This is a genomic window from Bradyrhizobium sp. BR 10289 (genome assembly GCF_019455385.1).
GTDB lineage: Bacteria > Pseudomonadota > Alphaproteobacteria > Rhizobiales > Xanthobacteraceae > Bradyrhizobium.
The window spans coordinates 422,822-534,738 of sequence record NZ_JACOFR010000002.1 but is presented as its reverse complement, the minus strand read 5'-3'; the positions used below and the strand labels follow the sequence as shown (position 1 = coordinate 534,738).

General features: G+C 64.8%; 109 protein-coding genes, 4 tRNA genes and 2 pseudogenes (1 of these 115 cut by a window edge). 65 read left to right on the top strand and 50 right to left on the bottom strand.

The genetic code is table 11. The features are described from left to right. Both HYH08_RS06070 and HYH08_RS06065 read left to right on the top strand, forming a co-directional pair. Positions 1-1,311, top strand: partial view of an ABC transporter substrate-binding protein gene (locus HYH08_RS06070; protein ID WP_220008820.1) — the 3' portion only. 240 nt of this gene lie to the left of the window's left edge; 1,311 of the gene's 1,551 nt are visible here — the last part of the coding sequence; its start codon lies beyond the left edge, outside the window; it ends in the stop codon at positions 1,309-1,311. A gap of 4 nt (positions 1,312-1,315) precedes the next feature. Further along, positions 1,316-2,860 carry a GMC family oxidoreductase gene (locus tag HYH08_RS06065; protein ID WP_220008819.1) on the top strand — a complete coding sequence of 515 codons (1,545 nt, stop codon included), beginning with the start codon at positions 1,316-1,318 and terminating at the stop codon, positions 2,858-2,860. 21 nt (positions 2,861-2,881) lie between these two features. Here HYH08_RS06065 and HYH08_RS06060 read toward each other — a convergent pair whose 3' ends face one another. Continuing rightward, positions 2,882-3,508: a LysR family transcriptional regulator gene (locus HYH08_RS06060; RefSeq protein WP_220008818.1), complete on the bottom strand. Its 627-nt coding sequence runs from the start codon at positions 3,506-3,508 to the stop codon at positions 2,882-2,884. A gap of 129 nt (positions 3,509-3,637) precedes the next feature. On the opposite strand from HYH08_RS06060, the gene HYH08_RS06055 reads away from it, so the two are divergent. Both HYH08_RS06055 and HYH08_RS06050 read left to right on the top strand, forming a co-directional pair. Further along, positions 3,638-4,507: a VOC family protein gene (locus tag HYH08_RS06055; protein ID WP_220008817.1), complete on the top strand. Its 870-nt coding sequence runs from the start codon at positions 3,638-3,640 to the stop codon at positions 4,505-4,507. 45 nt (positions 4,508-4,552) lie between these two features. Continuing rightward, on the top strand, positions 4,553-5,236 hold the full coding sequence (locus HYH08_RS06050) for an L-2-amino-thiazoline-4-carboxylic acid hydrolase (protein ID WP_220008816.1): 684 nt from the start codon (positions 4,553-4,555) through the stop codon (positions 5,234-5,236). 41 nt (positions 5,237-5,277) lie between these two features. On the opposite strand, the gene chrA is transcribed toward HYH08_RS06050, so the two are convergent. Together chrA and HYH08_RS06040 are read right to left on the bottom strand one after the other, a co-directional pair. Continuing rightward, entirely contained in the window at positions 5,278-6,663 is a 1,386-nt protein-coding gene (gene chrA, locus HYH08_RS06045; protein WP_220008815.1) for a chromate efflux transporter, read from the bottom strand. Continuing rightward, positions 6,663-7,481, bottom strand: coding sequence for a chromate resistance protein ChrB domain-containing protein (locus tag HYH08_RS06040; protein WP_220008814.1), 819 nt, complete (start codon positions 7,479-7,481; stop codon positions 6,663-6,665). Before HYH08_RS06040 ends, chrA begins: the two co-directional genes overlap by 1 nt. Before the next feature lie 199 nt (positions 7,482-7,680). Between HYH08_RS06040 and dmeF the strand changes: the two genes are divergently transcribed. The 5 genes from dmeF (at position 7,681) to HYH08_RS06015 (ending at position 13,653) form a co-directional block, all read left to right on the top strand. Beyond that, positions 7,681-8,649: a CDF family Co(II)/Ni(II) efflux transporter DmeF gene (gene dmeF / locus HYH08_RS06035; protein WP_220008813.1), complete on the top strand. Its 969-nt coding sequence runs from the start codon at positions 7,681-7,683 to the stop codon at positions 8,647-8,649. Between the two features lie 85 nt (positions 8,650-8,734). Continuing rightward, entirely contained in the window at positions 8,735-9,562 is an 828-nt protein-coding gene (locus HYH08_RS06030) for an N-acyl homoserine lactonase family protein (RefSeq protein WP_220008812.1), read from the top strand. Between the two features lie 85 nt (positions 9,563-9,647). Further along, positions 9,648-10,526, top strand: a complete 879-nt coding sequence (locus HYH08_RS06025; protein ID WP_220008811.1) for a DMT family transporter — start codon at positions 9,648-9,650, stop codon at positions 10,524-10,526. Between the two features lie 358 nt (positions 10,527-10,884). Next, entirely contained in the window at positions 10,885-11,520 is a 636-nt protein-coding gene (locus HYH08_RS06020) for a hypothetical protein (RefSeq protein WP_349631401.1), read from the top strand. Between the two features lie 69 nt (positions 11,521-11,589). Further along, positions 11,590-13,653, top strand: a complete 2,064-nt coding sequence (locus tag HYH08_RS06015) for a methyl-accepting chemotaxis protein (RefSeq protein ID WP_220008810.1) — start codon at positions 11,590-11,592, stop codon at positions 13,651-13,653. On the opposite strand, the gene HYH08_RS06010 is transcribed toward HYH08_RS06015, so the two are convergent. Beyond that, positions 13,650-13,844 (bottom strand): hypothetical protein, encoded by a 195-nt coding sequence (locus tag HYH08_RS06010; protein WP_220008809.1) that lies wholly within the window; start codon positions 13,842-13,844, stop codon positions 13,650-13,652. The genes HYH08_RS06015 and HYH08_RS06010 overlap by 4 nt on opposite strands. Positions 13,845-13,875: 31 nt before the next feature. Then, a complete protein-coding gene (locus tag HYH08_RS06005; protein ID WP_220008808.1) occupies positions 13,876-15,033 on the bottom strand; it encodes an MFS transporter in 1,158 nt (385 codons plus the stop codon). A 166-nt stretch (positions 15,034-15,199) separates the two neighbouring features. Between HYH08_RS06005 and HYH08_RS06000 the strand changes: the two genes are divergently transcribed. After that, positions 15,200-16,459 carry an adenylate/guanylate cyclase domain-containing protein gene (locus HYH08_RS06000; protein WP_220008807.1) on the top strand — a complete coding sequence of 420 codons (1,260 nt, stop codon included), beginning with the start codon at positions 15,200-15,202 and terminating at the stop codon, positions 16,457-16,459. Here HYH08_RS06000 and HYH08_RS05995 read toward each other — a convergent pair whose 3' ends face one another. Then, positions 16,460-17,704 (bottom strand): MFS transporter, encoded by a 1,245-nt coding sequence (locus HYH08_RS05995; protein ID WP_220008806.1) that lies wholly within the window; start codon positions 17,702-17,704, stop codon positions 16,460-16,462. Between the two features lie 170 nt (positions 17,705-17,874). Here HYH08_RS05995 and HYH08_RS05990 point away from each other — a divergent pair, with 170 nt between their 5' ends. Then, complete coding sequence (locus HYH08_RS05990; RefSeq protein ID WP_220008805.1) at positions 17,875-19,227, top strand: Nramp family divalent metal transporter; 1,353 nt, start codon at positions 17,875-17,877, stop codon at positions 19,225-19,227. A gap of 5 nt (positions 19,228-19,232) precedes the next feature. On the opposite strand, the gene HYH08_RS05985 is transcribed toward HYH08_RS05990, so the two are convergent. From HYH08_RS05985 to hemB, 3 genes are all read right to left on the bottom strand, one after another. Further along, positions 19,233-20,009, bottom strand: coding sequence for an arginyltransferase (locus HYH08_RS05985; RefSeq protein WP_220008804.1), 777 nt, complete (start codon positions 20,007-20,009; stop codon positions 19,233-19,235). Between the two features lie 115 nt (positions 20,010-20,124). Further along, positions 20,125-20,664, bottom strand: coding sequence for an RDD family protein (locus HYH08_RS05980; RefSeq protein ID WP_220008803.1), 540 nt, complete (start codon positions 20,662-20,664; stop codon positions 20,125-20,127). 170 nt (positions 20,665-20,834) lie between these two features. Further along, positions 20,835-21,896, bottom strand: coding sequence for a porphobilinogen synthase (gene hemB / locus HYH08_RS05975; RefSeq protein WP_220008802.1), 1,062 nt, complete (start codon positions 21,894-21,896; stop codon positions 20,835-20,837). 137 nt (positions 21,897-22,033) lie between these two features. Here hemB and HYH08_RS05970 point away from each other — a divergent pair, with 137 nt between their 5' ends. From HYH08_RS05970 to HYH08_RS05910, 13 genes are all read left to right on the top strand, one after another. Beyond that, positions 22,034-22,549, top strand: coding sequence for a DUF6163 family protein (locus HYH08_RS05970; RefSeq protein ID WP_220008801.1), 516 nt, complete (start codon positions 22,034-22,036; stop codon positions 22,547-22,549). Between the two features lie 491 nt (positions 22,550-23,040). Continuing rightward, positions 23,041-23,559, top strand: a complete 519-nt coding sequence (gene ldtR / locus HYH08_RS05965; protein WP_128966623.1) for a transcriptional regulator LdtR — start codon at positions 23,041-23,043, stop codon at positions 23,557-23,559. Between the two features lie 190 nt (positions 23,560-23,749). After that, positions 23,750-23,986, top strand: coding sequence for a hypothetical protein (locus tag HYH08_RS05960; RefSeq protein WP_220008800.1), 237 nt, complete (start codon positions 23,750-23,752; stop codon positions 23,984-23,986). Between the two features lie 37 nt (positions 23,987-24,023). Then, positions 24,024-24,245 (top strand): hypothetical protein, encoded by a 222-nt coding sequence (locus tag HYH08_RS05955; protein ID WP_220008799.1) that lies wholly within the window; start codon positions 24,024-24,026, stop codon positions 24,243-24,245. A 247-nt stretch (positions 24,246-24,492) separates the two neighbouring features. After that, positions 24,493-25,791, top strand: a complete 1,299-nt coding sequence (gene glyA / locus HYH08_RS05950) for a serine hydroxymethyltransferase (protein WP_220008798.1) — start codon at positions 24,493-24,495, stop codon at positions 25,789-25,791. Between the two features lie 29 nt (positions 25,792-25,820). Beyond that, positions 25,821-26,303 carry a transcriptional regulator NrdR gene (gene nrdR / locus HYH08_RS05945; protein WP_027529969.1) on the top strand — a complete coding sequence of 161 codons (483 nt, stop codon included), beginning with the start codon at positions 25,821-25,823 and terminating at the stop codon, positions 26,301-26,303. After that, positions 26,300-27,448: a bifunctional diaminohydroxyphosphoribosylaminopyrimidine deaminase/5-amino-6-(5-phosphoribosylamino)uracil reductase RibD gene (ribD, locus tag HYH08_RS05940; RefSeq protein WP_220008797.1), complete on the top strand. Its 1,149-nt coding sequence runs from the start codon at positions 26,300-26,302 to the stop codon at positions 27,446-27,448. The genes nrdR and ribD overlap by 4 nt, the downstream gene beginning before the upstream one ends. A 1-nt stretch (position 27,449) precedes the next feature. Then, positions 27,450-28,058 (top strand): riboflavin synthase, encoded by a 609-nt coding sequence (locus tag HYH08_RS05935; RefSeq protein ID WP_220008796.1) that lies wholly within the window; start codon positions 27,450-27,452, stop codon positions 28,056-28,058. Between the two features lie 97 nt (positions 28,059-28,155). Continuing rightward, positions 28,156-28,647, top strand: a complete 492-nt coding sequence (gene ribH / locus HYH08_RS05930; RefSeq protein WP_220008795.1) for a 6,7-dimethyl-8-ribityllumazine synthase — start codon at positions 28,156-28,158, stop codon at positions 28,645-28,647. A gap of 4 nt (positions 28,648-28,651) precedes the next feature. Continuing rightward, entirely contained in the window at positions 28,652-29,146 is a 495-nt protein-coding gene (nusB, locus tag HYH08_RS05925; protein ID WP_220008794.1) for a transcription antitermination factor NusB, read from the top strand. A gap of 175 nt (positions 29,147-29,321) precedes the next feature. Then, on the top strand, positions 29,322-30,320 hold the full coding sequence (thiL, locus tag HYH08_RS05920) for a thiamine-phosphate kinase (protein ID WP_220008793.1): 999 nt from the start codon (positions 29,322-29,324) through the stop codon (positions 30,318-30,320). 224 nt (positions 30,321-30,544) lie between these two features. Beyond that, positions 30,545-32,665 carry a sodium-translocating pyrophosphatase gene (locus HYH08_RS05915; protein WP_220008792.1) on the top strand — a complete coding sequence of 707 codons (2,121 nt, stop codon included), beginning with the start codon at positions 30,545-30,547 and terminating at the stop codon, positions 32,663-32,665. 100 nt (positions 32,666-32,765) lie between these two features. Beyond that, complete coding sequence (locus HYH08_RS05910) at positions 32,766-32,921, top strand: hypothetical protein (protein WP_212325247.1); 156 nt, start codon at positions 32,766-32,768, stop codon at positions 32,919-32,921. A 107-nt stretch (positions 32,922-33,028) separates the two neighbouring features. Here HYH08_RS05910 and HYH08_RS05905 read toward each other — a convergent pair whose 3' ends face one another. The 4 genes from HYH08_RS05905 to HYH08_RS05890 all read right to left on the bottom strand — a co-directional run bounded on the left by HYH08_RS05905 (position 33,029) and on the right by HYH08_RS05890 (position 35,624). After that, positions 33,029-33,445 (bottom strand): carboxymuconolactone decarboxylase family protein, encoded by a 417-nt coding sequence (locus HYH08_RS05905; protein WP_220008946.1) that lies wholly within the window; start codon positions 33,443-33,445, stop codon positions 33,029-33,031. Then, positions 33,384-33,812, bottom strand: a complete 429-nt coding sequence (locus HYH08_RS05900; protein ID WP_220008791.1) for a MerR family transcriptional regulator — start codon at positions 33,810-33,812, stop codon at positions 33,384-33,386. The genes HYH08_RS05905 and HYH08_RS05900 overlap by 62 nt, the downstream gene beginning before the upstream one ends. A gap of 207 nt (positions 33,813-34,019) precedes the next feature. Continuing rightward, on the bottom strand, positions 34,020-35,021 hold the full coding sequence (locus HYH08_RS05895) for a Bug family tripartite tricarboxylate transporter substrate binding protein (protein ID WP_220008790.1): 1,002 nt from the start codon (positions 35,019-35,021) through the stop codon (positions 34,020-34,022). Positions 35,022-35,138: 117 nt separating this feature from the next. Continuing rightward, positions 35,139-35,624: an outer membrane protein assembly factor BamE gene (locus tag HYH08_RS05890; RefSeq protein WP_220008789.1), complete on the bottom strand. Its 486-nt coding sequence runs from the start codon at positions 35,622-35,624 to the stop codon at positions 35,139-35,141. A 98-nt stretch (positions 35,625-35,722) separates the two neighbouring features. On the opposite strand from HYH08_RS05890, the gene HYH08_RS05885 reads away from it, so the two are divergent. From HYH08_RS05885 to HYH08_RS05860, 6 genes are all read left to right on the top strand, one after another. Then, positions 35,723-36,274, top strand: a complete 552-nt coding sequence (locus tag HYH08_RS05885) for a ubiquinol-cytochrome C chaperone family protein (RefSeq protein ID WP_220008788.1) — start codon at positions 35,723-35,725, stop codon at positions 36,272-36,274. Then, entirely contained in the window at positions 36,271-36,852 is a 582-nt protein-coding gene (locus tag HYH08_RS05880; protein ID WP_220008787.1) for a YceD family protein, read from the top strand. Before HYH08_RS05885 ends, HYH08_RS05880 begins: the two co-directional genes overlap by 4 nt. A 297-nt stretch (positions 36,853-37,149) precedes the next feature. Then, positions 37,150-38,211 (top strand): phosphate acyltransferase PlsX, encoded by a 1,062-nt coding sequence (plsX, locus tag HYH08_RS05875; RefSeq protein WP_220008786.1) that lies wholly within the window; start codon positions 37,150-37,152, stop codon positions 38,209-38,211. Further along, entirely contained in the window at positions 38,208-39,188 is a 981-nt protein-coding gene (locus HYH08_RS05870; protein WP_220008785.1) for a beta-ketoacyl-ACP synthase III, read from the top strand. Before plsX ends, HYH08_RS05870 begins: the two co-directional genes overlap by 4 nt. 133 nt (positions 39,189-39,321) lie before the next feature. Beyond that, positions 39,322-39,663, top strand: coding sequence for an integration host factor subunit alpha (locus HYH08_RS05865; RefSeq protein WP_208866994.1), 342 nt, complete (start codon positions 39,322-39,324; stop codon positions 39,661-39,663). A gap of 26 nt (positions 39,664-39,689) precedes the next feature. Beyond that, on the top strand, positions 39,690-40,268 hold the full coding sequence (locus tag HYH08_RS05860; protein WP_220008784.1) for a MerR family transcriptional regulator: 579 nt from the start codon (positions 39,690-39,692) through the stop codon (positions 40,266-40,268). A gap of 79 nt (positions 40,269-40,347) precedes the next feature. Here the strand turns inward: HYH08_RS05860 and HYH08_RS05855 are convergent. Beyond that, positions 40,348-40,425 (bottom strand) — tRNA-Pro (locus HYH08_RS05855). A gap of 30 nt (positions 40,426-40,455) precedes the next feature. Between HYH08_RS05855 and HYH08_RS05850 the strand changes: the two genes are divergently transcribed. After that, positions 40,456-40,749, top strand: coding sequence for a hypothetical protein (locus HYH08_RS05850; RefSeq protein ID WP_220008783.1), 294 nt, complete (start codon positions 40,456-40,458; stop codon positions 40,747-40,749). A gap of 861 nt (positions 40,750-41,610) precedes the next feature. On the opposite strand, the gene HYH08_RS05845 is transcribed toward HYH08_RS05850, so the two are convergent. From HYH08_RS05845 to HYH08_RS05835, 3 genes are read right to left on the bottom strand one after another with little or no spacing between them, the layout of a single operon-like run. Then, positions 41,611-42,138 carry a hypothetical protein gene (locus HYH08_RS05845; RefSeq protein ID WP_220008782.1) on the bottom strand — a complete coding sequence of 176 codons (528 nt, stop codon included), beginning with the start codon at positions 42,136-42,138 and terminating at the stop codon, positions 41,611-41,613. Then, the gene (locus HYH08_RS05840) at positions 42,135-43,244 is read right to left on the bottom strand and encodes an FAD-dependent oxidoreductase (protein ID WP_220008781.1); all 1,110 of its coding nucleotides are present in this window, start codon (positions 43,242-43,244) and stop codon (positions 42,135-42,137) included. Before HYH08_RS05840 ends, HYH08_RS05845 begins: the two co-directional genes overlap by 4 nt. Next, complete coding sequence (locus HYH08_RS05835) at positions 43,241-44,629, bottom strand: MFS transporter (RefSeq protein ID WP_220008780.1); 1,389 nt, start codon at positions 44,627-44,629, stop codon at positions 43,241-43,243. The genes HYH08_RS05840 and HYH08_RS05835 overlap by 4 nt, the downstream gene beginning before the upstream one ends. Positions 44,630-44,753: 124 nt before the next feature. Here HYH08_RS05835 and HYH08_RS05830 point away from each other — a divergent pair, with 124 nt between their 5' ends. Further along, a complete protein-coding gene (locus HYH08_RS05830) occupies positions 44,754-45,506 on the top strand; it encodes a GntR family transcriptional regulator (protein ID WP_220008779.1) in 753 nt (250 codons plus the stop codon). A 130-nt stretch (positions 45,507-45,636) separates the two neighbouring features. Here the strand turns inward: HYH08_RS05830 and HYH08_RS05825 are convergent, their stop codons facing one another. Both HYH08_RS05825 and HYH08_RS05820 read right to left on the bottom strand, forming a co-directional pair. After that, positions 45,637-46,071, bottom strand: a complete 435-nt coding sequence (locus HYH08_RS05825; protein ID WP_220008778.1) for a hypothetical protein — start codon at positions 46,069-46,071, stop codon at positions 45,637-45,639. A 207-nt stretch (positions 46,072-46,278) separates the two neighbouring features. Continuing rightward, on the bottom strand, positions 46,279-46,935 hold the full coding sequence (locus HYH08_RS05820) for a TetR/AcrR family transcriptional regulator (protein ID WP_349631400.1): 657 nt from the start codon (positions 46,933-46,935) through the stop codon (positions 46,279-46,281). A 115-nt stretch (positions 46,936-47,050) separates the two neighbouring features. On the opposite strand from HYH08_RS05820, the gene HYH08_RS05815 reads away from it, so the two are divergent. Beyond that, the gene (locus tag HYH08_RS05815) at positions 47,051-48,025 is read left to right on the top strand and encodes an alpha/beta fold hydrolase (protein WP_220008776.1); all 975 of its coding nucleotides are present in this window, start codon (positions 47,051-47,053) and stop codon (positions 48,023-48,025) included. A 21-nt stretch (positions 48,026-48,046) separates the two neighbouring features. Here the strand turns inward: HYH08_RS05815 and HYH08_RS05810 are convergent, their stop codons facing one another. Beyond that, positions 48,047-48,817, bottom strand: coding sequence for an EAL domain-containing protein (locus HYH08_RS05810; protein ID WP_220008775.1), 771 nt, complete (start codon positions 48,815-48,817; stop codon positions 48,047-48,049). A 288-nt stretch (positions 48,818-49,105) separates the two neighbouring features. Continuing rightward, entirely contained in the window at positions 49,106-49,345 is a 240-nt protein-coding gene (locus HYH08_RS05805; RefSeq protein ID WP_220008774.1) for a hypothetical protein, read from the bottom strand. Between the two features lie 405 nt (positions 49,346-49,750). On the opposite strand from HYH08_RS05805, the gene HYH08_RS05800 reads away from it, so the two are divergent. Together HYH08_RS05800 and HYH08_RS05795 are read left to right on the top strand one after the other, a co-directional pair. After that, a complete protein-coding gene (locus HYH08_RS05800) occupies positions 49,751-50,722 on the top strand; it encodes an SDR family NAD(P)-dependent oxidoreductase (RefSeq protein WP_220008773.1) in 972 nt (323 codons plus the stop codon). A 285-nt stretch (positions 50,723-51,007) separates the two neighbouring features. Beyond that, positions 51,008-52,123: an alpha/beta hydrolase family protein gene (locus tag HYH08_RS05795; protein ID WP_220008772.1), complete on the top strand. Its 1,116-nt coding sequence runs from the start codon at positions 51,008-51,010 to the stop codon at positions 52,121-52,123. A gap of 28 nt (positions 52,124-52,151) precedes the next feature. Here the strand turns inward: HYH08_RS05795 and HYH08_RS05790 are convergent, their stop codons facing one another. Next, entirely contained in the window at positions 52,152-52,658 is a 507-nt protein-coding gene (locus HYH08_RS05790; RefSeq protein ID WP_220008771.1) for a MarR family winged helix-turn-helix transcriptional regulator, read from the bottom strand. A gap of 407 nt (positions 52,659-53,065) precedes the next feature. Here HYH08_RS05790 and HYH08_RS05785 point away from each other — a divergent pair, with 407 nt between their 5' ends. Further along, positions 53,066-54,622, top strand: a complete 1,557-nt coding sequence (locus HYH08_RS05785) for a porin (RefSeq protein ID WP_220008770.1) — start codon at positions 53,066-53,068, stop codon at positions 54,620-54,622. Positions 54,623-54,906: 284 nt separating this feature from the next. Here HYH08_RS05785 and HYH08_RS05780 read toward each other — a convergent pair whose 3' ends face one another. From HYH08_RS05780 to HYH08_RS05770, 3 genes are all read right to left on the bottom strand, one after another. Continuing rightward, positions 54,907-55,386, bottom strand: a complete 480-nt coding sequence (locus tag HYH08_RS05780) for a GcrA family cell cycle regulator (protein ID WP_220008769.1) — start codon at positions 55,384-55,386, stop codon at positions 54,907-54,909. Between the two features lie 73 nt (positions 55,387-55,459). After that, the gene (locus tag HYH08_RS05775) at positions 55,460-55,657 is read right to left on the bottom strand and encodes a hypothetical protein (protein ID WP_007603456.1); all 198 of its coding nucleotides are present in this window, start codon (positions 55,655-55,657) and stop codon (positions 55,460-55,462) included. 199 nt (positions 55,658-55,856) lie between these two features. After that, on the bottom strand, positions 55,857-56,798 hold the full coding sequence (locus HYH08_RS05770) for an acetamidase/formamidase family protein (protein ID WP_220008768.1): 942 nt from the start codon (positions 56,796-56,798) through the stop codon (positions 55,857-55,859). 166 nt (positions 56,799-56,964) lie between these two features. Here HYH08_RS05770 and HYH08_RS05765 point away from each other — a divergent pair, with 166 nt between their 5' ends. The 4 genes and pseudogenes from HYH08_RS05765 (at position 56,965) to HYH08_RS05750 (ending at position 60,943) form a co-directional block, all read left to right on the top strand. Next, entirely contained in the window at positions 56,965-57,732 is a 768-nt protein-coding gene (locus HYH08_RS05765; RefSeq protein ID WP_220008767.1) for a YdcF family protein, read from the top strand. A gap of 60 nt (positions 57,733-57,792) precedes the next feature. Then, a complete protein-coding gene (locus HYH08_RS05760) occupies positions 57,793-58,575 on the top strand; it encodes a DUF169 domain-containing protein (RefSeq protein WP_220008766.1) in 783 nt (260 codons plus the stop codon). Positions 58,576-58,584: 9 nt separating this feature from the next. Then, a complete protein-coding gene (locus HYH08_RS05755) occupies positions 58,585-59,763 on the top strand; it encodes a saccharopine dehydrogenase family protein (RefSeq protein WP_220008765.1) in 1,179 nt (392 codons plus the stop codon). Positions 59,764-59,768: 5 nt separating this feature from the next. After that, a pseudogene (locus HYH08_RS05750) lies at positions 59,769-60,943 on the top strand (saccharopine dehydrogenase family protein). 115 nt (positions 60,944-61,058) lie between these two features. On the opposite strand, the gene HYH08_RS05745 reads toward HYH08_RS05750, so the two are convergent. Further along, entirely contained in the window at positions 61,059-62,255 is a 1,197-nt protein-coding gene (locus HYH08_RS05745; protein ID WP_220008764.1) for an FAD-dependent monooxygenase, read from the bottom strand. A 147-nt stretch (positions 62,256-62,402) separates the two neighbouring features. Between HYH08_RS05745 and HYH08_RS05740 the strand changes: the two genes are divergently transcribed. Beyond that, positions 62,403-62,879: a MarR family transcriptional regulator gene (locus tag HYH08_RS05740; protein ID WP_220008945.1), complete on the top strand. Its 477-nt coding sequence runs from the start codon at positions 62,403-62,405 to the stop codon at positions 62,877-62,879. Here the strand turns inward: HYH08_RS05740 and HYH08_RS05735 are convergent. The 3 genes from HYH08_RS05735 to HYH08_RS05725 all read right to left on the bottom strand — a co-directional run bounded on the left by HYH08_RS05735 (position 62,848) and on the right by HYH08_RS05725 (position 66,974). Further along, the gene (locus HYH08_RS05735) at positions 62,848-64,104 is read right to left on the bottom strand and encodes an O-antigen ligase family protein (protein WP_220008763.1); all 1,257 of its coding nucleotides are present in this window, start codon (positions 64,102-64,104) and stop codon (positions 62,848-62,850) included. The genes HYH08_RS05740 and HYH08_RS05735 overlap by 32 nt on opposite strands. 68 nt (positions 64,105-64,172) lie before the next feature. Then, on the bottom strand, positions 64,173-65,720 hold the full coding sequence (locus tag HYH08_RS05730; RefSeq protein WP_220008762.1) for an undecaprenyl-phosphate glucose phosphotransferase: 1,548 nt from the start codon (positions 65,718-65,720) through the stop codon (positions 64,173-64,175). 120 nt (positions 65,721-65,840) lie between these two features. After that, positions 65,841-66,974: a glycosyltransferase family 4 protein gene (locus tag HYH08_RS05725; protein ID WP_220008761.1), complete on the bottom strand. Its 1,134-nt coding sequence runs from the start codon at positions 66,972-66,974 to the stop codon at positions 65,841-65,843. 202 nt (positions 66,975-67,176) lie between these two features. On the opposite strand from HYH08_RS05725, the gene HYH08_RS05720 reads away from it, so the two are divergent. After that, positions 67,177-69,447, top strand: a complete 2,271-nt coding sequence (locus tag HYH08_RS05720; RefSeq protein WP_220008760.1) for a GumC family protein — start codon at positions 67,177-67,179, stop codon at positions 69,445-69,447. A 136-nt stretch (positions 69,448-69,583) separates the two neighbouring features. Here the strand turns inward: HYH08_RS05720 and HYH08_RS05715 are convergent, their stop codons facing one another. Next, a complete protein-coding gene (locus HYH08_RS05715; protein WP_220008759.1) occupies positions 69,584-70,765 on the bottom strand; it encodes a GNAT family N-acetyltransferase in 1,182 nt (393 codons plus the stop codon). A 130-nt stretch (positions 70,766-70,895) separates the two neighbouring features. Between HYH08_RS05715 and HYH08_RS05710 the strand changes: the two genes are divergently transcribed. Continuing rightward, complete coding sequence (locus HYH08_RS05710) at positions 70,896-71,945, top strand: polysaccharide deacetylase family protein (RefSeq protein ID WP_220008758.1); 1,050 nt, start codon at positions 70,896-70,898, stop codon at positions 71,943-71,945. On the opposite strand, the gene HYH08_RS05705 is transcribed toward HYH08_RS05710, so the two are convergent. Beyond that, positions 71,929-72,150 (bottom strand): DUF2842 domain-containing protein, encoded by a 222-nt coding sequence (locus tag HYH08_RS05705; RefSeq protein WP_220008757.1) that lies wholly within the window; start codon positions 72,148-72,150, stop codon positions 71,929-71,931. The genes HYH08_RS05710 and HYH08_RS05705 overlap by 17 nt on opposite strands. A 103-nt stretch (positions 72,151-72,253) precedes the next feature. Between HYH08_RS05705 and HYH08_RS05700 the strand changes: the two genes are divergently transcribed. After that, a complete protein-coding gene (locus HYH08_RS05700) occupies positions 72,254-73,336 on the top strand; it encodes a COX15/CtaA family protein (protein WP_220008756.1) in 1,083 nt (360 codons plus the stop codon). Positions 73,337-73,355: 19 nt separating this feature from the next. On the opposite strand, the gene HYH08_RS05695 is transcribed toward HYH08_RS05700, so the two are convergent. The 4 genes from HYH08_RS05695 to HYH08_RS05680 form a co-directional block, all read right to left on the bottom strand. Beyond that, positions 73,356-73,700, bottom strand: coding sequence for a hypothetical protein (locus HYH08_RS05695; RefSeq protein WP_220008755.1), 345 nt, complete (start codon positions 73,698-73,700; stop codon positions 73,356-73,358). A 122-nt stretch (positions 73,701-73,822) separates the two neighbouring features. Then, a complete protein-coding gene (locus tag HYH08_RS05690; RefSeq protein ID WP_220008754.1) occupies positions 73,823-75,103 on the bottom strand; it encodes an O-acetylhomoserine aminocarboxypropyltransferase in 1,281 nt (426 codons plus the stop codon). 128 nt (positions 75,104-75,231) lie between these two features. Next, on the bottom strand, positions 75,232-75,816 hold the full coding sequence (locus tag HYH08_RS05685; RefSeq protein WP_220008753.1) for a CoA-binding protein: 585 nt from the start codon (positions 75,814-75,816) through the stop codon (positions 75,232-75,234). Positions 75,817-75,939: 123 nt separating this feature from the next. Beyond that, positions 75,940-76,764 (bottom strand): enoyl-CoA hydratase, encoded by an 825-nt coding sequence (locus HYH08_RS05680; RefSeq protein ID WP_220008752.1) that lies wholly within the window; start codon positions 76,762-76,764, stop codon positions 75,940-75,942. An 85-nt stretch (positions 76,765-76,849) separates the two neighbouring features. Between HYH08_RS05680 and HYH08_RS05675 the strand changes: the two genes are divergently transcribed. The 6 genes from HYH08_RS05675 to HYH08_RS05650 all read left to right on the top strand — a co-directional run bounded on the left by HYH08_RS05675 (position 76,850) and on the right by HYH08_RS05650 (position 80,528). Beyond that, on the top strand, positions 76,850-77,278 hold the full coding sequence (locus HYH08_RS05675) for a PaaI family thioesterase (protein WP_220008751.1): 429 nt from the start codon (positions 76,850-76,852) through the stop codon (positions 77,276-77,278). A gap of 158 nt (positions 77,279-77,436) precedes the next feature. Beyond that, positions 77,437-77,901, top strand: a complete 465-nt coding sequence (gene rplM, locus HYH08_RS05670) for a 50S ribosomal protein L13 (RefSeq protein ID WP_008137961.1) — start codon at positions 77,437-77,439, stop codon at positions 77,899-77,901. 2 nt (positions 77,902-77,903) lie between these two features. Continuing rightward, a complete protein-coding gene (gene rpsI, locus HYH08_RS05665; protein WP_220008750.1) occupies positions 77,904-78,383 on the top strand; it encodes a 30S ribosomal protein S9 in 480 nt (159 codons plus the stop codon). A gap of 229 nt (positions 78,384-78,612) precedes the next feature. Continuing rightward, positions 78,613-79,833 (top strand): GGDEF domain-containing protein, encoded by a 1,221-nt coding sequence (locus HYH08_RS05660; RefSeq protein ID WP_220008749.1) that lies wholly within the window; start codon positions 78,613-78,615, stop codon positions 79,831-79,833. Between the two features lie 59 nt (positions 79,834-79,892). Then, on the top strand, positions 79,893-80,129 hold the full coding sequence (locus HYH08_RS05655; protein WP_220008748.1) for a hypothetical protein: 237 nt from the start codon (positions 79,893-79,895) through the stop codon (positions 80,127-80,129). Between the two features lie 102 nt (positions 80,130-80,231). After that, positions 80,232-80,528 carry an antibiotic biosynthesis monooxygenase family protein gene (locus HYH08_RS05650; protein ID WP_063683124.1) on the top strand — a complete coding sequence of 99 codons (297 nt, stop codon included), beginning with the start codon at positions 80,232-80,234 and terminating at the stop codon, positions 80,526-80,528. Positions 80,529-80,534: 6 nt separating this feature from the next. Here the strand turns inward: HYH08_RS05650 and HYH08_RS05645 are convergent. Further along, positions 80,535-81,667 (bottom strand): annotated as a pseudogene (locus HYH08_RS05645) (AI-2E family transporter). A 266-nt stretch (positions 81,668-81,933) separates the two neighbouring features. Between HYH08_RS05645 and HYH08_RS05640 the strand changes: the two are divergent. Next, positions 81,934-82,707, top strand: coding sequence for a gamma-glutamyl-gamma-aminobutyrate hydrolase family protein (locus HYH08_RS05640; protein WP_220008747.1), 774 nt, complete (start codon positions 81,934-81,936; stop codon positions 82,705-82,707). A gap of 118 nt (positions 82,708-82,825) precedes the next feature. Continuing rightward, a complete protein-coding gene (locus HYH08_RS05635; protein WP_220008746.1) occupies positions 82,826-83,437 on the top strand; it encodes a hypothetical protein in 612 nt (203 codons plus the stop codon). Between the two features lie 203 nt (positions 83,438-83,640). On the opposite strand, the gene glnA is transcribed toward HYH08_RS05635, so the two are convergent. Together glnA and HYH08_RS05625 are read right to left on the bottom strand one after the other, a co-directional pair. Next, positions 83,641-85,050, bottom strand: coding sequence for a type I glutamate--ammonia ligase (glnA, locus tag HYH08_RS05630; RefSeq protein ID WP_220008745.1), 1,410 nt, complete (start codon positions 85,048-85,050; stop codon positions 83,641-83,643). Between the two features lie 152 nt (positions 85,051-85,202). Continuing rightward, positions 85,203-85,541 carry a P-II family nitrogen regulator gene (locus HYH08_RS05625; protein WP_007603495.1) on the bottom strand — a complete coding sequence of 113 codons (339 nt, stop codon included), beginning with the start codon at positions 85,539-85,541 and terminating at the stop codon, positions 85,203-85,205. Positions 85,542-85,920: 379 nt separating this feature from the next. Between HYH08_RS05625 and HYH08_RS05620 the strand changes: the two genes are divergently transcribed. Both HYH08_RS05620 and HYH08_RS05615 read left to right on the top strand, forming a co-directional pair. Continuing rightward, positions 85,921-87,420 carry an NAD(P)H-hydrate dehydratase gene (locus HYH08_RS05620; RefSeq protein WP_220008744.1) on the top strand — a complete coding sequence of 500 codons (1,500 nt, stop codon included), beginning with the start codon at positions 85,921-85,923 and terminating at the stop codon, positions 87,418-87,420. A 26-nt stretch (positions 87,421-87,446) separates the two neighbouring features. Then, positions 87,447-87,854: a GNAT family N-acetyltransferase gene (locus HYH08_RS05615; RefSeq protein ID WP_220008743.1), complete on the top strand. Its 408-nt coding sequence runs from the start codon at positions 87,447-87,449 to the stop codon at positions 87,852-87,854. Between the two features lie 12 nt (positions 87,855-87,866). Here the strand turns inward: HYH08_RS05615 and HYH08_RS05610 are convergent, their stop codons facing one another. Beyond that, positions 87,867-89,192 (bottom strand): multicopper oxidase domain-containing protein, encoded by a 1,326-nt coding sequence (locus tag HYH08_RS05610; RefSeq protein WP_220008742.1) that lies wholly within the window; start codon positions 89,190-89,192, stop codon positions 87,867-87,869. A gap of 154 nt (positions 89,193-89,346) precedes the next feature. Between HYH08_RS05610 and HYH08_RS05605 the strand changes: the two genes are divergently transcribed. The 3 genes from HYH08_RS05605 (at position 89,347) to HYH08_RS05595 (ending at position 91,904) form a co-directional block, all read left to right on the top strand. Beyond that, positions 89,347-89,431, top strand: a tRNA-Leu gene (locus tag HYH08_RS05605). A 174-nt stretch (positions 89,432-89,605) separates the two neighbouring features. Further along, positions 89,606-90,964, top strand: coding sequence for a trigger factor (gene tig / locus HYH08_RS05600; RefSeq protein WP_220008741.1), 1,359 nt, complete (start codon positions 89,606-89,608; stop codon positions 90,962-90,964). Between the two features lie 304 nt (positions 90,965-91,268). Next, on the top strand, positions 91,269-91,904 hold the full coding sequence (locus HYH08_RS05595) for an ATP-dependent Clp protease proteolytic subunit (protein WP_211411570.1): 636 nt from the start codon (positions 91,269-91,271) through the stop codon (positions 91,902-91,904). A gap of 73 nt (positions 91,905-91,977) precedes the next feature. Here the strand turns inward: HYH08_RS05595 and HYH08_RS05590 are convergent, their stop codons facing one another. Beyond that, positions 91,978-92,184 carry a hypothetical protein gene (locus HYH08_RS05590; protein WP_220008740.1) on the bottom strand — a complete coding sequence of 69 codons (207 nt, stop codon included), beginning with the start codon at positions 92,182-92,184 and terminating at the stop codon, positions 91,978-91,980. A 178-nt stretch (positions 92,185-92,362) separates the two neighbouring features. On the opposite strand from HYH08_RS05590, the gene clpX reads away from it, so the two are divergent. From clpX to HYH08_RS05565, 5 genes are all read left to right on the top strand, one after another. Next, positions 92,363-93,634, top strand: a complete 1,272-nt coding sequence (gene clpX, locus HYH08_RS05585) for an ATP-dependent Clp protease ATP-binding subunit ClpX (RefSeq protein ID WP_018642420.1) — start codon at positions 92,363-92,365, stop codon at positions 93,632-93,634. A 327-nt stretch (positions 93,635-93,961) separates the two neighbouring features. Beyond that, positions 93,962-96,385 carry an endopeptidase La gene (gene lon / locus HYH08_RS05580; RefSeq protein ID WP_220008739.1) on the top strand — a complete coding sequence of 808 codons (2,424 nt, stop codon included), beginning with the start codon at positions 93,962-93,964 and terminating at the stop codon, positions 96,383-96,385. A 61-nt stretch (positions 96,386-96,446) separates the two neighbouring features. After that, positions 96,447-96,851, top strand: a complete 405-nt coding sequence (locus tag HYH08_RS05575; RefSeq protein WP_220008738.1) for a GFA family protein — start codon at positions 96,447-96,449, stop codon at positions 96,849-96,851. A gap of 50 nt (positions 96,852-96,901) precedes the next feature. After that, a tRNA-Val gene (locus HYH08_RS05570) sits at positions 96,902-96,978 on the top strand. 125 nt (positions 96,979-97,103) lie between these two features. Continuing rightward, positions 97,104-97,964 carry a class I SAM-dependent methyltransferase gene (locus HYH08_RS05565; protein WP_220008737.1) on the top strand — a complete coding sequence of 287 codons (861 nt, stop codon included), beginning with the start codon at positions 97,104-97,106 and terminating at the stop codon, positions 97,962-97,964. Positions 97,965-98,091: 127 nt separating this feature from the next. Here the strand turns inward: HYH08_RS05565 and HYH08_RS05560 are convergent, their stop codons facing one another. The 6 genes from HYH08_RS05560 to HYH08_RS05535 all read right to left on the bottom strand — a co-directional run bounded on the left by HYH08_RS05560 (position 98,092) and on the right by HYH08_RS05535 (position 105,313). Continuing rightward, the gene (locus tag HYH08_RS05560) at positions 98,092-99,081 is read right to left on the bottom strand and encodes a cation diffusion facilitator family transporter (RefSeq protein ID WP_220008736.1); all 990 of its coding nucleotides are present in this window, start codon (positions 99,079-99,081) and stop codon (positions 98,092-98,094) included. A 2-nt stretch (positions 99,082-99,083) separates the two neighbouring features. Beyond that, positions 99,084-102,293 (bottom strand): efflux RND transporter permease subunit, encoded by a 3,210-nt coding sequence (locus HYH08_RS05555; RefSeq protein WP_220008735.1) that lies wholly within the window; start codon positions 102,291-102,293, stop codon positions 99,084-99,086. Further along, positions 102,286-103,263 (bottom strand): divalent metal ion exporter adaptor subunit IhpB, encoded by a 978-nt coding sequence (gene ihpB, locus HYH08_RS05550; protein ID WP_220008734.1) that lies wholly within the window; start codon positions 103,261-103,263, stop codon positions 102,286-102,288. Before ihpB ends, HYH08_RS05555 begins: the two co-directional genes overlap by 8 nt. Beyond that, positions 103,260-104,534, bottom strand: a complete 1,275-nt coding sequence (gene ihpA, locus HYH08_RS05545; RefSeq protein WP_220008733.1) for a divalent metal ion exporter subunit IhpA — start codon at positions 104,532-104,534, stop codon at positions 103,260-103,262. Before ihpA ends, ihpB begins: the two co-directional genes overlap by 4 nt. Positions 104,535-104,590: 56 nt before the next feature. Further along, positions 104,591-104,899 carry a hypothetical protein gene (locus tag HYH08_RS05540; RefSeq protein WP_220008732.1) on the bottom strand — a complete coding sequence of 103 codons (309 nt, stop codon included), beginning with the start codon at positions 104,897-104,899 and terminating at the stop codon, positions 104,591-104,593. Between the two features lie 174 nt (positions 104,900-105,073). Beyond that, positions 105,074-105,313 (bottom strand): hypothetical protein, encoded by a 240-nt coding sequence (locus tag HYH08_RS05535; protein ID WP_220008957.1) that lies wholly within the window; start codon positions 105,311-105,313, stop codon positions 105,074-105,076. A 358-nt stretch (positions 105,314-105,671) separates the two neighbouring features. Between HYH08_RS05535 and HYH08_RS05530 the strand changes: the two genes are divergently transcribed. Next, the gene (locus HYH08_RS05530; RefSeq protein WP_220008731.1) at positions 105,672-106,556 is read left to right on the top strand and encodes a hypothetical protein; all 885 of its coding nucleotides are present in this window, start codon (positions 105,672-105,674) and stop codon (positions 106,554-106,556) included. 27 nt (positions 106,557-106,583) lie between these two features. Here HYH08_RS05530 and HYH08_RS05525 read toward each other — a convergent pair whose 3' ends face one another. Beyond that, positions 106,584-107,219, bottom strand: a complete 636-nt coding sequence (locus tag HYH08_RS05525; protein ID WP_502787395.1) for a MarR family winged helix-turn-helix transcriptional regulator — start codon at positions 107,217-107,219, stop codon at positions 106,584-106,586. Positions 107,220-107,484: 265 nt separating this feature from the next. Here HYH08_RS05525 and HYH08_RS05520 point away from each other — a divergent pair, with 265 nt between their 5' ends. Further along, entirely contained in the window at positions 107,485-108,507 is a 1,023-nt protein-coding gene (locus tag HYH08_RS05520; RefSeq protein ID WP_220008729.1) for an AraC family transcriptional regulator, read from the top strand. 184 nt (positions 108,508-108,691) lie between these two features. On the opposite strand, the gene pepT is transcribed toward HYH08_RS05520, so the two are convergent. The 3 genes from pepT to HYH08_RS05505 all read right to left on the bottom strand — a co-directional run bounded on the left by pepT (position 108,692) and on the right by HYH08_RS05505 (position 110,655). Next, entirely contained in the window at positions 108,692-109,942 is a 1,251-nt protein-coding gene (gene pepT / locus HYH08_RS05515) for a peptidase T (RefSeq protein WP_220008728.1), read from the bottom strand. Positions 109,943-110,038: 96 nt separating this feature from the next. Next, the gene (locus HYH08_RS05510; protein ID WP_220008727.1) at positions 110,039-110,383 is read right to left on the bottom strand and encodes an HU family DNA-binding protein; all 345 of its coding nucleotides are present in this window, start codon (positions 110,381-110,383) and stop codon (positions 110,039-110,041) included. A gap of 195 nt (positions 110,384-110,578) precedes the next feature. Next, positions 110,579-110,655 (bottom strand) — tRNA-Asp (locus HYH08_RS05505). A gap of 358 nt (positions 110,656-111,013) precedes the next feature. Between HYH08_RS05505 and HYH08_RS05500 the strand changes: the two genes are divergently transcribed. Next, positions 111,014-111,917, top strand: a 904-nt coding sequence (locus HYH08_RS05500; protein ID WP_220008726.1) for a hypothetical protein, incomplete at its 3' end; no start/stop codon positions are given.

Below are 111,917 nucleotides of genomic sequence, written 5' to 3'. Positions count from 1 at the left end.
GACGGCTTGACCTACACATTCACGCTGCGCGACGGTTTGAAATGGCATGATGGCCAGCCGGTCACAGCAAGCGATTGCGTCGCCTCGCTGCGCCGCTGGGGCACCCGCAGCGCGCTCGGCCGCCGCATTTTTGCGATTACGACCTCGCTCGAGCCGACCGATGCGAAGACCTTCGTGCTGACTTTGAAGGAGCCGTCCGGCCTCGTCATCGACGCGCTCGGCAATCCCGTCAGCCCCGTCGCCTTCATGATGCCCGAGCGCATCGCGAAAACGCCGGGCGACCAGCGCATCACCGAGATCATCGGCTCCGGTCCGTTCGTCTACAGCAAGGCCGATCACCGCACCGGCGATCGCATGATCCTGAAGAAGTTCGCCGACTACGTGCCGCGCCCCGAGCCCGCCGACTTCCTCGCCGGCGGCAAGCGCGTCAACATCGACACGCTGGAGATCCGCGTCATTCCCGATGGTGCGACCGCCGCCTCCGCGCTGCAGGCCGGCGAGATCGACTTCATGCAATATGCGCCGTTCGATCTGCTGCCGCAGCTGGAGAAGAACTCGCGTGTCAAGCTGGTCAACTTCACCGGCGGCAACATGTTTGCAGGAGCCTATCGTCTCAACGCCGCGTCAAAACCGTTCGACGATCCTGCGATCCGGCGCGTGCTGTGGAAGCTGGTCGATCAGCGCGAGGTGCTGGATGCGCTCGGGCTCGATGCCAAATACGGCACGCCTTGCGCGACGTTCTTCACCTGCGGCACCACCTATGAGAGCAAGGTCGGCACGGAAGCGGCCGAGAAGCCCTCGATCGAGGCGGCGAAGGCCGCGCTGAAGGCAACCAAATATGCCGGCGAGCCCGTCGTCGTGATGGAGGCCAATGATCTCGAAGCCCCGCGCGTCTCGGCGCAGGTGCTGGCCGAACGGCTGAAAGCCGCCGGCTTCAACGTCGATCTCCAGGTGATGGATTGGGCCAGCGTGCTGGCGCGTCGCGCCAAGAAGGAGGGCTGGAGCGTCTATGGCGTCCACGCCGGCGGTTTTGATCTGGGCTCGCCGCTGACCAACGTCATGGTCGCCTTCAACTGCGCCGATTTCACCGGTTGGCAATGCGATCAGCGCATCACGCCGCTGATGGAAGCTTTCGCCAAGGCGCCGGCCGAGGAGGATCGCAAGAAGATCGCAGGCGAGATCCAATCCATCATGTACGATCAGGCACCTGCGATCCCGTGGGGGCAGTTTGCCCAGCCGGCGCTTTATCGCGCGACGCTACGCAATCTGATACCGTCCGCCATTCCCGTGTTCTGGAACGTCGAGAAATAACGCGATGTACGATGTCATTGTTGTCGGCGGCGGCTCCGCCGGCGCCGCGGTTGCCGCGAGGCTCTCCGAGGATCCCGCGCGGCGCGTGCTGCTGTTGGAGGCGGGTCTCGACTGGCGTGCCGACGAGGCGCCCTGGGAAGTGCGGACACCGAACCCGATCCCGATCATCCACCAGCGCGAGTATCAGGAGAAATGGCAGTGGCCTGATCTCCTGACGCGCCGTGTGGCGGGGCAGGAGCCGCGCTTCTATTGGCGCGGCAAAGGGCTCGGCGGCTCGTCCATGATGAACGGCCAGATCGCTATCCGCGGCGTCGCCGATGCGTTCGACGAGTGGGCCGCCAATGGCTGCACCGGCTGGTCGGCGAAAGAGGTGATGCCGCTGTTCTCCGTGATCGAGGACGATTTCGAGTTCGGCGACGCCGCAGGTCACGGCCGCGGCGGTCCGCTGCCGGTCTATCGCGCGCCGCCGGAGAAATGGGGCCCGATCGATCGTGGCTTGCGCGACGCCGCGCTGGCGAGCGGCTATCCCTGGTGCGACGACGTCAACGGGCCGGATGGCGAGGGCGTCGCCTGCTATCCCATCAACAGCCGCGACTTGCGCCGCATCACCACCAATGAAGGCTATCTGGAGCCCGCGCGCGGCCGCACCAATCTGGAGATTCGCGGGCATGCGCTGGTCGATCGCGTTGTCATCAAGGACGGAAGGGCAACCGGCGTCCGGGTTCAATTCGAAGGGCAGGGCACCCAGGAGATCAGCGCCCGCCAGATCGTGCTGTGTGCCGGCGCCATCCACAGCCCGGCGATCCTGCTGCGTTCGGGCGTCGGGCCTGGCGAGGAGTTGAAGGCGATGGGGATCGCGGTCGAGCGCGATTTGCCGGTGGGTAGGCACTTCTTCGACCATCCGCTGTTCCGCGCCACGATCCAGCTCCACGACGACCTGCGGCCGACCGATCCCGACACCCGCCACACCAATTGCTGCGTGACCTATTCATCGGGCCTTGCCAATGGCGGCAAGCGCGACATGATCCTGATTGCCTTCAACCACCGCGGCATCGGCGTGCCCGGGGCCATCGGCGCGGGCCTGTTCAACGCCTATTCGCGCGGGACGCTCAAGCTCGCCTCGATCGATCCGACAATCGATCCTGTCGTCGAGGAGAACATGCTGGCCGATCCTCGCGACGTGATGCGCATGAGGGATGCGGTGAAGCGGCTCGCCGTGATCACCTCGCAGCCGGCGCTTGCAGGCATTGCCGACTGGATCAGGCTCGCCGACACCGACCTGACACTGCCGCAGGCAGCCGCTCTGCCGGACCACGAGCTCGATGCGTTGCTGCGGCAAGTGACCGGCGACATCCAGCACGCCGCCGGCAGCTGCCGCATGAGCGGCGTCAATGACGCCGACGGCGTGGTCAATCCTGATGGCAGCGTGAAGGGCATCAGCGGCCTGCGTGTCGCCGACGCTTCGATCATGCCCTCCGACTGCCGCGCCAACACCCACTTCACGACGGTGGTGATCGGAGAAGCGATCGCGCGGATGATGATGCGGTAGCCGTTGGCTCCGTGGGTTACCTCAACCTCCAACCGTGCCGACCAGGCGCGGGCGGCGGTTAGCACGCAACGTCTCACCTGAGAGCATCCGCAGCCATTGGCGAAAGCTGACGATTTCAGGGCAATCCGCGGTGCCCTCAGGCGCAACCAGCCAATCGCCGAGGCCGGATCCCGCACCGATCCGGTCGCAGCGGTAGCCCGGATGGTGGCCGACGCCGCGCGCGATCAGCGCATCGACCTTGCCCTCGATCAGTTCGTGCAGGCCGGCGGGCTGCAGCACCCGCAAGCCGATCTCCGCATGCGCGCTGCGAAACTCCGCCAAGGCGAGACGGCGCAGGTCGAAGGCGCCATCGACCCCCAACTGCAGCAGCACCGCACCCGACGGCTTCAATTGCGAGGTCGCATCCGCAATGTGGCGAAAGCCTTTGGATATCCCGGGCAGATAGGCCTGGCCGGCCGCGGTCAGGATGAGCTGCTTGTGCAGCCGCTCGAACAGCTGCACGCCAAGGCGCGCCTCCAGTGCCTTCACCTGCTGGCCGACAGCGGCGGGCGTCACGTGCAGCTCGTGCGCCGCGAGCTTGAAGCTGAGATGCCGCGCGGCGGCCTCGAAGGCGCGGAGTGCGTTGAGTGGTGGGAGAGCGTAAGTCATCGCGAGGGCGAGTTTGACACCGATCGGCCGCGGCCTTGCAATAGATTTTCTTGCGCTGAACCGCAGGAATGATGCTTTGCGCCGCGGCGATGTTGCCGGATAGGGTCGGTCCGCAATTCGGAGAAACCCATGCCCCGCCGCCTCGATCATCTCGTCATTTGCGTCCATGACCTCGAACAGGCAGCGCTGGCGTGGCAGAGGCTGGGCTTCAACCTCACGCCAACCGGTGTGCATCCGTTCGGAACCAGCAACCGCGTTGCGCAGTTCGCCGATAATTTTGTGGAGCTGCTGGCCGTCACGGACGATGCGCTGGTGCCGCCGGCGACACCAGGCAATTTCAGCTTCGCCGCTCACAACCGGGATTTTCTGAAGCAGGCCGAAGGCATGTCGATGCTGGTTCTGCACACCAGCGACGCCCATGCCGATGCGGCCCGCTTCAAAGCCGAGGGCATCGGGGCCTATGCGCCGTTCGATTTTGGCCGCGATGCGGTGCTGCCGGATGGCGGCACGGCGCGCGTCGCGTTCTCGCTGGCCTTCGCCACTGATCCCGCCATGCTCGGGATCGCGTTCTTCACCTGTCAGCAGCGTCATCCGCCGGAACTGTTCTGGAAGCCCGATTATCAGCGGCACGCCAACGGCGCTGCGCGCGTGGTCGAGGTCGTGATGTCGGCCGAGGAGCCGGCGGCCCATCGCGGTTTTCTCGAGCGGCTCATGGAAGGTCCAGCCGAGCTTGCACCCGGCCGCATGACGATCGGCGACAGCGATAACCGGATCACGTTGCTGGGCCCCTCCGAGCTGGCGCGCCGGTTGCCGGGCCTCGCGAGCAGCTCGTCGCCGGGCTTCTGTGCTGCGCGCATCGCGGTCGCCGATCTCGATGCGACGCGGCGGGCACTGGAGCGCAGCGGCGTCGGCTTCGCGACGACCGGTGGCGTGCTGCGGATCCCGCCTGCCGCCACGCATGGCCTGGCGCTGGAATTCGTCGACCAGGAGGCAAGCTGAGATGGGCAATTGCTGCGGAATAAGCTCGATCGTGGCAGGTCTCCCATGGCCGGGATAATCCATCCTTTCTACGAAGCGCATCGCGCGGCGATGGAGGCCGCCATGCGCCATCGCCTCGACCTTGCCGAAGCGATGCTGCGCGAGCGCGCGCATCTGTCCGATATCGACGGGATCCGGCAGGCGGTGACGGATGAGTTCGACATCGTGCTGACCCAGATGCCTTATGTGGGCGGCGCGGCGAGCCGCATGAGCGATTTCTTCATGCGCCTGATCGGCTTCGTGGCGATCAGCCGCGTGCTCCGGCGGCACGGCGTGCCGTTGGCGGTGATCGGCGAGATCGAGCGGGAGACCTACAAGGCGCAGTTGCTTGACGAGCCGGAAGTGGAACGTCTCGCCGCGGGGCGTCAGTTCATGTCACCGGGGAACCAGGCGCTGCTGCGTGAACAGGCCGCGCTCAGTGCGACAAGCCGCCATCAGCAGGCGTTTCCGGAGGACTTCGTCTACGATTTCGTCGAGCCCGGTCCGGGGGACAGTTTCGAGTTCGGCATCGACTACAAGGCGTGCGGCTTCTGCAAATTCGCGACGCGCCATGGGGACGAGGAGATCCTGCCGAACATCTGCGGCCTCGATTTCGACGCCTATGCCACGCGCGGCATTCACCTGCAGCGGACGCAGACCTTGGCCGGCGGCGCCAGCCACTGCAATTTCCGGTTCTCGCGGCTGCGTTAGGCAAGCGATCTGCCGACGACAGGGAGGGTGGGGCGAGCGCCTCAGATCACTCCAACCAGCCGCAGGATAAGACCTGCCGCACACGAACCCGCCAGCACCGTCAGCATCCCCAGCTTGAACCGGAAGATCGCCGTTGCCGCCGCGACCGCGAGCAGCAGCGCCGGGATGTCGACGCTGGTCAGCACTGGCATGTCAAAATTCAGCGGGAAGGCGTGCACCGGCACGGTGTTGCGGAACAGCGTGTGCAGCGCGAACCAGATCGAGAGGTTGAGGATCACGCCGACGACGGCGGCGGTGATCGCGCTGAGGGCCCCGGCAAGGCCGGTGTTGCCGCGCAGGCGCTCGATGTAGGGGGCGCCGACGAAGATCCAGAGGAAGCAGGGTGTGAAGGTGACCCAGGTCGCGAGCAGGCCGCCGAACGTCGCAGCCAGCATCGGCGATAGCCCGCTCGGATCGCGATACGCCGCCATGAAGCCCACGAACTGAAGCACCATGATCAGCGGGCCCGGCGTGGTCTCGGCCATGCCGAGGCCGTCGAGCATCTCGTGCGGCTTCAGCCAGTGATAGTGCTCGACCGCCTGTTGAGCGACGTAGGCCAGCACCGCATAGGCGCCGCCGAAGGTGACCAGCGCCATCTTCGAGAAGAACAGCGCGATCTGGCTAAAGACGTTGGCCTGGCCGAACGCGACGAGCAGGGCAATGACCGGCACCAGCCACAGCGCCAGCCACAGCGCGCCGACGCGGATCGTGCGACCGGTATCGGGTTTGACATGATCGGGCGCGGCCTCGCCGAGCAGGCTGTCGATCACGGCGCCGCTGCCGCCATGGCCGTGACCGGCCGGAGCAAATTCCTGACGGCCTTGCCTTGCGCCGATATATCCGATCACGCCGGCGGCGATGATGATGATCGGGAAGGGGACCGCAAAGAAGAAGATTGCGACGAAGGCGATGGCGGCGAGCGCGATCATGATGCGGTTCTTCAGCGCGCGCTTGCCGACGCGCACGACGGCCTCGACGACGATGGCGAGCACGGCGGCCTTCAGGCCGAAGAACAGCGCCTCGACGAAGCTGACATTGCCGAAAGCCGCATAGATGTAGCTCAAAGCCATGATGGCGATGACGCCGGGCAGGATGAACAGGCCGCCCGCCATCAGTCCGCCGGCGGTGCGGTGCATCAGCCAGCCGACATAGGTGGCAAGCTGCTGCGCCTCCGGTCCCGGCAGCAGCATGCAGTAATTCAGCGCATGCAGGAAACGGCCCTCGGAGATCCACTTCTTCTCCTCGACCAGGATGCGGTGCATCACCGCGATCTGGCCCGCAGGCCCGCCGAAGCTGAGGCAGGCGACGCGCAGCCAGACGCGGAAGGCTTCGTTGAAGCTGATGCCGTGACCGGCATCAGCTTCTGTCTGGAAGTTGCGGGTATCCATTACGCCTTCACCTTGTTGGTCGGCCAGTTGTGCGTCTCGGCCGTGGCGTCGCGGCACCAGCGATAAAAGGCGTCGTAGAGCAGCATGCCGGCCTCGAGCTGCTCGAGATCGTCGTCATACATGCGCGACAGCCCGAGTGAAGCCGCGAGCAGGCCGGGCGCCTCAGGTGCGAGATCCGGCCGGGCAGTGTCGGCGCCGCGCACCAGCGTCGCGAGCCGCAGCAGCGCCGGCGTCGCGAGCCCGAACTCCTCGATCATCACGTCGAAGGTGCAGAGCTCGCCGCGGTGGCTCCAGAACACGTTCTCGATGTCGAAGGGCGCTCCGTTGAAACGCTCGCCGACGGCGACCACCTCGGATGGCGCCACATACAGGAACACCGCGTTGGGATCGACGAAGCGGCGGATCAGCCAGGGGCAGGCGATGCGGTCGACCTTCGGTCGCGCTCGCGTCACCCAGACGGTGCGTCCCTTGGCATCGCGTGGCGGCAGCTTGCGGGTGTCGACCAGCGGCAGCTTGGCCGCCTTCCAGCCCTCGAAGCCGTCTTCGAGGGTCTCCGCGTCGGCGCCGAGCTGCCTCAGCCAGGCGGCCGTGCCCTGCGCGAGCTTGCCGCCGCGCAGGCACGACACGATGGCGGAGCGGCCGGCAAATTCGCCGCCCCATTCCGCGACGGTCTCGTGGCTGAGCTTGATCGAGCCGGGGATCAGCCGCCGGTCGGCGGCGAAATCCTCCTCCGTGCGGACGTCGATCAGGACGGGCGCATTGGCCGTGCCGATCAGGCGCGCCAGTTTATCGGCTGATATGGTCGTGAACGTAGACATGTTGATGCGTCCTCGCAAAAACTGAACGGGACGCGATACTTGGGCATGTCGCCTCGTGGGGAGATCGCTTCAATCCCCATGGGGCTAATTACAGCCAAACTCGGCGGAACTGTCAATCCTCGGATGCGATTGGGCCTTAGAAGTTGAGGCGCCGCAGTCTATATTGCGGCCAACAGACTGAGATTCCGGAGACTTTGCGATGCATTCTCATTCCATTGAACAGTGGACCCATGACCACGCCTTCCTGGGTGAGAAGCACGACGAGAACGAGCGCCGCACCTGGCTCGTGGTCGTGCTGACGCTGGTCATGATGGTCGGCGAGATCGTTGCCGGCTCGCTGTTCGGTTCGATGGCGCTGCTCGCGGACGGCTGGCACATGGGCACCCATGCGGCCGCGCTCGGCATTGCCGCCTTCGCCTATCGCTTCGCGCGCCGGCACCTCGGCAACGCGCATTTCACCTTCGGCACCGGCAAGTTCGGCGATCTCGCCGCTTTCTCCAGTGCGATCATCCTGGGCCTGATCGCGGTCGAGATCGCCTATGAGAGCGTGCTGCGGCTGTTCACGCCGGTGCCGATCGTCTATGGCGAGGCGATTGCGGTCGCCGCCCTCGGCCTCTGCGTCAATCTCGCCAGCGCGTGGCTCTTGCGCGACAGCCATGATCACCACCATCACGGTCCTGATCACAGCCACAGCCATGCGCATCATGATGACGACGATCATGATCATCACCACCACCATCGTCATCACGACAACAATCTTCGTGCGGCTTACGTCCACGTCATGGCGGATGCTGCGACCTCGGTGCTGGCGATCGGCGCGCTCGTCGTCGCGATGTATTCGGGCTGGGTCTGGGCGGATCCGGCCGTCGGCCTGATCGGCAGTGCGGTGATCGCGAGCTGGGCGTTCGGCCTGGTCAAGAGCTCGGGCGCGGTGCTGCTCGACGTGCGCGCCGACGAGAAGCTGGAACGGGTGATCCGCGCGCGGATGGAGGTCGGCGACGACCGCGTCACCGACCTCCATCTTTGGCGGGTCGGTCCCGGCCATTGCGCGGTCTTGCTGTCGGTGGTGTCGGACAAGCCGAAGCAGCCGGCGGTCTACAAGAAGCGGCTCGCAGGGCTGAAGGGCCTCAGCCACGTAACGGTCGAGGTCGAGACCTGCCCGCATTGACGTGATCGGCGGGTGCGGAATTCTGCAGCGCGTCCGGGGTTGATCCTCGGTCGCAGCCGCTCAATCGGTTGCCACGGAGGGACCAATGCCAGGGATCAAGCTCGCTCTCGCCGCCGCCGTGCTCGCTCTGTCCGCGCATGCGGCGATGGCGCAGTCCGAAAAGACCGGCGTCGAAAGGCTCTACGTCCTCAATTGCGGCGAGGGCACCGCCGGCGACATCTCGCGCTGGACGCCCGGCCTGAACGAGGGCAAGACGATGGACTTCGTCGACAGCTGCTACCTCATCAAGCACAGCAAGGGCTGGTTCCTGTGGGACACCGGCATTGCCGATGCCGTCGCCGCCATGCCCAATGGTCTGGCGCCGGCCGACCCCAAGGCGGTGACCTGGAAGCGGCCGAAGACGCTTGCCGGCCAGCTCGAGCAGCTCGGCGTCAAGCCTGACGACATCAAGGCGATGGCGGTCTCGCACACCCATCCCGATCATTCCGGCAATGTCGAGCTGTTCCCGCAGGCGACGCTCTACGTGCAGAAGGCCGAATATGACTGGCCCGGCGCCAACAACGAGCCGCGCTTCAAGCCCTCGCATCCGGTCGAGCTGCTCTCCGGCGACAAGGACGTGTTCGGCGACGGCAGCATGACCATTCTGTCGACGCCCGGCCATACGCCGGGGCATCAGTCGCTGCTGGTGAGGCTGCCGAAGACCGGCGCGGTGGTCCTGTCGGGGGACGTCGTGCACTTCAGGGACAATTGGGACAATCGCCGCGTGCCCAGCATGAATGTCAGCAAGGAGATGAGCGCTGCTTCGATGCAGAAGATCTCGGACACGCTGGACAAGGAAAAGGCGCAGCTCTGGATCAACCACGACAAGGCGCAGCGCGACACCCAGAAGATGGCGCCGGAGTTTTACGACTAGCTTCTTGTAAACTCTCTGTTGCCATAGGGGTGGCAACAGGATTGTGCTAGCCGCTCGCGTAAGACTGCGGGACGGGAGGCGCGGCGTGGGGGAGTGGCTCGGGGTTGCGATCGCGTTAGCGTCGAGCAGCCTCGGCGGCACGGCCGCGGCGATCACCCGCTATCTCGTCGCCGGCGCCGATCCGGTCCTGTTGGCGATCCTGCGCTGGGGCATTGGATTTCTCTGTCTGTTGCCCTGCGCGTTGCTGCTCAGTGTGCGCTGGCCGCAGCGCGCGGATTGGCCGGCAGTCATGCTGCTCGGCATCTGCTTCTTCGGCCTGTTCTTCATCCTCTACAATATCGCGGTGTCCTACACGACCGCCGCACGGGCCAGCCTCGCGTTGGCGACGCTGCCGCTCCACACCATGGTGGTCGGCGCGATCCTCGGCGTCGAGCGGTTGACCGCGCGCAAGGTCCTCGGCGTCGGCATTGCCGTGTTCGGCGTGGCGGCCGCGCTCGCCGCGGGCCTCGCCCAGAGTCCGCCGGGCGCCTGGCGCGGCGAGCTGATCATGACCGGCGCGGTGTTCTGCATGGCGTTCTACAACGTGCTGTCGCGGCCGCTGATGCAGCGCTCGAGCGCGCTCGGCTTTCTCACGGTCGGCATGGGTGCCGGCGCCGCCGTGCTGGTGCTGGTGGGGCTCGTGAAGGGCAGCTTTGCCGCGCTCGATCATTTCACGACGGGCCAATGGATTGCCGGAATCTATCTCGGCGCCGGCGGCGGGGCGCTCGCTTTCATCCTTTGGGGCATGGCCTTGGCGCGGGCAACGCCCACCCGGGTCGCCAATACAATGACGGTCAATCCGATCGCGGCCACCTTGCTCGCGGCGCTGCTGATCGGCGAGCCGATCACGGCGAATCTTCTGCTCGGGTTGATTGGGGTGTTTGCCGGCATCTGGATCGCGACCAGTGAGGCGAAGCCGGATTGATGAATCGCGCGCAGCGCGGCGGGCTAAATGTTTCGTCGAACTTGACCAATGATCTCTCTCGTGGCCGGACGTCGTGCAGCTCAATGCAGATGGAGGCGGCCTGCCGTCATTTATGCTGCTCATCATTTCATCATGTTGCTGGTCGTCTGCTCGACAGGCATGCCGTTCGAAGAGTCGGGCATGCGTTCTCTGAGGCTCGATCAGGCCTTCATTTAAGCAGCCTTTAAAGAGTCGGCCGATATGCATGCTGACGTGCGTCATTCAACAGAGCGGCAAGCATATGCGTAATTCGATGGGACGGCGTCAGTTCTTGTGTGGTTGTTGTGCGGTGCTTGGAACTGCGGTTCTGCCTGGACGCGTGCGCGCCGCTGATAATCCCGAGATCGTGCCGATCGAGTTCGCGAGCTTTCACGATCAGACGTTCAAGAACGAGTATCTGCAGTTCATGAATGTCACGATCCCGCCCGGACAGATCGCGGCCTATCACAGTCACACAAGGGACTTCGCCCAGGTGTACATGGCCGTCTCGGATGCGGAGGGGACGCCGCTCGGCGGCAAGCCCGTCATTACGCCGCGCAAGGTCGGCGAAGTGCTGTTCACGAACTACACGAAGAAACCGGGCGTGCACCAGGTCGCTAATGTCGGCGCGAGCGACTTCCGGATCATGGGATTTGAACTGTTCGACTCGGAGCCCGGCCGTTTCTCGCCGCAGGCGCGCCCCGAGCCCTACGTCTCGGTAATGGATAATCACCGCGTCCAGGCCTGGCGGCTGATCCTCCAACCCGGCGAGGTGGCGCCTGCGATGACGCAGGCCGCGCCCGGTGTACGCATCGTGGTGCAAGGCGGCGTGCTGGTCGAGGGCGTGCAGGGCAAGCCGGACCACAAGCTGAACCTGAAATATGGCGACTTCGCCTGGCAGAATTCGGGTCCGGTGCGGACCATTCGAAATGCGGGGACGTCGACTGTCGAGCTCGTCGAGTTCGAGCTGAAGTAAGGCGGCGCGTGAGGGCTGGCGGGGGCCGGTCCTCGCGTCGCGAAGTTTGATGCGAATGAGGAGCGGGGCATGTCTATCAAGCGGTCGGGTATTGCGATTGCGGCGCTCATGTCGGGCGTCGTCGTCCTGACATCGGGCCTGCAACTGCGGGAGCGCTGGATCGCTTACCAGAACGCCATCGCAGCGCATGCCCTGGAGACGCGCCTGGCGGCCGGCTTCGACGCCGTCGGTAACCTGACCATCGAGCGAGGTCCGGTCAACCGCGCGCTGCTCGGCAAATCCGCGGCGGATGATGCGGTGCTCAAGGAGTTTGCCGACAATCGCCGCACCAGCGACGAGGCGCTGGCGAAGCTGGCAGCGCTCGGCAGCGGCGACGCCGACCTGACGCAGCGGGTCAAGGCTGCCACGGCGAAGATCGCCGCTGCGCGCGAGGAGGCCGCTTCGCACTGGAAGAAACCGCTGACGGAGCGTCCCAGCGGCGTCGCCGCCAAGGCCATGCGCGACTACGCCGAGGCCATGGCGAGCCTGAACGAACTGCTGGAGTCCGGCATCAAGGCGACGATGCGGCTGAGCACCACGGCGGGCAATCTGCTCGACGTCGCGCAGAAGGGCTGGGTGATCCGGCAGACCGCCGGCCAAGTCTCGCTGCTGATTTCGGGGTTGGTGGCGTCGGGACGTCCGGCAACCCTCGCTGAGCGGGACGAATTGAATGCTGCCAACGGCCAGATGATGCGGCTCTGGGCTGAAATCCTCGACCGTGGCGACGACGTTCTCGCGCCCCAGAATACGCGGGCCAGCGTCGGCGCGGCCCGGGATCGCTATTTCGGCTCGGACAAGCCGCTGCGCGACGGGCTGACGAAGGCGGCATTCGACGGCACGCCTTACGCTGTGTCGGTGGACGAGTGGCGCAAATCCGCCACGGCCGCAAACGCCTCGCTGCTGGGGATCCGCGATGCAGCGTTACGCGACGCCCAGGCCGTGGCCGAACGCGACGAATCCGACGGGCTCGGCGGCATCCTCTTTGCTGGTGCGGCTATCCTGGTCGTGCTGGGATTGTCGGCGGCTTCCTCGGTGCTGCTGGTGCGTCATCTGCTCACGCCGATCTCGAAGCTTTCGGATGTCATGACCCGGCTCGCCCGCAACGAGGAAGCCAAGGTGCCATTCGCCGCCCGCAAGGATGAGATTGGCGGCATGGCGCAAGCCGTGCAGGTGTTCAAGGAGGCCATGGCCACGACCAACAGACTGGCCGGTGAGCAGGCCGCCGAGCGGATCGTCAAGGAAAAGCGCACGGCGCGCCTGGAAGGTCTGGTCAGCGATTTCGAAGCCAAGGCGGGGGCCATGGTGGCTCTACTGGCGTCGGGAGCGACCGAGCTCGAGACAACGGCGCGATCGATGTCCTCGACCGCGACGCAAACCAAGGGGCAGGCGACAACCGTTGCCGCCGCCGCCGAGGAAGCGAGCGTCGGCGCGAGCACGGTTGCCTCGGCGGCCGAGGAGCTGACCGCATCGATCACGGAGATCAGCCGGCAGGTTGCGCAATCGTCGACGATCGCCGGACGCGCGGTGGCCGATGCGCAGCGGACCGACAAGATCGTTCAGACCCTGGCCGAGGGAGCCGAGAAGATCGGCGAGGTGGTGACTCTGATTCAGGCTATCGCCGCTCAGACAAACCTCCTCGCCCTGAACGCGACGATCGAGGCGGCGCGGGCCGGCGAGGCCGGCCGAGGCTTTGCCGTGGTCGCCTCCGAGGTGAAGATGCTGGCGACCCAGACGGCGTCGGCGACGGCGGATATCGGTGCTCAGATCGAGCAAATTCAGGGTGCCACCAAGGAGGCTGTCGATGCGATCCGCGCCATTGCGGGGACGATCGAAGAGGTCAGCTCGATCTCGAACGTGATCGCCACGGCGGTCCAGGCACAGGGTGTGGCGACGGCGGAAATCGCCCGCAACGTTCAACAGACGTCGCAGTCGGTGAAGGACGTGACGACGAACATCAGCGGCGTGAGCAAGGCGGCCACCGAAACGGGCGTCGCGGCGAGCGAGGTGCTGAGTGCGGCTGATGGCTTGTCGCGACAGGCCGAGCAACTGACCAGCGAGGTGGGCAGCTTTGTCGAGGAAGTCCGCGCTGCCTAGCCCTTCGGTGCCGTGACTGCCGGCGGCGTGCCCTCCGGCGTCCTCTTCGGCTTCAGCGTGCCGGCATAGAACGACAGCAGCCACACCAGCAGGACCGCAAGGAGATAGACGCCCCAGGCCTGCGGCGGAGTCATCGCCCAGCGCAAAAGGCCTTTGAAGGTGCGGGGCGGCGGGCTGTTGTCGTCGATCATGACCCGCTTGTGCGCGAATGCGGCTCCGCGGTCAATCCGGCCGCCGCCCGGCGCGGATCAGGAACAGCGCCGCCAGCGCCGACAGGCTGAGCGCGGAGGAGACCAGCAGCACCTTGGCGCCCATGACGTCGATGAGGAGGCCGAAGGCCAGCGGCGCGACGGCCTGCGCCATCCGCGCCGGTGCGCCGATGATGCCGAGGCGGTAGCCAAAGTCCTTCGGGCCGAAGATCGCCAGCGGCAGCGTGCCGCGCGCGATCGTCAAAATGCCGTTGCCCGAGCCGTAGAGCAGCGCGAATGCGCTTGCCGCGGGAGCACCGAACACCGCGACCACGGCCGCGCCAAGCGGATGGGTGACGCAGGCAAGGCGCGTCGACCACAGCGGATGGAAGCGGCTCAGAAAGCTTGCTTCGACAATGCGCGCAAACACCTGCGCCGGCCCGATCAGCGCGCCGGCCGCGATGGCCTCGACATGCGTCGCGCCCAAGGTCTCCAGCAGGCGCGGAAAGTGGACAGCCATCGCGCCGGTGACGGTCCAGGCCGCGGCGAATACGAAGGCCAGCAGGATCATGGTGCGGTCGAGCGGAACGTGCGGTTTCTCCGCCGTCGCGGCCGCCTGCTGCGCGCCCTTGATCGTCGGCAGCATGAAGAAATTGAGGGGCAGGCCGATCAGGATGTTGGCCGCAGCCCAGGCGAAACAGGTCTCGCGCCAGCCGAGATGGGACAGGCCCCAGGCGGTGAGCGGCCAGCCGACGGTCGAAGCAAAGCCCGCCATCAGCGTAATGCCCGTGATCGAGCCGCGCGCCTCGGTACCGTAGATGCGCCCCAGCGCCGCGAAGGCGGCGTCATAGAGCCCCATCGCCATGCCGATGCCGAGCACGAGCCAGGCGAACGCCATCACCGGCACCGATTGCGACAAGCCGAGCAGCACGAGGCCGGCGGCGATGATCACATTGGAGGCGGACAGTACCTGCCGTCCGCCGACCAGATCGATCTGCCGTCCGATCCGCGGGCCGAGCATCGCCGAGATCACCAGCGAGACCGAGAACGCGCCAAAGATCCAGTTGGTGGAGATGCCGAGGTCGTGCGCCATGGGATCGGCGAGCAGCGCCGGCAGATAATAGCTGGAGGCCCAGGCCAGGGTCTGTGTGGTGCCGAGCGCCAGGATGATCGGAAGCTGGCGCTGGCTCATGGTGCAGGGTTTTGGGTCGGCGGTGTCATTGGTTCCATTTGCAGCTTGCTGCGCAGCTGCGTCAACCGCGCCTGCGACATGTTCGACCTGCTGCGGGCGAGAGCCTTGGTTGCACAGTGTGCACGCACGGCCTTTCGTTCGTCACGAATGCACGCCATAATAGCCTATGCAATTGACCTCGCGCCTCGCGCTGATGAACTGGCTGACCGGCCAGGGGCTCACGGGCCTGCCTGAAAACGAATTGCTCCGGGGCTTCTGCGAGCGCTGCCGCGCCGAGGGGCTGGAACTGTCGCGCGCGCTCGTCGTCATCGACACGTTACATCCGATCTATGAGGGGCGCGGCTTCCGCTGGAGCGACCGCGCCAGCAACGAGAGCGACATGTTCGAATACGGCTCGACCGCCGACGGCGACGCCGCCGCGAGCTGGCGCCGCTCGGTGTTCTTCCACATGCTCGAGAACGGCCACGACGAGATGGTGATTGATCTCGCCGATGCACCGTCGATGGACTTCTCGCAGCTCGGCGAGCTCGCCGAGAAAGGGCATAAGCACTATCTCGCCTTCGTGCATCGCTTCGGCGAGAACGGCGCGCTCGGGTTGATGGACTGCCTCTATTCCTGCTGGACCACGCGGCGCGACGAAGGGTTTGACGCAGCACAGCTCGAGGCCATGCGCGATCTCGTGCCGGTGCTGGGGCTTGCGATCAAGTCGGCACAGCAGGTCGACATCGTTCGGACGCTGGGGCGCGTCTATCTCGGACGGGATGCCTCGGAGCAGGTTCTGCGCGGGCGCATCTCGCGCGGTGTCACCGAGCGCATCAACGCGGTGCTGTGGTATTCGGATTTGCGCGGCTCGACCGGCATCAGCGAGAGCATCGGTCCGGACGAGATCATCCCCTTCCTCAACGACTATGCGCAGGCTGTGATCGATCCGATCCACGAGGCCGGCGGCGACGTGCTCAAGCTGATCGGCGACGGCGTGCTCGCGATGTTCTGGGGCGAGGATATGGCGGATGCGCGGCGGGCCGCGCTGCGGGCCGAGCATCTGTTCCGCAAGAACGTCGCGACGCTGAATGCGCGCCGGGCGGCGGAGGGCCGACCCACCACGTCGGCCTATATCGGCCTGCATGTCGGCGAGGTCTTCTACGGCAATATCGGCAGCGAGGACCGGCTCGACTTCACGGTGGTGGGGCCGACGGTGAACGAGGTCAGCCGCATCGCCTCGATGAGCCGCTCGGTCGACCGCGAGCTGTTGGCATCGGCGGAATTCTACAAGGGCCTGGACGCCGCCGGCCGCCGCTATCTCGTCTCCACCGGCCGCTACGCCCTGCGCGGCATCGGCCACGCGCAGGATCTCTACACGCTCGATCCCGACGTCGACGCCAGCCAGCCGGTGACGGGAAGCTACGAGCGGTATCTGGCGGGCTAGCTAGCACCGCGCCGCGACTTCATCCCCCACCATGGCCGGCTGCCGATCCAGCGCCACCGCCGGCGACAGCCAGATCACCAGTGCCTGTGCGCCGAACACGGCGGCCGCCAGAACCAGACACGCCTCCGCGCTCCAGAGGCCGCCGACGATCGCGCCCAGCGCGGAGCCGAGCGGACGGGCGCCGTAGCTCATGATGTTGATGGCGGAGACGCGCCCGAGCAGGCGCGGCGGCGTCACCGATTGGCGCAAGGTCGTGGTGGAGATCACCCACAGGATCGGCCCGACGCCGAGCAGGAAGAAGCTCAAACCCGCAAGCCAGGGCGAGGGGACCAGCACCGTCAGCGCCATCACCACCGCGGCGACGAAGCCGGTGACCGGGCCGAGACCGACCACGGTGCCGAAGGCGATCCGCTTCATCACGCGGGTCGCGAACAGCGCGCCGATCACCATGCCGACGCCGTACATCGTCAGCACGGTGCCGACGCCGGCCGCGGTCAGGCCGAGATGGCGCACGGCGTAAGGCACGAACACCGCGATCTGGAGGAACCAGCCGGTATTGAAGACGAACTGGGTGATGAACACCGGCCGCAGCAGCGGGTGGTGAAACACGAAGGCGGCGCCTTCGCGGATATCCTGGAACGGATGACGACGCGGGGCTGGCGTGCGCGCGGGCTCGTAGATGCCCGAGAGCAGCACCACCGCGATGGCCGAGAGCGCCGCGGCAAAGCCGAAGGCCGGGCTCGCGCCCCACCATCCCACCAGCGCGCCGCCGAGCGCAGGCCCGCTGGCGAAGGCGATGGTACGGGCAAGCTCGATCCGCGCATTCGCCGCCGGCAACAGCTCCGCACTCACCAGCGAGGGCACCAGCGCCGGCGCGGCGACGCTGTAGACGACGGTGCCGCACACCGCCGCAAAACCGAGCAGCGCCAGCAGCGGCAGATTGAGCGCGCCGAGCGCGAGCAGCAGCACGATCGCCACGAGCGCCGCCGCCCGCAGCGCCTCGGCGCCCGCCATCAGCGAACGGCGCGAGATGCGGTCGGCAAGCAGGCCGGCCGGAATGGCGAACAGCACGAAGGGCAGGGTCAGCGCGGTTTGCAACAGGCCGGTCTGGCCTTCGGCAACACCCAGCGTCAGCACCGCGACGATGGGGGCAGCGGCCAGCGCAATCTGCTCGGCGGATTGCGCGGCGAGGTTGGACCAGGCGAGTCGGCCAAAGGTGTCGGGGAGGCGCGGCGGATTTGACATGGCTCATTTCCTGCAAAGTCGTAACCGCGCCACTATCGGTCCGCGGGAACGGCCAAACCCACCCGCTTTCTGACAGGATGGGGGCAAAACGCCGCCGCATGTGGAACCGATGCGGCTAGATGCAGTTGCAAATGAGTTGCAATAAGATCCGACTTCGATATTCTGATCGCATGGATGCCAGATCTCCCGATCTAACCCCTGATGCTGATGGCTGGCGCACCGATGCGCCGACCACCAAAAGCCTTGCCGAGGTCAATTCCACGGTTGCCATTCCGGCTGCGGGAGTGTGGTGGCGACGGCTGCTTGCCTTCGTCGGCCCGGGCTATCTGGTCTCGGTCGGCTACATGGACCCCGGCAACTGGGCCACCGACCTCGCCGGCGGCTCGAAATTCGGCTACACGCTGCTCTCGGTCATCCTGCTCTCGAATTTGATGGCGATCCTGCTCCAGTCGCTGGCGGCGCGGCTCGGCATCGTCACCGACCGCGACCTCGCGCAGGCCTGCCGCGCGACCTATTCGCCGGCGGTGAACTTTCTGCTCTGGCTCGCCTGCGAAGCCGCGATCATCGCCTGCGATCTTGCCGAGGTGATCGGCACCGCGATCGCGCTCAAATTGCTGTTCGGCATTCCCCTGATCGGCGGCGCGCTGCTGGCGGCGCTGGATGCCTTCCTGCTGCTGCTCCTGATGAACCGTGGCTTTCGTTTCCTCGAAGCCTTTGTCATGGCGCTGCTCGCCGTGATCGCGGTGTGCTTCGTGGTCCAGATCGTCGCGGCGGCGCCGCCCGTGGCGGAAGTGCTGCACGGCTTCGTGCCGAAGGCCGAGATCTTCACCAATTCCGAGATGCTCTACATCGCGATCGGCATCATCGGCGCCACGGTGATGCCGCATAATCTCTATCTGCACTCCTCGATCGTGCAGACGCGCGCCTATGCGCGCAACGACGAGGGCCGGCGCGAAGCGATCAAATGGGCGACGACGGACTCGACGATCGCCCTGATGCTGGCGCTGTTCATCAACGCCGCGATCCTCGTGGTGGCGGCTGCGACCTTCCACAAGAGTGGCCATTCGGACGTGGCCGAGATCGGCCAGGCCTTCGAGCTGCTGTCGCCGCTGCTCGGCCTAGGCATCGCCTCGACATTGTTCGCCATCGCGCTGCTCGCCTCCGGCCTCAACTCGACGGTGACGGCGACGCTTGCCGGCCAGATCGTGATGGAAGGCTTTCTCGACCTGCGCCTGCCGAGCTGGGCGCGCCGCCTGCTCACGCGCGGCATCGCCATCATCCCGGTGATCGTCGTCACCGCGATCTATGGCGAACGCGGCACGGCGGATCTCTTGGTGTTCAGCCAGGTCGTGCTGTCGATGCAGCTGCCCTTCGCCGTCATCCCGCTGGTCCGCTTCGTCTCCGACCGCCGCAAGATGGGCCAGTTCGCGATACCCGTGTCGGTGGCCGCGATCGCGTGGATCGTCGCGGGAATCATCGTGATTTTGAACGTGAAGCTGCTGGTGGACACGCTGTTCGGGTGAACGCGCTAATCCTGCGGCTCGGACACCGCATCGCCCTGCGCGTCGATACGCAGCCAGCCTGAAGGGGCGAGGCGCTGCTGCGGCAGGAAGCGGGCCTTGTAGTCCATCTTCTTGGAGCCCTCGATCCAGTAGCCGAGATAGACGTAAGGCAGGCCTTGGCGGCGGGCGCGGGCGATGTGGTCGAGGATCATGAAGGTACCCATCGAGCGGGAGACCTGGCTCGGCTCGAAGAAGGAATACACCATCGACAGGCCGTCGCTGAGCACGTCGGTCAGCGCCACCGCGATCAGCTCCTCGCCGCGGCCGGTGATGCCGCTGTCGGGACCGCGCTTGCGGTACTCGATGATGCGGGTCTCGACATGAGAGTCCTCGACCATCATGGCGTAGTCGAGCACGGTCATGTCGGCCATGCCGCCATGGCGGTGGCGGGCGTCGAGATAGGCCCGGAACACCGAATATTGCTCGGAGGTCGGTACGGCGCTGCGCTGTTCGCCGATGATGTCGGCGTTGCGGGCGATCACCTTGCGGAAGTTGCGGGAGGCGCGGAACTCGTTGGCGACGACCCGGACCGAGACGCAGGCGCGGCACTGGTCGCAGGCCGGCCGGTAGGCGATCGACTGACTGCGGCGGAACCCGCCATGGGTCAGCAGGTCGTTGAGGTCGCCGGCGCGCTCACCCACGAGGTGCGTAAACACCTTGCGCTCATGCCGGCCCGGCAGGTACGGGCAGGGGGACGGCGCCGTGAGGTAAAATTGGGGGGTGTCGCGCGAGTGCTGGGTCAAGGGACGTCGTTGGCCTCCGAACTGGATCTCAGCATCGCGCTACGAAAGCTCCCGGTCAATCGGCCAGCGCGGCAGGACAGGTTCGCCAGCTTAGCAGGCACAGGTTGCCAGCTCCTCACCAGGTCCTAGCCGCCTGCGAGACCGGCGCGCGGACCGAGTTGTTGATGACGACCGTTCCAAGCACGAAATCGTGCAGCAGGCGTCGCCGGCCGTTGAACAGGCCGACCAGCACCACGAAGGGCGACAGGAACGAGACGGTGACCCAGAACAGCACGGCGTGGGTGGCGCCGAGCACGAAATAACCCGGCACGCCGTACCAGGTGCGCAGTTCCAGATCCATCGCGCGCATGCCGATCGTCGCCGAGGACGGACCGCCGATACAGGCGCCGTAATAGACGATGGCCCAGATCACCGAGGCGGGCCCCGCCAGCCAGAACAACGCCCAACCGAGGCCAAGCGTCACCACGCCGAACAGTGCAATGAAGATGTAGCCGAGGATCACCGGTACGGAAATCACGACCATGTCGATCAGGAACGCGAACGCCCGCCGCGTCGCCACGCCGCGGAACAGCTCCGGGTGCAGATCAGGGTCGTAGGCGTCCGGCTGCACCGCGCCGTCATTGCGCCAGGCATTGCCCGAATCCGAATACGACATGGTCCGTTCTCCCGAGGGAAACTCCCGTGGCAGGAGATGGGAACAGGTTATTCCCGTGCCAAGGGCGCGCGGACGTCAATAAGCCGAAATATTCCGGCGATTCGGGGGCGGGGGATTGGGCAGTTCGGTAGCGGTGGGCAAAGGCGCGTTAGCGCCGTGCCCACACCTTGTCATCCTTGTGCGCGCAGCTTCTCCGCCACCTTCGGCGCAAAATAGCTGAGCACGCCGTCGGCGCCGGCGCGCTTGAACGCCAGCAGGCTCTCCATCATCGCACGCTCGCCGTCGAGCCAGCCGTTGCCCGCGGCGGCCGCGATCATCGCGTATTCGCCGGAGACCTGGTAGGCGAACGTCGGCATCGCGAAGGTGTCCTTCACGCGGCGGACCACGTCGAGATAGGGCATGCCTGGCTTCACCATTACCATGTCGGCGCCCTCGGAGATGTCGAGCTCGACCTCGCGCAGCGCTTCGTCGGTATTGGCGCTGTCCATCTGATAGGTGCGCTTATCGCCGGTGAGCGTCTTGGCCGAACCGATGGCGTCGCGGAACGGGCCGTAGAAGGCGGAGGCGTATTTGGCCGCATAGGCCATGATCTGCACGTCGAGCAAGCCGGTGCGATCCAGCGCCTCGCGGATCGCGGCGACGCGGCCATCCATCATATCGGAGGGCGCGATGATGTCGCAGCCGGCTTCGGCCTGCACCAGTGCCTGGCGCACCAGCACCGCGACCGTCTCGTCGTTGAGGATCTTGCCGTCGGAGATCAGGCCGTCATGTCCATGGCTGGTGAAGGGATCGAGCGCGACGTCGCAGAGGATGCCGATATCAGGGAATTCCTTCTTGATCGCGCGCACCGCCTGACAGACCAGATTGTCCGGGTTGGTGGCTTCCGAGCCTTCCTCGTCGCGCAGGGAGGGATCGGTGTAGGGAAACAGCGCGAGGCAAGGGATGGTGAGCTTCATGGCGCGCTCGGCCTCGCGCACGGCCTGGTCGACGCTGAGCCGCTCAACGCCCGGCATCGAGGCGATGGCTTCGCGCTTGTTGTTGCCGTCGATCAAGAACAGCGGCCAGATCAGATCGTCGGTGGTGAGCACATTCTCGCGCACCATGCGCCGGGCCCATTCGGCCTTGCGGTTGCGGCGCGGACGGACGGTCAGATCGAGGGTATGAGGCACGGCCGTGCCGGTCCCGCGCGAGACCTCGCGCAACTCGATCGGACGTCCGTATTTGATCGCCATCACTTTTCCTCCGGCTGGAATTATTCTTATACCAGCTCGCATGCTTCCCGTCACCGCGGCTTGACCTTGCGCAAGGCAGGATTGAGCTGACCCGGCGGCCGATTGATTTTACAGGACGAACCAGCCAGAAGGGGGCCATGTCCGAGATCTCCACCCGCGATGCGGCCCGCGACGGCGCCAGTGCCAGGGATGCCGCCCGCGACAATGCGCGAGACAGCGCCCGAGACAGTGCCTTGTCGGTGGCAGCGATCTCGTCGGAGCGGCCCGAGTCCGACGACAACGTCTGGACGCGGCGGCTGGTGCTGTTCCTGCGGGTGATGGCGCTGCTCTCAATCCTCAAGGGCCTGTATCACTGGGCCCAGGTCACCGGCTTCGTCGGCGGCGAGGACGAGGCGTTCGAGAACCAGTCGATGGCCTGGCAGGCCGCGACCGTCTATTTCGCGGTGATCGAGCTCGTTGCTGCGGTCGGCCTGTGGCTGGCAACGCCCTGGGGCGCGGTGGTGTGGCTCACCACCGTGGTGTCGATGGCGGTGATCGAGCTGATGTTCCCGGGAATCTACGGCGGCAGCCTGGTCGTCGTCGGCGTCGAGGTCTTCATGCTCGCCGCCTATCTCGCGCTCGCCTGGATGGCCGCGCGCGAACGGCCGCCGTAGGCGGCGCGCTCTCGTGCCCCCGACGCTGCGCAGCACGTCGTGATGCGCAGCTGAGCCGAGGCCCATCTCTCCGCGTTCTCGCTTTGAAACATCGGGTCCCGGCTCTGCGGTCCGCTTCGCTGCGTTTGTCCGGGACACGCGAGTGTTGCTCTTGGTTGACCGCTGGTTGCCTAAAATTCGAGGTAACTTTTCATTGACCTAGCGATATCCGCCACAGCTCTTACGCGTGCGTTTCGAAACGGGATGAGGCTGTTCTGGAATGCAACAGCAGGGGCGGACGGAGGGTGAACAGGACCTTGCGAAGGTCAACAGACGGTTGCGAAAAGCCCTTGTGGCACAGGCTTAATCCGCAATTCACTGTCTTAAATTCATGATCTCTTTATTCTCTTATTTAAGCCGATCTTCAAACGCCCCCCTTAAGTTGCACCTATCAGACGGAGCACAAGTTTCGTCGAATAAGTGTCGATAAAAACGACAACAGGGGAAGTGTCATGATGAAAGCCGTCGCAACTGCGGCAGATACCGCAGAGCGCGTCTCCGGCCCCCAGGGTTCGGTGCAGTCGCTCTATCTGGAAGCTCTGACTCTCGTTGAGCGGCTGCACCGCCGTCTCCTCGACGTCATCAAGGACGAGTTCGATCGCCGCGGCCGCGCGGACATCAATTCGGTCCAGGCGCTCCTGCTCTACAACATCGGCGACAAGGAGCTGACCGCGGGCGAGCTGCGCACGCGCGGTTACTATCTCGGCTCCAACGTCTCCTACAATCTGAAGAAGCTCGTCGAGCTCGGCTTCCTCGACCATCAGCGCTCGCGCGTTGATCGCCGCTCGGTGCGCATCCGCCTGACGCCGCAGGGCCAGGAAGTCCGCCGCATCGTCGACGCTCTCTACCAGAAGCACGTCAAGACGGTGGAGCAGGTCGGTGGCATCTCGGGCGAGGAGTTCTCGACTCTGAACAAGTCGCTGCACCGCCTCGAGCGGTTCTGGACCGACCAGATCCTGTATCGCCTCTGAGTTTTAAACGGACAGGCCAAGCCGGCCCGCAACAAGACCGGCAAGCCATCCGAACGACTTCCCCAAGCGCGCCGGCCCGGAGTTGCCCCCGGACCGGTGCGTTTTGTGCTTTTCGCGACTGCGAAATAATTGCCCGGCCGGGCGGAACCAGTTCCCCGCAGCACCGTTGTCTCTCCGGTCGGAGGGTGAGATGCTGGTCGAGCGCGGACTTCAGTCAATGAACGTGGAACTAGTGAGCGATGCCTATGCGATCGCCGCGAATTACCTCCGCCGCTCTGGCGCCATTCCCGACACGTTGGTCACCAACGAGCGCCTGCTCGAGATCATCATCAAGCTGATCCAGCACGGCGAATTCAACAAGATCAGGCTGGCCAACAAGGCTATCGCGCGGTTCGAGACCCAGTCCGAGGCGCGCGCAGTTGCCTGATCAGAACTCCGAAAACATCGACGAACCAGAGGGTGCCATGGAAGCTGCCATCGACCGCATCATGCAGACCTATGACCTGCTCGCCAACCGGACGGCGGCGGCCAGCGAGGAGGCGCGGATCAAGGTCACGAACTATCTCAACACGTTGATGGAAGCCGGCGAGAAGGACACCCACAGGTTGACGGTTTGCGGCCTGACCTATCTGCGCCAGCTCGACGGCAGCGTGGACCCGGTGAAGGCGGGATATACGGGGCTGTAGGGCTGGTTCGGGAGGGGCGTCTAAGGTCCGAAGCGGACCCTTTCGGGATGATCCGAGCGGGACGGCTCCTCAGAACTCTCGTCAGCCCAAATCCCAATTCCCCACCATATCTTGCATAAATATCAGGCCGGACCCGCAAATGCTTGGCCCGGGCCGGCCGATGTGGTAGATCGCGCGTGCTTCCGATCGCCACACCAGACCCGCCCGTAGCCCACCACAAGGCTGCGGCGGTGGAGATATTCGCAAGATGACCCTCGCCAAAACCGCCTCTGCGCCCGATTCGTTTTTCACCGCCTCGCTCGAGCAGGCCGACCCGGACATCGCCGCCGCCATCAAGGGCGAGCTCGGCCGGCAGCGCCACGAAGTCGAGCTGATCGCCTCCGAGAACATCGTCAGCCGGGCCGTGCTGGAAGCGCAGGGTTCGGTGATGACCAACAAGTACGCGGAGGGTTATCCGGGCGCCCGGTACTATGGCGGTTGTGAGTGGGTCGACGTCGCCGAGAACCTCGCGATCGATCGCGCCAAGAAGCTGTTCGGCGCCAACTTCGCCAATGTGCAGCCGAACTCCGGCAGCCAGATGAACCAGGCGGTGTTCCTGGCGCTGCTGCAGCCCGGCGACACCTTCATGGGTCTGGATCTTGCCGCCGGCGGCCATCTCACCCATGGCTCGCCCGTCAACATGAGCGGCAAGTGGTTCAAGGCCGCGCACTACACCGTGCGCCGCGAGGATCAGATCATCGACATGGACGCGGTCGCCAAGCAGGCCGAGGAGGTCAAGCCGAAGCTGATCGTCGCCGGCGGCTCGGCCTATTCGCGCGCCTGGGACTTCAAGCGTTTCCGCGAGATCGCGGATTCGGTCGGCGCGTATCTGCTGGTCGACATGGCGCACTTCGCCGGCCTCGTTGCCGGCGGCGTGCATGCTTCGCCCGTGCCATACGCCCACGTGACCACCACGACCACGCACAAGTCGCTGCGCGGTCCGCGCGGCGGCCTGATGCTGTGGAATGACGAGGCACTGACCAAGAAGTTCAATTCGGCGATCTTCCCAGGCCTGCAGGGCGGTCCCCTGATGCATGTGATCGCCGCGAAGGCGGTCGCCCTCGGCGAGGCGCTGCGGCCGGACTTCAAGGTCTATGCCAGGAACGTCGTCGAGAACGCCAAGGCGCTGGCCGAGGCGATGAAGAGCCACGGCTTCGATATTGTCTCGGGCGGCACCGACAACCATTTGATGCTCGTTGACCTGCGGCCGAAGGGCCTGAAGGGCAACGCCTCGGAGAAGGCGCTGGTCCGCGCGGCCATCACCTGCAACAAGAACGGCATTCCGTTCGACCCCGAGTCGCCGTTTGTCACCTCCGGTATTCGTCTGGGTACGCCGGCGGCGACCACGCGCGGCTTCGGCGTTGCTGAATTCCAGCAGGTCGGCGGCATGATCGCCGAGGTGCTGAACGCGATCGCGCAATCCTCCGACGGCAAGGCGCCGCTGGTGGAAGCCGCGATCAAGGAACGGGTCAAGGCGCTCACCGACCGGTTCCCGATCTATCAGTAAGGCCAAGGAAACCGGTTAAGGTCCAGAGGATGCGCTGTCCGAACTGCAACAGTCTCGATACGCAGGTAAAGGACTCGCGTCCGACCGAGGATTCTTCCGTCATCCGCAGGCGGCGCGTGTGCGTCGCCTGCGAATTCCGCTTTACCACCTTCGAGCGCGTGCAGCTGCGCGAGCTCACGGTGATCAAGCGCAACGGCCGCCGCGTGCCGTTCGACCGCGACAAGTTGATGCGCTCGGTGTCGATCTCCCTGCGCAAGCGGCCGGTCGAGCCGGAGCGCGTGGAAAAGATGGTCTCCACCATCGTCCGCGAGCTCGAGACCGGCGGTGAGGCTGAAATCTCCTCCGAGGTGATCGGCGAGACCGTGATGGAGCACCTGCGCACGCTCGACGACGTCGCCTATGTGCGCTTCGCCTCCGTCTACCGCAATTTCCGCGAGGCCAAGGATTTCGCCGACGTGCTCGGCGAGCTCTCCGGTGAGGAGGAAGCGCGGCTCGCCGCGATCCGCAAATGATCTTCCGCATCCTGGAAGATCAGTTCGCCCAGAAGATCCAGGAGTCCAAGGACGCCGATCGCCGGTTCATGCAACTGGCGCTGGCGCTGGGCCGGCGCGGGCAGGGGCGCACCTGGCCCAATCCGTCTGTCGGCGCTGTCATCGTGAAAGATGGCGTAATCGTCGGCCGCGGCTGGACGCAGCCCGGCGGGCGCCCGCATGGCGAGCCCGAGGCGCTGCGACGGGCCGGCGAGGCCGCGCGCGGCGCAACGCTCTACGTGACGCTGGAGCCGTGCTCGCATTTCGGCAAGTCCCCGCCTTGCGCCGATGCGGTGATCGCCGCCGGCATCAAGCGGGTGGTGGCGGCGATCGAGGATCCCAATCCGGAAGTGGCGGGCCAGGGCCATGCGCGCCTGCGCGCGGCCGGCATCACGGTGGACGTCGGCCTGTGTGCGGCTGAAGCCGCGTTCGATCACGCCGGTCATTTCCGCCGCATCCGCGACAAGCGCCCGCATGTGATCCTGAAGCTCGCGGTCTCGCCGGATGGCAAGATTGGCGCCGCCGGCGGCAAGCCGCTCGCCATCACCGGCGAGGCCGTGCGCGATCGCGTGCACCTCCTGCGCGCGCAGTGCGACGCCATCCTGGTCGGCATCGGCACGGTGCTGGCGGATGATCCGCAGCTCACCTGTCGCCTGCCGGGCATGGAAGCCCGTTCTCCCGTGCGCGTCGTGCTCGACAAGAATTTGCGCATTCCGGTCACGAGCCAGCTCGTTCGTTCTGCGCGCGAGACGCCGCTGTGGGTGGTGAGTTCTGAGCTCGCCGAGGCCGCGACCGCCACACGGCTTGGCGCTGCCGGTGCGCAAATGTTGCGCATGCCTCCGGGGAGTGCATCCGGGCTCGATCTTCCGGCCGTGCTGCATGCGCTCGCCGAGAAAGGTATCTCGCGGCTGTTGGTCGAAGGCGGCAGCCGGGTGGCGGCATCCTTCGTGTCCGCCGATCTCGTCGACCAGATCTGGCTGTTCCGCGGCGCGGAAGAGGTCGGCGCCGGCGGCGTCGATGCGCTCGATGCATTGCCCTTGTCGAAAATCACGCAGTCACAGGCCTGGAAGGTTCATGCTAGCGAGACCTTCGACAAGGATACTCTCACCCTCTATGAGCGCGCCTAGCATGTTTACCGGCATTATCACCGATATCGGCGAGATCGTCAGCTTCACGCCTGTGGCGCAGGGCCAGCTGCACCGCCTGCGTATCGCCTGCAATTACGATCAGGCCACCATTGCCGACGGCGCCTCGATCGCCAGCAATGGCGTGTGCCTGACCGTGGTTGCGTCCGGCGTTGCAGGCGGCAAAACCTGGTACGACGTCGATGCGGCGGCGGAGACGCTCGCGCTGACGACGGCGAAGCACTGGAAGCTCGGCACCAAGCTCAACCTCGAGCGCGCACTGAAGATCGGCGACGAGCTCGGCGGCCATATCGTCGCCGGCCATGCCGACGGCATCGCCACCATCGTCAGCCGCGAGGACCTGCCTGATATGGCAAGGTTCGTGCTCTCGACCACGCGCGAGCTGGCGCGGTTCATTGCCATCAAGGGCTCGATCACGCTCGACGGCGTCTCGCTGACGGTGAATACGGTCGATGACGTGACCTTTTCGGTGCTGATCATCCCGCATACTCTTGATGTGACGACCATCGGCGGCTGGAAGGCGGGCACCGAGGTCAATATCGAGGTCGATTTGATGGCCCGCTATGCGGCTCGGCTGACGGAAATGAAGTGATCGGCAAAGCCGGTCTGAAATGACAGTGTCTTTGAACTTGGCTTACCTGCGTCCGGCGACTACATAGCCCGCCGACCCCTTTGAGACGGATTGAACGATGGCAGACGCGCGGCGCGCACCCCTGAAGGACCAGACCGACATTTCCGGCGCGCGCGCGCTGATTGTCGAGGCACGGTTCTATGACGATCTCCAGGACGCGCTTCTGGACGGCGCGGTGACTGAGCTGAAGGCGGCCGGCCTGACCCATGACGTTATAACGGTTCCCGGTGCGCTCGAGATCCCGGCGGCGGTGGCCATCGCGGTGGATGCGGCTGCGGCGAACGGCAGGCCCTATGACGCCGTGATCGCGCTCGGCTGCGTGATCCGCGGCGACACCATTCATTTCGAGATCGTCTCCCAGGAGTCGTCGCGCGCGCTGATGGACCTCGCCGTGGCGCGCAAGCTGCCGCTCGGCAACGGCATCCTCACCGTCAACAATGAGGACCAGGCCTGGGCGCGGGCGCGCGCCAGCGAGCTCAACAAGGGCGGCGATGCCGCGCGCGCGGCGCTTGCCATGCTGCGCATCAAGCGCCGTCTGGCGCGGGCCTGACGCCATGGCTGACGCGAAAAAACCGGGAGGCGTTCCTGAGAAGAAGGCGAACCGGCGCGGCGCGGCGCGGCTCGCAGCCGTTCAGGCGCTCTACCAGATGGACATTGCCGGCGCCGGCATCAACGACATCTTCGCGGAGTTCGAGAGCCACTGGCTCGGCAACGAGGTCGAGGGCGATACTTACCTTCCGGCGGAAGCCGCATTCTTCCGCGACGTCGTCGCCGGCGTCGTGCGCGACCAGAAGAAGCTCGATCCCCTGATCGACGAGGCGCTGTCGAAGGGCTGGCCGCTGAAGCGCATCGAAGCGATCCTGCGCGCCGTGCTGCGGGCAGGGGCCTATGAGCTGGAGCATCGCAAGGACGTGCCGGGCCGCGTCGTCGTGTCCGAATATGTCGACGTCGCCAATGCTTTCGTCGACCGCGAGGAGACCGGCATGGTCAACGCAGTGCTCGACCAGATCGGACGTCAGTTTCGCGGCGACGAGTTCGGGCGGGGGTGATTGTCCGCGAGGGCGGTGAAGTGATGCGAGAGGGCTGCCCCATACTCTCCTGTCATCACCCGCGAAAGCGGGTGATCCAGTACGCCGCGGCCTATCGATCTGACACGACCGTCTCTGGAATACTGGATCGCCCGGTCAAGCCGGGCGATGACAGTTGTGGATGTGGCTGACGCTGATGACCATTCCGCAAAACTCCTCCGCCGAAGACTCCCTCATTGCGCGCTATTTCAAGCCGCTGGCAACCGACCCCGGCGCGTTCGGCCTCGTCGATGACGCCGCGGTGCTGTCCTCGTCCGGCGACGATATCGTCGTCACCACCGACGCCGTGGTCGAGGGCGTGCACTATCTTGCCAGCGACCCTCCCGACACCATCGCGCGAAAAGCGCTGCGGGTGAACCTGTCCGATCTTGCCGCCAAGGGCGCATCCCCGGCCGGCTTCGTGTTGACGCTGGCGCTGCGCAGCAAGGAGGATGCCTGGCTCAGGCCCTTCGCCGACGCGCTCGGCGAGGACGCCAAAACCTTCACATGCCCGCTGCTCGGCGGCGACACGGTCTCGACGCCGGGGCCGCAGATGATCTCGATCACCGCCTTCGGCCGGGTGCCGAAGGGGCGGATGGTCGGCCGCACCGGCGCGAACCCCCGCGATGTCATCCTGGTGACGGGGACGATCGGCGATGCCGCGCTCGGCCTCGATGTGCTCACCGGCGGCGCGGTCGCCGCAGCGCTCACGTCCGATCCCGCGGCTAAGGATGCGCTAATTTCGCGCTATCGCATTCCGCAGCCGCGCAATCGGCTGGCGCAGGCCGTGCGCCACCATGCCACCGCCGCGATGGACGTCTCCGACGGGCTCGCCGGCGACCTGACGAAACTCTGTGCGGCGTCCGGCGTCTCGGCTACGATCAGCGTGGCGGACGTGCCGCTCTCGGCCGCTGCGGCGGGCCTGATTGCGCGCGATGTCGTTTGCGTTGAGACGCTGCTTGCGGGCGGCGACGATTACGAGGTGCTGTGCACGGTGCCGCCGGCGCAGAGCGATGCATTGATCGCCGCAGGGCAGGCCGTCGGTGTCGCGGTCACCGCGATCGGCACGATCGTCGCAGGCCATGAGCGGCCGCGCTTCCTGGATAGGCAAGGCCAGGAACTGGCCCTGAAGCGGCTGTCCTACAGCCACTTCTAGGAATTGCTCCAAACCGGCAGCCAGGCGTTCCGACCGGCCTAAATACTTGCCGAGATCGGCTTTTTCGGCCCCATCCGGCGTTGCACCCTCAATTTGATTTTGGCAAGCTCGCGACCGACTGAGGCCGCCTTGGGGGGCGGCTTTGTTCAAAATCAAGGCGCCGCACCGCACGACGGACAACAAAAGGCGCCGGGGGTACATCAAGGATCTGAGGCAAAAATCACATGACAGCATTATGGTTGATAGTGCTCTGCGGAGTGCTTTCCGTCGTCTACGCGATTTGGGCGACGTCTTCGGTGTTGAGCGCGGATGCGGGGTCGCCGCGCATGCAGGAGATCGCAGGCGCGGTGCGCGAAGGCGCACAGGCTTATCTGCGGCGTCAGTACACCACGATCGGTATCGTCGGCATCGTCATCTTCGTGCTGCTTGCCTATTTCCTCGGGCTTTATGTCGCGATCGGTTTTGCCATCGGCGCCATCCTGTCGGGGGCGGCCGGCTTCATCGGCATGAACGTTTCGGTCCGCGCCAATGTGCGCACCGCACAGGCGGCGACGACGTCGCTCGCCGGTGGCCTCGAGCTCGCCTTCAAGGCGGGCGCTATCACCGGACTCCTGGTGGCCGGTCTCGCGCTGCTTGGCGTGACCCTCTATTTCGGCTTCCTGGTGCATTCGCTCAAGCTCGCGCCGGATAGCCGTGTCGTGGTCGACGCCTTGGTGGCGCTAGGTTTCGGCGCCTCGCTGATCTCGATCTTCGCCCGTCTCGGCGGCGGCATCTTCACCAAGGGTGCGGACGTCGGCGGCGATCTCGTCGGCAAGGTCGAGGCCGGCATTCCCGAGGACGATCCGCGCAACCCCGCCACCATCGCCGACAACGTCGGCGATAACGTGGGTGATTGCGCCGGCATGGCCGCGGACCTATTCGAGACCTATGCGGTGACCGCGGTTGCCACAATGGTGCTGGCTGCGATCTTCTTCGCCAAGACGCCGATCCTCGCCAACATGATGACGCTGCCGCTCGCCATCGGCGGCATCTGCATCATCACCTCGATCATCGGTACGTTCTTCGTCAAGCTCGGGCCGAGCCAGTCGATCATGGGCGCGCTCTACAAGGGCCTGATCGCAACCGGCATCCTGTCGCTGATCGGCATCGCCGGTGTGATCTATTCCCTGATCGGTTTCGGCAAGCTCGAGGGCGTCGACTACACCGGCATGGCGCTGTTCGAATGCGGCGTCGTTGGTCTCGTCGTCACCGCGCTGATCATCTGGATCACCGAATACTACACCGGCACCGACTATCGCCCGGTGAAGTCGATCGCCCAGGCCTCGGTGACCGGGCACGGCACCAACGTGATCCAGGGCCTCGCCGTCTCGATGGAGGCGACCGCGCTGCCCGCGATCGTCATCATCGCCGGCATCCTCGTCACCTACAGCCTCGCCGGCCTGTTCGGCATCGCGATCGCAACCGCCACCATGCTGGCGCTGGCCGGCATGATCGTCGCGCTCGACGCCTTCGGCCCGGTGACCGACAACGCCGGCGGCATCGCCGAAATGGCCGGCCTGCCCAAGGAGGTGCGCAAGTCGACCGACGCGCTCGACGCGGTCGGCAACACCACCAAGGCGGTGACGAAGGGCTACGCGATCGGCTCCGCCGGTCTCGGTGCCCTCGTGCTGTTCGCGGCCTACAACCAGGACCTCAAGTTCTTCGTTGCGGACAGCGCGCACCACGCCTATTTCGCCGGCGTCAATCCGGACTTCTCGCTGAATAACCCTTACGTCGTAGTCGGCTTGCTGTTCGGCGGCCTCTTGCCGTATCTGTTCGGCGCGATGGGCATGACGGCGGTCGGCCGGGCGGCCGGCGCGATCGTCGAGGAGGTGCGCCGTCAGTTCCGCGAAAAACCCGGCATCATGCAGGGCACCGACAAGCCTGACTATGGCAAGGCGGTCGACCTGCTGACCCGCGCAGCGATCAAGGAGATGATCATCCCCTCGCTGCTTCCGGTGCTGTCGCCGATCGTCGTCTACTTCGTGATCTACGCCATCGCAGGCGGCGGCGTCGCGGGGAAGTCGGCGGCGTTCTCGGCGGTCGGTGCGATGCTGTTAGGTGTGATCGTGACGGGCCTGTTCGTCGCGATCTCCATGACCTCGGGCGGCGGTGCCTGGGACAACGCCAAGAAGTACATCGAGGACGGCCATTTCGGCGGCAAGGGCAGCGATGCCCACAAGTCGGCGGTGACCGGCGATACCGTCGGCGATCCCTACAAGGACACGGCGGGCCCCGCGGTGAACCCGATGATCAAGATCACCAACATCGTGGCCCTGCTGCTGCTGGCGATCCTGGCGCACTGAGTGCGATGACGTGAAAGAGCAAACCCCGTGGCGCGAGCCGCGGGGTTTTGTTTGGCAAGAACCTCGTTTGCTGCATGCGAACAAGCACGGAGATCAATCCATGTCGCTCTCATCCGCGCGGAACTATGCACTCCGCGCCGCCAAGTCGCAGGACCAGAAGGAGGCCGCCGAATTGTTATCCAAGGCCATCCTGGAACTCGCTCTGGCGATCGAGACCACCGATGCCAAGGTCAAGAAGATCAACAAGTCATCGTAGGCGCGATACGATTGGTCGAGACATCATCGCGCGTTGGCTCCTGGTTCGAGCGTGATCTTTTTGGGAGATCGCTGTCAGGTGGCCGCAAGATTCCAGCGCCGGAAGGCTCACGCCTTGACTTCGGATCCATGTCCAGCCGCCCGTGCGAACACCTCCTTCGCCGCGAACAAGCCGTTGAGCGCAGCCGGGAAGCCGGCATAGACCGCCATCTGCATCAGGATCTCGACGATCTCGTCGCGGGTGAGCCCGACATTCAGGCCTGCCTCGATGTGGACCCTGAGCTGAGGGGCGGCATTCCCCATGGCCGCGAGGGCTGCGATGGTTGCGATTTCGCGGGAACGGAGGTCGAGTCCGGGCCGCGAGTAGATATCGCCGAACGGAAATTCAAGAATATAGGTGGCGAAGTCCGGGGCGATGTCAGCAAGCGCCGACACGACCGCTTGGCCGGCCTGTCCGTCGATCTCAGCGAGCGCGCGCCGACCGCGCTCCAACCGGCTTTCGCCGGCGTTCGGGAAGTGTTGCATCATAATCCTTCATCCTCTGTTCCGTGTCGGCATAACCGCCGATCTTGGTGTCGAGGACGAGAAGACAGGCATTCAATTCGTCGACGTGGGCACGCACGCTTTCACGGTGCCGCTCCAGCAACGCGCGCCGCTCAGCCTCGGTGCCGGAGCCTCGATCCCGGAGGTCCGCGTAAAGCAGCATGTCCCGGATCGGCATGCCCGTGGTCTTCAGGCGGCCGAGAAACTCGATCCAGGCAAGGATCGAGGCGTCGTAGTCACGGCGGCTGGATCGATCCCGGTCGGCGTAAGGCAACAACCCGATCCGCTCGTAGTAGCGGATCGTATGGGCCGTCAGTCCCGAACGCCGCGCGAGTTCGCCGATCTTCATGCCACCTGTCTCTCATCACGACGCACGGAAATTACGAGTTCGAGTGCGCTCTAAGTCAAGGGACATTTGGGACGAGACAATAAGAACTGCGTAGGGCGGACTGGCGCAGCGTAGTCCGCCACCTTGCCTGTCGCGGCAATCGGCGGATTACGCCCAGCGACCGCGCTTCGCGCAGCTGCAAGGCTAATCGGATCGTGGCTTTGCGACCTACTGCACGTCCATCTGCAATCCTTCCTTCTGGATGATGCCAGCGAACTTCTTCGTCTCGGCATCCACGAAGGCGGCGAACTGCTCCGGCGTGCCGTAGTCGGCGCGGGCGCCCATGGCGGCGATCTGCTTCTTGATGTCGTCGCGCTCCAGCATCGCCTTGACCTGGAGATTGAGCGCTTCGAGCACGGCGGGCGGCGCGCCCTTCGGCAGGAACACCGAGAACCAGGATGACACGTCGAAGTTCGCAAGCTCCGGCGCGCTCTCGCGCATGGTTGGGAGGTTCGGTGCAAGGTCGCTGCGCTCGGGCGTGGTCACGCAGAGGCCGGTGAGGGTGCCGTTCTGCACCTGCGGCAGGCTCGGATAGAGATTGTCGAACAGGATCTGGATGTCGCCGGCAAGCGCGGCCTGGAGCGCTGGCCCGGCGCCGCGGAACGGGATGTGCGTCATCTTTAGTCCCGTGAGCTGCAAGAACCAGGCGCCGGTGAGGTGAGGGCTCTGGCCGACGCCGGACGAGGCGTAGCTGAGCTTGTCCGGATTGGCCTTCAAATAGGCGATCAGCTCGGCGACCGATTTGATGCCGGTCTTCGGATGCGCCGAGACGATGTTCGGGATCCGGATCATGTTCGTGACGGGCTGGAGCTGGTCCGGCTTGTAGGTGAGGTTCTTGAAGATGCTGTAGGCGATCGCGTTCGGTCCGGGATTGCCGATCAGGATGGTGTGGCCATCCGGCTTGGAACGGACCACCTCGGCGGTGCCGATCGTACCGCCGCCGCCGGAGCGGTTTTCCACGACGGCCGACTGGCCCCAGGCGGTTTGCAGATGGGCGGCGAGCAGGCGGCCCATGACGTCGGTCGAGCCGCCGGCTGCGGCCGGCACGACGACGCGGACGTTTTCGGTCGGCTTCCAGTCGGCGAGGCTCGACCGCGGCAGGATCGCTGCGGCGGACAGGCCGGCGGCAGCCGTGAGCACGCGGCGACGGGACAACAAAGCTCTTTGCACGAATCCACTCCCTGCTTCTTGTTTTGCAGAGAGCGTAGGGAACCCGGCGCGCAACGGCAAGTCGTACGCGCCCGCAATTGCCGCACGGGAGGCGGCACGACGCCGCAGGCTGAATCCTCAGTTAAAGCTGAGCAGCTTGAACAGCGGAGCGAGGTAGCTCATCTCCTGACCAGACGTCGCCGTGGTCCGGCTGATGAAGTCGAAGATCTTGCCGTCCTGGAGTCCGTAATTGGCAAGCCGGCGCACGCGCCGGTTCTTGTCGAAATAGATCGCGATGACGCGCTGGTCGACAACCTTCTGGTTCATAAAGGCGACCATGCGCTCGGAGCGCTGCGAGATGTAGTAGAACACCTCACCGTCGAGTGTCGCGACCGTGGAAGGCGTGCCCATCACGATCAGCACCTGGTCTTGGCTCGCGCCGATCGGAATCTGCTCCAGCGCGCCGGGCGGCAGGATGTAGCCCTTCTGGAATTGCTCGCCGGTGCAGCCCGCAAGGGCGCCGCCGACCAGCGCCACGGCCGCGAGCATGCGCAAGGAGCGCCAGCGTGCAGAAAGGCCGCGCGACTTGGTGGCGCGCTGGCTGGTCCTAATCGTTATCGTCATAGCGGAACTGATTCCGTCCCCTTGCGTCGCGCGAGGCGCTGAAGTACCGGGCGGAGGCTGCAATTGCAACACGCGCACGCCCGCTTGCGGAACCCACAATGGTTTGGCCGTTCAATCACTTCAGGAAACCCCGGCAAGCCCCGCGCGGCACCATTGAAGCCATCTATGGCATGATCGTGGCGCAGGCGCGAGAACCCATATTTTACCGCGACTTGGGCGTGCCCGACACGGTCGATGGGCGTTTCGATCTGTTGCTGCTGCACCTCTGGCTGCTGCTGCGCCGACTGCGCGCGGCTGAGGGCGCCACGGGACTGTCGCAGGCGCTGTTTGACCGCTTCTGCGAGGACATGGACGACAATCTGCGCGAGATGGGGATCGGCGATCAGACCGTGCCGAAGCGGATGCGGGCCTTCGGCGAGGCCTTTTATGGCCGAGTCCAGGCCTACGACCAGGCTGTGGAGGCCGGCGGCGAGGCGCTGGCAGCCGCGATCTGCAAGAATATTCTGAATGGGACCGGCATCGACCACGCCAGACGCCTTGCGGCCTACGCCCGGGCCGCGGACGCCGATCTCGCCCGGGCCGACGAGGCTACGCTGCTGTGCGCGTCCTTCAAGTTTCCCCCGGCGCTTCCCGAGGATGTCACGCCATGAGCCGACCAAACGCCGAATCCAGGCCCGATCCGTGGCGGTCCCCGGTCATCGTGGCGCAGATTCCCGACACCGGCTTGCATCGCAAGCTCGAGGCCTCCGCCGCCGAGCGGCAGGCCATGGCCGAGATTGCAGGCTTGCGGGAGGTGCTTTCCGCCCTGGCCGACCTTGAGGTCGTGCCCAAGAGCGGTGGCCGCTACGAGGTCACGGGTCACGTCCGGGCTCGGATCGGCCAGACCTGCGTGGTTACCCTCGATCCGATCGAGAACGAGATCGACGAGGAGATCGACCTGATTTTCGCCCCCGAAGCCGAGGCAAGACGGCTGGCCGACCTGATCGAGGAGGGGCAGGACGACGAGGAGCCGCCGGAGGTCGCCGATCCCCCGGAGCCGATCGTCAATGGCATGATCGACCTCGGCCGCATTGCCACCGATGCGCTGTTCTTGGCGATCGACCCCTATCCGCGCAAGGAGGGGGCCGTGTTCGAGGCCGAGATCACGGCGCCTGATCCGGAGGACCACCCCTTCGCGGCCCTGAAGGCGCTTCAGGACAACAAGAAAGGCAAAAGGAAGGGCAAATAGAAGGTCATTCCCGTAAGACCACCTTCGCAAGGCGTGCGAGGCGTTTGCGGGGATGGTTTGAGAGCCTGATGTATCTGTTTGGTTTCCATGTATTTCTTCTGAATTCGCGCCTCCGGCGCCGGATCGCCCCGAATGCAAAAGGCTGGGGGCAAGAGGTTGTTTCGGGATAACAAAACGCTATTGTCGCGCCCCGGTCCGGGTGCGGCGTTGCGCTTGGCCGGTCGCCATGTCCATGGCGAGCCCATTTTGCGGCCCCGCTCGTCGGAGGCCGCACCAGACCAGGTTTCCAGGACTTTCATGCCAAGCAAGGTTCGCATCGCGCTTGACGCCATGGGGGGCGACTCCGGCGCCGCCGTGGTCATTCCGGGTGCGGCGATCTCGCTTGCCAGACATCGCGACACCGAGTTCCTGCTGGTCGGGGACCGCGCGAAGATTGAGCCCGAGCTCGAGCGGCACCTTCAGCTCAAATCGGCCTCGAAGATCATCCATACCGACGTCGCCGTCAGCGGCTCGGACAAGCCGAGCCAGGCGCTGCGGCGCGGCCGCAAGACCTCTTCGATGTGGCTCGCCATCGACGCAGTGAAGAAGGGGGAGGCGGATGTCGCCGTCTCCGCCGGCAATACCGGCGCGCTGATGGCGATGTCACGCTTTCATCTGCGCACGCTGCCGGGCATCGACCGCCCCGCCATCTCTGCGATATGGCCGACCCAGCGCGGCCAGTCCGTCGTGCTCGATCTCGGCGCGACCATCGGCGGCGACGCGCACCATCTGGTGGCGCTTGCGGTGATGGGCGCGGCCATGGTGAGCGTGGTGTTCGACAAGAAGCGCCCGACGGTCGGCCTGCTCAACATCGGCACCGAGGAGATCAAGGGGCACGAGGAGATCCGCGAGGCCGGCGAGATGCTGCGCGCGATGAACCTGCCGGAACTCGACTATATCGGCTTCGTCGAGGGCGACGGCATCGGCAAGGGGCTGGCCGACGTCATCGTGACCGAGGGCTACAGCGGCAACATCGCGCTCAAGGCCGCCGAAGGAACCGCCCGGCAGATGGCGGATTTACTTCGTCACGAGATCCAGCGGAGCTGGCTGTCCCGGCTCGGCTATCTCTTTGCCCGCGGCGCCTTCCAGGCGCTGCGCGACAAGATGGACCCCAACAAGTCCAATGGCGGCGTGTTGCTGGGGCTCAACGGACTGGTGGTCAAGAGCCATGGCGGAATCAACGCCGAAGGCTTTGCCTATGCGATCGATGTTGGCTATGAGATGGCTCACTACGATCTCCTGAACAAGATCAATCAGATGCTCAACCGCGAGGGCAGTGCACTCAATTCCGTGCAGTCCGCGCCGGAGGATGTTTCGTGACTCAAATTCGTTCGGTCGTGCTGGGCTGCGGCTCGTATCTGCCGGAGCAGGTGGTGACCAACGCCCAGTTGGCGAGCCGTATCGACACGTCCGACGAATGGATCGTGCAGCGCACCGGGATTCGCGAGCGGCATATCGCCGCCGAGGGCGAGTTCACCTCGCATCTGGCGGTCAAGGCGGCGCAGGCCGCGCTGACCGATGCCGGCGTGGACGCGCAGTCGATCGAACTGATCGTGCTGGCGACCTCGACGCCCGACAACACCTTCCCCGCAACCGCCGTTGCCGTGCAGCACGCGCTCGGCATCAACCACGGCGCGGCGTTCGACCTTCAGGCGGTCTGCTCCGGCTTCGTGTTCGCGCTCGCCACCGCCGATAATTTCCTGCGCACCGGCGCCTACAAGCGCGCGCTGGTGATTGGCGCGGAGACCTTCTCGCGCATCCTCGACTGGAACGACCGCGGCACCTGCGTGCTGTTCGGCGACGGCGCCGGCGCGGTGGTGCTGGAGGCGCAGGAGCAGCCGGGCAATCCCGCGACCGACCGCGGCATCGTCACCACTCACTTGCGCTCCGACGGCCGCCACAAGGCAAAGCTGTTCGTCGACGGCGGGCCGTCCTCGACCCAGACCGTCGGCCATTTGCGCATGGAGGGCCGCGAGGTCTTCAAGCATGCGGTCGGCATGATCACCGACGTGATCGTCGATGCCTTCAAGGCGACCGGGCTCGATGCCGACGGCATCGACTGGTTCGTGCCGCACCAGGCCAACAAGCGAATCATCGACGCCTCTGCCCACAAGCTGCACATCGCGCCGGAGAAGGTGGTGCTGACGGTGGACCGCCACGGCAACACCTCGGCGGCCTCGATCCCGCTGGCGCTGGCGGTGGCGCGCAAGGACGGCCGCATTAAGCGCGGCGACATGGTCCTCCTGGAGGCGATGGGCGGCGGCTTCACCTGGGGCTCGGCGCTGGTGCGCTGGTAAGCCACAGTCGATAAAATTTTGCCGGAATCCGCCGGCATTATCGATGCGTGTGCATTGATGAGCGCTGTTGACCGTCGTATCGTAAGCTCATAATTTCAGACGACAATTGTTCGCCGTGATGTGGGGCAGGGCGATGACCGATCAAAGTAAAACCGTAACGCGTGTCGATCTCTGCGAGGCCGTCTACCAGAAGGTGGGGCTGTCGCGGACGGAGTCGTCCGCGTTCGTGGAACTCGTGCTGAAGGAGATCACCGACTGCCTCGAGCGGGGCGAGACGGTGAAGCTGTCCTCGTTCGGTTCCTTCATGGTGCGCAAGAAGGGCCAGCGCATCGGCCGCAATCCGAAGACCGGCACCGAGGTGCCGATCTCGCCGCGCCGCGTCATGGTGTTCAAGCCGTCGGCGATCCTGAAGCAGCGCATCAACACCCAGCATCGCGGCAATGGCGATGCCAGCAAGGCGCAACCCGAGGCTTAAGCCGCCCGACGGATAAGGACCAGCCTTTGGACAAGGCGCCGGACGCGTTCCGAACCATCAGCGAAGTCGCGCAGGAACTCGACATTCCGCAGCACGTGCTGCGGTTCTGGGAGACCCGCTTCTCCCAGATCAAGCCGATGAAGCGCAGCGGCGGCCGCCGCTATTACCGCCCCGACGACGTCGACCTGCTCAAGGGCATCCGCCGCCTGCTCTACGGGGAGGGCTACACCATCCGCGGCGTGCAGCGGATCCTGAAAGAGCACGGCGTCAAATCGGTGCAGGGCCTCGCCGACAGCGCCGCTGCCGTCTCGTTCGGCGCGATCGAGGACGCCATCGGCGTGAGCCTGATGGAGCCGGACGATGAGGCGCCGATCAAAGGCGTCACCGATACCGACGATGACGACTACCAGGGCGATGAAGAGGAGGGCATCGACTTCCGCTTCACCGAGGTCGACGATGAGGACATCCTCACCACCTTCCGCAAGGCCGGCGCACCCGCCGCGCCCGCCGGCCCGAGCGCGCTGGACCGGGAACGGCTGGGCAAGGTGCTCGCCGACCTCGTCGCCTGCCGGGAGATGCTGGATCAGGCGCTGAAGGACGGGTAGGGGCCGTCGCGCATTGGCAAGCGCCCGCAGCGGGCTCTCTCCCGACTGTCGATCCGCCTGCGCGATGCTTTGAGAAAAATGGTCGGAGCGAGAGGATTTGAACCTCCGACCCCTAGTCTCCCAGACTAGTGCGCTAACCGGGCTGCGCCACGCTCCGAACGTCGTTCCATTAGCTAGGATCGGCGCGATGCGCAAGGCGAGGTCACAGCATTTTGGCGTCCCCGCCCACAACCCCGGAACTGCCCGCGAAGGTAGCGAAAAGCGCCGCGGGCGGCTGCCGGGACGGCCGGCAGATCAAAATGCCGAAAACAACCCCATGCACAGTAGCGATGCCGTTGCCGGATCATGCCTTTGGCAGGCCTGCTGCTATTTTTCCGAAATTCACTTGACCCGTCGGGCAAAACAGGGGTACGGTGTCATCATGCGGCAGGTGGATCGGGACGTGACCGCCCCGATCGTGCTGACGCTACCGGCGTCCTGAATCGATCGGCTGCTCCGGAGAACCGGGTCCCGATCCCGTCGTGCCGATCGGCTGGCCGTTTGCTGTATGCCCGACGCCGACGCCGGGGGCTCCGACGGCACCGGCTCCGGCGCTGCTGTTCGGAGATGCGGTATTCGTTCCTTGTGTCGCAGCGCGCTGTTCGGCGTTGACCGTGTCGGCCGTTGTCGATTGCGTCGTCGTTCTGGCGGGCGTCTGTGGCGACTGTGTCGAGGTCTGACCGCTGTTTGGGTTGGCGTTCGATGCGCCGGGCGCTGTGCCTTGCCCGATCGGGTTCGAGAAGGGCGCGCTGCTGGGATTTGTCGAGGCGGCGGTGTTGCCTCCAGCCGTACCGGTTGCGGTCCCGGCGCTCGACGTTCCCGCAGAGCCAGCCCCGCTGCCTGCCGAGGCGCCGCTCGATGCAGCGCCGCCGCCGGCTCCACCGGCACCACCGCCGCCGCCGCCGCCGCCTCCGCCCCCTTGGGCAAAGGTGCTGGACGACAGCGCGACGCACGCAATTGCAACAATGATGGATTGCCGGATCATGGGAAGCTCTCCGCTGGGTTTGACCGACAACGGTGCATCAACGCGCGGAGTTCCTGTGCACAGTTCCGCGGCATCGGCGGTAGGCTCCCTCTCCCGCTTGCGGGGGAGGGCTGGGGTGGGGGTTGTCTCCGCATCGGGGTTGCCGTGGATTGCGGAGAATATCCCATTGCGGAGAGAACCCTCACCCGCCGCGCTCTGCGAGCGCGTCGGCCTCTCCCGCAAGCGGGAGAGGCGGAGCCCCATGGGCAGCCTCTGTGAATCCGTATGCGATAGTCCTGCGTCTGTCGGCGGCGATCGCGCCGGCGACGGCCAGCCCCGCTATCCCAACTCCGACCCCAGCGCCTGCTCGAGCAGCTTCCGGCTTGGCTCGTAGCGGTTGACGAACTGGTCGATCAAGAGCGGCGTCAGGCCGGTGCGGCAGGCTTCGATGGTGTCGGTGATGTCGGCGAGCTTCATCTGGATCGCGGCGCGGTTGCCGGAGGCGCAGAGTTTTCGGACATAGTCGAGATAGATCTCGCATTCGGCGGGGCCGACCTCCTGGAAGCGGCGATAATAGTCCGCATTCGGCGGCGGGGTCGTGATCTCGATGATCTCGCAGGCCTCCTGGCTGATGCCGAGTGCGCTCAGCATCTCGCGGCCGCCGCCACGCTCCATCATCGCATCGTGCAGCAGGGCCGATTCGATATGGGCGCGGGTCGCGTCCGGCTTGCGGAAGATGAGGCGGAGCGCCACGCGCTCGAAATGCTGCGCCCAGGGGCGGCCGAGATGATCCTTGATGCCGGCCTGCTGCTGGTCCACGGCGGCGATGATGTCCGTGTACCAGGATGCGCTTGGAACGAGCGTCATGCGTTGGTCCCTTCTTGTCTTGCGTGTTTGCGACCCGAATCCTCGGACGAGAGCTCGACGAGCCGCTGCTCGCTCGGGCGATCGGCGCGGCTGAGGCTGCGCTGGCTGGCGACGTCCTCGACCCGGCGCTGCCAGCCCTCGACCATCGGGCGCATCGCGACTTCCCAGTCGCCAAGGGCGGCATCGATGTCGTCGGAGTAGGCAACGGCCTCGGCGAGCGCGACGGCGTTGACGATGCTGACGCCGGCACCTTGCCCGAGACTCGAGGGCATCGCATGGGCGGCGTCGCCGACGATCGCGGCGCGTCCGCTCGACCAGGTCGACAGCGTCGTCGTTGCGTAGCGGTCGTGCCGGCCGGCGTTGCCGACCCGCCGCAGGGCCGGCGCGAGATCCGGAAATCGCGCGGTCCAGAGCGCACCGGCGATCGGAACGGACGTCGCTTCGACATCGGTGATGGCGGCCATCAGGCAGAAGTAGAAGGCATCCGGGCCGCACGGCGTGTAGAGCACCCGCAACGGACGCCCGCGGTAATCATAATAGTCGTGAATGCTGTTCCATGTGTCGTCGCGCAGTCCGTCGCGATCGAGCAGGATCCGCGTGATGCCGTCCTGGTGCGCGACGCGCGTGATCGGAATGTCCAGCGCTTTCGCGATGGTCGATCTCACGCCGTCGGCGGCGATGACAAGATCGGCCTGGAGCCGCGTGCCGTCTGCGAGGATCAACGCGCCACGCGGATCCGCCGCAACGGCCCGCGCTCCGCCGACGATGCGGACGCCGGCGCGCCTTGCCGCATCGATCAGCGCGACATGAAGAGCCGCCCGCGTCGTGGTGGTGATGTTGCCGTCCGTGGATGCGTCCGATTGCCGTACGCCGTCGATATAGACGCAGCGCGTGGCAGGCTTGAAGGCTCCACGCATGAAGTCGTCATAGGCGCCGGTCTTGCGAAGGGCGTCATGAACGAAGCCGTGGACATAGAGACCGGCGCCGACGCTACGCGGCTCGGGATCGGCCTCGTACACGGTGACGCGCCATCCCGCGCGCGCGAGCACGGCCGCGGCTGCGAGGCCGGCATAACCGGCCCCGGCAATCACTGCTGTTCGCGTCATTCGGCCGGCGCCTCGACCGCGTTGGCCGGCACGGCGGCGTCGCGCGCCGCTGAGGCTGCTTCGAGCGTCTTGCCCTTGGTGTTGGGGCCGACCAGCGCCACCGCGATGATGCTGGCAATCAGCAGGCCATCGCTCACCAGGAACAGCGCGAGCCGTCCGTGCAGCACCGCGAAGATCCCGAACGCCAGCAACAGCAGGATGCCGCCGACGCGGCCCCAGGCCGAAGCCATGCCCATCGCCGTCGTCCGGATCTCGGTCGGATAAAGCTCGGGCGTGTAGGTGTAGATGCAGGTCGAACCGTTGCCGAGGAAGAAGGCGGTGAACCAGGCACAGGCCATGATCGTGACGGGGGTGTTCGCAAGGCCGAACAGCGTGCTGGAGATCCCGATCCCGGCAAAGCAGATCATCAGCCAGTATTTTCGCCCCACAAGATCGAGGAAGTAGCCCGCGCCGATATAGCCGGGAATGAAGCCGGAAAAGATCACGACCGTGAACTCGGTCGACCGCACGATGGAGAAACCGTCCATGGCGAGCAACGTCGGCAGCACGGATTGGAAGGTGTAGAGCACGCCGTACTCGGTGAACCACACCATCCAGAGCATGATGGTGACAGGCAGGATGGCGGGCGCCACGATCTCGCGCCGGCTGACCGGACGGGTGACGGGCACCGGGATCGGCACGACAGGCGGCAGCGTGCCGCCGTTCGATCGCGCCACCTGCGCTTCGATCGACGCGACGATCCGCTCGGCTTCCTCGGTGCGGCCTTGGCTCACCAGCCATCGCGGGCTTTCGGGCAGGAAGGTCCGCATCAGGCCGATCAGAAGCGCGAAGGGGAAGGTGAGCGCGAGCGTCCAGCGCCAGCCGACGGTCGGGATCAGCATGAGCGCCCAGACCGGGGATAGCGCGATGCCGATCGCGAAGAACGCCATCATCCAGCCGTTGAAGCGGCCGCGCAGCCGCGAGGGCCACAGCTCCGCCAGATAAGGCGGCACCACGCAGCTCTCCATGCCGACGAAGATCCATGTGAAGAAGTTCAGCAGGCAAAAGATTTCGATGCCCGGGGCCAGCGCGCGGGAGGCCGAGAACAGGGAATAGAGGCCGAGGCTCCAGGTCATCACGGCCTTGCGGCCAAACCGGTCGGCGACGAAGCCGACCAGGACGGAGCCGAGCAGGTAGCCGCTCAGCCCGATCGCCGAGGTGACGCCGAGCGCAAGCGGGCCGAGATTCCATTCGGTCCGGAAAGCTGCGAAGGCAAAGCCGGTGACGGCCGTGTCCAGCGTGTCGAAGAACAGGGAAAGCCCAGCAATGATAAGGACTTGAATGTGGAAGCGGGAGGGAGGTAGCCGGTCGATGCGGGCAACGAGCCCTTGGGCAGTGATGCTCATGGACGAGATCCTTTGCTTGCGCGAAAACGGCCCGGCAGTCGCCCTCGCAGGGCACGGCAGATGTGATAGAACGTCCGTGCATGCACAGTTTATGCACGGTGAATAAAGCAAGGCAAGATATTTCATGATGGCCAAGAGACCAGCGCCGCCTCCGGGCAAGGGGAAGGGCGTAGAGTTCGCTTACACGGCGCTCCGGCGTGAGATCGTTTCGCTCACGCTGCGACCGGGGACGCCGCTGGACGAGGCCGCTCTTGCCGCAAGGCTGGGGCTGTCGCGAACCCCCGTGCACGAGGCGCTGGTCAGGCTCGCCTCGGAGTCGCTCGTGGTGCTGCTGCCGAACCGCGGCGCCAGCGTCGCAAGTCTCAACTGGGAAGACCTCCGCGAGATGTTCGAGGCGCTCGATATCACCCAGCGGCTGGTCACGAGGTGGGCGGCGCTACGCCGCACCGATGCGCAGCTTGCGGAGATCGATGCCGAGCGGATCGCATTCGAGCAGCATGAGGCGGCGGGCCGCGTGGAGGAGATGAACGAGAGCAATTGGCGCTTTCACGCGCTGATCGCCGCCGCCTGCGGCAACAAGCTGATCGAGCGCAACTACCTTCATCTGCTCACGCTCGCGCTGCGCATCGCCTATCTCGCCTACAACGTCGAGCACTTCGCGTCGAAGGCCGCGTATCAGAAGCACATGAACACGATTCTGACCGAGCACATCGCGATGGTCGCGGCGATCAGGGACAGGGATGCGGACAAGGCGGATGCGCTGGGGCGGTCGCACGCGGATTTGGGGCGGCAGCGGATACAGGATGTGATGTCGAGAGGAGTGAGCAGCGAGTTGGATATCGCGCTGGATTATCCGGTTGTGGTGTTGAGGGAGTGATGGGATGGCCAGGGAATGCCTCCCACGTCAATGTCGCGGAGAGTTTGTCTCGATTCAATTGGTCATTGTCACCGAAATCGGTCGACCGACCTTAACCGTACCGGCAGAGATCCAGGCGGGAAGTGATTGCTTACGGCGACTGTCCAACACTGTCACCGTAATCTAGGCGGATGGCATCTTTGATCGTCAGAAGGTTTGCTGCCAGCTCACGTTTGAAATTCCCGTTCGTGCGCATCATGACCTGGTCCTGCTTCATGGCGATCTCGATGAAATCGACTGCTGCCATGGTCAGAGGAGGCAACATGTCAATTTCGATTGACCAACTCCTCGGGACGAAATGGGCAAATCGATTGCGGAAGACCTTGTGGAGTTTTTCAAGGCGCTGGTCTCGCTCAGGGTTGATGGCATTAGGATAGCGACTTTGGAATGCGGTTAGTAAGGACTTGAAGTCGGCTAGATGTTCTTCCGGCCATTCGTTGGTTGGTGCATCTAGCCAAGTCAGAGTTTCTCGCGCTGATCTTTTACTGAGAATGTTTGTCTTGGAACTATCTTGAATGGCGCACACGAGCGCTCCTTGGACTGCGTTTTGGGCGGCTAGAATAGCCCATTTCTATCGTCGATGATTTTTCGCCAAAGTCGGCGCAACGAAGGAGAGAATGTCAGTTGACGAGAGAACATCGTAATGCTCGTCCACCCTCAGCCAGCTTTCGGTACTCATAAATCCTATCTTTCGTTGACGTGTTTGGATTGAGATCCAAAAGACTTAGTACATTCAGATAGCCTTGCCGCTCAGCGACGATCGATCCTTCCTCAAATACCCCACTATCATCCGCGTCGTCTCGTACACCAGCGCCCGCACCATCTTCTCCGATATCGCCTCCGCCCGTGCCAGCACCGTGTTGTGCGCGACCGCCTCGATCGCGCTGACGCAGATGAAAGTCGCGACGTCGAGGTCGATCTTGCGCATCTCCTTGCGGCGGCTTTCGAGATAGGCGCGCACCAGGGTGTGGACCTCGCGGTTGAAGGCTTCAACGTCTTTGAGTTGGCCGGTGCGGGGGATCTGCTCCACGAGAACCCGGTGCAGTTTCGGGTTGATGCGGTGGGCCTCGATCGCGACCGTGACGAGTTGCCGCACCGCCGTGTCGATCGGCATGTCCGCGATCTCCTTGAGCGCATTGCGGACGATCGCCATGATCTCCTCGTTGTGACGGTCGATCACGGCGGCGACGAGGGCTTCCTTGCTTGGAAAATATTGATAGAGCGAGCCGACGCTGACGCCTGCGATCTCGGCGATGCGGTTGGTGCTGGCTTTCTCAAAGCCTTCGTTGACCAGAATGCGAGCTGTGGCCTCGACCAGCGCGTCGACCGTGGCGCGGGATCGCTCCTGCGAGGCGTTTTTCCGGGGGCTTGTGGGCGGTTTGCGGGCCACGGGTTTGTGATCTAAATGCGAGTAGGAAAAGCGAGCGAAGGCTCGCATTATTGCGGCAAGTGGCGGCGGGCCGGCAAGCGTTTTGCCGTCTCACAAAAGAAGCGGGGACGGGATCATGAGCGTTGCCAGACTTGTGTCGGCCTTCCAGTTCTGCCCGGGGGCTTGCGTGTTCGGTGCGCGGGCGCCGCGCGACCCTGCTCCGAGTTTGCAAAGCCGCCTCTTCAACCTGCTGTTACAGCAGCTTCCGTACAAGGAGCAGCTTGCCTCCGCCGAGGCCGTCCACGCCCATGTGCAGAAGCTCGCGCTGGAGCCGGCTTCATTCGAGCCGACAGGGCTCGGCCGCGGCGTCGAAGCGGTGCTGACCAAGATGGGGGGATGGCCGGTCTATTACACCGCGCCGACCTCGGGCCACGAGGGCTGCAACCACGTCATGTTCCTGCATGGCGGCGGCTACATCAACGAAATCGTGCCGGCGCATTGGCGCTTCGTCGGGCAGATGACGCGCAAGGCAGGCGTCGTCTGCGTGGTGCCGATCTATCCACTGGCGCCGCGCGCCACCGCGAAGGATGTCGTGCCGGCGACGGCCGAGCTGATCAGGATGCTGCTTGAAGATGCCGGGCCTGCGAAGGTTACGGTGGTCGGCAATTCGGCCGGAGCCGGCCTCGCGCTCGCCGCCTGCCAGTGGCTTAGGGATCACGGGCATCGGCAGCCGAACCGGTTGATCCTGATCTCGCCCGCGGCCGATGCGTCGGTCAGCCGTCCCGAGCAGAAGGAGATCGCGCGCCGCGATCCGGTCCAGGACATTCCGGGGATCGTCGAGGCCGGCCATCTCTATGCCGGCGGGCTCGATATCGGTCATCCCTTCGTCAGCCCGCTCAACGGCGCCTTCCGCGCGCTGGCGCCGATGACGATTTTTTCGGGCACGCGCGATCTGCTTTATCCCGACAGCGTCGATCTCGCCGAGCGGGCGAGGGCGGTGGGCGTTTCGGTCGAGCTGCATCTGCTGCGCGACCAGCCGCACAATTATGCCCTGATGCCGACGCCGGAGGGACGGCGCGCGCGGGCGTTGATCATGCGTGCGATAGCCTGAGGGCTGTCGGCGCGGCGACTATCAGCCGGCGAGGGCCACACTCGTGCTGGAGAACGTCGTGACGCTCGGCAAGCTCATGAACGCCGGCTTGGCAAAATAATAGCCCTGAAACAGGTCGATCCCGGCGGCCCGGAGCACGGTGAGTTCGGCTTCGCTTTCGACGCCCTCGGCGAGGACCTGGATATCGAGCTGGCGCGCCATCGCGGCGATGCCGGCGACGATGACCTGCTTCGCACGGCTGAGGTGGATGTCGCGCAAGAGCTCCATGTCGACCTTGATGAGGTCGGGCTGGAGCCTCACCAGCAAACCGAGCCCGGCATAGCCGGCGCCGAAATCATCGAGCGCTGTCAGAAAACCGAGTTTCTTGTAGGTCTGCACGATGCGCTCGACATGCGCGGGATCGGTCATGCGTTCGTTTTCGGTGAACTCGAACATGAGGTTCGAGGCCGGGAAGTTCGAACGGCGCGCGGCCGCCAGCGATTTCTGGATGCACGCCTGCGGCTCGTAGACGGCGTTGGGCATGAAGTTGATGGACAGCCGGGCTTGCGGATCGCCGAACAGTTTTCCGGCAGTCTCGATCGCCATGACCCTGGCAGCCTGGTCGAAGCGATAAAGCTGGTCGTCTGTCAGCTGGCTCAGCACGCTGTGTGCGCTTTCGCCATTGGCCCCGCGCACCAAGGCTTCATAACCCCAGACACGCTGCTCGTTCACCGCGACGATCGGCTGAAATGCCATCCTGAATTCGAACGGCAGCCCCTCACCATCACCGCAGCCCTTGCAAGCCCCTGCCATCGAACGCTCCTTCATTGCGGGAGGCACGATAGGGGCGAGTCATTAAGGATCGGTGCGAGCTCGTTCGTAGCGCTTCAGCCAACAAATGTTGGTTTGGAACCGTCCCGCTTCTCATCGATGGGAGTGCCGCGTTCGGTGATTCTGAGCGCCATTGGGCTCGGGTAGCGGCGTGATCGCTATCACAGAGCGCATGGCCTCGGCAGGCTGGCGCTATCAGGAGAGCTTGCAACGGAGGGGACAGAAGCGCGCCTCCGGGCGTTTCCTCGTTAGCCGTAGTTTTACGGGGCCTTAGGCGTGGCCCTTGATCTCGTAGTGACCCGGCACGCATTTGTAGCGTTCGAGGCGCCAGTTGGCGTGATAGATCGGATGCTCGCCCATCCATTTCGCCAGCGGTGCCTGTGCGCCCATCGCACATTGCATCATCGAAATCTCGGGCGTCATGTTGCTGTCGGTCACGATTTCTTCGACGCAACTGCCTGAGCTAGCTGCGCTAAGCCGGCAGAGCACGGCTACGACGGTCACGAACATTCCAGTCACCTCATCGGTAGTTGCTGACCACGACAAGGATGCAAGTGGAGTGCCAGAGCCTGTGACACAAACAACACGCTGGCCTGGCCGACTCGCGGCAAGCGTCCACGCTCATTTGACGATTCGGATTGTAAAAAAATTGCCCTTAAACCGAAGCCGGGCAACTACGGGAGCCGGGCCGGCGGATGTCCGTAGGAATGCCGATCTGGAGGGCTTCGGGGGCCCGGTGCCTTGAACGAGCCGCACATCGATGCGGCCGGATAGTCCGCTGGCCGAAATAACGGATGGCAAAATCGCAGCGCCGATCGCTTTTACCTGCGGATGCGGCGCTGCTACATTTGCACGCGGCCGTATCAGCGGCACAGCGACAAGAAACACACCGACAAGGGAGGGGCCGAAAGTCCCATGAAGGATTTTGCTGGAAAGATCGCCGTCATCACCGGCGGCGGCACGGGCATGGGGCGCGAGCTCGCGCGGCAGCTCGTGGCCGAGGGCTGCAATGTCGCGATGTGCGACGTCTCGGAAGCCGCGATGGCCGAGACCAAGCGGCTCTGCGAGGTCGAGAAACTGCCGCAAGGCCTGCGCATCACCACACATGTCGCCGACGTCGCGATCGAGGATCATCTCAAGCGTTTTCGCGACGAACTCACCGAGCAGCAGAAGACCGACAGGATCCATCTGTTGTTCAACAATGCCGGCATCGGCGGCGGCGGCAGCCTGTTCACCAACACCCGCGAGCAGTGGGAGCGCACCTTCAACATCTGCTGGGGCGGCGTCTATCTCGGCGTGCGCACCTTCCTGCCGATGCTGGTCGCGGCCGACGAGGCCCACATCGTCAACACCGCCAGCGTCAACGGCTTCTGGGCTTCGATCGGCATGAACCAGGCGCACACCGCCTACAGCTCCGCCAAGTTCGCGGTGAAGGGATTCACCGAAGCGCTGATCAACGATTTGCGCCTGCACGCCCCGCACGTCAAATGCTCGGTGGTGATGCCCGGCCATATCGGCACCTCGATCGTCTCCAATTCGCGCAAGGTGCAGAGCGCCGACGGATCGGAACGGCTCAATGCCGACGAGGTCGCGCTGACGCGCAAGCGCATGGTCGCCGCCGGCGTGCCGGATGCCGACAAGATGTCGGACGAGGACATCCAGGCGGCGTTCGCCGAACGCGCCCGCAGCTTTCTCGAGGATGCGCCGACCACGGCTGCGCAAGCCGCGAAGATCATCCTCGACGGCGTCAAGGCGGAGCGCTGGCGCATTCTCGTGGGCGAGGACGCCAAGCGTCTCGACGAGCGCGTTCGCGCGACGCCGGAGCAGGCCTATGACCGTTCCTTCTACGAAAGTTTCACGCAGGAGGTCGGCTGGCGCCTCGGTTGACGCGGTTGGCTGAGATCATCAACGATCGCGCGGTTAAATAGGTATGATGATCATCATGGCAAGATGCGACCGGCGATTTTACGTGCCACCTCTTGCCAGTTTTCCTGCAGAAGCTCGCGCCCCATGCGGCGGCGGAATGTTACGCATGCAACATGTTCCCGCGTTCAAGCAATGTTCAAGCGATGGTGATGTCAAACGGCTCTCATTCGGCGCACGATGGCTTGGTTGAGGAACCAATATAGTTTAGTGAATCAGCGGTAACGCGACGATAGAGCGTAGCTCCCGATGATACCCGCATGTCTCTCCGACGACTGGATCCTTTGCCCGGAGCGAGAGGACATCTCCGCTGAGTTCGCGCGGCTCCTGACCGCGGCCCAGGAGGGTGGGGCGACCATCGCCGAATGCCTGATGATCGCGCGGCAGCTCAAACAGGGCGGTGAGCAGTCCTGGCATCGCGAGTGGAAGAAGCTCGCGCGCGCCAACCGCCAGCGTGCCGAGGCGGCATTCGCCGAGGGCCACATGGCGAGCGCGCAGCGCAACTGGCTGCGGGCCTTGAATTACTACGGTGCAGCGGCCATGCCGCTCGATCCGTCCGACGAGCGCCGCTGGGTCGCGGTGCTGGCGATGCAGGAATGTGCCCGCCGCTACCTCTCGGCGCGCGCGCCGGGCGGTGAGGTCGTGACGATCCCCTGGGTCGAGGACCATGCGTTGCAGGGCTACTTCCTGCCGGCGACATCGGCGGGCGGCCGCGCTCCTACCGTGATCTGCATCGGCGAGCCCGGCCACCGCAAGGAAGAGTTTTTGTTCAAGCTCGCGCCGCATGCGCGCGAACGCGGATTGTCGATGCTGGCGCTCGACCTGCTCGGCGACCAGCGCGACGACTACACCGATACGCTGCTGCAGCGCCGCGATCTCGAAAGCGCGATCGCCAGCGCCATGGATTATCTGGAGACGCGTGCCGACGTCGATTTCGACCGCGTCGCGATCGTGGCCGACGGCTGGGGCTCGTCCTTCGTCGCGCGCGCGGTGACGCAGGAGCCGCGGCTGGCCGCGGCCGTCTGCGACGGCGGGCTGTGGGACCTGCACGAGCGGTCGTTCTTTGCCAGCCGCTTTGCGATGAGCGATCTCAGCATCGTCCCGGTGCCGCATGCGCCGCTGATGGCCTCCACCGCCGACTGCCCGGTGCTGATCACGCTCGGCGAGGACGGCTGGCTCAAGGCCGACCGGGCCCGCCAGATCGTGCAGACCTCGCGGCTCGGCAGCTCCGATATCGCGCTGAAGGTGTTCACCGCGGCGGAGACCGGCGCGGCGCAGGCCCACGCGGACAATCCGAGCCTTGCCAACGAATACATCTTCGACTGGCTTGAATCGCAGCTTGGCGCCGCCGGCCGGCGGATCTGAGCGCGCGCTTCGGGGCTGGGCTCGGCGCTCAGTAGTCGATCGAGAGCCTGACGCAGGCCTTTTCGAGACGCGTCTTCAGCGTCGCGAGCTTGGTGGTGAATTCGGTGAGCTCGTTCTCGTCGAACTCCTGAAAGACGAATTCGCGGATCGTCTTGTACTGCTCGTTGAGGCTGGCGATGTGCTTCTGCGTCTTTTCGACCAGCGACAGCCGCACCACGCGGGCGTCGGTCGGCGAGGGCCGCCGGCGCAACAGGCCCTTCTTCTCCAGCAGCTTGGACTGGGTGGTGACGAAGGAGGGGTCGACATGGAGCAGCTTGGAGACCACGTTGACCGGGACGCCGTCGTCCTTGTCGAGGTCGGAGATCGCCATCAGGATCAGCCATTGCGGGCCGCTGATGCCGAGCGTCCTCGCCCAGAACTGACGCAGCTCCTCCAGATGCATGTTGATCGACGATATCTCCCAGGTGAAGCGCCTGATGATATCCAGATTGCCGATGGGGCGGAGGCGCGCCCCTTCTTTCCTCGTCGCTGACACAGCGTCACTCCCGTGAACTGATTCTTCAGGCCGGTGCTCGTGGGAGGCCATAGTCCACGCAAGCCTGCTCTGACGCAAGTGCAGAGCAGGGTAATTTTGTCACTAAAATTACAAACATGAGCAGATCAGTATTTTTCCGGTGCCGCAGTGTTGCCCGCGGAACACAGGCTCGGCGAAACCAGAAAGCTGATCTAATAAACTATTTTGATTAGCCGAACGGCGCAGGCATATTGGCTGGCGACGGTGGGGGGTACTCGATCGTCCCGTTGCAGGTGGTTCGCTCACGTCCCTCGCGTCGAATGCGGGTGTGTCCGAAAGCGCGAAGCGGCCGGGCGGATTTTAAAGACGGGGATCTTGGGGGGCCTCACGGTCCGGTCTCCGTGAAATGAGCAACTTGGAGGTTTTAAATGAAAGTGGTGAAGGGCATTCTGCTCGGCACTGCGGCGGTCCTGATCGCCGCCGGTGGAGCCCAGGCGGCCGATCTTCCGGTCAAGGCCAAGGCGGTCGAGTACGTGAAGGTCTGCTCGCTCTACGGCGCGGGCTTCTACTACATCCCGGGCACCGACACCTGCATCAAGCTGGGCGGCTATCTGCGTGCCGAAGTCGCGCTGAACGCCGGCGGCAACTACAGCGCCCAGTACAACGGCGTGTTCGCGGCCAACAACCGCCTGACCAACTACTACTCGATGCGCGCCCGTGAAGATCTCAACATCGACACGCGCACCCAGAGCGAGTACGGCGTTGTCCGCACCTATTTCGATGCGGTCTTCACCTGGACGACCGGCAACTATGTCGGCGCGGGCAGCGCCACCGGCGCGACCCAGTACAGCGGCACGCTCGGCCTCAACGCGGCCGGCACCGGCCTGATCGGTTCGAGCAGCGGCAACGTCAACGGCACCGACGGCAACCTCTCGGGCGGTGCGCTCGGCGTCTACTACGCCTTCATTCAGTTCGCCGGCTTCACCATGGGTAAGGCGGTGTCGCAGTTCGACGCGCCCTGGATCAACTATCCCGGCAACAACTTCGACCAGCTGGTCGGCGGCAGCGGCACCACCAACGGCGTGACGCAGTTCACCTACACGGCCGATTTCGGCCAGGGCATCACGGCGATCTTCTCGGCGCAGGACCAGACGCAGGTGTTCCAGACCAACATCTGGAACACGGCCGGCATGTCCACCACCGGCGTGCTCGGCGGCGCCTACGGCTCGAACGATCTCGGCGGCAGCCGGTCGCCCGACCTCGTGGCTGCCCTTCGCGTCGACCAGGCCTGGGGCCTGTTCCAGGCGTCCGTTGCCGCTCACGACAACCATGTCGGCTATTACGGTGCGAGCGAGACCACCGGCCACCCCGAAGACAAGTGGGGCTGGGCCGTTCAGCTCGCCTTGCAGATCAAGAACATCCCGACCGGCGCCGGCGACGTGATCAACGTCTCGGGCGTCTACACCGAGGGCGCGAGCCGCTACAACTTCCAGGAGCTGGCTGCGACCAGCTATTCGATGTTCGGCAGCTCCAGCGGCGCGTATCAGAGCATCGGCTTCGCCGGCGTGTCTGACGCAGTGTTCGGCCCCGGCGGCGGCCTCGAGCTGACCAAGACCTACGGCTTCCGTGGCGCCTACACCCACAACTGGAGCCCGTACTGGAACACGGCGCTCTATGGCGCGTGGGCTGCGGTCAACTACAACAGCAATGCGAAGAGCCTGATCTGCGGCAGCGCCGCGTTCGCGACCCTGACCGGCACCTGCAACCCGGACTTCAACATCGGCCAGGTGGGTGTCATCACCCGCTGGACCCCGGTGAAGAACCTGACCTTCTCGGCCGACTTCACCTACAGCCACCTCGACCAGAAGTATTCTGGCGTGATCACGACCGGTGCGCTGACCAGTGTCGCCAAGCCGGCCGCGACCTACGAGCTGAAGGACCAGGACACCTACAGCCTGCTGCTGCGCGCCCAGCGCAACTGGTAAGCTGTAAGGTCTTCGCACCCGATGAAGCCCCGGCGGGACACCGCCGGGGCTTTTTCACGAGCGGGGCTTTTTCACGAGGATGGCTTTTCCGAAATCGGATGGCCGTGCACGACACGAAGACGAGCTATGCGGTTCGATCGCGCTCAAACTTATTTACTTACCTGAGTTGATCAGCTATATAGCTCTCAGCCGATTACGAAAGTTGCGGCTCTTAGCTTCATGCTAAGCCTCCAGAAACCTCCGGTGATGCCCCGCCGGAGGTTTTTCGTTTTGGGGACCTCTCTTCAGCCGCGCATCATGCGCGCGCGCGAGTTCGGCCGGTAGGCGAGGCGGCTGTGACCGGCGCAATAGGGCTGGCCGTCGGCCGCATTGTTGCCGCAGAAGCAGAAATCCTCCGCGCCGGGCGTCGAGATCGGCCAGCGGCAGCGGTTTTCGGACAGCTCCAGCAGCGAGCAGCGATTGGCCTCGTCGATGGGGCCCGCGACCATCGGCGTGTCGGTCTCGCCATAGATCGTGGCGAGCATCTCGTATTGCAGCCGCGGCACCGCCCTGGGCGCGCGTGCCGGCGCAAAGTTCCTGTCCACGACCTTGCGGTCGTCGACGGTCCGTCCGCGCGTGAGATTGAGCCGCGACAATTTGCCGATCACGGCGTTACGGCTGACGCCGATGTCGGCGGCGATCTCGCGGCAGGAGAGGCCGGCTTCGAAATGTTGCTTTAGAAGTTCAATTCGTTCGTCAGTCCAGGTTGGTGAGAGAATAGGCATTGTAGCGGTCCCAGGTTGCAGATGTCGGCCATCCGCTTCGCGAGATCCGTCCGCTTCACTCAACCCGGTGCGCTCAGGTTCTGCCGTTGTCGCGAATCGACAAAAGACCGTCCTTGATGGCGAGACGGATGCCTTCCTCGATCAAAGTACGTGCGACGCCGGGAACGCTGGTGCCGTGGGTGCCCTGTCTCACCAGTTTCTCCAGATAGGTGATGGTCGAGAGCGCCAAGGTTACGGGAATGCGGTCAGTCTCGGCTTTTTCGGTGGCCATGCCTAAACGCTAGCCTCTTACGCAGGTACATAAAAGTAACGATTAAGACTCTATTTAGGTTCAGGGGTGGAAGTCAAATCCGGATTGTAACGGTGGTCCAGCCGATTGGAATCGCTGGAAAAATCGGCCACGACGCGGCGCGCCGCGCGGAGTCCCGGGCGGCGGCCTGGCGTCTAGAATTGGGGAAGTGCGGACCGGCTCAGCCGTGCACGATCGCCTTTTCGATCATGCAATGGATGCCCTTGGAGCCGTTGACCGTCTGGGTCACGCGCAGATCGGCGGCCAGGCTGCACAGCGTGTAGGCGTCCTCGCGCGACAGGTTTCGCCGCTCGCCAAGCAGCACGATCATGTCGCGCAGCGCCCGCACGGCGCACTGGTCGAGATCGGGGTCCATCGCCATGGTCATGTAGTGCGTCGCCGTCTCGGCGCGGGGATAGTCGAGCTTGAGGTCCTTGCGCAGTGTCAGGCGGAAGCGGCCCTGCAGCGCCGTCTCGATCGCGGTGACGCAGACCTCGCCGTCGCCCTGCACGCCATGGCCGTCGCCGCAGGAGAACATCGCGCCGGGCACGAACACCGGCAGATACAGCGTCGCGCCCGCACCTAGCTCCTTGTTGTCGAGATTGCCGCCCATCGCGCGCGGGACCAGCGAGGAGATGCGGCCCCAGCTAGGGGGCGGCGACACGCCCATCACGCCGAAGAAGGGTTTCAATGGCAGGTCTAGTCCCCACGGCATGCGCCCGACCATCCTCTCCCGGTCGAGCGGGATGTTCAGGATACGCGTCTCGTGGAAATCGTCGGGCAGGGTACCGGACAGCGGCTTGATCATGTTCCAGCCCCAGTCCTGTCGGAGCTGGACGTCGAGGATCTCGACCGCGAGCACGTCGCCGGGCGCGGCGCCTTCGACCGCGATCGGGCCGGTGAGAATGTGGCCGGGCAGCATGCGCTCGCTTTTGGCATGCACGTCGTACATCTCCGGCGGAATGTGGAATGTGTCGCGGTCGGGCAGCATGTCGGGACCGCCGCTGATGGTGTCGACCGTCACCTCGTCGCCGCTCTTGACGGTGAGCACAGGCTTGAGCGCGGCTTCGAAGAAGCCCCAATGACAGGTTTCGGGGCTGGAATGCAGGTGGTGATGGGTCATGTGCCGCGGGTCCAATCGGTTTTGGCCGTTATGCCCGGGCTTGACCGGGCGATCGATCCTCTTCCAAGAAGATTGAAGATGGCGGGGCCGGTCAAGCCCGCGCAAGGCACGATCATTCAGCGAGGCTCCCCTGTATTTCGTTCTGTCCAAGACTCTCGGCGTTGCATTGCTGCCGATCAATCTCCTTGTCGAGCTCGGAATCCTGTCGCTCCTGCTGATGGTGACGCGCTTTGCTTCACTTGGCCGCAAGCTGGCCGTGGCCACGCTGGTCCTGCTTGCGCTCGCCGCGTTCTCGCCGCTCGGCAATCTTCTGCTTTATCCGCTGGAGTCGCGCTTTCCGGCCTGGGACGCCTCGCGCGGGACGCCTGACGGCATCATCGTGCTCGGCGGTTCCGTGGATACAGATCTGTCCGCGGCTCATCGCACGCCGGTGGTCTCGCATGCGGCCGATCGCATGCTGGCGCCGGCCGAGCTGGCGCGCCGTTATCCCAATGCGCGCATCGTTTTCACCGGTGGCACCGCGAACCTGGTCTCGACCGAGGCGAGGGAAGCCGATTACTCCGCGCCGATTTTCGAAAGTTTGGGTATCCCCAAGGAGCGGCTGATCCTCGAGCGCGACTCCCGCAATACCTGGGAGAATGCGATCTTCACGAAGCAGTTGGTGAACCCGAAGCGGGGCGAGCGGTGGCTGCTGGTCACCTCGGCTTTCCACATGCCGCGCTCGATGGGGATCTTTCGCAAGGCCGGGTTTGATGTCGAAGCCTATCCGGTGGACTGGCGGATGGGCGGGCGCGACGAGCTGTTCGCCTTCACCCGCATTGGCGCGGATGGGCTCGGCAAGACCGACGTCGCGGTGCGCGAATGGATCGGTCTTTTGACGTATCATGCCATGGGCAGGACCGGTGAGTTGCTTCCGGGACCGGGCAAGGACTAGAACGGAGGCTGTCAAACAAGAACACAGCACCGGCGCGCGATCGCCGGCCGGGAGGACGCCATGCAGCGGCAGAGTGCAGAGAGGATCGATCTTGCCGGCCTCGTCGCCGATCTCAACAACCTGTTGCGGCTGAAGACGACGGTCACAGGCATGAAGCTGTTCGCGAACGCTGCAGAGATGGAGGCGATCCCGAAGATCCGGCGGCCGAGCGCAATCCACACCACCGACCAGATCGTCAGCATGGCCTCGCGGCTCGGCTGGACCGTCGGCATTACCGGCGACGATCTCGTAGGTCACCAGTGCCGCGCTGTCATTGGTCTCGCGCCACAGGATGACAAATGGCTCGCCGGTGCAAACTATGTCGGGGTCTGGCACGGCACGGCTGAAGACGCGCGCAAGCGCCAGGAGGCGCTGGACGTGGTGCCGTTCGGGCACTATCAGGCGCTTGCCGTCAGTCCGCTTGCCAGCGGAAGGCTCGATCCGCCCGACATCTGCCTCGTCTATGCGACGCCCGGCCAGATGATCATCCTGATCAACGGGCTGCAATATACCGGCTATAAGAAATTCGAATGGGGCGTGGTCGGCGAAACCGCGTGCGCGGATTCCTGGGGACGGGCGCTCAAGACCGGCGAGCCCAGCCTGTCCTTGCCATGCTATGCCGAACGGCGCTATGGCGGCGTGCCTGATGAGGAGATGCTGATGGCTCTCAAGCCCGATCATCTCGCCAAGGCGATCGAGGGTATGAAGGCGCTGGCCAAAAACGGCCTGCGCTATCCGATCCCGCCCTATGGAATTCAAAGCGACGTCCGTGCCGGTATGGGCGTGAGTTACGCGAAGAAGTAAAGGCCGACCATGAGCTCTGCGAAATTCGACATCGTCGTCTATGGTGCGACCGGTTTCACCGGTCAGCTCGTCGCCGAATATCTGACGAAGCACTACAAGACCGACAATTCGCTGAAATGGGCGATGGCAGGCCGTAGCCTCGGCAAGCTGAAAGCGGTGCGCGATGCGATCGGCGCGCCCGGGAACACGCCGCTGATCGTCGCGGACGCATCGGACGCGGCCTCGCTCAAGGCGATGGCGGAGCAGACGATGTCTGTCATCACCACCGTCGGCCCATATCAGCTCTACGGCGAGGAGCTGCTGGCTGCCTGCGTTGCCACCGGCACCGATTATTTCGATCTCTGCGGTGAGCCGATCTGGATGCGGCAGATGATCGACAAATACGAGGCGGGCGCGAAAGAGAGCGGCGCGCGCATCGTGTTCTCCTGCGGCTTCGATTCCGTGCCGTTCGAGCTCGGCACGTTTTTCGTGCAAGAAGAGGCCAGGCGCGTATTCGGCGCGCCCGCCGCGCGCGTGAAGGGACGCGTGCGCGACATGCGCGGCACGCTCTCGGGCGGGACCGCGGCGAGCGCCAAGGCGACCTTCGATGCGGTCGCCAAGGACATCAGCCTCGTCGCGATCCTGAACGATCCATTTGCGCTCACGCCTGGTTTCACCGGTCCGAAGCAGCCGCGGGGCAACAAGCCGCTGCTCGAGGAGGACCTGCAGTCCTGGGCCGCGCCGTTCATGATGGCGCTGATCAACACCCGCAACGTCCATCGCTCCAACATGCTGATGGGCTTTCCCTACGGCCAGGATTTCGTCTACGACGAGATGGTCCTGACCGGTCCCGGCGAGAAGGGCGAGGCCAACGCCAAGCGCGTGATGGCGGCGAACGCCGAGAAGACCGGACCGAATGCGCCGAAGCCGGGCGAGGGGCCTTCGAAGGAGGAGCGCGAGAACGGGCTCTTCAATCTGCTCTATGTCGCGATCGCGCCCGACGGCCGCATGGTCCGCGCCGGCGTCACCGGCGACCGCGATCCCGGCTACGGCTCGACCTCGAAGATGATCTCCGAATGCGCGATCTGCATGCTGCGCGATACCACTGACGTCGCTGCCGGCTTCTGGACGCCGGGCGCAGCGATGCAGCACAAGCTGATCAAGCGGCTGCGAGACAATGCGGGGCTGACGTTCACCGTGGAAGCGTAAGGTCCGTGTCCGCGAAGTTCGATATCGTCGTCTACGGCGCGACCGGATACACCGGTCAGCTCGTTGCCGAATATCTCGCGGTGAACTACGCAGGGCCCGGCGCGCCCGCTTGGGCGATGGCCGGGCGCAGCAGGGACAAGCTCGCCTCCGTTCGCGACGCGATTGGCGCGCCCGCGGACACGCCGCTCATCGTTGCGGATGCCGCCGATCCCGCATCGTTGCGCGCGATGGTCGATCAGGCCCGACTGATCGTCACCACGGTCGGCCCATATCAGTTGTATGGTTCCGATCTGCTGGCCGCCTGCGTCACCTCGGGCACCGACTACATGGATCTCTGCGGTGAGCCGATCTGGCTGAAGCAGATGATCGACAAGCATGAGGCGGCAGCCAAAGCGAGCGGCGCGCGCATCATGTTCTCCTGCGGCTTCGATTCCATGCCGTTCGAGCTCGGCGCTTTCTTCGTTCAGGAGGAAGCCAGGCGCGTGTTCGGAAGCCCGGCGCCGCGCGTCAAGGGACGCGTCCGCGACCTCAGCTGGAAGTTTTCAGGGGGCACGTCCGCGAGCGCGCGCGTGACGTTCGAAGCGGTCGCACAGGATCTCAGCCTGGTCTCGATCCTCAGGATCCATTTGCGCTCACGCCGGGCTTCGAGGGACCGAAACAGCCGCGCGGCAACAAGCCGGTGTTCGAGGAGGATCTGCAATCCTGGTCCGCTCCGTTCGCGATGGCGGTGCTCAACACCCGCAATGTCCATCGCTCCAACATGCTGATGGGATTCCCCTATGGCCGGGATTTCGTCTACGACGAGATGGTACTGACGGGAGCGGGGGAGGAAGGGCAGGCCAATGCGAAGCGCGTCATGGCCGCCAACAGCGAAAAGACCGGACCCGAAGCGCTCAAGCCCGGCGAGGGGCCGTCGAAGGAAGAGCGCCAGAACGGTCATTACGATCTGCTCTATGTCGCAATCGCGCCCGACGGCCGCCAGGTTCGCGCGGCGGTGAAGGGCGATCTCGATCCCGGCTATGCGTCAACGGCGAAGATGATCTCGGAATGCGCGATCTGCCTGCTGCGCGATGCACCGGACGTGCCGGCCGGTCTGTGGACGCCGGGCGCGGCGATGCAGCACAAGCTGATCAGGCGGCTGCGGGAGCATGCGGGACTGAGGTTCGAGGTGGAAGACTAGGTCAGCTCTCGTAGGGTGGGCAAAGCGAAGCGTGCCCACGCATTTTTGTGATGGAGAGAGATCGTGGGCACGGCGCAAGTGCGCCTTTGCCCACCCTACGGCACCGTCTGTGTCGCTACGCCGCCCGCGCGTCATACGCGTACATGAACTCCATGCCCTTCGCCCCGAGCGGCAGCAGCCATTTCATCATCTGATTGCGCATCCAGGCGCCGGTGGCGCTGAACTCGCGCTTGCTGTTGCCGTTGCGGCGGGCCATGGCGACGATCTTTTCCGTGCGCGGACGCCGCTCGGCTTCAAAAGCCTGGAACGTCGCGCCGAGCTCCTGTCCCTCCTGCATCAGGCGTGCGAGCCGCATCGCATCTTCGAGCGCGAGCGAGGCGCCCTGGCCGGCATGGGGGCTGGTCGCATGCGCGGCGTCGCCGATCAGCAGCGAGCGCTTGCGCGACCAGGTCGGCAGGGTCGCGACGTCGAGCGTGTCGGTGACGACGATGTTTTCGGCGGCCTCGATGATGGCAGGGATCGGATCGTGCCAGCCGTGATGGAAGCTGCGCAGATGCTGCTTCAGGGTTGCCTGGTCGAGCGCGCGGAACATCGCGGCGTCCATGCCATGCGCCGGCTGGGTGCTCCACCACATCACGCCGTCATTCGGATCCGGGCTGCAATAGCCGTAGCCGAAGAAGCCGCTCTGGCCGAACGTGGTCTCGACATGCCGGCCGATCGACCTGCCGTCGAGCACGGCGTGCGGCACGAAGCCGCCGAAGCCGATCAGTCCGGTGTTGAACGGTTGCGGGCCATCAGGCACCACCTGGCGCCGCACCACCGAATGGACGCCGTCGGCGCCGATCAGGAAGTCGCCCTCAGCCGTGGTGCCGTCGGCGAAATAGGCGATGATGGGCTGGCCGCCGCGGTCCTCGATCTTGACCAGGCGCTTGTCGAAATAGAGCGAGACACAGGCGCACCAGGCCTTGTCGATCATGATCTCGTTCAGCGCAGCGCGGGAGATGTTGACGGCTGGCTGGCCGAAACGCCGCGCCATGTCGCGGTTGATCGAGCCGAGCCGCTCTCCGGCTTGCGAAAAGAAGTCGAAGGACTCCGCAACGGAGCCGCGGCTGATCAGCTCGCCCGCCAGTCCGATCTCGTCCATGACATGCATGCCGTTCGGCGCGATCTGGAGGCCGCCGCCAATGCCCTTGGCGTAGGGCCAGGCTTCGTAGATCGAAGATTCGATGCCGGCGCGGCGCAGCAGGATCGCGGCGACTGGCCCGGCGATGCCGGCGCCGATGATCAGGGCCTTGCGGGGACGGGTGGACATGGCTTGCTCCCGACGTTGCCGTGGTGCTAGGAGAAATTACGATCGCTAAATCTCTTAGTGACTAAGATATATGTTTGGTAAGATAAGAGGTCGGCCTTGTCAAGGACGAAGGCGCGCACGGCGTTGCTGGGAGAGCTCGAGGAAGCGATGCGGCGGTCCTCCGCGCAGGGCGTGCTCTACGGCCAGACCGTTGCGAACGTTGCCGGAATTGCCAATTCCGACCTCGAATGCATGGACATCCTCTATCTCGAGGGCCGCGTCACGGCAGGAAGGCTCGCCGAGGTCACGGGGCTGACGACCGGCGCCATTACCGGCGTGGTCGACCGGCTCGAGAAGGCTGGCTTCGTTCGTCGCGAGCGCGACGAGAAGGATCGCCGCAAGGTCTTCATCTCTGTCGTGCCCGAGAAGGCCATGACAATTGGCCAGCTCTACGTGCCGATGCAGCAGGCGATGGAGAAGGTGTTTGGCGCCTATTCCGACGAGGAGCTACGTCTGCTGCTGCGCTTTGCCAACGAAGGCTACAAGGGTGTGTTAGCTGCGACCGAGGCGCTCAAGAGCCTGCTCGATACGCCGCCGGAGAAGCGGCCGGATCTCAAATTGAAGAAGCTTCGTCCGAAACCTTGATTTTATAGGCTTGCGCGGCGGCGATCATGCCCCACATGGCGCCGAGCATCATCCAGAAGTGCCGCCAGTGGTCGGTGTCGATCACGAAACTCTCGCCGACGGTGCCGACGAAGGCGGAGAACACGGCGAGATAAGCGCGCTGCCAGGGCACGCGGACGAAGATGTGCCTGATACCCATGATGACCGTGGTGAAGACCAGCGCGGGATAGCACACGCCCGAGAGCCAGCCGCCGGACATGAAGGCGTTGAGGTAGGAGTTGTGGGTGTCCTCGGGGAAGAAGCGGTGGAATTGCAGCGGGCCGATGCCGAACGGCAGGTCGAGTGCCATCTCCGCACCGAGGATATGCCGGCCGAACCGGCCGAAGCGGCCCTCGTCATAGCTCTGGTCGAAGCTGGCGCGCTGCTTGAACATCTCGGCGATGGAATCGAACGACAGCAGCACCGCGATCAGTGCGAGTCCCAGCACCGCAGCGACGAGGGCCATGACGATGATGCGCGAGCGCTGTGCGTTGGTGCGGCTGGTCAGCACCATCAGGGCCAGCATGAAGGCGGAAGTCAGCACCAGCCCACCCCAGGCGGCGCGGGAGAAGGCCAGCAGGATCGCCAGCGACATGATGCCGAAGGCGATGACGTTGCGGAACGCCTTGGCCAGCTTGTCCGACACCACGCTCTGGAGCGCGAACAGCGCCGGCAGGATCAGGAAGGCGCCGAGCACGTTCGGGTCCTTGAACGTGCCGCGTGCGCGCTCGTAGAGCGTCAGCAGATCGTGGCCGCCGGGAACGAGGTTGAAATAGCCGGCGATGGCCGAGAGCGAGGCGATCATCGCGCCGACCACGAGGCCGCGGCGGAGCATGTCGAGCCGGGCCAAGGTGTCCTCGGACGTCACCATTGCGAAGAAAACCACGGTCACGGCCATGTACCAGGAGGTCGCGATCCAGCTCACCACCTCGCTCTGCTCGAACAGCGGGATCGCGCTGATGGTGTAACCGACATTGAGCAGCACCAGCATCAACACCAGCGGCATCAGTGCGAGCCGCAGGCGCAAGCCGGTGGCGAAGAAGGTGACGGTGGCGAGCAGCGTCACGATCTCGTAGGGGCTGGGCTCGATGAAGACGATCGCGCCGGAGGCGCCGACCAGCCACACCAGCGCGCGCTGGAGCGCCAGCACGCCGGGCGCGGCCGGCGCCGATACGTTCACTCCACCGGCTGTTGCCGCATACGCCATCACACGCTCACGCTACTCGTACGCCACAAACACCGCTGTCATGCCCCGGCTTGACCGAAAAATTCAACTCAATACGCGTTCTCGTTCTTGGTCAGCAGCGAGACCGGCGTCTTCAGGAGAATGACGAGGTCGAACAGCACCGACCAGTTCTCGATGTAATAGAGGTCGAACTCGACGCGCTTCTGGATCTTTTCCTGGTTGTCGATCTCGCCGCGCCAGCCGTTGATCTGGGCCCAGCCGGTGATGCCGGGCTTGACGCGGTGGCGGGCGAAATAGCCGTCAACGGCCTCGTCGAACAGGCGGCTCTGGAGCTTGCCCTGCACCGCATGCGGGCGCGGACCGACCAGGGAGAGATTGCCCGAAAACACCACGTTGAAGAGCTGCGGAAGCTCGTCGAGGCTGGTCTTGCGGATGAAGCGGCCGACGCGGGTGACGCGCGGATCGTTCTTGGTCACGACCTTCGAGGCGGTCGGATCGGCCTGATGGTGATACATCGAACGGAATTTGTAGACGTCGATGCGCTCGTTGTTGAAGCCGAAGCGCTTCTGGCGGAACAGCACCGGGCCGGGGCTGTCGAGCTTGATGGCGAGCGCGACCAGCCCCATCACCGGCAGGGCTGCGAGCAGCGCGAGGCCGCCGACGATACGGTCGAACAGCCATTTCATCACGAGGTCCCAGTCGGTGATCGGCGCCTCGAACACGTCGAGCGTCGGCACCTCGCCGAGATAGGAATAGGAGCGGGGGCGGAAGCGCAGCTTGTTGGTATGCGCGGAGAGGCGGATGTCGACCGGCAGCACCCAGAGCTTCTTCAGCATCTCCAGGATGCGCGTCTCCGCCGAGATCGGCAGCGCGAACAGCACGAGATCGACGCGGGTGCGGCGGGCGAACTCGACGATGTCGTCGACCTTGCCAAGCTTGCGCGCGCCGGCGCAGGTGTCGAGCGCGCGGCTGTCGTTGCGGTCGTCGAACACGCCGAGCACGTGGATGTCGGAATCCTCCTGCGCCTTCAGCGCCTCGACCAGCTGCTCGCCGTTGCTGTCGGAGCCGACGATGATGGTGCGGCGATCGAGCCGACCCTCGCGCGCCCAGCTCCGCACCAGCGAGCGCAGCACCAGCCGCTCGGCGATGAGCGCGGCGAGCCCCAGGAAGTAGAAGGCGGCAAGCCACAGCCGCGACATCTCGCTGCCGAACTTGGCGAAGAAGGAAATGCCGATGAACAGCAGGAAGACGAACGACCAGGACGAGATCATTCGCGTCATCTGCCGGAGCTGACCGCGGAACAATTGCACCTGATAGATGTCGGCGGCCTGGAAGCAGACGACGGCGGCGACCGCGACGGCGACGATCTCCGCGGGGTACACCCAGCTGAAGCCGGAGAGCGGCATGACATAGCCGACATAGACCGCGATACCGACGAGGCTCAGCAGCGCGAAATCGGCCGCGCGCACGAAGCCGGTGATGACGACGGGCGAATAGGCGCGGGCGACCTTCTGGTTGACGACTTCGAGCGCGGCGGGCGTGAGCCGGCGACGGCGTTCGACGAAGGGCTGGTCAGCAGGCTTGGCCGCGGCGGTCGCCGCGGCATCGAGCATCGAGCGTGCGTTGAGCGGTTCCACGGGCGTCCACGTCCATTCCAAAAACCCGTGGGCCGCGACTTCGCGCCCCGGGTCAGCATCCCCTGGCCCCTCGATTATCGGATAAATCGGAAGATTCTCTAAAGCGGGCCTTAAGGATGGTTAGTGATTGGTAAATGCGTCGCGGTAGCCCGCGAGCACGCCGTCCACCATCGCAGCTTGCGAGAAATGCGCGGAGATGCGCTCGCGCAGTGACGACGCCCGCTGCGCGGTGCCCTGGGGATCGTCGAGCGCGGCGGCAATCGCCTCCGCCATGGCCTCGGCGTTGCTCGCGGCGAACAACGCCGGGCTCTCAGGCCCGAAGATCTCGGGGATGCCGCCGACACGGGCACCGATCATGGGAATGCCGGCCGCGCCCGCCTCGATCACCACATAGGGCATGGAATCGCCGCGGGAGGGCACGACCAGCAGCCGTCCCTTGGAGAAGCCGTAGCGGGCCTTGACGTGGCCGATGAAGCGGACCGCGCCGGTCAAGCCGAGCTTTCCGACCTGCGCCTTCAGCGCCGCCGTCTCCTCGCCGTCGCCGCCGAGCGTCAGCGTGACCTTCCTGCCGCGCTCATGCAGGCGCGCGACCGCATCGACCAGCAGATCGGCGCCCTTGATGTGCCTGAACTCGCCGACATAGCAGAGGTCGGTGGCATCATCGGCGATGGTGACAGGCTCGAATTCCTCCGGCGTCACGCCGTTGAAGACGCAATGCACCACGCCCTTGGGCGTGCCGACGATGCGCTGATAGGTGTCCCGGGCAAAGGCGCTCTCGAACAGGAACAGGTCCGTCGCGTCCATCAGCGTGCGCTCGAGCCGTGCGTAGAACTCGCCCTTCAACGTGTTGAGGGGATAATGCAGCGAGCCGCCATGCGGGGTGTAGATGCGGATGGTGTCGTCCGAGCGGCGCCGCATCCGGACGAAGGCGCCGGCCTTGGCACCGTGGCCGTGCATGACATCGGGCTTGAGCGTTGCGATCAGGCGCCGCATCCGCCACCAGACCAGGACATCGTCGGGCGACGGCTCGCGGCGGATCGCGAGGCGGTGCACGCCGAGTTTCAACCGCGGCGCGATCTCGGCGAGCGCCTTGTCCGCGCGCTCGCCGCCGGTGAGGCTGTCGGCGAGAATGCCGACGTGATGGCCGCGATCGACCTGGCCGTTGGCGAGGTCGAGGATGTGGCGGATGATGCCGCCGACGGGCGCGCGCACGGCATGCAGGATGCGAAGCGGCTGGTCGAGAGAGGGGGGCATGTTCAAAACCAGCGCGGCGTGCGGCGAATGCCGGACAAATCTCGAAATATCGAGATGGATTAAGAGGCCTCGTGGTTAACAAACGGTGACGAGTGCGCGAGCGCAGATCTCGCGACATCGCAATTAACCCAGCGGCAACCTTAATGGAGTGTAATCGCTCCGGTTGAGGTAGAGTCGCAGCATTGCCCTGCGGGAGTGTTCGATGCGTTTAGCGTTCTGGCGTGCCGGCAAGGACAAGGCTGTGATCGAGCGGGCTGTTGCAAAGCCCAAGTCAGAAGCCAAGTTGGCCGAAGCAGCCCCCAAGGTTGAGATGCGGCCTGCGCCCGTTGCGGCGAAGCAGGCATCCGCCGAATCCGGTGACATCGATCTGCACGCGTTGGGCAGCGCGCTGGCGCGCAAGCGCGGCTGGATCATCGTGCCGACGGTGCTCGCGCTGGTCGCCTCCCTCGCGATCGTCAACCTGATCACACCGCGCTACAAGTCGGAATCGCGCATCCTGATCGACGGCCGCGAGAACGTGTTCCTGCGTCCGAGCAGCGACCGCAGCACGGAAGAGCGGCAGGCGCTCGACGCCGAGGCCGTCACCAGCCAGGTGCAGCTCGTGCTGTCGCGCGATCTCGCGCGCGAGATCATCAAGAAGAACAAGCTCGCCGAACGCCCGGAATTCGATCCGGTGCTGCAAGGCATTTCGCCGCTGAAATCGCTGGCCGCGCTGGTCGGCATCGGCCGCGACCCGTTCTCGATGACGCCGGAAGAGCGCGTGCTCGATGCCTATTACGAGCGGCTTCAGGCCTACGCCGTCGACAAGTCGCGGGTGATCGTGGTCGAATTCCAGTCCGCCGATCCCGATCTTGCCGCGCGCGTCGCCAATTCGATCGCCGATGGGTATCTCGTGCTGCAGCAGAATGCCCGCCAGGACCAGGCGCGCAATGCCAGCCAGTGGCTCTCGGGCGAGATCGAGAACCTGCGCAAGAAGGTCTCCGAGGCCGAAGCCAAGGTCGAGGATTTCCGTTCCAAATCCTCGCTCTTCGTCGGCACCAACAACACGACGCTGTCGAACCAGCAGATGGGCGAGGTCAACACCCAGCTCAACAATGCGCGCGCGCTGAAGGCGGATGCGGAATCGAAGGCGCGGCTGATCAAGGACATGCTCCAGAGCGGCAAGCCGATCGAGGCCTCCGACGTGGTGAACTCCGAGCTGATGCGGCGGCTGTCCGAGCAGCGGGTGACGCTGCGTGCGCAGCTCGCCGAACAGTCGTCCACGCTGCTCGGCAACCATCCGCGGATCAAGGAATTGAAGGCGCAGCTCGGCGACCTCGACGGTCAGATCCGCGACGAGGCGGCCAAGATCTCGCGCTCGCTCGAAAACGATGCGCGCATCGCCAGCGGCCGGGTCGACGGCCTGACCGCGAGCCTCGAGCAGCTCAAGAAGCAGGCGACATCGACCAACGGCCAGGACGTCCAGCTCCGCGCGCTCGAGCGCGAGGCCAAGGCGCAGCGCGACCTGCTGGAGACGTATCTTGGAAAATACCGCGAGGCCAGCACCCGCGAGACCATCGACACCGCGCCGGCGGAAGGCCGCATCATCTCGCGGGCCATCGTCTCGAACATGCCGGCCTATCCGAAGAAGCTGCCGATCGTGCTGATCGCGGCGATCGCGACGCTGCTGCTCTCGTCCGGCGTCGTCGTCACCGGCGAGCTGCTGCGCCAGACCGCGCCGCGCGCGGTGGCTGCCGTCACGCCGGCGCCGGCGCCGGCACAAGCGCAGGCCGCGGTCAGGCCTGAGCCGGTGGTCGAGCCGTTCGCCGAACCGGTCGTGGACGAGCCCGCACCGCTCCAGCCGGAGATGACGACGGATGCCGATGTCACCGAATTTACCGAGATCGGGCAGCTGGCCGACAGCTTGCGCGCCGCGGGCGCCGCGGCGAAGAAGGTCACCGTGCTCGGCACCGCCTCGGGCGAGGCCATCACGTTGTCGACGCTGACGCTGGCCCGGCACCTGGCGCGCGATGCGCGGGTCGTCGTGGTCGATCTCGCCGCGTCCTCGCCGACCATTGCCGCCGTGTCCGTCGATCCCTCCGCGCCCGGCCTTGCCGAGCTGATGCAGGGGGAAGCCTCGTTCGCGCAGGTGATCACAAGGGACAAGCTGTCGCGGCTGCATCTGGTGATGGCCGGCCGTCCCGGCTTCGACCGCAGCCTCCTCCAGTCGCCGCGCGTGACGCTCGCGATTGACGCGCTGCTGCGCGCCTACGACCACGTGCTGGTCGACGCCGGCAGCGCCTCGGACCTTCCGGCCGAACTGCTGACGGCGCATGCCCGCGCCGTCGTGGTGCCGGATGCATCGATGGCTTCCGATGCGCGTGCGCTGATGTGCGAGCAGCTCCGGGCCGTCGGCTTCAGCGAGGTGACCATGCTGAGCAAGCCGGTGCAGCCGTCGAATGCGGCAGAGAACTTGCGCGTAGTGGCGGCGTAGTTCTTACTCTCTCCGCGAACTCGGTCTCGTAGGGTGGGCAAAGGCGCACTTGCGCCGTGCCCACGACCTTTCAACGATTGCGACAGGTGGTGGGCACGCTGCGCTTTGCCCACCCTACGATATTGGAAGTTGTGAGCTACCCGAACGCCTGCCGCAGCCGCCGGGCCAGCTCGAACAGCATCTGGTTCTGCTTCACCAGGCGCTTGCCGTGGCTCAGCGAGGACATCGCCATCGCCGCGAGCTTGCCGCGCGAGGTCAGCGGCACGAAGCTGTCGAAGATCTCTTCGTCGTCCTTGCAGAACATCCGCTTGTACTCGTCCGAGCCGATGCCGAGGTCGAGCGAGCGGTAGCCGCGCTCGGCGTAGCGATCGATGATGTAGCGCATCAGGATCAGCCCGGGGCTGTAGCGGGCGTGCTCCGACATCGTGTAGGTGTTGAACATCATCGAGAAGCGCTGGCCGTCGGCGACGCCGGCGAAAATCGCGATCACTTCCTCGTCGCATTCGAGCGCGTGGATGTCGATGACGCGGCCTTCGCCGCGCGGCGACAGGCAGGCGCTGCGGATGAACTGCTCGACGCCGGGGTCGGCGAAGACGTTGGGCAGTTTCTGTTCGGCCATCCGCACCGGCTTGACCCGGAAGAACCAGTCGAGCAGGCGGGTGACCTCGGCATCGGTGGTCGCGAGGTGGTAGCGATAGCCGGCCAGCGCCTGGAGCTTCTTTTCCTTGCTCTTGAGGCGGCGGCGCAACGAGTTGCTGATCCGCGATGCGGGCGGACCGCCGGGCTCCATCGTGAGGAGCGGGCAGCCGTTGACCGCGCTCTGGCGCGGCAGGAGCGCAAACGGGTTCTGCTGACCGTGCCAGCGCAGCGGCTGCTGCGTCAGCGCGAGCACGTCGACATGTTCACGCAGCGCGGCAATGAGCGCGTCGAGATCGGCGGCGCCGGTTTGGGCCGCGAACGCGGCATCCCACAGGCCCATGTTGAAGGTCGTGTGCTTGCCGCCCATGAAGCAGGCCGTACGGACCCCGTGGCTTTGGCGCAGCGAGAGCGGCAGCAGCAGGAGCGGCCGGCGTTCGGCGTCGCGCGCAATGACGATGAAGGGGCGCGAGCCTTCGCAGCCGCCGACCAGCCGTTGCCAGGGGCTCAGCAGGTCGAAGCGCTGGTAAGGGGTAAAGAGATGGCCGCTTTCCTCGAATGTGCGCCAGACCCCCTCGGCCTCGTTGGGGTCCCGGGCGATATCGACATGCGCGATACGGCTTGCTTTCGACCGCGCTGGCGATTCTGCCGTCCGGCTTTGCATCGCCGCAGCCATGGTCATTCGCGAAACCTGTCGAGAAAACGAAAAATACGTATTTCGGCCCGTGGCCGACCTTTGCAAAGAAACGTCAACAAAGGGTAATGAGGATGGGTAAGGGAAGGAACCGCCGGGCGCACGCGAAGGTGGGACATTGGCATCCGACGACAGATGGCTGGAACGGCTGCGCCTTGAGCTGACCTGGTTCACCGGCCAGGCCGCGCTGCGCAGCCGCGGGGCCGGCGCCATCCTGCGCTTCGCCCATGTGCGGCCGCGCCGGCGCGGCACGTTTCAGCCGCTGCGCGAGCACGAGATCACTCCGCAATTTCTCGACCGAACCATTCGCGCGCTGAAGCGCTGGAAGTACGACATCGTCGGCATGGACGAGGTCTGCCGTCGCGCGGTGACGCTGCCCGAGAGGCGGCGCTTCGCTGCGCTCACCTTCGATGGCGCGCACAAGGATCTCATCACCTTCGCTTATCCGGTGCTGGCCCGCCACGGCGTGGCCTTCACGATCTATGTGCCGACCGCGTTTCCCGACGGCGTGGGCGAAGCCTGGTGGCTCGGGCTCGAGCGGGTGATCGCGCGCGAGAGCCGCATCAGCCTGATGATGGGCGAGAAGGAGCAGCGCTTCGTCGTCACGGACCAGGCCGAGAAGCAGGCGCTGTTCTCGCATCTCGAAGGCTGGCTGCTTTCGCTGCCGCCGGCGGATCTGTCGGCGGCGATCACCGATCTCTGCACGCGCTACCGCATCGAGCTGGCCGCGCTCTCGCGCGAGGCGTCGATGAATTGGGAAGATCTGGCGAAGCTTGCGGCCGATCCGCTCGTCACGATCGGCAGCGCGACCGTCAACTACCCGGTTCTCGCCAACATGAAGGACGCAGCTGCGCTGCGCGAGATCACGATGGGCAAGGCGGTCGCGGAATCCGCTTTCCACCGCGAGATCCGTCATCTGGCCTTTCCGTTCGGCGATCGTGCCTCGTTCCGGCGCAGCCACGTCGTGATGGCGGAGGAGGCCGGCTTTGCCAGCGCGGTGTCGACGATATCAGGCATCGTCGAGGCGGAAGGGCGCACCAATCTGCGCGCACTGCCGCGGATTTCTTGGGACGGGCGCGTGCGCTCGCTGCGCATATTGCGTGTGCTGGTGGCGGGTACGACCTTCGCTCCGGTGAAACCGACGGGCAGCGCTACGAGCCGGACTTGACCCGGTCGGGCCGTTGCATCCAGCTCACGATCGGCATCGCCGGCAGCACCCAGCCCATCCCGACCACCACGTAATAGATCGCCTGCCGCCAGCCCGATTCGGCGATCCATGGCATCTGCGCGGCCGCCATGCCGAGCAGGGCCCAGACCGTGCACAGCACCAGGAGCAGGATGGCGCCGAGGAACTTGCGGGTGCGGATCGTCATGGCGGGGCTTTAAGGCTTTCGCGTAACTTGCGCTGCGGAAGCGGGGGACTATAAGGGGCACGCAGTCCGGTTCAAGCCTTCAAGTTCTGGTTTTGCCCCTGAAATGACGACGATTTCCGCCCCAATCAACCCGCATCGCGCCGTGCGCTGGTGGCTGATCTCCGTGGCCGCTTTGATCGCGCTGATGGTGCTGGTCGGCGGCGCGACCCGACTGACGGAATCCGGCCTCTCCATCGTCGAATGGAAACCGGTCACGGGCAGTGTTCCCCCGCTCTCGGATGCGGCGTGGACCGAGGCCTTCGAGGCCTACAAGAAGATCCCGCAATATCGCGAGCTCAACGCGGGCATGAGCCTGTCCGAGTTCAAGCAGATCTTCTGGTGGGAATGGAGCCACCGGCTGCTCGGCCGCTTCATTGGCGTCGCCTATCTGCTGCCGTTCCTGTTCTTCCTGTGGCGCGGCGGCCTGTCGGGTGAGCTGAAGCGGCGGCTCTGGCTGCTGTTCGCGCTCGGTGGTCTCCAGGGCGCGGTCGGCTGGTGGATGGTGGCCTCGGGCCTCAGCGAACGTGTCGAGGTCTCGCAATACCGGCTGGCGACGCATCTGGTGCTGGCGCTGCTGATCTTCGCTGGCATCGTCTGGACGGTGCGGCGGTTCAAGGAGCGGCCGCAGATCGCGGCTCCCGTGCGGCTGCGCTTCACCAGCGCGCTGCTGCTGGCCGTGACCTTCGTGCAGATCTACTTTGGTGCGCTGGTCGCGGGCCTGCGCGCCGGGCGCGCCTACAACACTTGGCCGCAGATTGACGGCGCGTTCGTTCCCTCGTGGGAGCGGCTGTGGTTCGAGACGCCGTGGTGGCGCAACATGTTCGACAATGTGCTGACGGTGCAGTTCGAGCACCGCATGACCGCCTATGCGCTGTTCGTGCTGGCGGCGCTGCACGCGATCGACGCCGTGCGCTCGCGCGCGGGTGCGGCGGCAAGCGGTGCGCTCTGGCTGTTTGCGGCGGTGAGCGTGCAAGCGGTGCTCGGCGTCCTCACGCTGCTCAACCAGGTGCCGATCGACCTTGCGCTGTCGCATCAAGCGGTTGCGATCGTGGTGCTGACGCTTGCGGTGATGCAGGTCGAGCGGCTTGCGTCACGACAATCCGCCGATGTGCAGCCGCATGCGGTTCCTGTCGGTCAGCCCGGCTGATCACCATCAGCCCGGCTGATCAGCAATAGCCGTAGATGCCGCACGAATAAGGCAGGCGCCAAAAATAGTCGACCTGCTTGCCGCCGTAATACGAGCCCTGATAGTCGTAGTCCCAGGGACGGCCGTAATAGCCCGGCAGGGTGTGCGAGCCAGGCAGCAGCGGCGTACCCGGCAGATTGCTGATGTAGCTGCCGATGCCATAGGCCGGCGAGATCAGCGCGTCCGGATCGGTCTCGACATAAACCTTGGGCGGGTCCTGCGCCGGCGCAACAGCTCGCCGCTTCGGCGTCGCCGGCAGATCGGCGGCAAATGCAGCCGAGACCGTCAGCAGGGCCGCAAGGGCAGGTAGCATCCAGCGCAGCATCGTCGGCTCCGAATCAAAACAGGGCGATCGAAGTACGATGTATGGGGCAGTTATGGTTAACGACTATTAACCGAGGGCATCGTTCCGGGGCGATTTTACGCACCGCCCCGGAATGACAACGGCTAAGCGCTGAGCGCCTGCTCGAGGTCGGCAATCAGATCTTCCTTATCCTCGATGCCGATCGAGAGGCGGACCACGTCGGGGCCGGCGCCTGATTTCACCTTGGCTGCGTCGTCGAGCTGGCTGTGGGTGGTCGAGGCCGGATGGATCACCAGCGAGCGGGTGTCGCCGACATTGGCGAGGTGCGAGAACAGCTGGAGTTTCGACACCAGATTGACGCCGGCGTCATAGCCGCCCTTCAGGCTGAAGGTGAACACGGCGCCCGCGCCCTTCGGCGCGTATTTGCGGGCGAGCTGGTTGTACTTGTCGCTCGCAAGGCCGGCATAACTGACCGAGGCCACCGCCGGATGGCCGGCGAGGAATTCGGCGACCGCCTTTGCATTGTCACAATGCTTCTGCATGCGCAGCGGCAGCGTCTCGATGCCGGTGAGGATCATGAAGGCGTTGAAGGGCGACAGGGCAGGGCCAAGGTCGCGCAAGCCGAGCACGCGGCAGGCGATCGCAAAGGCGAAATTGCCGAACGTCTCCTGGAGACGAATGCCGTGATATTCGGGCCGCGGCTCCGACAGCATCGGGTACTTGCCGCCCGTGGACCAGTCAAAGGTGCCGGCATCGACGATGATGCCGCCGAGCGAGTTGCCGTGGCCGCCGAGGAACTTCGTCAGCGAGTGCACGACGATGTCGGCGCCATGGTCGATCGGGCGGATCAGATAGGGCGAGGCCAGCGTGTTGTCGACGATCAGCGGCACGCCTGCCTTGCGCGCCACCGTCGAGATCGCCTCGATGTCGGTGATGCTGCCGGCTGGGTTGGCGATGGACTCGATGAAGATTGCCTTGGTGCGCGGCGTCACCGCGCGCTCGAAGCTGGCGATGTCATCGGGATCGGCCCACACCACGTTCCAGCCGAAGCTCTTGAACGCATGCGTGAACTGGTTGATCGAGCCGCCATAGAGCTTTCGCGCGGCGATGAACTCGTCGCCCGGCTGCAGCAATTGCTGCAGGACCACGACCTGCGCGGCATGGCCCGAGGCGACGGCAAGCGCAGCGGTGCCGCCTTCAAGCGCGGCGACGCGCTCTTCCAGCACCGCGTTGGTCGGGTTGCCGATGCGGGTATAGATGTTGCCGAAGGCCTGCAGACCGAACAGCGAGGCCGCGTGGTCGGCGTCGTTGAAGACGAATGACGTGGTTTGATAAATCGGCGTTGCGCGCGCACCGGTGGTGGGATCGGGCTGTGCACCGGCATGCACGGCGAGGGTCGAAAATCCCGGAAGGCGATCGCTCATTGGGGGCGTCCTATTTCTTGTGGTCTGAAATCGCGCGGCATGCTGATCGGCGCGGCGGCTGGCGTCAAGCCGCTGCTTCACAACACCGCGCTACGATTGTCACGTTCTTGCAACGGAAATTTGTTGCGTCAGCTCTGCTCGGCCTTGTTTTTTGCGGCGCGATCAGAGGCCGCCGTGTCGCCGCCGCCGACACTCATCCGATTGAGGGATAGCCGCATACCTTGCGTCGGCGCCGGCGCACGCTTGGAACTGAGCGTGCGCGAGTTCACGCCCATCCAGGAGATCTCCGAAGACAAACGGCCATATTCGATCTTGGGGCAGCGGTTCATCACGACCTTGATGCCGACCGATTCCGCTTTCATCGCCGCCGCGTCGTCACGCGCACCGAGCTGCATCCAGATCACCTTCGGCAGCGGATCGAGCGTCAGGGCTTCCTCGACCACGGGCATGATGTGGCTGGAGTTGCGGAAGATGTCGATCATGTCGATAGGACGACCGATGTCGGACAGCGATGCGACGAAGGGCTTTCCGAGCAGGTCCTTGCCGACATGGCCGGGATTGACCGGGATCATGTCGTAGCCGCGCTGCGCCAGATATTTGAACGCAAAGTAGCTCGGCCGTACATTCTGCGGCGAGGCGCCGACCATCGCGATCGACTTCACGCTGTTGAGGATGCCGCGGATGTAGTTGTCGGGATAGGCGTCGTGGTTCATCTTGTTCTTTCTCAGGTCCTCATGGTGAGGAGTGCGGAACGCGCGTCTCGAACCATGAAGCCACGGTCGGGCCTCTATCCTTCGAGACGCCGCGCTCCGCGGCTCCTCAGGATGAGGAGTTGATTATTCATCCCGCCATGTCGGCTCGCGCTTCTCGATGAAGGCCTTGATGCCTTCTTCGGCGTCGCGCGCCATCATGTTCTCGGTCATCACCTCTGCCGCATAGCGGTAGGCATCGGCAAGGCTCATCTCGGCCTGACGATAGAAGGCCTCCTTGCCGAGCTTGACGGTGTAGGCGGATTTCGACGCGACCTGTTGCGCGAGCGCGATTGCTGCGTCGCGCTCGGTGCCGGCGGGCACCACGCGGTTGACGAGCCCGATCTCGCGGGCGCGGTCGGCCGTGACAGGCTCGCCCGTCAGCAGCATCTCCATCGCCTGCTTGCGCGGCACGTTGCGCGACAGCGCCACCATCGGTGTCGAGCAGAACAGGCCGATGTCGACGCCGGGCGTTGCGAACTTCGCGGCCTCCGATGCGATCGCCAGATCGCAGCTGGCGACGAGCTGGCAGCCGGCGGCGGTCGCGATGCCCTGGACCGCAGCCACCACGGGCTTCGGCAGATGCACGATCGCCTGCATCATCGCGCTGCAGGCATTCATCATCTCGGCGAAGAAGGCGCGGCCGCGATCCGGGTCGGTGCGGTGTGCGGTCAGCTCCTTCATGTCGTGGCCGGCAGAGAAGGCGGGACCATTGGCCGCGATCACCAAGCCGCGGACGGACTTGTCGTCACGGATCTCATTCAGCTCGGCATGCAGGGTGGCGATCATCGCCGCCGACAGGCTGTTGCGCGCGGCCGGGCGGTTCAGCGTCAGGACCGCGATGGGGCCGGCCATTTCGCGCAGCAGAATTGGCGGTTGCGGGGAGGGGGCGCGGGCGGCCTGGGCGGACATTGACGCGACTTCCGTTGGATGATTGCAATGAGATGACGCCGATAACTTAATGTAACAGGGCAAGTGAAGCGAGGACGGGAACAGCATGGCATTAGCGAAAATGAGCGTGGCGGAGGTCGAACAGTTTCTCCGTGACGAGTTTCCCCAGGCCTTCAGCGGCGACGACATCACGATCGAGAGCGCGGACGGCCAGACCTGCCTTTTGCGCCAGCGCTTCAGCGAGAAGATGCTGCGGCCGGGCGGAACCGTATCTGGCCCGACGCTGATGGCGCTGGCCGATTTCGCGATGTATGTCGTGCTGTTGTCCGCGATCGGCCCGGTCGGACTGGCGGTCACCACCAATCTCAACATCAACTTCCTGCGCAAGGGCCAGCCCGGGCAGGACGTGCTGGCGGAGGCCCGGCTGCTCAAGCTCGGCAAGCGTCTGGCGGTCGGGGAGGTGAAGCTGCTGTCGGGGACCTCGCCCGACCCGATCGCCCATGTCACATCCACCTATTCCATTCCAAACGTTTGAGCTTTTTGCAGGTATTATCACACCATATTTTTAAGATATTGATATTGCAGATATAAATTGCGTCATTTGGCATTGACCGTTACGCGTCTTGTCTCTAGAAACCCGCGCAGTCCGGTGCGGTGTTCGCGCCGATATCTCCCGTCCACGGAAACTCCGATATGAAAACCTTTTCGGCAAAGCCGGCTGAGGTGACGAAGAAGTGGGTGCTGATCGACGCCAAGGGTCTGGTCGTCGGCCGTCTCGCCACCATCGTTGCCATGCGCCTGCGCGGCAAGCACCTCCCGACCTACACCCCGCACGTCGATTGCGGCGACAACGTCATCATCATCAACGCGCAGCATGCGGTCCTCACCGGTCGCAAGCGCGAGCAGAAGACCTATTACAAGCACACCGGCTATGTCGGTCACGTCAAGGAGCGCACCGCGCGCCAGATCCTCGAGGGCAAGCATCCCGAGCGCGTGCTCGAGAAGGCCGTCGAGCGCATGATCCCGCGTGGTCCGCTCGGTCGCGTCCAGATGGGCAACCTCCGTGTTTACGGCGGCGCCGATCATCCGCATGAGGCCCAGACGCCCGAGAAGATCGACATCGCCAAGTTGAACCGCAAGAACACGAGGGCCGCATAATCATGGCCGAATCCATTCAGTCGCTCGATCAGCTCTCGCAGCTCAAGACCACTGCTGCGCCCGACGCGCCCAAGCACGAGAAGAAGGTCGACAAGTTCAACCGCGCCTATGCCACGGGCAAGCGCAAGGACGCGGTCGCCCGCGTCTGGATCAAGCCGGGCGCCGGCAAGGTCACCGTCAACTCGCGCGAGGTCGAGGTCTATTTCGCCCGTCCCGTGCTGCGGATGATGATCGAGCAGCCGTTCTCGGTGGCCGCACGTTCGGGCCAGTATGACGTGGTCTGCACCGTCGCCGGCGGCGGTCTGTCCGGCCAGGCCGGCGCAGTGCGTCACGGCATCTCCAAGGCGCTCACCTATTTCGAGCCCGAGCTGCGCAGCGTCCTCAAGAAGGGCGGCTTCCTCACCCGCGACTCGCGCGTGGTCGAGCGCAAGAAGTACGGCAAGGCCAAGGCCCGCCGGTCCTTCCAGTTCTCGAAGCGTTAATCGCTTCGGTCGCATTCGCCGCGAAAGCGGCTTCAATGAGATGCAAAAAGGCGCTGATTTCAGCGCCTTTTTTGTTGTTCGTTTGTACGCAAATTGAGCGCGTGTTTCCCGAAAGTTTGCGCTTGCGCGAAAACCTGAATGGAACTCGGCGGACATAGCGTCGCCTTCGGAAGGGCGCGCAAATCGGATGTACCGATCGCGTAACTGCTATGTCTAAGAGGGGGCCGACATGATGTCGCTCGATAGCATCACGCTCTATTTGGTTGCCACCATGGTTGCCGCACTGCTCGGCGCCATGATGGTGTTCTTCGGCAGGCAGGAGAACAGTCCTGCGCTGAAATGGTGGGGCACCGCGTATCTGCTTGGTGCCGCCTCCGTCGCGCTGTGGACTGCGGCCGGCGACAAGCTCGGCCCGCATCTTTATCTCGCGTTGAACGCGGTCGGCTTCGTGGCCTGCGGCATGGTGTGGAATGCGGCGCGCGTCTTCCACGGCCGCAAGCCGAACTGGCCGGGCCTGCTCGTCGGTGCGCTCGCCTGGGCCGCAGCCGCCACGCTGCTCGATCCCACCGCATCCATGCTGCGCATGATCGTCGGCGCCGGCATCGTCTCGGTCTATGCGGCGCTGACCGCGAGCGAGCTCTGGGTCGAACGGCGCAAGAGCCTGCAACGGCGCTGGCCGGCCTTCGTCGTGCCGGTCATGCATGGTTGCGTGTTGATGCTGCCGATCCTGCTTGGCAGCTTCCTGCGCCCGCACGATGCCGGTTTCGCCACGAGCATCTGGGTCACGGTGTTCGCGGTCGAGCTCATCCTCTATGCCGTCGGCACCGTGTTCGTGATCTTCATGCTGGTGTCCGAGCGCACGGTGACGGCGCATCGCACCGCCGCCTCGACCGATCCGCTGACCGGCATGCTCAACCGCCGCGGCTTCTCGGAAGCCTGCGGCCGGGTGATCGAACGCGAGGCCAAGGCCGGGCGTCCCGTGACCGTGATGATTTTCGACATCGACCATTTCAAGTCGATCAACGACCGCTTCGGTCATCCCGCGGGCGACGAGATGCTGAAACTGTTCTCGACCGTCGTCGTCAGCAACTTGCGCATCTCCGACCTCTCAGGCCGCATCGGCGGCGAGGAGTTCGCCGCGCTGTTGCCGTGCTCACTTGAGGAAGGTGTGCTGGTCGCCGAGCGCGTCCGCGAAGCCTTCGAGACCTCCGGCGTCGTGGTCGACGAAGGTCCGGTCGATACCACCGTCAGCATCGGCGTTGCCGGCGGTCCTGCCGGCACCGAGCTCGAAGTGCTGCTGGCCTCGGCCGACACCGCGCTCTACCAAGCCAAGCGCGGCGGCCGTAACCGCGTCGAGGCCGCTGAAGAGCTGCCGCTGTCGCTGGAGAACTGGCGGCGGCAGAGCGCCGCACGGGCCGGTGCGCCGCAGGCGCGTCCGGCGACCGCTTGAGATGAAGGGCGGCCTCGCGGTAATGCCCTGTTTACCATTCGGTTCCTACCATTGCGGTCATGGAATCGATCCGTCGACAGAATCCGCAGGCTGCCCTGATGTTGCTCGAAGCTCACGCAGCTTCGGCGCGCAGCGGCTTCGCCTGCCTGTTCTCGACCGCGGACGAGTATGAGACGGCGCTCATCGCCGAGCGCCGCGCCCAGGGACGCTACACGCAGAGCCGCAGCTATTGGCCGATCGCGCTGTTCGCCGGCTGTGCGCTTGTCGTGGCGGGCACGGTGCTGCTGTTGGCCTGAGCGACCTGCATTTTTGGAGCAGGCAGGGCGCCGTTTCGGCGCCTTTTTCTTTGCCCGTGACTGCGGTAGACACGTCCACCGAACACAAAAGGGTGGAAACTGATGGTCACCGAGATCGCGCAAATCGACGTCAAGCCGGGCAGCGAGAAGGATTTTGAAGCCGCCGTCGCCAAGGCCAAGGCCGCCTTCGGCCGCTCCAAGGGCTTTCACGGTTTCGAGCTGCACAAATCGATCGAGAAGCCGCAGCGTTACCGGCTGATGGTGAAGTGGGCGACGCTGGAGAACCACACCGTCGATTTCCGCGGCTCCGAGAACTTTACGGAATGGCGCGGCCTGGTCGGCCAGTATTTTGCCGCGCCGCCCGAGGTCGAGCACACCGAGACCGTGCTGACGACCTAGGCTGGGTCAGGCCACTTCCGCCAGAGGTGGCGCCTCATACGTCTTGAAATGGTCGATCACGACCTTGGCGATGGCGACGAGGGGCAGCGCCAGCGCGAGGCCCCAGATGCCGAAGACGACGCCGAGCAGGATCTGGAACGCGAACAGCGTCGCCGGCGGAATATCGAGTGCTTGCCGCTGCAGCAGCGGCGTCAGCACATAGCTCTCCATGGCGTGCACGCCCATGAAGAGGATGAAGGCCGACAGCGCTGGGATCCAGCCCGAGGCAAGACTCGCCAGCACCACGACGACGCCGGCGATGATGGCGCCGACGGTCGGGATGAAGGCCAGCAGGCCTGCCTGAATCCCCAGGATGAACGAGCCGGGAATGCCGATGATGGCAAGCCCGATCCAGGTCACCGCGCCGACCGCGAGCATCACGACGATCTGCGCGATCAGCCAGCGCTCCAGCGTCTCGCCGATGCGGTCGACGACGAGCGCGATGCGGGCACGATGCTTTGCCGGTGCGAGGAACAGCAGGCCGTCGTGTAGACGCTCGGCTGCGCTGCAAAGGCGAGCCCCAAAAAGAACACGATGAAGATATTGCCGACGCCGTGGATGGTGCCGAGAAGCAGCTTGAAAGTCTGGCTGACGATGGCTCCACCGCTGGAGGCCAGGGCGTCAGCACCGGGCAGGGGACCACGCTGCGTCGCAGCTGGCGGAGACGTCGAGTCCGACGGGGGCGTGGCCGAGGAGTCGGATGCCGCATTGCCGAAGTCGAAGAAGCTCGTGTCGATGCCATGATGATCCAGATAGGATTTCACCGTGCCGATTTGCGATTTGATGGTCTTGCTCAGCGCCGAGGCCTGATCGGCAATGGTAGCGCCGCCGAGATAGGCGACGCCCGCGAGCAGCACCGCGAGCACGGCACAGACGATCACGAGCCGCGCCGTATGGGGAAGGTGCACCCGGCGGCCGAGCGCATTCGTCAGCGCGTTGAGCCCGACGCCGAGCAGCATGCCGGTGAAGATCAGCAGCAGGGTGGCGGCAAAATACCAGGTGAAGGCGAGCAGCGCCGTGAACAGCACGACGCCGATGCCGCCGACCGAGATCGCCCAGGCGAGGTCGCTGCGGCTGCGTTCATCTCTGGAGATGGTCACGTCGGATCCTTTCGAGGCGGCGGGCGGGGCAGTCTTTCGCGAAATTTTAGCGGCGATCAAGCCGGCCGGGTTGCCGATCTGCTGCGGCTTGGCCGTAAGAGCCAACGCGACCGGGTCAAAAGGGTGCCTTTGGGGATGCGTCGGTGCCCCTCGACCCGGGATTTGCGCGAAAATAGCATTGCCGTCCCGCGATCCCTTCTGTTGAATTTGTTCCATCCCGGGGGCATCTTTGGAGAATCTTTTTCGGCGGGAGGTCGGAACGGAAGATGAGAAAGCCGGTCGTCGGTGTGATCGGGAATGCCCATCGCGTCGAAAATCGATTTCAGGTGCAGATGGTCGGCGAGCGAAACTTGCGCGCCGTGGCCGAGGTCTCCGGCGGCTTGCCGGTGATGTTTGCGGGCTCGCCTGACATCACCGATATCGCGGCGCTGCTCGATACCGTCGACGGCATCGTCCTCACGGGGGCCCGCGCCAATGTCCATCCGACCCGCTTCAACGTCGACCCTTGCGAGAAGCACGAGCCCTACGACATCCATCGCGACGAGGTGGCGCTTGCGCTGTCGGTGGCCTGCGTCGCCCGCGGCATTCCGCTGTTCGGCATCTGCCGCGGCCTGCAGGAGATGAACGTCGCCTTCGGCGGCTCACTGCACCCTGAAATCCGCGAGATCCCGGGCCGCATGAACCACCGCATGCCCCGGCTCGAGAATGGCGAGATCCATCCCGATCCGACCGTCGTGTTCGCCGACCGTCACGACGTCGACCTCACGCCCGGCGGCGCGTTCGCGAAGCTGCTGGGCTGCGAGAAGATCAGGGTGAATTCGCTGCACGGCCAGGGCATTCTCGATCCCGGCAAGCGCGTGCTGATCGAAGGCGTCGCCGAAGACGGTACCATCGAGGCCATCCGCATCGCCGAAGCCCCGACGTTTGCGCTCGGCGTGCAATGGCACGCCGAATACGACCCGCAGCGCAATCCGATCAACCGCAAGCTGTTCGAGGCCTTTGGCGAAGCCATGGTGGCGAAGCAGCGCGCGGCGGCGTAGCTGCGGGTGACGCCGGACGCTTTAGGCAAGCTCCCTCCACTCGCAATCAGGGCAGTTGTGCCGAGTTGATCTTGCGCGCTACTTTCCAAGTCCTTTTCGAAATTGGACTTGCAGCCCGATGATACGCAACCTTGCTGCCGCCGCTCTCGTCCTGCTCGCATCTCCCGCATTCGCCCAATCCGCTCCGCCGCAGGACGGCCCGATCACCTGCGCTTCGCCGGTCGCGCCAGATGACACGGAGCGGAGCCTGAAGCAGCGCTATGGCAAAGAGGCCGTGATGCAGAACCTGCCGGGCGCCGAGGGTGAGACGTACAAGGGCCTCGTGCTGTTTCCCAAGGCGGCGGACCGGCGCCTCGAGATCGCCTTCACCGATGACAAGGCCAGGCGCGCCTCCGGCTTGACCCTGCGCGACACCGCTAGGACCAGCCGCTGGAGCGTTGCCGGCATCACGATCGGATCGAGCCTTGCCGAGGTGCAGAAGGCCAATGGCAAGCCGTTCCTGGTCAACGGTTTCGAATGGGACTATGGCGGTTACGTCACCAACTGGAAGGGCGGCGCGCTCAGCCGACCGCTGCAGGGCGGCTGCACGATCACGGTGCGTTTCGACAAGAAAGCCGCCGCGCCGAAATCGCTGCTGGGCGACGGCGTGAAGGCGGCTTCCGACAATGCGGCGCTGGTGAAGTTCGCGCCTGTCGTGACGGAGATCGGGGTGAATTTTCCGGACAAGTGAGTTCGGTCGCCGCATTGAGCTCGCGTAACTTGGCTCAGTAAACCAATCAGCAAGAATTGGCGTGCGCCGATTTTCGTGACTCCGATTCGTTCTTTGAGAACGAAGTGGAGTCAGATGCAGAACAAAAACTCCGTCCCACGAAGCAAACTAAAAAGGCGCCCCGCGAAGGGCGCCTTTTGCTTGCCGCAAACTATTTCGGCCGCTTAGCCCGAATAATACATCTCGAACTCGACCGGGTGCGGGGTCATCTCGAAGCGGGCGACTTCGGTCATCTTCAGCTCGATGTAGGCGTCGATGAAGTCGTCGTCGAACACGCCGCCGGCCTTGAGGAAGCCGCGGTCCTTGTCGAGGTTTTCCAGCGCCTCGCGCAAGCTGCCGCAGACGGTCGGGATCTGCTTCAGCTCTTCCTTCGGCAGATCGTAGAGATCCTTGTCCATCGCCGGACCCGGATCGATCTTGTTCTTGATGCCGTCCAGACCGGCCATCAGCATCGCGGCGAAGCCGAGATAGGGGTTGGCCATCGGATCGGGGAAGCGCACCTCGACGCGCTTGGCCTTCGGCGAAGCGGTGTAGGGGATGCGGCAGGACGCCGAACGGTTGCGCGCGGAATAGGCGAGCAGCACCGGGGCCTCATAGCCCGGGACCAGACGCTTGTAGGAGTTGGTCGAGGGGTTGGTGAAGGCGTTGATCGCCTTGGCGTGCTTGATGATGCCGCCGATGTAATGGAGGCAGGTCTCCGACAGGTCGGCATATTTGTTGCCGGCGAACACCGGCTTGCCGTCCTTCCAGATCGACTGGTGCACATGCATGCCCGAGCCGTTGTCGCCGTAGACCGGCTTCGGCATGAAGGTGGCGGTCTTGCCGTAGATGTGCGCGACCTGGTGGATGCAGTATTTGTAGATCTGCATGTGGTCGGCCATCAGCGTCAGCGTGTCGAACTTCATCCCGAGTTCGTGCTGGGCGGACGCGACCTCGTGATGATGTTTCTCGACCTTGACGCCCATCTTGGCCATGGCGCCAAGCATCTCGGAGCGCATGTCCTGCACGGAGTCCTGCGGCGGAACCGGGAAGTAGCCGCCCTTGGTGCGGACGCGGTGGCCGAGATTGCCGCCTTCATATTCGGTGTCGGAGTTGATCGGCAGTTCCGAGGAGTCGAGCCGGAAACCGGTCTTGTAGGGGTCGGTCGAATAGCGCACGTCGTCGAACACGAAGAACTCGGCTTCGGGGCCGACGAACACGCTGTCGCCCACGCCCATCGACTTCACCATGGCTTCCGCCTTCTTGGCGATGCCGCGGGGGTCGCGGTTGTAGGGCTCGCCGGTGGTCGGCTCCAGCACGTCGCAGGTGATGACCATGGTGGTCTCGGCGAAGAACGGATCGATCGTCGCAGTCACCGGATCCGGCATCAGGCACATGTCGGACTCGTTGATCGCCTTCCAGCCGGCGATCGAGGAACCGTCGAACATCGTCCCTTCGGCGAAAATGTCCTCATCGATCATGCTGACGTCGAACGTCACATGCTGCCACTTGCCGCGTGGATCGGTGAAGCGCAGGTCGACGTATTTGACGTCGTTGTCCTTGATCGATTTCAGGACGTCTTTGGCGGTCTTCATGCATACCCCTTTTGGCTCTGCGGGTCGGTTTCCAGGTGAGCAAAATTATTCTCGCTTTGGGCGAGTTTTGCGCGACCGCACAAACGAAATCAGGCCGCCGAAGCAGCCTTATTTCTTGTCAGAGTGTCGCAAAATGCGGGATAGCACCCGGCTCAGATAGCGTCCAGCCCGGATTCACCGGTTCGGATGCGGATCGCCTCTTCGATGTTGGACACGAAGATTTTTCCGTCGCCGATGCGCCCGGTTTGCGCAGCGCGGCGGATCGCGTCGATGGCGCGCTCGACCAGGTCGTCGCCGATCACGATCTCGATCTTCACCTTGGGCAGGAAGTCGACGATGTATTCTGCGCCGCGGTAGAGCTCGGCGTGACCCTTCTGCCGGCCGAAGCCCTTGGCTTCGGTCACGGTGATACCTTGAAGGCCGACTTCCTGAAGCGCTTCCTTCACCTCGTCGAGCTTGAATGGCTTGATGATGGCTTCGATTTTCTTCACTGCGCGCCTCCCGGCCTTTCGATCAAATAGCAACGTCTTCGTCAGGATGCGCTTTTCTCAACGCACGATCTTGTCTTCGCTTTGCCGGGATGCCTGACCAGCCCAGCGGCGGCCGGTCACACCCTGATGTAAGCCAGTGAGCACGACGAACCGAAGCGGCTTCCTCGAAAGCAGGGTCTATGCCAAGTTGCAAATGCCCTGATTATTGGAGCGTTATCAGCCTTTTAACGAGCATCTCTGATAGGTGGAGCCGACCGGTCCAAAATACCGCAGACTGCGAAATAGGCAAACAGTTCAATCGCTGTGCAGATCGAGGTTTCATGTTCAGGAACGGCACAGAAAATGCCTGTTGAAGAGGCGTTTGTACCAGGGAAGTGGCATGGAAGTTCTGACAACCGCCGAAATGCAGCGTGCCGACCAGCTCGCGATCGCGGCCGGCACGCCCGGCTTCAAGCTGATGCTGAGCGCGGGCCAGGCGGTCGCTGAGGCCGCCAGCGCGCTCGTCGAGGAGGGGCCGATCCTGATCGTGGCCGGTCCCGGCAACAATGGCGGCGATGGTTTCGTCGCAGCCGCCGAGCTCGCCGCCCAGGGGCGCGAGGTCTCGGTCATCCTAATGTGCGAGCGCGACCAGCTCCAGGGCGATGCGGCTTCCGCCGCGCGCGGCTGGAAGCAGCCGGTGCTGCCGTTCAATCCGCAGGCGATCGGAAAGCCGGCGCTGATCATCGATGCGCTGTTCGGCGCGGGCCTCAGCCGTCCCGTCGAGGGCGAGGCGCGCGACATGATCGAGGCCATCAATGCCAACGGTGCGCCGGTGCTTGCCGTCGATCTGCCGAGCGGCATCAACGGCACCAGCGCCGCCATGATGGGCGTCGCGATCAACGCCACCGAGACCGTCACCTTCTTCCGCAAGAAGCCCGCGCATTTGCTGCTTCCGGGGCGAATGCATTGCGGCCGCGTGCGGGTCGCCGACATCGGCATCGACGCGCAAGTGCTGGACGAGATCGCACCGCAGACCTTCGAGAACGATCCGGATTTCTGGGGCGCCGCTTTCCCGGTGCCGCGTATCGACGGCCACAAATATGCGCGCGGCCATGTGCTGGCGGTGTCGGGTGATGCGGCCGCGACGGGGGCGGCGCGGCTCGCTGCGCGGGGCGCTTTGCGCGCGGGTGCGGGCCTCGTGACGCTGGCGACCCCGCGCGATGCGCTTGCGATCAACGCGAGCGCGCTGACCGCTGTCATGGTGCGTCCTGTCGACACCGCGGTGGAGTTCGGCGAGCTGCTTGGCGACAGGCGCTACAGCACCTGCATGATCGGTCCGGGCGCCGGCATCGGTGAGCGCACCTGCGACATGGTCCACACCGCGCTGACCGCGCAGCGGCATCTGGTGCTCGATGCCGACGCGCTGACGAGTTTTGCCGCCAAGCCGGAGCGGCTGTTTGAATCGATCAAGTCGTCGCATGACACCGCCGTGGTGCTGACGCCGCATGAGGGCGAGTTTCCACGGCTGTTTTCCGACCTCAGCAACAAGACTCCAGGCCGATCCAAGCTCGAGCGCGTGCGCGCCGCCGCCGAACGCTCCGGCGCCGTGGTGCTGCTCAAGGGCCCGGATACCACTATCGCGGCCCCCGACGGTCGGGCCACCATTGCCGCTAACGCGCCGCCCTGGCTCGCAACCGCCGGCGCCGGCGACGTGCTCGCCGGCATCATCGCGGGGCTGTTGGCGCAAGGTGTCCCGGCGTTCGAAGCCGCCAGCATGGGCGTGTGGATGCACGGCGAGGCGGCCAGCGAGGCCGGGCCGGGACTGATCGCGGAGGATCTCACCGAGACGCTGCCGGCGGTGCATCGGCGGATCTATGGCGCGCTCGGGGTGGAGTACTAGCGCTGCGGCAGCTCGCGCTCGCCGATATGGACGCCGCTGCGCAGGTTCGTCGGACCGCGTTCGACCATGCGATGCCCTGGCTCGTCGGGCTGCACACGCCGGACGAGGACCGCTGGTTCTACCGCGAGCATGTCTTCAAGACCTGCCGCGTATGGGGCCATTTCGATGACGACGTGCTAAGCGGCATTATTGCCTTCCGCGACGGCTGGGTCGATCAGCTCTACGTGCTTCCGGCCGCGCGCGGCCGCGGCATCGGTACCGAACTCCTCGACCTCGCCAAGGACGCCTGCGATCGGCTGGAGATCTGGACCTTCCAGCGCAACGCGCCGGCGCGGCGTTTCTATGAAGCGCGCGGCTTCGTGCTGGTCGAGCAGACCGACGGAGCGCGGAACGAGGAGAAGGAGCCGGATGCTCGCTATCTCTGGACACGGTAGGCCTACGCGTCTTCACTCCACCGCATACCAGCGCACCAGTCGCGGCGCAGCCCAGTCGGTTACGACCGACTCAAGCAGCCATCGGCCGGGCGAGGTCGCCGCGAAAGCGATGCGCTGGGTCTGGCCGGGTTCGATCGCGAGCGTGTCGAGCCAGTAGGGCTTCCAGCCATCGTCGAGCTTGTCGAGCAGGCGGAAATGGTGGCCGTGCAGATGGAACACGGTGGCAATGGGGGCGGGGTTCTTGAGGGCCAGTACGACGGTCCGGGCGGTCCTGGCGCGGAAGGCGGGGGCAGAGTTGACGGAGAAGGTCGCAGGCCGGGCCCAGACAAGATCGGGCGCGCCGAGCGCGACATCGAACCGCAGGGCACCTTTCAGGTCGAGCTTCTCGGGCAAGTCGTTTGGCGGGAGCGGCTGCGGCGGCAACAGCGGCGGGCGTTCCAGCCTGCCTGAGATCGTCAGAGTTCCGACCTGTTGCGCCTGCTTGCCGTCATGCAGCAGGAAAGGGGCCGATGTGGCTGCATCCACAAAGGCATCGGCGCGCGCGCCGGGGGCCAGCACCAGCGCGCCGTTGCGGGCCGGGAACGGCTCGGCCGGCTGGCCGTCGAGGGCCACCACCTGGACCTCGTGATTCTCCAATTTGATCGCGAGAACAGAGCGTTGGGAGCCATTGATAAAGCGCAGCCGGAGGCGCTCGCCGGCCGAGGCTGAGAGTTCGAATGAAGTTTTGCCGTTGATCGTGTAGAGGACCGCCGTGTCCTTGGGATCGCGTCCGGCGGGAATAGCGGTGCCATCCGGCCGCAGGCGCCACTCCTCGATCAGCAGGATCACGTCGCGATCGACGGGGACCCGGCTGGATTCGGTGGCGATGATCGGGAGGGGGCGCGCGGGCTGCTTCAGGCCGTCCTCGAAGAGTCGGAAGTCGGCCAGCAGGGTTCCAGCGTTTGGTATTGAAACCATTGACGTTTCGGTCGCGTCCGGTGCCACCGGCGCGCGGCCCCGGAACTGATCGGTGACGGCCGGGGCACTCAGGCCGTACCAGACCGGCGCAAGCGGCACAGGCAGGTCGTTCCGGAACACCACCTGGCAGTTGTCGAAGCGCTTGAGACGGACGTCGCCGAGGTGACTTACGGCGGTCAGCTCCCAGATCGGTGTAGGTGGCTGACCCGGCCTGAGAGCCAGGGTTGCGGCCCTGGCCTGAAGCGCGAGCTGGGCGGTCACGAGCGGGCCTGCGCCTGCCGCCGCGAGCCCGGCTACCGTGGCGCCAAGAGAGGCTCCCAGGGAAGCTCCAAGCCCGGCCAGAACCTCACGCCGATTGGGGGCAGATATCCGCGTTCTCATGGCGCGATCCGGACCATGCCGCGCTGGATAAGTCCAGCCATCGTGCCTACTTGAAGCCTGCCGCCATCAGGCCATTTTTTTGCTGCGAACAGTCGGGCACATGCTATAAGCCCGGCCGCCCGCGGCATCGCGGCCGGTCTTGATGCAACTTCACGCGGGCGTGGCGGAACTGGTAGACGCGCTGGATTTAGGTTCCAGTGACGAAAGTTGTGGGGGTTCGAGTCCCTCCGCCCGCACCAAGCGCTCATCGCGTTTGCACGGATTACGCGACCTGCTTCCTGGCGGATGTTTTGTCCGTCTGGAGCCGGTCGATGAACCACCGGCGTCGAGGCGCTTTGCCTTGCGCTGGATCGATTAACGACAGCGTCCCGACGCATGCGTGCCGGGACCGAACGAGAAGAAGATTGGACGCCATGCAGGTCACAGAAACCCTCTCGGAAGGTTTGAAGCACGAGTTCAAGATCAGCGTTCCCGCGTCTGATCTCGACGCCAAGGCCGGCGCCAAGCTCACCGACCTCAAGGACAAGGTCCGCATCAACGGCTTCCGTCCCGGCAAGGTGCCGGTGACGCACCTGAAGAAGGTCTATGGCCGCTCGGTGATGGCCGAGACCATCGACCAGACCATCCGCGACACCAACACGCAGCTGTTCTCCGAGCGCGGCTTCCGCCTTGCGACCGAGCCGAAGATCACGATGCCGACCGAGCAGGCCGAGGTCGAGGAGCTGCTGAGCGGCAAGACCGATCTGACCTACACGGTCGCGATCGAGGTGGTGCCCGCCATCGCGCTCGCCGATTTCAAGACCTTCCAGGTCGAGAAGCCCGTCGCTGACGTCTCCGACGCCGATGTCGACGAGGCGATCAAGCGCATCGCCGACACCAATCGCGGCTATGCCGCGAAGGCCGACGGCGCCAAGGCGGAGTCGGGCGATCGCGTGACCATCAACTTCAAGGGCACCATCAACGGCGAAGCCTTCGAGGGCGGCACCGGTGAGGGCATCCAAGTCGTGATCGGTTCCAACACCTTCATTCCGGGTTTCGAGGAGCAGCTCATCGGCATCGGCGCGGGCGAGACCCGCACGCTGAAGGTGACGTTCCCGAAGAACTACATGAGCGAGAAGCTCGCCGGCCAGCCGGCCGAGTTCGAGACCACCGCGACCACGATCGAGGCGCCGCAGGACGTTGCGATCGACGACGAGTTCGCCAAGACCCTCGGCCTCGAATCGCTGGACAAGCTGAAGGAAGCCGCGCGCGAGCGCCTGGCCGCCGAGTTCGCGGGTGCGACGCGCCAGCGCGTCAAGCGCGCGCTGCTCGACCGTCTCGACGAGGCGCATCGCTTCGAAGCTCCCCCGTCGCTCGTCGACGAGGAGTTCAACCTGATGTGGAACTCGGTCAAGGCCGAGATGGACTCCGCCGGCAAGACCTTCGCCGACGAGGACACCACTGAGGAGAAGGCGAAGGAAGAGTACCGCAAGATCGCCGACCGCCGCGTGCGGCTCGGCCTCGTGCTCTCCGAGATTGGCGAGAAGAACAAGATCACCGTGACTGACGACGAGGTGGGTCGTGCCGTGATCGAGCGCGCCCGCCAGATGCCCGGCCGCGAGAAGGAAGTCTGGGACTTCTATCGTAACAACGCCCAGGCGCTGGCCCAGCTTCGCGCCCCGATCTACGAGGACAAGGTCGTCGATTTCATCCTCGAGCTCGCCAACGTCACCGAGAAGAAGGTCTCGCGCGAGGAGCTCTACAAGGACGACGAGGAAAAGACTGCAGCCTGAAGGCTTTGATACAGTCTTCCATTAAGGATGATCAGCGGAAGCGCCCAGCTAGCCAGATGGCCGGCTGGGCCTTTTTGCGAGAATCAGCTTCAAGTGCCGCAAGGGGCCGAATGGATTAAGGCTTAATTCGCTCCGCACTTGTCTGGCGCGAATTGCGCTATATCTGTCGATACCTACGCGTTCTACCTCTACCAACTTCCTGCATCACGGGGCGTCCATCGGCCTTCCGGCACATCCAGTCTGACTGGCAGCCAAGACTGCGGCCAAGACTGGCGATGTCCGCCTCTAAAACCCTAGGTGACTCATGCGCGATCCGGTTGAAACCTACATGAACCTCGTGCCCATGGTGGTCGAGCAGACCAACCGTGGCGAGCGCGCCTACGACATTTTCTCGCGCCTGCTGAAAGAGCGCATCATCTTCGTGACCGGCCCGGTCGAGGACGGCATGTCGACGTTGATCGTCGCGCAGCTCCTGTTCCTCGAGGCGGAAAATCCGAAGAAGGAAATCTCGATGTACATCAACTCGCCGGGCGGCGTGGTGACGTCGGGCCTTGCGATCTACGACACCATGCAGTTCATCCGCCCGCCGGTCTCCACGCTCTGCACCGGCCAGGCCGCCTCGATGGGCTCGCTGCTGCTCGCCGCCGGCGAGAAGGACATGCGCTTCTCGCTGCCGAACGCGCGCATCATGGTTCACCAGCCCTCCGGCGGGTTCCAGGGTCAGGCCACTGACATCATGCTGCACGCCCAGGAAATCCTGAACCTGAAGAAGCGGCTCAACGAGATCTACGTGAAGCACACCGGCCAGACCTACAAGACGATCGAGGACGCGCTGGAACGCGACAAGTTCCTGACCGCCAACGACGCCAAGGAGTTCGGCCTGGTCGACAAGGTCATCGACAAGCGCGCCGAAGAGCCGGCGCCGGCGAAGGCCCCGTAGCACTACTGGCCCCGCTACGGAGATCCCTCGGAATATCTTGGGGATCTCCGGGGACCATCAGGGCGCGTTCACGTTAGGTGCGCGGGCGCGCATCGCAAAACGGTATTTTGCGCCCCGCGACAGGCAGAAAGTTCCGCTTTCGTGCTTGTTTTTCGTGGCAATCCAGCAACGCCGGGGTGATTTCCATCACTTCGCCCGTGCCAAGACCGGAAATCACGGTATTGTCACGGGTAGCCGGCGACCCCCGATTAGCGAATTCTTGATAGTCGGGTGACAGCATGGTTGGCTACGATTGATCGGCTATGATCGCGGGAGAATCGAGTGACCGTGATTCGCACGGGATGTAACGCGTAGGGTCTTTTTTGGTACGGAATTTGCTCTACTTAAGCTTCATGCCGATCGATGTGTCGGGATGGGGCGATCGAGCGGACGGGATCGAACCGCGGACGGAGACATGAATGAGTAAGGTCGGCACGAGCGACTCCAAGAACACGCTATATTGCTCGTTCTGCGGCAAGAGCCAGCACGAAGTCCGCAAACTGATCGCGGGTCCCACGGTCTTCATTTGCGACGAGTGCGTCGAGCTCTGCATGGACATCATCCGCGAGGAGAACAAGTCCTCGCTGGTCAAGTCGCGCGACGGCATTCCGACGCCGAAGGAGATCTGCAAGGTGCTGGACGATTACGTGATCGGCCAGAGCCATGCCAAGAAGGTCCTGTCGGTCGCGGTGCACAACCACTACAAGCGCCTCAACCACCAGACCAAGCACAACGACGTCGAGCTCGCGAAGTCGAACATCCTGCTGATCGGTCCGACCGGTTCGGGCAAGACGCTGCTCGCGCAGACGCTCGCCCGCATCCTGGACGTGCCGTTCACGATGGCGGACGCGACCACGCTGACCGAAGCCGGCTATGTCGGCGAGGACGTCGAGAACATCATCCTGAAGCTGCTCCAGGCCGCCGACTACAATGTCGAGCGCGCCCAGCGCGGCATCGTCTACATCGACGAAATCGACAAGATCAGTCGCAAGTCCGACAATCCCTCGATCACGCGCGATGTGTCGGGTGAGGGCGTGCAGCAGGCGCTGCTGAAGATCATGGAGGGCACGGTGGCTTCGGTCCCGCCGCAGGGCGGCCGCAAGCATCCGCAGCAGGAGTTCCTGCAGGTGGATACCACCAACATCCTGTTCATCTGCGGCGGTGCGTTCGCCGGTCTCGAGAAGATCATCTCGGCGCGCGGGCGGTCCACCTCGATCGGTTTCGCGGCCCAGGTGATGGCACCGGAAGACCGCCGCACCGGCGAGATCTTCCGCCACGTCGAACCTGAGGACCTCCTGAAGTACGGTCTCATTCCTGAATTCGTCGGCCGTCTGCCGGTCGTGGCGACGCTCGAGGACCTCGACGAGACCTCGCTGAAGAAGATCCTCACCGAGCCGAAGAACGCGCTGGTGAAACAGTACCAGCGGCTGTTCGAGATGGAGAACATCGAGCTGACCTTCGCCGACGAGGCGCTTGGCGCGGTTGCCCGCAAGGCGATCGAGCGCAAGACTGGCGCGCGTGGTCTGCGTTCGATCCTTGAGGCGATCCTGCTCGAGACCATGTTCGATCTGCCGGGCCTGGAAGGTGTGGAAGAGGTCGTGATTTCCCGCGAAGTCGTGGAAGGCACGGCGCGTCCGCTCTACATCTACGCCGATCGGACCGATCGCGCCGTCGAGAACGCCAGCGCCTGATTCCCCGGCGCTGGAACGCTTCAATCGTCTCATCAGTTTCGGGCTGCGGAAAGTATCTCCGCAGCCGGTGTTGCGTCGCTTATTCGCGTGCGTAAGCGCCTGATGGCGCGCGTCTTTCAATGACTTGACACCCCCCCGGTCGATAGCCACCTAATGTCGCAGGGCGAAGCTCGAATCCTGTTCGAGATTCGCCTCAGTTCAGATCCGGCAAGCTCGGTCCAACCTTCGAACGGTAGACTGGATTTTTGGATCACCTCGGCACCTTGTGGCGGTTGCGCATGAAGACGGCGGACTGCGTGCGAGGGGGCAAAGCAAAAGGAAAAGGCCATGACTAATCCAAAACCCCGGCCAACCATCGTCCATGGCGAGACGCACGCTTATCCCGTGCTGCCACTGCGCGACATCGTCGTCTTCCCGCACATGATCGTTCCGCTCTTCGTCGGTCGCGAGAAGTCGATCCGCGCGCTCGAAGAGGTGATGAAGAACGACGCGCTGATCATGCTCGCGACGCAGAAGAACGCGTCCGACGATGATCCGGCGCCCGATGCCATTTACGAGACCGGTACGCTTGCCAGCGTGCTGCAGCTCTTGAAGCTCCCTGACGGCACCGTGAAGGTGCTGGTCGAAGGGCTCGAGCGTGCGCGCGTCGCAAAATACACCGATCGCGCCGACTATTATGAAGCCACCGCCGTTGCGCTCGCCGATACCGATGCGAAGTCGGTCGAGGCGGAAGCGCTGGCGCGTTCGGTCGTGTCCGACTTCGAGAGCTATGTGAAGCTCAACAAGAAGATCTCGGCCGAGGTCGTCGGCGTCGTGCAGGCGATCACCGATTTCGCCAAGCTCGCCGACACCGTTGCCTCGCATCTTGCCGTCAAGATCGCCGATCGCCAGGGCATCCTGGAGACGCTGTCCGTCACCACGCGCCTGGAAAAGGTGCTGGGCCTGATGGAGAGCGAGATCTCGGTGCTGCAGGTCGAGAAGCGGATCCGTTCTCGCGTCAAGCGCCAGATGGAGAAGACCCAGCGCGAGTACTATCTCAACGAGCAGATGAAGGCGATCCAGAAGGAGCTCGGCGACGACGACGGTCGCGACGAGCTCGCCGATCTCGAGGAGAAGATCGCCAAGACCAAGCTCTCCAAGGAAGCGCGCGAGAAGGCGCAGCATGAATTGAAGAAGCTGCGCCAGATGTCGCCGATGTCCGCGGAAGCGACCGTCGTGCGCAACTATCTGGACTGGCTGCTGTCGATTCCGTGGAACAAGAAGTCCAAGGTGAAGAAGGATCTGGAAGCGGCCCAGGCCGTCCTGGATTCCGACCACTACGGGCTGGAGAAGGTCAAGGAACGTATCGTCGAGTATCTCGCGGTGCAGTCGCGCGCCAACAAGCTGACCGGGCCGATCCTGTGCCTCGTCGGGCCTCCCGGCGTCGGCAAGACCTCGCTCGGCAAGTCGATCGCGAAGGCGACCGGCCGCGAGTTCGTGCGCGTCTCGCTCGGCGGCGTGCGTGACGAGGCCGAGATCCGCGGTCACCGCCGCACCTATATCGGCTCGATGCCCGGCAAGATCATCCAGTCGATGCGGAAGGCGAAGTCGTCCAATCCGCTGTTCCTGCTGGACGAGATCGACAAGATGGGCGCCGACTTCCGCGGCGATCCGTCCTCGGCGCTGCTCGAGGTCCTTGACCCCGAGCAGAACGGGACCTTCAACGACCACTATCTCGAGGTCGACTACGATCTGTCCAACGTGATGTTCATCACCACCGCGAATACGCTGAATATTCCGGGACCGCTGATGGACCGCATGGAGATCATCCGGATCGCGGGCTACACCGAGAACGAGAAGGTCGAGATCTCGCGCAAGCATCTGATCCCGAACGCGGTGTCCAAGCACGGCCTGGACTCCAAGGAGTTCTCGATCGACGACGACGCGCTGCTGCTCTTGATCCGCCGCTACACCCGCGAAGCGGGCGTGCGTAATCTGGAGCGTGAGCTCTCCACACTCGCCCGCAAGGCGGTGAAGGAGCTGATGATCTCCAAGAAGAAGTCGGTCAAGGTCACCGAGAAGACTCTGGAAGAGCTGCTCGGCGTGCCGAAGTACCGCTTCGGCGAGATCGAGAGCGAGGCCCAGGTCGGCATCGTCACCGGCCTTGCCTGGACCGATGTCGGCGGCGAGCTGCTGACGATCGAAGGCGTCATGATGCCCGGCAAGGGCAAGATGACGGTCACGGGCAATCTGCGTGACGTGATGAAGGAATCGATCTCGGCGGCGGCGTCCTACGTCCGCTCGCGCGCGATCACCTACGGCATCGAGCCGCCGCTGTTCGACCGGCGCGACATCCACGTGCACGTGCCCGAGGGCGCGACGCCGAAGGACGGCCCGTCGGCGGGCGTCGCGATGGCCACCGCGATCATCTCGGTCATGACCGGCATCCCGGTCCGCCACGATGTCGCGATGACCGGCGAGATCACGCTGCGCGGCCGCGTGCTGCCGATCGGCGGCCTCAAGGAGAAGCTGCTGGCTGCGGCCCGTGGCGGCATCAAGACGGTGCTGATCCCCGAGGACAACGCCAAGGATCTCACGGAGATTTCCGATGCGATCAAGGGCGGCATGGAGATCATCCCGGTCTCCCGTCTCGACGACGTCATCGCCAAGGCGCTGGTGAAGAAGCCGGTGCCGATCGTCTGGGAAGAGGATACCAAGGTGACGGTGAAGCCCGACGGCGACGAAGCCGCCGGCGGCCTGACCGCTCACTGAGCTTCAGCGAAACATGATAAAACGGCGCCTTCGGGCGCCGTTTTTGTTTGGGGGAGGGACGATGCAGGTCGACGGTCACTGCCATTGCGGCAAGATCAGCTTTGAGGCCGAGATCGACCCCGAGGCGGTGTCGGTGTGCCATTGCACCGACTGCCAGACCCTGACCGGCTCGCCGTTCCGTGTGACGGCCGTCTGTTCGGCGGCGGATGTCCGGCTCACCGCCGGCACGCCAAAAGTCTACGGCAAGCGCGGCGACAACGGCCGGATGCGCTTCCAGCACTTCTGTGGCGAGTGCGGTTCCCCGCTGTTCACCAGCGGCGAGGGCGACCAGGCCGATGATTGGGGCATCCGCTGGGGCGCGATCCGCCAGCGCGACGCCCTCCGCCCGGTCAGGCAGATCTGGTGCCGCTCGGCCGCAGTGTGGATCGACGCGGTGCCGCTGCTGCCGGGAAAGCCGGAGGATTGACCGTTCCGGACTTGCCCGTACGGGGCGGGTAGGGATAAAGAGGCGGCGAGGGGCGGTTAGCTCAGCTGGTTAGAGCATCTCGTTTACACCGAGAGGGTCCGCGGTTCGAATCCGTGACCGCCCACCAGCCTTCGCTCGCTTCGCGAGCTTCGGTTTGGCGAGCCAGCCTCACCCGTCATGGCGCGAAGCGAACGAAGGCTGCCGCGCCGAAGCCCATAGGCGAAGGCGGGCGATATCGAGCGAGAGGCCCCGATGCAACAGCCCAGCGGACACCAGCAGAACGCCGACCAGATCGCCTACTGGAACGGGCCGAGTGGCCAGCGCTGGGCCGATCGCCATGCGGCGCAGGAGAAGTTGCTCGGACCCATCGCCGACGTCCTGATCGAGCGTGCGAGGCCGAAACCGGGCGAGCGCGTGCTCGATGTCGGTTGCGGCTCGGGGGCGACGACGTTTGCGTTCGCAAAGGCGGTCGCGCCCGATGGCTTCGCGCTCGGCCTCGACGTCTCCGAGCCGATGCTGTCGCAGGCGCGCGCGTTTGCGCCAAAGGGTCTCCCGCTGGATTTCGTGCTGGCGGATGCGACCGTCTATCCGTTCGAGCCGGCGAGCTTCGATCTGCTCGCCTCGCGCTTCGGCGTGATGTTCTTCGCCGATCCGATCGCGTCCTTCAGCAATCTTCGTCGCGCGCTGAAGCCGTCCGGGCGGCTCGCCTTCGCCTGCTGGCGCGAGCCGAAGGAGAACCCGTGGATGATGGCGCCGCTGATGGCGGTCTACAAGCACGTGCCGAAGATGCCGCCGGTCGGGCCGGAAGAGCCGGGCCCGTTCGCCTTCGCCTCGGAAGAGCGCGTGACGCACATCCTGAAAGGTGCGGGCTTCGCGGATGTCGCGATGGAGCCGCATAGCCTTCCGATGGACATCGCAATCGGCGGCGGGCTCGATGCCGCCGTCGACGGCGCGCTCCAGATCGGTCCCGCCAGCCGTGCGCTCCAGGGCCATCCGCCGGAGACCTATGCGGCCGCAAAAGCCTCGATCCGCGAGATGCTCACACCGTTCCTGCAGGGGCAGAGTGTGGCGCTGCAAGGGGCGATCTGGATCGTGACGGCGAAGGTGGGGTAGGGCCTCCGCTCCCACCACGCCGTCATTGCGAGGAGCACTTGCGACGAAGCAACCCAGAGTCTTCCCGCGGAGGCAGTCTGGATTGCTTCGCTGCGCTCGCAATGACGTGGATAGGCCAGTCGCCCCCTCAGACCACGTCATCCGGCGCCAGCGCGCAGCCGTTATCCGGATGCGTTTCGATCTGGAGCGTGGTGTGGCCGATGCGGAAGCTCGTCTTCAGCATCTGCGCGGTCTCCATCAGGAACGCATCGCCGCTCCCTGCGGGCATCACGAGATGACATGTCAGCGCCATCTCGGTGGTCGAGATCGGCCAGACATGAAGATCGTGGATCCCTGACACACCGGGCCGCTCCAGCAGCAATAGCTTGATCGCGGCGAGGTCGGTGCCCTTGGGCGCTGCCGCCATCGACATGTCGATCGAGCTGCGGAGCAGGCTGGTCGTGCTCCAGAGGATGGTGAGGCAGATGACGAGGCTGGTGACGGGATCGAGCCAGAGCCAGCCGGTCCAGATGATCAGCGCTGCGGAGATGACTACGCCGAGCGAGACCGCAGCATCGGCCGCCATGTGCAGATAGGCGCCTTCGATGTTGATGTCGTCCTTGCGTCCGCTGGCGAACAGCAGCGCGGTAAAGCCGTTGATGAGGATGCCGATGCCGGCGACGACCATCACGGTGACGCCCGCAACCGGCTCCGGCTCGCGCAGGCGCAAAATCGCCTCCCAGCCGATCGCGCCGGTCGCAACCAGCAGGAACACCGCATTCGCCAGCGCGGCGAGGATGGTGGAGGCGCGAAAGCCATAGGTGAAGCGGCCGCTCGGCGCGCGCCGCGCTGCGATCGAGGCGCCCCAGGCGACGACGAGGCCGAGCACGTCGGACAGATTGTGCCCGGCGTCGGCGAAGAGGGCGGTGGAGTTGCCGAGATAGCCATAGATAGCCTCGGCCACGACCAGCGTGGTGTTGAGCATGATGCCGATCGCGAACGCCTTGCCGAAATTGGCGGGCGCGTGGACATGCCCGGCATGGCCGTGGTCATGGCTATGGTCATGGCCGTGACCATGATCGTGCTGGTGGCCGGCATGGTCGTGGTGGTGATGACCGTGGTGGTCGTGGCTGCCCAAACCTAGCGCTCCCCGGCTTCAGCCAAATCAGGCGCCATTGTAGGCGTTTCGGCTGCCCCGTCACGCCGGAACAGCACGTAGAGCGCCGGCAGCACCAGCAGCGTCAGCACCGTCGAGGAGATGATGCCGCCGATCACCACGGTCGCCAGCGGCCGCTGCACCTCGGCGCCGGCGCCGGTCGCAAGCGCCATCGGCACGAAGCCGAGCGAGGCGACGAGGGCCGTCATCAGCACCGGGCGCAGCCGGGTCAGCGCGCCCTCGCGTACCGCCTCCGCGATGGGGCGCCCCTCGCTGCGCAGCCGCTCGATGAAGGCGATGATGACGAGGCCGTTGAGCACGGCGACGCCCGACAGCGCGATGAAGCCGACCCCGGCACTGATCGACAGCGGGATGCCGCGCAGCAGCAGCGCCGCGACGCCGCCGGTCAGCGCCAGCGGCACGCCGGAGAACACCAGCGCCGCATCCGCCGCCGATCCCATGCCCATGAACAGCAGCAGGAACACCAGCAGCAGTGCGACGGGCACGACGATGGTCAGCCGCTTGGTCGCGGAGACCAGCTGCTCGAATTGTCCGCCCCAGCCGATCCAGTAGCCCGGCGGCAGTCTGATCTTCTCGGCCACCGCCTCCTGCACCTCGGCGACGAAGGAGTGCAAATCGCGCCCGCGGACGTTGGCCATCACCACGACGCGGCGCTTGCCGTTCTCGCGGCTGATCTGGTTCGGGCCCGGAGCGATCTCGATCGCCGCGACGGAGGAGAGGGGGATGTAGCGCAGCCCCGAATTTCCGCCCGGCCATGCGGTCCTGGTGAGGGCCGCGACGTCCTCGCCCGGCGGCAGCGGAATCGGCAGCGACTTGATGGCCTCGGGATCGGCGCGCAGGCTTTCAGGCAGGCGCACCACGATGTCGAAGCGGCGGTCGCCCTCGAACAGCTTTCCGGCCGGCTTGCCGCCGATCGCGATCTCGACGAGATTTTGCACCTCGCTGAGGCTGAGGCCGTAGCGCGACAGCGCCTGGCGGTCGAGCCTGACGGTGAGGATCGGCAGGCCCGCGACCTGCTCGGTCTTGACGTCGGCCGCGCCCGCGATGCTGCGCATGACGCCGTTGACCTGCTGGGCAACATTGGCGAGCATGTCGAGATCGTCCCCAAAGATCTTGACGCCGACGTCGCTGCGGATGCCGGCGATGAGCTCGTTGAAGCGCATCTGGATCGGCTGGGTCATGCCATAGGCAGTGCCGGGCAGGGTGTTGGCGGCGCGCTCGATCTCCGTGATCACCTCGTTCTTCGGCTTTTTGGGATCGGGCCATTCCTCACGCGGTCTCAAGGTGACATAGGTGTCGGCGGCGTTGGGGGGCATCGGATCGTTGGCGATCTCGGCGGTGCCGACCTTGGAGAAGATGGTTGCGACCTCCGGCACGTGCCTCACCGCATTCTCCAGCCGCAGCTGCATGTCGACGCTCTGGGTCAGGCTGGTGCCGGGAATCCGGATGGTCTCGATGGTGATGTCGCCTTCATCTAAGCTCGGGATGAATTCGCCGCCCATGCGCGTCGCGGCGAAGATGCTGCCCGCGACGATCAGAACGGCACCGAACGCGACGCTGCCGCGGTAAAGGATGGCGCGCTCGAGCAGCGGCCCGTAGAGGCGCTTGGCCGCCCGCATGAACACGTTCTCCGTCTCCGAGACCTTGCCGGTGACGAGGATCGCGACCGCGGCTGGAACGAAGGTGACCGACAGCATCGCTGCGCCCGCGAGCGCCATCAGCACGGTCAGCGCCATCGGTGTGAACATCTTGCCCTCGGTCCCTGTCAGGGTGAGGATCGGCAGGTAGACCACCGCGATGATCAGCGTGCCGAACAGGCTCGGCTTGATGACCTCGCTGCTACCTGCGCGGATCGTCTCCATCCGCTCCGCCAGCGTCAGCAACCGGCCGCGGCGGTGCTGCCCGGCGGCGAGCAGCCGCAGGCAGTTCTCGACGATGATGACCGCGCCGTCGACGATGATGCCGAAATCGATCGCGCCGAGGCTCATCAGATTGGCGCTGACCTTGCTCTCGACCATGCCTGTGATGGTGAACAGCATGGACAGCGGGATGACGCAGGCGGTGATCAGCGCGGCGCGGATGTTGCCGAGGATCAGGAACAGCACCGCGATCACCAGTGCCGCGCCCTCGATCAGGTTTTTCTCGACCGTCTGGATGGTCGCTTCCACCAGATGGGTGCGGTCATAGACCGCGCGCGCGATCACCCCGTCGGGCAGCGACTTTGCGATCTCCGTGAGTCTCGCCTTGACGCGCTGGGCCACGGTGCGGCTGTTCTCGCCGATCAGCAGCATGGCGGTGCCGAGCACCGTCTCCGTGCCGTTGGTCGAGGCCGCGCCGCTGCGCAGATCCCGGCCTTCCTCGACTTCGGCGACGTCACGGATGCGCACCGGGACGCCGCCGCGCGAGCCGATCACGATGTTCCTGATGTCCTCGATATTGGCGACCTGGCCCGGCGCCCGGACCAGATATTGCTCGCCGTTGCGCTCGATATAGCCGGCGCCGACATTGGCATTGTTGGCGGCGAGCGCCGTCATGATGTCGCGGAAGCCGAGCTTGTAGGCCATCAGCCGGCCGGGGATCGGCAGCACGTGGAACTGCCGCTCATAGCCGCCGATCGAGTTGACCTCGACCACGCCGGAAATGGTGCGCAGCTGCGGCTTGATGATCCAGTCCTGGATGGTGCGCAGCTCGGTCGGCGTGAACTCGGCGCCCTCGGCCGATTTCGCACCGGGCCTGGCCTCGACCGAATAGACATAGATCTCGCCGAGCCCGGTCGAGATCGGCCCCATCGCGACCTCCGTGCCGGCCGGCAACTGGTCCTTCGCCTGCTGGATCCGTTCATTGACGAGCTGGCGGGCGAAATAGATGTCAGTGCCGTCCTGGAACACGACGGTCACCTGGCTCAGCCCATAGCGCGAGATCGAGCGTGTATAATCGAGCCTGGGCAGGCCGCCCATCGCGGTCTCGAGCGGGAAGGTGATGCGCTGCTCGGCTTCGAGCGGCGACAGGCCAGGCGCGCGCGTGTTGATCTGCACCTGCACGTTGGTGACGTCAGGGACGGCGTCGATCGGCAGACGGGTGAAGTTCCAGGCACTGAGGGCGCCGGCGGCGAGCGCGAGCAGGACGACGAGCCAGCGCTGGCGAACGGAGAAGGCGAGGAGCGCGTCAATCATGATCGGCCTCTCCCTTGCCCATCTCCGCCTTCACAACAAAGCTGTTCTCGGCGACGTAGCGTTCGCCGGCAGTAAGACCGGCGCGGATCTCGACGAATTTCGGATCGGAATCGCCAAGCTCGACCGGGCGCGCCTCGATCTTGTCGCCGTCCTCACGCACGAACACGATGGTCCTGTTCTCCAGCGTCTGGATCGCGCTTTTGCGCACGGCAACCGCGACATTGCGCGCGGCGAGGATCAGCCGTGCCGTGACGAACAGGCCGGGCCTCAGGCGCCCATCGGGATTGGGCAGCACGACACGCGCCAGCGCGGTCTGCGTCTCGCTCGAACCGACCGGCGCCATGTAGGTGATCGCGCCCTTGATCTCGCCGCGGCCGTCGTCGGGATCGATCAGCACCTCGTCATTGAGGCGGACGCGCTTGAGGTCCTGCCGGTAGATCGAGAGATCGACCCAAATGGATGAGAGGTCGGCGACGACGAAGGCCGGCTTCTGCTCGGAGGCGTATTCGCCGAGCGAGATCTGCCGCTCGATGATGGTGCCCGCGATTGGCGCCTTCAGCTCGTAGATCGTGAGGCTCTGGTTGCTTTCGATCGTGGCGAGCAGATCGTCCTTGGCGACCTTGTCGCCAATGCGCCTCTGGATCGATTTGGCGACGCCCGGAAAGCGCGGCGTCACCTGCACCACGGCTTCCTGGTTGGCGCGCAAGATGCCGTTGAAGGACAGCGTGTCGGTCAGCGTGGCGCTTGCGGCTTCCGCCAGAACCACGCCGGCGGCCGCGAGCTTGACGTCGGAGATGCGGATGCGGTCGGCGCCGTGCTCGTCCTGCTCGACATGGTCGTTCGGCTTCTTCGGCTCCGAATGTTCGGCGTGCTCGGTGGGCGCGACCTTGGCCGGCGCGAGCAGGGAATAGCCGTAGGCGCCGAGGGCGGCGGCCATGACGGCTATGAGCAGGGTGGAGGACGTCTTCATCGCGCGCTCTCCCGGGCCAGCGCAAAGGGATTGCCGACGAGGCCTTCGATGGTGGCGACGCCGGCATGGAAATTCTGCAGCGCCTCCTGCTCGCGCAGCCGCGCCTGCGTCACGCTGGCCTGGGCGTCGAGCACCTCGAGCAGGGTGAAGCGGCCTTGGCCGTAGCCTTGCGAGATCGCCTCCGAGGCCTCGGTCGCCTTGGGGATGGCTGTCTCGCGCAGCACGGCGAGCTCGCGCAGCGAGCCCTGGAGCGAGTCATAGGCGCGGCCGGCGACCACGATCAGCGTGTTCCGGTTGGCCTCGCGCTCGGCGCGGGTCTTGGCGAGGCTCTCCTGCGCCGAGAGGATGTTGCCCTGGTTCTGGTCGAACACGGGGATCGGCACCGAGACGGAGAGGCGCACGGCGTCGTCATTGGTCTCGTTGAAATGGCGCCAGCCGGCGGCGATCCGCACGTCGGGATAAGGCCGCAGGCGCGCCATCAGGAGCTCGGCATTGCGCTGGGCATAGACCGCGGTCCAGCGCACCAGCTGCGGATTGGCATCGATGGCGGCGACCACGGACTGGAACGTCGGCGGCTTCACCATGGAGTCGAGCCGGCCGGAGACCTCGCCGAATTTCGCGTTGGGATCGCCCATCAGCACGGCAAGCTCGCGCCGTGCGCTCGCCAGCGTCGCCTTGAAGCGCTCGCGGTCGGCCTTCACCAGCGCAGAGGCAACCTCTGCGCGGCCGGTCTCCGCCGGCGAGGAGGCGCCGGCTTCGACGCGGCGGCGGAGCAGCGGGGTCAACTGGTCGATCGCAGCGATCTGCTCGTCGAGGATCTGGATGCGCCGCTGCGCGCCGAGCACGCCGAGAAACGCGATCGCGGTCTCCGACAGCACCTCCAGCCTGATCGCCTTGCGCTGGATCGCTGCGACCTCGATGCCGGCCGCGCCCGCGGCGATCCGCGCCTCGCGTTTGCCGAACAGCTCGAACGCCTGGCTGATCTGGAGCGTGGTCTCGGCCGATTTCGTGCCGCGATAATTGCCGGAGCCGAAAGAATTGTCCTGCTCATAGGACAGTTCCGGATTGAGCAGGGCGCCGGCCTGGATGCGCTGGCCGGTGGCGATGCCAACGTCGCGTTCCGCCGCCGTCAGGCGCGGGCTCGCCGCCAGCGCGCGCGAGAGCGCGGCGCGCATGGTCAGCGTCTGGGCGTGGGCGTGCTGCGTCGGCGAGAAGCCAATGAAAATTGCCATCGCGCACGCAAGGCGCGCGGCAGTCCGTCTGCAAGACATGGAGGTGACCTGTGAACAATAGCATCGTGGGCGCGCGAAGCGCCCGGCTGATCAGTTCAGGTCAGGTGTTTGGGGGGAGGCGAGTCGGTGTCGAGCGCAATGCCGATCAGCGCAGGCTCACGCTGCGCGATCGGTGCGGCAACGATGTCGGCTGAGGCTTCGGCCAACAGGGGCTGAGCGACGGCGACCGAGAAACAGCCGTGGCAGTGATGGCCGCCGAGTGCCTTGTGATCGCCATGGCCGGCGGAACCTTCGTCGAGGATCGAGGCGATCTCCGAGCCACCGGAGGGGCTGGTGACGTCGATGTCGTGCGCACCGTGCAGCATGCCGGACAGCAGGTACATCGTTGCGACCAGCACGGCCACCAGCCCACGCCAGTTGCGCGAGAAGCAAAAGCGACAGGGGGGGCGGAACGAGGTCACTGGGGGCACTCGGGATTCTGATCGGCCTGCGGTAGCACGGCCGCCGGAACAGTGTCGACCCGCAATAATGTTACGTCCTCGGAACAAATGCCGCACCGCCGGCACTGCGAGCGCTTCTCACTGCCGGGTAATCATGCGGCTTTGAGGGGCGAGCCCGTCGGGTGTCGAACGGGCCGGTTCCGAAACTGGCCAGATATTGCCGGGCTCCACGGTGATCGCGGCGCGACAGCCCGCTTCCATCGCCCGCTCCAGCCATTTGATGGCTTCGTCGATCCACTGATCGTGGTGCTCGGGATCGGCGATGGCCTTTTCCCGGAATGCGTCCGCTTGCTGCAAGCAGGCCGTTCTGCGATCCACGCGACTCTCCTGATCCGGAGTGTCTGCCCCGCTCGCATCCTCGACGATTTCGACGCCGACGTCGTTAACAAAGGACAGGAGACGCGGGGCAAAACCGGAGAGGCCCCAGCCGGGGCTGACCGGCTGAGGCCTCTGTGCTCACAATCTTCATCATCCTTGGGACTTGAGCAGACAATTCGCATCGAGCCCGTTCGTTCCGCGCCCGATGCAGAAATTAGGAACATTCCTCCCTCCGCCTGATTAGCGACCCGGAGCATTCGAGGAGGACGGACTATGGACGGACTGATTTATCTCATCGGCTTAATCGTCGTCATCATGGCGATCCTGTCGTTCTTCGGCCTGCGCTGAGAGAGCGACCATGGAAACGCGTGTAAGGGACGACATGATGGAGGGGGGCGTGGCGGCTGCCGGCCCCCGGACCATCCAGTGGAGCTCGGTGTTCGCAGGCGCTCTCGCCGCCGGCGCAATGTCCTTTATCCTGATCGGTTTTGGCGTTGCAGTGGGCCTGGGCGTTAGTTCGGCTTCGCCGACTTGGCGTGATGCATCCGCTGCGCTGGCGCTGCTGTCGGGACTCTATCTGATCATCCAGGCCATCATCAGCTTCGGCTTCGGCGGCTACATCTCCGGCCGGACGACGCGCCCGGCGCCTGCGCTCGCAACGATCGAAGACGATGGCGAGCGGCGGGATGGTCTGCATGGGCTGACCTCCTGGGCTCTGGCCGTGCTGGCCGGTGCGGCTTTGCTCGCACTGCTCGGGGCTGCTGCGATCGACCGATCGCCGATGCGCAGCGGCGCGAGCAACACGTCCGCGGCCGAGCCTGTGTTGAGCTATGAGCTCGACAAGCTGTTCCGCGCGCCGCGTCGTCCGCCCAATACGGATATGAGGGAAGCTCGCGCCGAAGCCGGGCGCATCCTGATGACGTCGTCCAGCCACAGCGGCGTCAGCTCGGATGACCGGAGCTACCTTGTGCAACAAGTCGCCGCTCTCACGGGACTGGCGGCCCCTGACTCCGAACGGCGGGTCGATGCGCTGATCGCGGATTCCAAGACCGCCATCAACCGGGCACGGCGCAACTCGATCATCGTGGCGTTCTCGGTGGCGGTCGCGACCCTGATCGGTGCCGCGGTGGCGTGGGCTGCTGCTGTTGCCGGCGGACGGCATCGCGATGGCGAACCGTTGCCGAATTGGATGGCCAGCGCGAACCGCTTCCATCGCACGCCACGCGCGATGCCGGTGCCGTGACGACCCTGCGAGCGCGGATGGTGTCGTTCACTCCTCGCCTGCGCGCTCGAAACTGGTGCAGAGCAACTCGGTTTCGTGCGCCGCGATCGGCGCACGGTGAAGCCGGCAGCGGAATTCGGCCTCCGTCAGCACCTTGATTGAACCGGACCTGATTGAACCCAACTTGGTCGAGCCTGGCTTGACTGAACCCGTGGATGCAGCACCCTTGTTCAGGAAAAAGCAGCCTCGGCAAACACCGGCATTGACTTGGCGGTAGGGCGATTCGAGGCGGCTCAGGACTGAGTTCAGCGCATTCCGCAACTGGATGCGATCCTCTTCAATGAGCGTCGCGACCGCGTGTACCGCGCCGTTGATCGGATCGTGTTGCAACAGCAGCCGCTCACCTTGTGTTGTGACGCAAAGCAGCACAGCGCGTTTGTCGCGCGGCGACGGCTTGCGGGCGAGGTACCCTTTATCTTCGAGAGTCTTGATGACCTGGGTCGCGGTGGCCGGCGTCGTGCCGAGATACCTGGCCAAGGCGGTCGGGCTTCGCGAAAACTTATTGGCGCGCGCCAGAAACCGCAGGGCGCTCCATTCCCGTTCCCGCAATCCGCGCAGATTGTCGGGCGTCTGCAAGGCGCTGGCGGCTTGCGCGAGCAGCTCGACGGTTTCGCGGATTGGCATGATCTCGCTCGATTGCGTGCCGGCGGACGTGTTGCAAAAGCCATATGCAGTCGCTGCGGCCCGGCCGGATTTATGATTTGCATCGTCAGTTCTTTGACCCAGATCAATGTCTGGCTGTGCCTGTCGCTCGTGGAATGTGAGGGTGATCGAGGCACGCAGAATCGATCCCGGCGTCCGACCTGCGATATAGGCCCGGCTCGGAATGCCCATTTGTGAAAGCGTGCCACGGATTTGGTTTTTGGGGACAACGGGCGTTGCCACAGCCATGCACCACACGAACCGGCTCAGTTCCCTACCCAGTGCCACCGGCGGAATCGCGCGACTGGCATGCGAGCGGGTCCGCGGCGCCGGCAAAGACTTGGCAGGTCTGGTGTCGCGCGCCGGGCTGACGCTCGATCTTATCGACGAGCCATCGCGTCGTCTCGACGTTGTAGCGCAGATCAAGCTCCTCGATCTAGCTGCGGAGGTGTTGCGCGACGAGCATCTCGGCTTTCACTTGGCGCGGGACTTCGATCTTCGAGAGATCGGGCTGCTGTACTACGTCATGGCGTCGTCAGAGACTCTAGCCGCGGCGCTTCGTAATGCCGCGCGCTACAGCACTCTGAACAACGAAGGCGTTCGGCTCGCCGTCGATCTTGAGCGCGGCGTCGCCATCACGCTCGACTATGTCAATGTCGCTCGTCACTCCGATCGTCATCAGGCCGAGTTCTGGCTCGGCACGCTGGTCCGTGTCTGCCGCCGGGTGACGAACAGCCGGATGGCCCCACAACAGATCAGGGTAAGGCATTATCGCTCCGCACTACCCGCGCGAATCCTGACCTTCCTCGGCTGCGAAATCCAGTTCGGCGCAAATGCAGACGAGATCGTCTTCGCAGCGTCGGCCGCGTCGCTGCGGTCCGTCGATGCCGACCTCTATCTGAACAAGCTCTTGCTGGACTATGCCAACGAGGCGTTGGGTAATCGCAATCCGCCGCGATCGAACTTTCGCTCCCGCGTGGAGGATGCGATCGTCCAGGCGTTGCCGCACGGACGGGCCAATGTAGAACTGATCGCCGGCCGCCTCGGCATGAGTCGCCGTACGCTCGCACGTGCATTGGCGGAGGAAGACATAACTTTCTCGGAATTGCTCGACGACACGCGCGCGGCGCTGGCCAAACGATACCTCAGCGAGCAGCAGCTACCGATCTCGCAGATCGCCTGGCTGCTCGGTTATCGCGAGGCCAGCTCCTTCACTAACGCCTTCGGTCGATGGACCGGCTCCACGCCGCGAAAGTTTCGCGCCGCCTAGGGAGAGTCGCCAAAGCCAAATTAATGCTTCAATCGCAGGCCCCACTGCTGGCCTCAACTTGCGAGGCGCAATTCGATCGCGTCGCCTCTTACCGATGCCTCGGTCTGAGCGAATGTCACGAGCCTCGGGCGAACGCGACGTCGCACGCGCCCGACACGAAAGGTCCCAGCCTGAGCTGCCGACGCTACGCCTTCTCCTCCCAGATCATCGCAAGGTGCACGATGGTCTGCACGGCCTTTTCCATGTCCTGACGGCTGACCCATTCGAGGCGCGAATGAAACGCGTGCTCGCCCGCAAAGATGTTGGGGCAGGGCAGACCCATGAAGGACAGGCGCGAGCCATCGGTGCCGCCGCGGATCGCGGTGCGCATCGGGCGCAGGCCGGCGCGGCGGATCGCCTCGATGGCGTATTCGAGCACGTGCGGGTGACGGTCGATCACCTGCTTCATGTTGCGGTACTGTTCGCGCACCTCGAACTTGTAGGTCGAGCGCGGATAGTCCTTCATCACGTCCTTGACGATGCCTTCGAGCAGATCCTCTTTCTCCTTCAGCCCTTCCTCGGTGAAGTCGCGCACGATGAAGGACAGCGTGGCCTGCTCCAGCGCGCCCTCGATGCTGATCGGATGCAAAAAGCCCTGCTTGCCTGACGTCGTCTCGGGCGAGCAGCCTTCCTTCGGCAGGCGCTCGACGATGGCGGCCGCGATCTTGATCGCATGCTCCATCTTGCCCTTGGCATAGCCGGGATGGGCGCTGACGCCGTTGATGGTGATGGTGGCGCCGTCAGCCGAGAAGGTCTCGTCCTCGACGCTTCCCGCGCTCTCGCCGTCCATGGTGTAGCCGAAATCAGCGCCCAGCTTCTTGATGTCGACATTGTCGACGCCGCGGCCGATCTCCTCGTCCGGCGTGAACAGGATCTTGATGGTGCCGTGCTTCACGTCGGGATTGTTGATGAAGAACTGAGCGGCATCCATGATCTCGGCGACGCCGGCCTTGTTGTCGGCGCCGAGCAGCGTGGTGCCGTCGGTGGTGATGATGTCGTTGCCGATCTGGTTCTTCAGCGCGGGATGCTCGTTGAAGCGGATCACCTGGCTGGTATCGCCCGGAAGCGTGATGTCGCCGCCGCGATAGTTTTTCACGACTTGCGGCTTGACGTCCTTGCCGGTGACGTCGGGCGAGGTGTCCATGTGCGAGCAGAAGCAGATCACCGGCACCTTCTTGGTCGTATTGGCCGGGATCGTTCCGTAGACATAGCCGTAATCGTCGAGATGGGCGTCACTGATGCCCATGGCCTTCAGCTCGGCGGCAAGCACGCGGCCGAGGTCTTTCTGCTTCTCGGTCGAGGGCGAGCTGGGGGAGGCTGGATCGGACTGGGTATCGATGGTGACGTAGCGCAGGAAGCGCTCGGTCACGGTGTGGGAGAAATTGAGGGAGGTCATTTCTGGTCAAACCGCCGGGTCTTTGGGGGATGCAGGCGGTATATCAGAAAAGCGGGCCTTGATGCGGCCGAACAGGCTTAACGAAACGTAAGCCGCTCAGATCGCTTCCTTGAGCTCCTTGACCGGGCGGAACGCCACCTTCTTGCTCGCCTTGATGTGGATGGCCTCGCCGGTTGAGGGATTGCGGCCGGTGCGGGCTGCGCGCTTACGGACCTGGAGGATGCCGAGGCCCACGATGCGGACGCGGTCGCCCTTCTTCAGGTGCTTAGTGATCAGGTCGACCATGTCGGTCAGCACGGCCTCGGCGTGCTTCTTGGAGAGATCTTGGCTCTCTGCGATGTCGGCGGCCAAGTGCTTGAGCGTGATGGTGGCGGGCGCGGCGGCTTTCTTGGCCGAGTCCTTCTTGCCCGAATCCTTCTTCGCCAAGTCCTTCTTAGCCATGTCTGGCCTCCTCAATAACAGAGAGGCCCCGGGAAAGCCGGAAATGCGTGGGGATCCCTCTAAGTTCCCGAAGGGGTAGACGATTCGGGACGGGACTGACTATGCCACGAGTTCCCGCCGAACGCGGCAAAGCGTCCAGGCAGCCGCGAAAAGCATTGAGACGTCGGGGCTAAGTCTTTGGAGGGGTTGCCAAAATGGCGCGAGAGACGGGGCTCGAACCCGCGACCTCCGGCGTGACAGGCCGGCGCTCTAACCAACTGAGCTACTCCCGCGTGGTTCGCTCAAAGCGCGCGGAACGAGGGGGGACTTAAAGGTGGGGCTGGGTGAAGTCAAGGACGTTGCAGTCCTGATGATCGAACACCCACAGCGGGGCGCTGGCCGCTCCGCGGCGTCGCCCGAAGACGGTGTCGATGCTGATCGACCGACCCGCGCCGCGAGAGAGATGGCATCGATGGTCCTGAGCGTCCAAGCCCGCAGCCAACGCATTTGAACAAGGCGCGCGGCTAGCTTTGCCACCGTGCGTACACGACCATCTCTGGTTTAGAGAGCCGGCCATACCAGTAGACAGTGTGGCAAAATTGTGTCGATATATGCTCATTTCAGCATTCACGTATTTTGCGGAGGGTATTTATGGCCGACGCGCAAACCAATTCCGACGGTCAGTCGAACGTCGAGGCCTTCATAGAGGGCATCGGAGCCAAGGCGAAAAGGATCGCTGAGACGAGGGTTTCGGAGACCCTGGCCGCCGCCAGCGAAGCCAGGGCATCGCTGGCCGATTTCGGCTCATCGCTGGTCGATCATCATTTCGGGGATGCAACCGACGATCAGGTCCTGACATCCGCGACGAAGGCGATCGAAGGCGTCACGAATACGGTGGTGACCGGACTGGGCGGCCAGGATCTGGCGCATGCCGTCACCGGGCTGGAGGACAGCGGCAGGGATCTGGGCGGCAAGCTGATCGACTATCATTTTGGCGCGGCCACGAGCGATCAGGTGCTCGACGCTGCCGGAAAGGTCGGCGCAGACGTTTCGAACGCGATTGTCACGGGGTTGGCAGGCAAGGACACAGCCGAGGCCATCGCAGGCGCTCGGGACAGCGGATCCGATTTGATCAAAACGGGCATCGACTATCATTTCGGCGATGCCACGGGTGACCAGGTCCTCAATGCGGTTGGCAGGATCGGTGGTGCCGTCTCGAACGCCATCGTGACGGGGTTGGGGAGCAAGGACCTTGCCTCCGCCGTGACCGAAGCCCGCGACCGTGTCTCCGACCTGGCCAAGACCGCCATCGACTATCAGTTCGGCGACGCGACCGGCGACCAGGTTCTGGATGCAGCCGGCAAGGCAGGCGGTGATATCTCGAATGCGATCGTGACCGGGCTGGCCGGCAAGGATGTCGCTGCCGCGGTGACCAAGGCGCGAGACGGCACGTCCGATCTGGTCGGGACGGGCATCGACTATCATTTCGGCGAGGCGACCGGCGACCAGGTTCTGGACGCAGCCGGCAAGGCCAGCGGCGATGTTTCGAATGCGA

Bases quoted from the DNA above. Each gene is read 5' to 3' on its own strand.
- HYH08_RS05845 (WP_220008782.1), bottom strand. From the start codon at position 42,138: ATGACGCTCGTTCCAAGCGCATCCTGGTACACGGACATCATCGCCGCC.
- chrA (WP_220008815.1), bottom strand. From the start codon at position 6,663: ATGGATACCCGCAACTTCCAGACAGAAGCTGATGCCGGTCACGGCATC.
- HYH08_RS05700 (WP_220008756.1), top strand. From the start codon at position 72,254: ATGACGACGATTTCCGCCCCAATCAACCCGCATCGCGCCGTGCGCTGG.
- HYH08_RS05715 (WP_220008759.1), bottom strand. From the start codon at position 70,765: ATGACCATGGCTGCGGCGATGCAAAGCCGGACGGCAGAATCGCCAGCG.
- HYH08_RS05705 (WP_220008757.1), bottom strand. From the start codon at position 72,150: ATGACGATCCGCACCCGCAAGTTCCTCGGCGCCATCCTGCTCCTGGTG.
- HYH08_RS05865 (WP_208866994.1), top strand. From the start codon at position 39,322: ATGACCGATCAAAGTAAAACCGTAACGCGTGTCGATCTCTGCGAGGCC.
- HYH08_RS05905 (WP_220008946.1), bottom strand. From the start codon at position 33,445: ATGCAACACTTCCCGAACGCCGGCGAAAGCCGGTTGGAGCGCGGTCGG.
- HYH08_RS05530 (WP_220008731.1), top strand. From the start codon at position 105,672: ATGGAAACGCGTGTAAGGGACGACATGATGGAGGGGGGCGTGGCGGCT.
- plsX (WP_220008786.1), top strand. From the start codon at position 37,150: ATGCCAAGCAAGGTTCGCATCGCGCTTGACGCCATGGGGGGCGACTCC.
- HYH08_RS05970 (WP_220008801.1), top strand. From the start codon at position 22,034: ATGTCCGAGATCTCCACCCGCGATGCGGCCCGCGACGGCGCCAGTGCC.
- ribD (WP_220008797.1), top strand. From the start codon at position 26,300: ATGATCTTCCGCATCCTGGAAGATCAGTTCGCCCAGAAGATCCAGGAG.
- HYH08_RS06055 (WP_220008817.1), top strand. From the start codon at position 3,638: ATGCCCCGCCGCCTCGATCATCTCGTCATTTGCGTCCATGACCTCGAA.
- HYH08_RS05815 (WP_220008776.1), top strand. From the start codon at position 47,051: ATGAGCGTTGCCAGACTTGTGTCGGCCTTCCAGTTCTGCCCGGGGGCT.
- HYH08_RS05915 (WP_220008792.1), top strand. From the start codon at position 30,545: ATGACAGCATTATGGTTGATAGTGCTCTGCGGAGTGCTTTCCGTCGTC.
- HYH08_RS05575 (WP_220008738.1), top strand. From the start codon at position 96,447: ATGCAGGTCGACGGTCACTGCCATTGCGGCAAGATCAGCTTTGAGGCC.
- HYH08_RS05890 (WP_220008789.1), bottom strand. From the start codon at position 35,624: ATGACGATAACGATTAGGACCAGCCAGCGCGCCACCAAGTCGCGCGGC.
- HYH08_RS05910 (WP_212325247.1), top strand. From the start codon at position 32,766: ATGTCGCTCTCATCCGCGCGGAACTATGCACTCCGCGCCGCCAAGTCG.
- HYH08_RS05510 (WP_220008727.1), bottom strand. From the start codon at position 110,383: ATGGCTAAGAAGGACTTGGCGAAGAAGGATTCGGGCAAGAAGGACTCG.
- HYH08_RS05690 (WP_220008754.1), bottom strand. From the start codon at position 75,103: ATGAGCGATCGCCTTCCGGGATTTTCGACCCTCGCCGTGCATGCCGGT.
- HYH08_RS05675 (WP_220008751.1), top strand. From the start codon at position 76,850: ATGGCATTAGCGAAAATGAGCGTGGCGGAGGTCGAACAGTTTCTCCGT.
- HYH08_RS05525 (WP_502787395.1), bottom strand. From the start codon at position 107,219: ATGCCAATCCGCGAAACCGTCGAGCTGCTCGCGCAAGCCGCCAGCGCC.
- nrdR (WP_027529969.1), top strand. From the start codon at position 25,821: ATGCGCTGTCCGAACTGCAACAGTCTCGATACGCAGGTAAAGGACTCG.
- HYH08_RS05990 (WP_220008805.1), top strand. From the start codon at position 17,875: ATGGATGCCAGATCTCCCGATCTAACCCCTGATGCTGATGGCTGGCGC.
- HYH08_RS05740 (WP_220008945.1), top strand. From the start codon at position 62,403: ATGCGGCGGTCCTCCGCGCAGGGCGTGCTCTACGGCCAGACCGTTGCG.
- HYH08_RS06050 (WP_220008816.1), top strand. From the start codon at position 4,553: ATGGCCGGGATAATCCATCCTTTCTACGAAGCGCATCGCGCGGCGATG.
- HYH08_RS06015 (WP_220008810.1), top strand. From the start codon at position 11,590: ATGTCTATCAAGCGGTCGGGTATTGCGATTGCGGCGCTCATGTCGGGC.
- HYH08_RS05885 (WP_220008788.1), top strand. From the start codon at position 35,723: ATGGTTTGGCCGTTCAATCACTTCAGGAAACCCCGGCAAGCCCCGCGC.
- HYH08_RS05760 (WP_220008766.1), top strand. From the start codon at position 57,793: ATGCAGCGGCAGAGTGCAGAGAGGATCGATCTTGCCGGCCTCGTCGCC.
- HYH08_RS05780 (WP_220008769.1), bottom strand. From the start codon at position 55,386: ATGCCTATTCTCTCACCAACCTGGACTGACGAACGAATTGAACTTCTA.
- clpX (WP_018642420.1), top strand. From the start codon at position 92,363: ATGAGTAAGGTCGGCACGAGCGACTCCAAGAACACGCTATATTGCTCG.
- HYH08_RS05900 (WP_220008791.1), bottom strand. From the start codon at position 33,812: ATGAAGATCGGCGAACTCGCGCGGCGTTCGGGACTGACGGCCCATACG.
- HYH08_RS05835 (WP_220008780.1), bottom strand. From the start codon at position 44,629: ATGAGCATCACTGCCCAAGGGCTCGTTGCCCGCATCGACCGGCTACCT.
- HYH08_RS05800 (WP_220008773.1), top strand. From the start codon at position 49,751: ATGAAGGATTTTGCTGGAAAGATCGCCGTCATCACCGGCGGCGGCACG.
- HYH08_RS05685 (WP_220008753.1), bottom strand. From the start codon at position 75,816: ATGAACCACGACGCCTATCCCGACAACTACATCCGCGGCATCCTCAAC.
- rpsI (WP_220008750.1), top strand. From the start codon at position 77,904: ATGGCCGAATCCATTCAGTCGCTCGATCAGCTCTCGCAGCTCAAGACC.
- HYH08_RS05840 (WP_220008781.1), bottom strand. From the start codon at position 43,244: ATGACGCGAACAGCAGTGATTGCCGGGGCCGGTTATGCCGGCCTCGCA.
- HYH08_RS05720 (WP_220008760.1), top strand. From the start codon at position 67,177: ATGCGTTTAGCGTTCTGGCGTGCCGGCAAGGACAAGGCTGTGATCGAG.
- HYH08_RS05635 (WP_220008746.1), top strand. From the start codon at position 82,826: ATGATACGCAACCTTGCTGCCGCCGCTCTCGTCCTGCTCGCATCTCCC.
- HYH08_RS05595 (WP_211411570.1), top strand. From the start codon at position 91,269: ATGCGCGATCCGGTTGAAACCTACATGAACCTCGTGCCCATGGTGGTC.
- HYH08_RS05620 (WP_220008744.1), top strand. From the start codon at position 85,921: ATGGAAGTTCTGACAACCGCCGAAATGCAGCGTGCCGACCAGCTCGCG.
- glnA (WP_220008745.1), bottom strand. From the start codon at position 85,050: ATGAAGACCGCCAAAGACGTCCTGAAATCGATCAAGGACAACGACGTC.
- HYH08_RS05980 (WP_220008803.1), bottom strand. From the start codon at position 20,664: ATGTCGTATTCGGATTCGGGCAATGCCTGGCGCAATGACGGCGCGGTG.
- ihpB (WP_220008734.1), bottom strand. From the start codon at position 103,263: ATGAAGACGTCCTCCACCCTGCTCATAGCCGTCATGGCCGCCGCCCTC.
- HYH08_RS05995 (WP_220008806.1), bottom strand. From the start codon at position 17,704: ATGTCAAATCCGCCGCGCCTCCCCGACACCTTTGGCCGACTCGCCTGG.
- HYH08_RS05680 (WP_220008752.1), bottom strand. From the start codon at position 76,764: ATGTCCGCCCAGGCCGCCCGCGCCCCCTCCCCGCAACCGCCAATTCTG.
- HYH08_RS05795 (WP_220008772.1), top strand. From the start codon at position 51,008: ATGATACCCGCATGTCTCTCCGACGACTGGATCCTTTGCCCGGAGCGA.
- HYH08_RS05735 (WP_220008763.1), bottom strand. From the start codon at position 64,104: ATGGCGTATGCGGCAACAGCCGGTGGAGTGAACGTATCGGCGCCGGCC.
- ihpA (WP_220008733.1), bottom strand. From the start codon at position 104,534: ATGTCTTGCAGACGGACTGCCGCGCGCCTTGCGTGCGCGATGGCAATT.
- HYH08_RS05610 (WP_220008742.1), bottom strand. From the start codon at position 89,192: ATGAGAACGCGGATATCTGCCCCCAATCGGCGTGAGGTTCTGGCCGGG.
- HYH08_RS05695 (WP_220008755.1), bottom strand. From the start codon at position 73,700: ATGCTGCGCTGGATGCTACCTGCCCTTGCGGCCCTGCTGACGGTCTCG.
- HYH08_RS05660 (WP_220008749.1), top strand. From the start codon at position 78,613: ATGATGTCGCTCGATAGCATCACGCTCTATTTGGTTGCCACCATGGTT.
- HYH08_RS05830 (WP_220008779.1), top strand. From the start codon at position 44,754: ATGATGGCCAAGAGACCAGCGCCGCCTCCGGGCAAGGGGAAGGGCGTA.
- HYH08_RS05755 (WP_220008765.1), top strand. From the start codon at position 58,585: ATGAGCTCTGCGAAATTCGACATCGTCGTCTATGGTGCGACCGGTTTC.
- HYH08_RS06065 (WP_220008819.1), top strand. From the start codon at position 1,316: ATGTACGATGTCATTGTTGTCGGCGGCGGCTCCGCCGGCGCCGCGGTT.
- HYH08_RS05850 (WP_220008783.1), top strand. From the start codon at position 40,456: ATGCGCAAGGCGAGGTCACAGCATTTTGGCGTCCCCGCCCACAACCCC.
- HYH08_RS06040 (WP_220008814.1), bottom strand. From the start codon at position 7,481: ATGTCTACGTTCACGACCATATCAGCCGATAAACTGGCGCGCCTGATC.
- HYH08_RS05960 (WP_220008800.1), top strand. From the start codon at position 23,750: ATGCTGGTCGAGCGCGGACTTCAGTCAATGAACGTGGAACTAGTGAGC.
- HYH08_RS06030 (WP_220008812.1), top strand. From the start codon at position 8,735: ATGCCAGGGATCAAGCTCGCTCTCGCCGCCGCCGTGCTCGCTCTGTCC.
- HYH08_RS05565 (WP_220008737.1), top strand. From the start codon at position 97,104: ATGCAACAGCCCAGCGGACACCAGCAGAACGCCGACCAGATCGCCTAC.
- ldtR (WP_128966623.1), top strand. From the start codon at position 23,041: ATGATGAAAGCCGTCGCAACTGCGGCAGATACCGCAGAGCGCGTCTCC.
- pepT (WP_220008728.1), bottom strand. From the start codon at position 109,942: ATGACCTCCCTCAATTTCTCCCACACCGTGACCGAGCGCTTCCTGCGC.
- glyA (WP_220008798.1), top strand. From the start codon at position 24,493: ATGACCCTCGCCAAAACCGCCTCTGCGCCCGATTCGTTTTTCACCGCC.
- HYH08_RS05615 (WP_220008743.1), top strand. From the start codon at position 87,447: ATGGACGCCGCTGCGCAGGTTCGTCGGACCGCGTTCGACCATGCGATG.
- HYH08_RS05520 (WP_220008729.1), top strand. From the start codon at position 107,485: ATGCACCACACGAACCGGCTCAGTTCCCTACCCAGTGCCACCGGCGGA.
- HYH08_RS05785 (WP_220008770.1), top strand. From the start codon at position 53,066: ATGAAAGTGGTGAAGGGCATTCTGCTCGGCACTGCGGCGGTCCTGATC.
- HYH08_RS05935 (WP_220008796.1), top strand. From the start codon at position 27,450: ATGTTTACCGGCATTATCACCGATATCGGCGAGATCGTCAGCTTCACG.
- HYH08_RS06005 (WP_220008808.1), bottom strand. From the start codon at position 15,033: ATGAGCCAGCGCCAGCTTCCGATCATCCTGGCGCTCGGCACCACACAG.
- HYH08_RS05805 (WP_220008774.1), bottom strand. From the start codon at position 49,345: ATGTTCGTGACCGTCGTAGCCGTGCTCTGCCGGCTTAGCGCAGCTAGC.
- HYH08_RS05880 (WP_220008787.1), top strand. From the start codon at position 36,271: ATGAGCCGACCAAACGCCGAATCCAGGCCCGATCCGTGGCGGTCCCCG.
- dmeF (WP_220008813.1), top strand. From the start codon at position 7,681: ATGCATTCTCATTCCATTGAACAGTGGACCCATGACCACGCCTTCCTG.
- HYH08_RS05770 (WP_220008768.1), bottom strand. From the start codon at position 56,798: ATGACCCATCACCACCTGCATTCCAGCCCCGAAACCTGTCATTGGGGC.
- HYH08_RS05725 (WP_220008761.1), bottom strand. From the start codon at position 66,974: ATGCCCCCCTCTCTCGACCAGCCGCTTCGCATCCTGCATGCCGTGCGC.
- HYH08_RS05810 (WP_220008775.1), bottom strand. From the start codon at position 48,817: ATGGCAGGGGCTTGCAAGGGCTGCGGTGATGGTGAGGGGCTGCCGTTC.
- ribH (WP_220008795.1), top strand. From the start codon at position 28,156: ATGGCAGACGCGCGGCGCGCACCCCTGAAGGACCAGACCGACATTTCC.
- lon (WP_220008739.1), top strand. From the start codon at position 93,962: ATGACTAATCCAAAACCCCGGCCAACCATCGTCCATGGCGAGACGCAC.
- rplM (WP_008137961.1), top strand. From the start codon at position 77,437: ATGAAAACCTTTTCGGCAAAGCCGGCTGAGGTGACGAAGAAGTGGGTG.
- HYH08_RS06000 (WP_220008807.1), top strand. From the start codon at position 15,200: ATGCAATTGACCTCGCGCCTCGCGCTGATGAACTGGCTGACCGGCCAG.
- HYH08_RS05640 (WP_220008747.1), top strand. From the start codon at position 81,934: ATGAGAAAGCCGGTCGTCGGTGTGATCGGGAATGCCCATCGCGTCGAA.
- HYH08_RS05650 (WP_063683124.1), top strand. From the start codon at position 80,232: ATGGTCACCGAGATCGCGCAAATCGACGTCAAGCCGGGCAGCGAGAAG.
- HYH08_RS05590 (WP_220008740.1), bottom strand. From the start codon at position 92,184: ATGCTGTCACCCGACTATCAAGAATTCGCTAATCGGGGGTCGCCGGCT.
- tig (WP_220008741.1), top strand. From the start codon at position 89,606: ATGCAGGTCACAGAAACCCTCTCGGAAGGTTTGAAGCACGAGTTCAAG.
- thiL (WP_220008793.1), top strand. From the start codon at position 29,322: ATGACCATTCCGCAAAACTCCTCCGCCGAAGACTCCCTCATTGCGCGC.
- nusB (WP_220008794.1), top strand. From the start codon at position 28,652: ATGGCTGACGCGAAAAAACCGGGAGGCGTTCCTGAGAAGAAGGCGAAC.
- hemB (WP_220008802.1), bottom strand. From the start codon at position 21,896: ATGGCGATCAAATACGGACGTCCGATCGAGTTGCGCGAGGTCTCGCGC.
- HYH08_RS06010 (WP_220008809.1), bottom strand. From the start codon at position 13,844: ATGATCGACGACAACAGCCCGCCGCCCCGCACCTTCAAAGGCCTTTTG.
- HYH08_RS05655 (WP_220008748.1), top strand. From the start codon at position 79,893: ATGGAATCGATCCGTCGACAGAATCCGCAGGCTGCCCTGATGTTGCTC.
- HYH08_RS05955 (WP_220008799.1), top strand. From the start codon at position 24,024: ATGGAAGCTGCCATCGACCGCATCATGCAGACCTATGACCTGCTCGCC.
- HYH08_RS05555 (WP_220008735.1), bottom strand. From the start codon at position 102,293: ATGATTGACGCGCTCCTCGCCTTCTCCGTTCGCCAGCGCTGGCTCGTC.
- HYH08_RS05745 (WP_220008764.1), bottom strand. From the start codon at position 62,255: ATGTCCACCCGTCCCCGCAAGGCCCTGATCATCGGCGCCGGCATCGCC.
- HYH08_RS05775 (WP_007603456.1), bottom strand. From the start codon at position 55,657: ATGGCCACCGAAAAAGCCGAGACTGACCGCATTCCCGTAACCTTGGCG.
- HYH08_RS06060 (WP_220008818.1), bottom strand. From the start codon at position 3,508: ATGACTTACGCTCTCCCACCACTCAACGCACTCCGCGCCTTCGAGGCC.